The organism is Myxococcus sp. CA056, from assembly GCF_013336715.1.
GTDB lineage: Bacteria > Myxococcota > Myxococcia > Myxococcales > Myxococcaceae > Myxococcus > Myxococcus llanfairpwllgwyngyllgogerychwyrndrobwllllantysiliogogogochensis.
The window spans coordinates 1-87,762 of the sequence record NZ_JABUMT010000024.1 but is presented as its reverse complement, the minus strand read 5'-3'; the positions used below and the strand labels follow the sequence as shown (position 1 = coordinate 87,762).

Sequence of the window (87,762 nt, the reverse complement as noted above, 5' to 3'; positions counted from 1 at the left end):
TGCGCTTCTCAGCGCTCCCTTGCTGGTGCCTTCTCAAAGATTGACTGCGGTTTCCGCAATCCTTCTCTTCTTCTTGGGCTTGCTATTTGGTTTTCAAAGACCGAGCCGCTTGTTTCATCCGCGACTTCCTGCTACCTTGCTGCCGCCTTCTGCTTCTTTCCGGCGTCAGCGGGGCGCCTCTTCTATTTCATCTTCGCGTTCCCTGTCAACCACCCAGTTTCGCTTTTCTTCTCTGCTGCTTCCCGAAGTCTCCAGCGCCGCCCAGTGGCTTCCGCTGTTTCTTTCGGGAGGGCGGCTTCTATCACCACCGCGCCCCGGATCAACCTATTTGGTTGGCTCCGTCTTTTTTCCTGCGTCCGCCCCGGTGGGTTACCGCGATCACCGTTTCGGCCAGGGGGCGCGGCTTCTATCACCGCCGCGTCCCAGGTCAACAACCTTCGTCGACCATTTACTTCCCCCGTCCGTTCGCCGTCAGGTGCCGGGGCACCAAGGCGTCGAGCAGGGGTCCAGTTAGTACCTCGTCACCTGTCGTCCGTCAAATACCGGATGATCGGTCCGCAGGATTTATCCACCGAACCGCATTTCGTGAACCCCCGACGCCCCAGGAAGGCTTCCTCGGCATCAGGGGTCGGCCCTCCGCCCGCCCTCCGACGTTGGGGGCGAGGCCAGCGTCCCGAACAACCAGTCCGAGAGCGGAACGGTGATGTTGAAGTTCCAGCGCCCCATCTTCGAGGGGTCGTGGTGCGCCTGGTGGTGCCTGCGAAGCCAGCCCAGCGGCCGGAGTCGGGCCAGTCGGTGCTCGGGCGGCAGGTGGTGGCAGAAGTGGAGCCACTCGTAAGAGAGGTAGTAGCCCACCGTCGACGCCATGAAGAGCCAGCCCAGGTTCCGCGTCGACACCAGGAAGGCGAGCACTCCCAGCGGCGCGGCGACAGCTCCCAGGAAGAAGAGGAGCAGCACCGGCGGGAAGAGCACCATCTTCACATCCCGGGAGGACTCGTAGGCCAGGGCGTCGTGGGTGAAGAAGCGGTGGTGTTGCTCGGTATGCCGCTGGAAGAGCAGCCCCAACCCCCTCCTCTTGTGGTGCATGGGACCCCGGTGCCCCAGGAACTCCACCACGTTCCCCAGCAGGAAGACCCCGGGAACCGTCAGCCACTCCCAGGGACGCACCGCCTCCGCTCGAGAGAGCGCCAGGAGGATGACGCCCAGCGAGCCCAGACTCGTGAAGGCGAAGTGCGCCCGGCCAGAGTAGCGGGGACCGACATGCTCACCGCGGTACTTCTCGCGGAAGGCCGTCACCCGCTCGGGAATGGTGCCAGGCGCCACGTTCCCTCCCGAGCCGCTCAACTGTCCTTCTGCCGAGCCTTCGTCTTCTGAAGCTTCTTCATCTTGTCCAGGATGAGCGTGCGCTTCAGGCTGGAGATGTGGTCCACGAAGACGTGGCCATCCAGGTGGTCGATTTCGTGCTGGAGGACGTGCGCCAGGCGCCCTTCCGCCTCCACCTCGTGCCACTCCCCCGTCCTGTCCTGGTAGCGGACCTTGACCCGGTGGAAACGCGGGCACTTCTCCCACTCACGCGGGACGGAGAGGCAGCCCTCCTCCAACGTGACGTTCTCCTTCCGCTCCAGGATTTGTGGGTTGACGATTTCGAAGGACGTCCCGTCCTCACGCCCCACCAGGGCCACGCGCAGCGACACGCCCACCTGATTGGCGGCGATGCCGATGCCTTCGGCTTCCTTCATGGATTCGGCCATCTCCTCCAGGAGCGTCTGGAGCGAGGGACCGAAGTCCGTCACGGGCTTCGTGGGCGAGGTGAGGACCTTGTGCGGCCAGATGACGATGTCGCGAGCCATGGGGCGCAATTTGCCATGTGCCCCCCACCCGGTGCCACGCCGGAAGGCTCCAGATGAGGTCTTCGCCACCTCGGCCGTCCCCCCCCGAAAACTCCCGGGACGCCCCAGCATGGGCGAGCACAGGTCTGGTAGACCTCCCCGCATGAATCCGCACTCCCAGCTCATCGTCGACTTCTACTCGGCGTTCCAGCGCCGTGACTCGAAGGCCATGAACGCCTGCTACCACCCGGACGTGGAGTTCTCCGACTCCGTCTTCATTGGCCTGCGCCACGGGAGCACCACCGCCATGTGGACCATGCTCTGCGAGCGCGGCAAGGACCTGCAGGTCACCTACCGCGACGTCCAGGCCGATGACCGCACCGGTCGCGCCCACTGGGATGCCCTCTACACCTTCGCCACCACCGGCCGGAAAGTCCTCAACCGCATCGACGCGGAGTTCGAGTTCCGCGACGGGAAGATTGTCCGCCATCAAGACCGCTTCGACTTCTGGACCTGGTCTCGTCAGGCACTCGGGCCCACGGGGCTCATCCTCGGCTGGACGCCCTTCCTCCGGAACAAGGTCCGCACCCAGGCCCGACGCACCCTGGACAAGTACATGCGCGACCACAACCTCACGGGCCCCTGACCCTCTACCGGAGCGCGCTCCCTCCCATTCCTCGAACGGCGGCTCCTGCTCGCAGCGGTTTCACGTCAGGTGCCACCCAGGAAGCTCGTGCCTCGGCCGAGTCCAGCGTCTCCTTCTGGTAGTGCCTCGCCAACAGCTTCGCGTCGGCCAGCTCCGGGGTCGTCTCCAACAGGGCCTCCAGGGACGCGCTCCCGGGTGACGCCTCCATCGCCCCCTGGACGAGCTCCGCCCAGCCCCGGGTCAGCGTCTCGTGATACTTGCCCGCCGCCCCGAGCGTTGTGGCGTAGCGGCGGATGAGGTCGCGCAGCCGCGCCAGTCCCGCCTCGAAGCCTTCCGCGCGCAGGCACAGCCAGGCCAGCCGCAGGTGCTCCCGGTGACGGAACCGCTCTCCCGGATAGGTGGCCGCCTCCACCGCCGCGAGAAAGTCCGCGTCCCCCAGGTCACCTCCTTCCACGCTCACGGTTTCACCTTCGGCTTCGACTTGCGCTCCGGGCGGGCCACGTGGTCCACCTCGGCGAGCGCCTCGAGCCCCGTCGTCAGGCCCTCCACATCCTCGTCGCCCAGCCGCTCCAGCACCGCGGCCTCCAGGACTTCCAGCCGGCGGTGGACCCGCGTGGCCAACGCCCGGCCCGCTCCCGTCAGCAATACCTGGAACGAGCGACGGTCCTCGGGCCTCGCCTCCCGCTTCACCAGACGCTTCGCTTCCAACCGGTCCATGTAGCTGGTCAGTGTGGAGCGCTTGTGCGCGAAGGCCGCGTGCAGCTCGCTCAGCGAGGTGTCCCCCGCTTCCAACAAGTACGCCAAGAGGTGGGCCTCCCCCTGCGAGAGCCCCAAGGGAGGCTCGACCGCCTCCAGGAACAGGCCGATGCGGTGGGTTGCCCGGTGCACTTCCAGGACGAATCGGAGCCTCTTCATGACGCTACTCTAACAACCGCTCCGTTTTCGGAATTTCCGAAAACGAAATGAATCGTCCGACAGCCAACCCGTGCCCAGCCCCCCACCCGATGCTCTATCCTCCAGGAATGCTCCCCGAGAACGCGCCCGTGGACCTCCTGGACCTCTGGCTCCTGGAGGCAGCCCTGGAGCTGCCGACGCCCCTTCAGCTGCTCGTGTCGCCGGACCCCGCGGGCTCACTCAACATGCGCGATGACCCTCGCTTCTCCCACGAGGAGCTGTGCGAGCGCCTGGCCGGACTCGCCGAGCGGGACCTCATCCGCATCCACGAACACCCGGACGGCATGGAGGAGCTCTTCACCCCCGAGGCGATTTCCCAGGCCATCCTCCGGCCCCGTCCCCGCTCCATCCAGGTCTATGAACTCACGCCCTCGGGAGGTGCGCTCTGGGAGACCCAGGCCCGGCCCGACTGGAGCCGCTACGTCAACGCCGGCGAGGAGCCCAGCGCCAACGACGCCCCGGAGTCGTGGGTCATCGAAGCCGTGAGTCTCGACATCGCCGAGGCGGAGTTTCGCTTCCACGAGGAGCTCGGCGATGGAAACCGCCCCGTTCCCGAGTCGAAGCGCGGCGAGGCGCTCACTCCCTGGAACGTGACGTACTGGAAGACGCTGCCGCGCGGCTATCGCCTCCACTACACCAGCGTCCCCCAGCCACCCGACCCGGTCCGCACCGCCGCCTCGCGCCGCCGAGAGCCCTGGTACACCCCCGTCCGACTGTGACGAAGGGTGGACCCTTGCCTCTCATGGGGCTCAACCCGGCACTCTCGACGCACGCGAGGGCGCGGGCGGCTCAGGGCGCGGGGGCCTTAGCGCCAGCTTCCTTCGACGGCTCGGCCCGGTACACGTAGAGCGTGTAGTTCGAGCCCGTCGCATAGCCAGGCAGCTTCCCGGGGTTGAACACACTGGTGCTCGACACCGTGCCGCCCGCGTAGCCGCTCGGCATCTCCACCAGCTTCAGCGCACACCCCGCCAGCACGAGCCCCGCCACCGGCACGTCGTTGCTCACCAGCGTGCACGTCCCAGAGGCCGTGAAGCTCCCTTCCGGCAGATTGAAACGCATGTGCGCCGGTATCTGCTGCCCCGCCGGAAAGCGCGTGTCGGTGATTCGCAGGCACGCCGTCGCCGACCCCACGCTCTTCTCGCCCCGGCTCACCCACTTGCCGTCGCGCTCGCGGCTCTTCGGCACGTAGATGCTCGCGCCCAGCTTCACCGTCGTCTCGAACGGCGCCGCCGCGCACACCGCCGCGTCCGGGGGCTTCGTCGGGTCCTCCTGGGTGCGGAACTGGTAGACCTCCTCCGCCGCTCGCGCCTCGGGGACTCCCGCCAGCATCACCCACGCACCCAGCACCACCGCACCACCGTGCCACCGCGACATAGGTTCCTCCTCTTGAGAGTCCTGGAGCCCGCACGCATCCGGGGCCCTGCCCGCCGACAGCTTCTGCCCGTTGGCCCATGAGCCCCTGGCGCGCACGGCCCCTCCGTACCGCGCGCGCCTGGAGGCCGCTGCTACTGCCAGGACAGCGTGTACTCGGCGTCGAGCGGCCCCGTCTTCTTGCCGCTCACGTGCACCTGCGTTCCGCCCATCGCCTCGATGACCGCCTGGAGCACACCCTCGTGATAGGCCGGCGTCATGAAGTCGCGCTTCATCGTGAAGACGCCACTCGTATCGCTCGTCCACGTCACGCCGCGCTCACCGTAGCTCACCGCCGCTCGATAGCCCGAGTGCAGGTTGCCCAGCATCCGCTTCGGGCTGTTCCCGGCCAATAACAGCAGCGTCTTGCCCGCCGCCGAGGACAGGAAGTCCGACGTCGCCTGCACGCCCATCCTCCGCAACGCCGGGTCGAACCCACCCAACTGCGGCCCCATCACCTGCGCCGCCGTGAAAGACAGCCGCAGGAACGCCGCCACCGGGTAGTTGAAGAAATCGACGTACTTCTTTTCTCCCGCGACGGCGAGGCACTGCTGTACCGCGCTGTCGCCACCAAGCACCTTCACCGCGCCAATCACGCCATTGAAAAACAATCCGCGCGCGGTGTCGTCGCGCGTCGCCAACGAGACGCGCTCCTCCAACTCGCGCGCGAGGTGGGGCTCGAGCACGTCCGGCTTCTGCTTCATGTCTGTCATCAAACGGTGTCTCCACGGGGGGAAGGAGGCACTCGAAGTTTACAGCCGAATCAACTGCGCGCCGTAGTGGATATTCGCTCCAACGGCCGCCACCAACACAATGTCCCCCGCACCCAGTCGAACGCGACCCGCCTCCAGGTCCTCCGCCAGCAGGATGAGCATCCCCGCCGCCGACGTATTTCCATACAAGTCAACATTGCAAGCGACAGTCTCGGGCGAAAGCCCCGCGCGCGTCACGAAGGCATCCATCACCCGCTTGTTGGGTTGGTGAAAGTAGTACCGCTTCACCTCACCCTGCAGCTCGGGTCTGGGATTCAACACCGTGTCCAGGCACTTCTGCATGTACTCCGGATAGCTGCGCGCCACGCGAAACCCATCCACCACGAAGGCCATGTCCGCCGGACGCGACCGCCCTGGCTGGTAGGGAAGCTTCAACACCCCGCCCCCCTTGCGGATGACCAGGTCCCCATGCGCGTTGCCCGAGAAGGAGGCGAGGATGCCCGCCCCCGCCGGCGCGTCCTGCTTCGTCTGGAGCACCACCGCGCCCGCCCCGTCCCCGAACACGTACATGGAGAGGTAGCCCTGGAGCGTCTTGGCCCGACCCGGCCCCGGAGGCAGCTCGTCCAGGTACACCTCCCGGTTCACCAGCGGCGACGTGAAGGCCGAGGCCACCACCGCCACCGTGCGGAAGCGGCCCCCGTCCATCATCTTCTTCACCAGGTCCAACACGTACGTCGTGCCACCACACCCGTCATCCACCACCAACGCGAAGGCGTCCTCCCGCAGCCCCAGCCGGTGGTGCAGCTGCATGGCGTCATGGTTGAAGTGCGGCGCGTCCGGCGTACACGTGACGACGAAGAGCGCGTCCAGCTCCCCCGCCTCCACGCCCGCGCCCGTCAGCGCCTTGCGCAGCGCCACCTCGCACATGTCCGTGTTCGTCGCGGGGTAGATGTGGCCGTCATCCTCCGGCGGAGGCACCGCGCGTCCCGTCGCCTCGTCGATGTCCCAGAGGAAGCGCCGCTCACGGATGCCCAGCTTCTCCTCGATGCGCTCCGCGGGCCACCCAGGGATGGCCCGGGCGATGCGCGCATTGCTCACCCGACGCGATGGAACGAAAGCCCCGGCTCCGACGACACAGACATTGGGTGTCATTTCATGGCCTCGTCTTTTCACCGCCACGCCGGATGGGAGGGATTCCCTGGCCTGTTCTGTCGAGCAGGATTCACGCCAGAAACGAAGCCCTTGAAATGACGGTGCACCGCGTCGGAAGCAGCTTCAGTCTTGAAGCTTCTTGCGCACATCCGACTCAGTAATCCCACGGATTTACTGAGAGGAGGCCCGTGCTTCAAAAATGAAGCGTTTCGCACCAAATCCGAAGCAAGCCCGGCGATACATTTACTTTCCGTGCGCGGATGCTCCACTCAAAGCGAGCGGTGACCTCAGGGAAACCCCTGTATTGCAAGTGATTGCGTACTCTGAGTGCCGAGACATCCTGGACCCACCCCACTGCTACGCGCGTGGAGGTCTCCTGATTTCCAGACCGAGCCGGAAGCCGTCCGCATCCAGGAGGTCGGGTGCTTCCCGGCGCAGGCAGGCCCATGCCAGTCTCCGTCGACCGAAAGGCGTCGGAACCCACCGCCTCGTCGCGACGCATGTCCCGAGCGAGGCCCGACGAATGGGACGTGCCCTCGTTCAAGTCCTATCCCCGTCGCTGGCAGCCCCTCCTCCGGCTCGTGCTCTTCACCGCGACCTATGCGCTCGGCGTGCGGCTGGGCGCGGTGCTGGCCTTCCCTCCCGAGTTGGTCTCCGCCATGTGGCCCCCCAGCGGCGTGGCGCTCGTGGGGCTCCTGCTCACGCGACACCGGGAGTGGCCGCTGCTCGCCCTCGCCGCCATCCTCGTGGAGCCGCTCGTCGTCGGCGACTCCCACGGACCCATCACCTCCACCAGCTTCGTCATCGCCGCCGGCAACCTGCTCGAGGCCATGGTGGGCGCCGTGCTCCTGCGGCGACTGGTACGACTCCACCCGGCGATGGACCGCGTGCGGGACGTGCTGGGACTGGTGGGACTGGCCGCCCTCGGTAGCACGCTCATCAGCGCGACCCTGGGCATGGGGATGATGCTGTCGGCCCTGCGCCTGGCACCCAGTGACTTCTGGCCCTCGTGGCGGGTGTTCTGGGTGGGCAACGCCATGGGCGTGCTGCTGGTGGCGCCCCTGCTGCTCACCTGGCTCTCACGGGGACTCGACGGGTGGAACCGGCAACGACGGCTGGAGCTGGCGGCCCTGCTGCTGCTGCTCGGCGTGACCACCCAGTGGGTGTTCAGCATGCCGCCCACCGCCGCGCCTCCCGCCACCTTCCACCCCGTCACCTACCTGTCCTTCCCCTTCCTGCTCTGGGCCGCCCTGCGCTTCGAGGCCCGGGGCACCACCATGGCCACCGCGGTGATGTCCTCGCTCGCCCTCTGGCACACCGCCCATGGCAACGGCCCCTTCGCCCAGTTCGCCTGGCACAACGACAGCCTCACCTTCCTCCAGTCCTTCCTCGCCGTGGCCAGTGTGTCCGGACTGCTCCTCGCCAGCGCCCTCAGCGAGCGCCGTCGCGCCCAGGAAGAGGTGAGCCACCTCAATCAGGAGCTGCGCCAGTCCCTGCAGACGCTCGCCGCCACCCAGGCCACCCTCGTGCGACGCGAGCGCATGGCCGCCCTCGGAGAGCTGAGCGCCACCGTGGCCCACGAGGTCCGCAATCCCCTGGGCGCCATCTCCAACGCGCTCGCCGCCATCCGCCGACTCGCGCCCCAGACGGCCCATGGGCCCGCGGGCACCTTGCTGGTCATCATGGATGAGGAAGTCCAGCGCCTGGACCTCATCGTCAATGACCTGCTCGACTTCACCCGCCCCATGGAGCCACGACTGCGGACCCAGGCGCTCGGCCCCGTGGTGGAGGGCGCCTTGAGTGCCTCACTGCGCTCGGGGCCCTCGGGCATCAACGTCTCGCGGACCCTGGACGAGCCGCTGCCTCCCATCGACCTGGATGCCCACCTGCTCCACGTCGCCCTCACCAACCTGTTCACCAATGCCGTGCAGGCCATGCCCTCGGGCGGCAGCCTCGTCACTCGCATCGAGCCGGAGACGCGCTCCGGGACTCTTCACGCCCGGCTCACCATCTCCGACACCGGGCACGGGATTGCTCCCGAGGTCCAACAGCGCATCTTCGAGCCCTTCTTCACCACTCGCGCCAGTGGCACCGGACTGGGACTCGCCATCGTCCGCCGCATCGTCGATGGACACCACGGAGAGGTCACCGTCGACAGCGCCGTCGGCCAGGGCACCACCTTCACCGTGTGGCTCCCGTGCGCCAGTGCACCCCAGGCCGCGGCCTGAGTGAGTGGCGGTCCACGTTGTCGTCGTGAGACCAGGCCACCGGGGCGCACCGCGCTCCTGCTCGACGGCCCTGCGCACGGCGCGGACGTCCTCACGCCTCCGTACTCCTGCTTGCGAGCCGGTCCGGACACCGTGTTTCGCACGGTGTCCGTGTCCCGACTCACGAGCGCCCCGTGACAGGGCGCCCGTCACTTCACTTCAGAACGGGATGTTGTCGTCATCGCTCGGCGGCGGAACGTCATCCTGGTAGCCGCCACCTCCACGGCTGCCGTAGCCGTCCCCGCCCCCACGATTGCCGTAGCCCTCGTTGCCACCACCACCGCCACCACCCTGCTGCCGGGCCATCTCCGCCTCGATGGCGCTCAGCAACTGGCGCTCCTTGTCGTGCCAGCGCGACTTGCTCGGGTCGTTCAGCGAGCGGCGCGCGCCGTTCGCATAGAACTCGAGGTCCTGCATGCTCGCGCCCGCGACCGGCGCGCCCTTGCTGCGGCCGTAGTTCGGGAAGACCATTCCGTCCCCGCCGCCACCGCCGCCACCGCCGCCACTGGGCGCCGCCGCGCGACGAGGCGCCGCCGACGCCGCATCCGGCGTTCCGCCGATGGACAACTCGCCCATCCTCAGCGTGAAGCCTTCTTCATTCTTGAACGCCGTGCCGACTCGCACCTGTTCCACTCGCCCATCAGGGCGCCGCACCGCCACGGTGACTGGATAGCCTTGCTCACTCATGGCGCCCGAATCCCATCACGGGACCCTTACTGTCAACGGGAGCGCGCGCCCCGCTGTCCGCCATCCACACGCCCGCCTGGACGACGCTCTCCCGCCCCGAAGAACCAGGGGCTTCCCGGGGTGTTCGGCACACGCCGGCTCGCAGGGCAGGAGCGCGACACACCCATTCGCGTCCTCTCCCTTGCACCCGAGCACATCGCCTCACAGGGCGGCTCGCGGCTCAGGACGTCGGTGGGCCTGTCGGGCGCCGTGCTTGCGGGCGCGCCTCTGCTTGGATTGGGTTGGGTGGACCGGATACACGCCTCGCGCAGCGGCCCTCCTCAGGGACACTCGAACGGGGCGGCGGGCTCCCTCACTTCAGGAGCCCACCTCGAATGGACAGCGAGTGGAGCGCGAGCCTTCCGCGACTCCCCTCAGCTACGCCATCCTGCCCTTCTTGCCACGCGCCGCCGTCTTCGACCGGGACGCGCCACGCTTCGCGGCCACCGGCTGGGACTCCTGCAGCGCCTTGCTCGCCGCACGACCGCGCGGCAGCTTCACGTCCTGCACCGACTGCGGCCGGGCGTCATCCACCCACGCCGTCGGACGACGGTCCGTGCGCATCAGCAACCGCAGCTTCTGGTAGTGCGCCGAGCAATACCCCTTCGAACGGCTGGGGCGCTTGCACCCGATGATGGCGCACGAACGCGAGCCATCCGCCGTCTTCGCTCCACGCGCCACCGCAACCGGCGCCTTCGCCGCCGCAGCTCGCGTCGCCACCAACGGCAACTCCACCTGCGCCGTGGGACGACGTCCCGGCTTGCCACGCTTCACCGCCGGCGCCGGCAACACCGCCGCCTGCCGCGTCGTCGCCGCGGGACGCACTCCCGCCAGCGCACCCAACCGGCTGGTCAGCGGCGCCAGGCGGAACGTCACTGAACGCAGCATGTCCAGGGCCTCAAGGCCCTCCTCCAACCGATTCACCGCCTGCTGCAAAGGCACTAGCTGGGACTGCAGCTCGCGCCGGAACATCTCTCCAAGCTCGTTCGCAATGGACATGTGACGGGAGGATATACGCCGTCCTGGGTTATCGGCGGGAAATCCGCTGCACGACGCGCGCCAACGGTCATCCCCCGAGCGATTTTCAGCCCCAACCCCCTCCCCAGGGTCCTGCTCCGAGCAGAAGTCTCAGACCCGGGGGCCATCCTGAAACAGACGTATCAGCCTGGAACATGAGGCGACGGCACCGTCTCCACCACCGGCTTGGGCATCACCGAGGCCTGGGTCTCCACCGTCGCGGGGCGCTCGGACAGAAGGGCTGTCGCCGTCGGGCACGAGCGCACCATCGAGGAGAGCGCCCACACAAACAACACCGTGACGACGAACGGGTGACCCACGACGGATGCCTCCAAGCACTCGGATTCCCACCAAGAACGCGACCCACCGCATTCCTTGGCCTTGCTGGGATACGAACGAGAATAGGTAAAGGGTCTGACGTGCCCCGGAGGGAGGGACAGCGGCCCGCCGAGCAGCCCCCTCCCAGGGATGGACCCGAGCCCCCGCGGCGACGTCGTGGATGTTAAAGGAGCCGGGACATGACTCCGGCCCCTCCTTCCGTCCGCTTCCGAGGCACCGATTCCTACCTGACCCACGAGGGCCTCCAGGCCGCCGTCAACTGTGCCCTCACCCTCCAGCGCCCCCTGCTGGTGAAGGGCGAGCCGGGCACCGGCAAGACGCTGCTGGCGGAGGCCATCGCCCAGGCCCTGGGCCACAAGCTGCTCACCTGGCACGTGAAGAGCACCACCCGCGCGCAGGACGGCCTGTACGTCTACGACACCGTGCAGCGCCTGTATGACTCGCGCTTCGGCGACGGCGACGTGCGAGACATCCGCCGATACATCCGCATGGGCCCCCTGGGCGAGGCGTTCTCCGCCCCCGAGCGCGTCGTGTTGCTCATCGACGAGGTCGACAAGGCGGACCTCGAGTTCCCCAACGACCTGCTCCACGAGTTGGACCGGATGCGCTTCCGCGTCACCGAGACGAACGACGAGGTGGCCGCGAAACACCGCCCCATCGTCGTGATTACGTCCAACAACGAGAAGGAGCTGCCGGACGCGTTCCTGCGCCGCTGCGTGTTCCACTTCATCGACTTCCCCGACGCGGAGCTGATGCGCCGCATCGTCGACGTGCACCACCCGGGGCTCGACGCCGCGCTCACCGACCAGGTCCTCAAGGTCTTCTACGAGCTGCGCGGCTTCACCCGCCTGCGCAAGCGCCCCTCCACCAGCGAGCTCATCGACTGGATTGCCGTGCTCAAGGCCCAGGGCATCAACGACTTGAAGCTGGACGAGAACCTGCCGTTCCTCGGCGCCCTGCTGAAGAAGGAGCAGGACCTGGTCTCCGTGGCCGAGGCCTTCGGACGCGGTCGGCGCTCACGGGCCTAAAAGCCATGTTCCTGCCATTCTTCTACGAGCTGCGGCGACGGGGCGTGAAGGTGGGCGCGCAGGAGGCGCTCGCCCTGGCGGGAGCCCTGAAGGCGGGCCTCCATGACAGCAGCCTCGACGGCTTCTACCACGTGGCGCGCGCGCTCCTGGTCCACTCAGAGACGCAGCTCGACTCGTTCGACCAGGCGTTCCTCTCCCACTTCCAGGGCGTGGAGACCGCGGGCCTGGAGCTGACGCAGGAGCTGATGTCCTGGCTGGAAGAGGCGCGCGAGCGGCCCCAGCTGACGCCCGAGGAGATGGCGCTCCTGGAGGCGCTGGACCCCGAGGAGATTCGTCGCCTGTTCGAGGAGCGCCTTCGCGAACAGAAGGAGCGCCACGACGGCGGCAACCGGTGGATTGGCACCGGCGGCACGTCACCGTTCGGCAACAACGGCTTCTCGCGCGGCGGCATGCGCGTGGGGGGCAAGGCCGGCGGCAAGCAGGGCATGGCGATGATGCAGGCGGGGGCACGCAAGTACGCGGGGTATCGCGACGACCTGGTGCTCGACACGCGGCAGATGGCCGTGGCGCTGCGCAAGCTGCGCGCGTTCGCTCGAGACGGAGCGCCGGACGAGCTGGACATCGACGAGAGCATCTCCGCCACCGCTCGCAACGCGGGGGAGCTGGAGGTGGTGACGCGGCCTCCGCGCAGGCCCAACACCCGCGTGGTGCTGGCCATGGACGTGGGCGGCTCCATGGACCCTTACGCCGCAGTGATGAGCCGGCTGTTCTCCGTCGCGAGCCAGGCCACGCACTTCAAGGAATTGCGAACGTATTACTTTCACAACTGCGTCTACGGAAAGCTCTACGCCACGCCCCAGCTCACCGGCGGCATGACGGTGCCGGAGCTGGTGGCGCAGGTGGGACGGCACCACAAGCTCGTCCTGGTGGGCGATGCGTCCATGGCGCCGTACGAGCTGGCCATCCGCACGGACGCCGAGGGGCGCTACAAGGCGGACGGACAGGAAGGGCTGACGTGGCTGATGCAGCTGGCCCAGCACTTCGAGCGCAACGTGTGGCTCAACCCGGAGCCGATGGGCTCGTGGCGCTCGGGCTCCATCGCGATGATTGCCCAGGTGTTCCCCATGTTCTCCCTCACCGTGGAGGGACTGGGTGAGGCGGTGGCCCACCTGACTCGCGGACGCACCGTGAAGGGCGCGGCGGCGCGGCGCTGAAGTCGCTCGCCTCCCCCCTCCGGGGCGGGGAATTCCCGGGGCCCGTGGACTGAAGGACTGCGGGCGGCCAGGGGCGCTCGTTTCGTGCGGCGCCCCGGCGTCAGTTACGGCATGGTGCGCCGCGCGTGAGCCCGGAGCACGAGGACCTTATGACGACCGACAATCAGCAGGACGTGCTGAGCATCAACACCATCCGCACCCTGGCCATGGATGCGGTACAGCAAGCCCACTCGGGCCACCCGGGGGCTCCCATGTCCCTGGCCCCCGTCGCCTACCAGCTCTGGCAGCAAGAGCTCCGGTATGACCCGTCCCACCCCATCTGGCCGGACCGCGACAGGTTCATCCTCTCCAACGGCCACGCGTCCATGCTGCTGTACGCGCTGCTCCACCTGGCCGGCGTCAAGCGCGTCACCCGCGACTACAAGGTCGAGGACGCCCTGAGCGTCTCGCTCGAGGACATCCAGAAGTTCCGCCAGTTGGACTCCGCCACCCCCGGCCACCCCGAATACCGGTGGACCAGCGGCGTGGAGACCACCACGGGTCCCCTGGGCCAGGGCGTGGCCAACAGCGTGGGCATGGCCATCGCCAGCCGCTGGCTCGCCGGCCACTTCAACAAGCCCGGCTTCGAGATGTTCTCCCATGACGTCTACGCCATCTGCGGCGACGGCGACCTCATGGAAGGCGTCGCGTCCGAGGCCGCGTCCATCGCCGGCCACCTCCAGCTGCCCAACCTCTGCTGGCTCTACGACTCCAACCACATCTCCATCGACGGCAGCACCGACCTGGCCTTCACCGAGGACGTGGGCCGCCGCTTCGAGGGCTACGGCTGGCGCGTGCTGCGCGTGCCGGACGCCAACGATTTGACCGTCCTGGGCGAGGCCCTCCACACCTTCAAGACGCTGCGGGGCAAGCCCACCCTCATCATCGTCACCACCCAGATTGCCTACGGCGCCCCCAAGCTCCAGGGGTCGTCCAAGGCTCACGGCGAGCCGCTCGGCGACGAGGAAATCAAGGGCACCAAGCGCAACTACGGCTGGCCCGAGGACGCGAAGTTCCTGGTCCCCGAGGGCGTGCGCGAGCGCTTCCAGGACCGCATGGGCGCCCGCGGCAAGAAGCTGCGCGAGGCGTGGGATGCGCGCTTCGTCGAGTACCAGAAGCAGTTCCCCGAGCTGGCCGACGAGCTGACGCGCATGCAGCGCCGTGAAGCGCCCAAGGGCTGGGACTCCGAGCTGCCGACGTTCCCCACCGACGCCAAGGGCATGGCCACCCGCGAGTCCAGCGGCAAGGTGCTCAACGCCGTCGCGAAGCACTACCCGTGGCTGGTGGGCGGCTCGGCCGACCTCAACCCGTCCACGAAGACGTACATCACCGGCTCCGAGTCCATGAAGCCCGGCGAGCATGCCGGCCGCAACATCCACTTCGGCGTGCGCGAGCACGCGATGGGCTCCATCGTCAACGGCCTGTGCCTGAGCAAGGTGCGCGGCTACGGCGCCACGTTCCTCATCTTCAGTGAGTACGAGCGCCCCGCCATCCGCCTGTCCTCGCTGATGGAGCTGCCCGCGCTGCACATCTTCACCCACGACTCCATCGGCCTGGGCGAGGACGGCCCCACGCACCAGCCCGTGGAGCAGCTCGCCAGCCTGCGCGCCATCCCCGGCCTCATCGTGCTGCGTCCCGCCGACGCCAACGAAGTCGTCGAGGCGTGGAGGGTCATCGGCCAGCAGAAGAGCCACCCCGTCGTCCTCGTCCTCACCCGCCAGGCCGTGCCCACCGTGGACCGCACCAAGTACGGCGCGGCGTCTGGTGTCGCCAAGGGCGGCTACGTGCTGGCGGACGCGGAGGGCGGCAAGCCGGAGGTGGTGCTCATCGGAACCGGCAGCGAGGTGTCCCTGTGCCTGGACGCCCACGACAAGCTCACGGCCGAGGGCATCAAGTCCCGCGTCGTCAGCCTGCCCTCGTGGGAGCTGTTCGAGAGCCAGTCGCAGGAGTACCGCGACAGCGTGCTGCCTCCCACCGTGCGCGCGCGCGTCGCGGTGGAGAAGGGCGCGGCGTTCGGCTGGGAGCGCTGGGTCGGCTTCCAGGGCGGCATCGTCGCCATGCGCAGCTTCGGCGCGTCCGCTCCCATCAAGGCGCTCCAGCAGAAGTTCGGCTTCACCGTCGACAACGTGGTGAAGGTGGCCAAGGACACGCTGGCCAAGGCCAAGGCGTAGTCACCGTCACCCGCGCGCCCGACGCGCGACGCTGAAAAAGACGAGGGCCCCGGACCATCCCCCAACGGTCCGGGGCCCTTCTTGCTTCAGTCCTCGCCACTGTCCTTCCAAAAGAAAGGGACCCGGGCCATCCCCCAACAGCCCGAGCACCCGATGCCCCTCTTAAAGAGAGGCTCCGCATCAAGAAAAGGCCCCCGACTCATCCCCCAACAAATCGGGGAGCCCGAACAGCCACTCCCGTTGCCGCACGAGAGCCGCGTTGCTCAAATCATCGTGGGTTCACGGGAGCCCCTTGCCCGACTCGAAGCCCCCCGGCTCCGGTCGCTCCCACGTCCCACCCAAAAGTCCGCACCCCTTCGCCCCCCGTCCCCGCATCACCCTGGTGCGGTCGTCGTGCCACGGTGCCGCTGACTCCCTGACTTCATTGCATCGTGCATGCCGAGCCTCGGTACACACACTCGCGCCGCGGCTCCCGGCGCCATCCCCTCCACCTCGCCCGGACACCCCGGGTTTCCCGCAGGCTTGAAGCTGACTCGCGCCTCGTCAGGTCCAGGTGGTGGGTCGCTCCTTCCGACCACCTGGACTCCTCGGAGGCTGGGGCCACGGCGCGGCGGTTCTCGTCCGCGCCGCCGCGCCCGGACTTCGCTTCGGAATCAGGCGGTGATGAAGCGCGGGGGCGGGCGCACCACGCTGAGCTGCTCCATCTCCTTCACCATCTTCTGGAAGTCGGAGTTCGCGATGCCCGTCTCGCCCTTGGCCAGCGACTGGGTGGCGTACTTCTCGTAGGTGTCCACCACCTTGCGCGCGTCCGGGCTGAGGCGGTCGTAGTTCTGGCGCGCCCACTTCTGGAGGTCCGCGTACTCCAGCCCGGCGGCCTGGCCGTCGAGGTCACCGGCGCCCTTGCTGATGGCGTTGGTCAGGTCCTTGGCGGAGATCTTCCCGTTCTTCCCATCCAGCGTCTCCAGCGCGGTGCGCATGGACGCGTCGTGGAAGGTCTTGTGCTGCGAGGCGTCCTTCACCATCGCGTCGAAGCCCGGCTTGTCCAGGCCCTTGGGGCCCGCCGTCTTCGAGTGCTTCTCGTACGTCTCCATCACCTTCTGAGCCTCGGGCGTCAGCCGGTCCTGGTTCTTCGCCGCCCACTTCTGGAACTCGGCCAGCTCCTTGGTGGAGTTGCCGTCCGCGTCGCCCGCGCCCTGCTTGATGGCGCCGAGCAGGTCCTCACCGGAGATGGGCCCGTTCTCCTTGTCCAGCTTCGCCAGCGAGTCGCGAGCGCTCACGTCGCCCACGCTCTTGAAGTCCTTCATCATCTTGGACCACTCGGTGGAGCTCAGGTCCTTGTCGCCCGTGGCCATCGCCTTGGTCGCGTGCTTCTCGAACTTGCCCATCACTTCCTTGGCCTCGGGCGACAGCTTGTCGCCGTTCTTCTTGGCCCAGTCCTGGAAGGCCTTCAGCTCGTCCGCGGTGTTGTTGTCCGCGTCCTTCGTGCCGCTGCGGATGGCCTTCGCCATGTCATCGCCGGAGATGGGCTTGGGCAGCTTGTCCAGGCCCGCGAGCGCCTTCTCCGCGCCCTTGTCGCCCACGCCCTTCATGTCATTGATCATCTTCCGCCAGTCGCCGTCCTGGTGGCCGTTGGCCTTCCTCTCCGCGGCGAACTTGGAGAAGCGGTCCATCACCTGCTTCGCCTCGGGCGTGAGGCGGTCCTGGTTCTTCTCCGCCCACTCCGCGAACGCGCGGTACTCGCCCTTCGCCGCCTGGCCGTCGTGGTCACCCGTGCCGCGCTGGATGGCCTTGGTGAGCTGGTCCGCGGTGATGGGGCCCTTCGTCTGGTCCAGCTTGTTCGTCTCGCTCAGCGCGCCCAGGTCCAGCGGGCTCCACTCGTTCGGCAGCGGCTTGGACGGGAAGCACCCACCCTTGTCGAAGCTGTCGCCACCCGGACGGCCCGCCTGCTGGTGCGGCGTGTGGTGCTTCATCATGTGGCGCAGGTCCTTCAGCAGCTGGTGCTCCTTGACCAGCGCGCGCTCCAGCTTGCCCTCCAGCTTCTCGAGCTTCGACTCGGTGCGAGCCAGGGTCTTCTGAGCGGAGTTGAAGGAGGTGGCGACGGACATTTGGTTTCTCCGAAGTAAGTCGTTGTGAGCACCCCTATTGCTCGCGGCGTGCCACACATCTCCTCCGGTTACCCACCTTCACTTCCGGCCTGTATTCAAGAGGTTAGAAGGCACCAGCCCCTCCACGAGGGGTGGTGACAACTGTCACCACCGATGACAGTCGTCACCAGGGGGAAGGCCCCCCAGGTGGTGACCAGAGTCACCGGATCCCCCGAAGTGGTGACTGGAGTCACCGGATCCCCCGAAGTGGTGACTGGAGTCACCGGATCCGCTTGCTCGCGGCTCGACGCGGCGCGCGCGCCGGCGAGGCCAGGGCCTTGCGCACGCGCTGCTTGCCCTGAGGCCGCTCGGCCACGAGCTCGAACCCCTGTTTTTCAAAGAACGGCACCGTGCCCGTGTACGCGGACGCATTGGAGATACGCGCGGACCCCTTGGGAGGTTTCACGGGATATCCCTCCACGGTGCGCGCGCCCCGCTGACGCATCACGTCCAGCGCGGCCTTCAGCAGCACCGTGGCGACGCCCTGGCCCCGGAAGTCCTTGTGGATGAAGAAGCAGGGCACCGACCAGACGTCGTCCGCGTCGTCACACCGGAGGCTCGGTGCGCGGTCCAGGCGCGGGAAGCTCCGGCGCGGCCCCAGCGTGAGCCAGCCCACGGGCTGTCCGTCCACGAAGGCCAGCAGGCCCTGGGCCTTGCCCTCATCCACCAGCGCCTTCATCCGCTGCTTCGCGGGCGCGCCCTTCACGTCAGCGAAGCGCTCGCCTTCTTCCAGCCGCCAGAACATGCACCAGCAGCCCGCGCACGCGCCGTTCTTCCCGAACAGCGTCTCGAGCGCCGGCCACAGCTTCGGCGTCAGCTCCTGAATCTCGATGTCGAGGGACATGCGCGAGAAGGTAGTGGGCGCGAAGGCTCGCGGCACCCCTTCGTTACAGGCCGCCTCTCAGCTCCGTGTCGCTCCACAGCGCGCCCTCACGCTCGCGCAGCAGGAACGTGAGCCGGCCCTGATGGAAGCCTCGCACCGGGGCCTCGGGGTCGGGGAAGCCCACCGGCAGGCGCCAGTCCGGAGGCAGCGTGCCGCTCAGGGGGATGGACCGCTCGCGACGCAGCTCGCCCACCTCCAGGTCCGTGAGGGGACGCACCCGCGCCCAGGGCAGCAGGGCCCGTCCCTGTGAGCCCACGCGTGTCCCGGGCGCCGGGTCCGTCCACGGGCCTATCGCCGTGCGCCGCAGCGTGGACAGGTGCGCGCCACAGCCGAGCGCACGCCCCACGTCCCTCGCGAGCGAGCGGACGTAGTAGCCCCCTCGACAGGTCAGCGTCAGGCGACTGGTGCGCGGCAGCTCGTGCGAGAGCCACCGGGCCGAGTGCAGGTACACGCGAGAGGGCGGCAGCTCCACCACCTCGCCCCGGTGGGCCTTGCGATATGCGGGCTCGCCTCCCACCTTCTTCGCGCTCGTGGCCGGTGGCACCTGCTCGTGCCAGCCCACGAAGGGCGCGAGCGCGGCGTCGAGCAACCCGGGCGTCAGGCGAGACACGTCCCCCTGGAGCACGGGCTTGCCGTGCAGGTCTCCCGTGTCCGTCTCCGTGCCCCAGACCACGTCCGCTTCGTACGTCTTGGGCACCGCGTGCAGCAGCTCGAACAGTCGCGTCGTCTGCCCCACCAGCACGAGGAGCAGCCCTTCCGCGAACGGGTCCAACGTCCCACCGTGGCATATCGGCAGGCGCTTGCCCGGCACGGCACGCGCCTCCTCCAGGAAGGACTGCACCACCGAGAAGCTCGTGGGCCCCACCGGCTTGTGCACACTGTAGAGCCCCGGCGTCATGCGTGCTCCCGACGGAGAACTCGCGTCATGGACTCCGCGACGTGCTCAACCACCCCGGTCCTCTTCTTCCTCTTCCTCTTCCTCGACGAAGTCGGAGGAATCGCCATCCAGGGCTCCCTCCACCTGCGTGGCTCCGTCCCGCTTCACCAGATACACAGGCGAACAGCGTGAGGCCTGCGCCACCGTGCGCGCCAGGGGCTCCGCGTGCGTCGTCACCCAGACCTGGCTGTCCCTCGCCGCCCTCAGCACGAGTCGCCCCAGAGGCTCCAACAGGTCTGGATGCAGGCTCGTCTCCGGCTCGTTCAACGCGAGGAACGGCGGAGGGCGCGGACTCAAGAGCGCCGCCAGCAAGCAGAGGTAGCGCAACGTTCCATCGGACAGCTCGGACGCGGCCATGGGCCGGCTCAACCCCGGCATGTGCAGGAACAGACTGAAGCGTCCCTCACTGGAGCGAACCTCCAGCCGCGCTCCCGGGAACGCATCGTCGATGCCCTGCTCCAGACCGCGCGTGTCCCCAATCTGGAGGATGGTCAGCAGCGCCGCCGCCAGGTCCGCGCCGTCATGCGCCAGCACCGGCGTCCTCACGCCCACGCGCGGATGCCGCATGGCCGCGTCCGGGTCCGTGCGGAAGTGGTGATAGAAGCGCCACGCGGAGAACGTGCGCTGCACCTCCGACAAGCGCGGGAAACGGTGTGGCTCGCCCAACTGGTCCAGCACCGACTCCGAGTTCCAGAGCTGCGTGGGAAACGTCACCCGCTTCCCGTCGGCGTCCCGCATGAAGGCCGTGCGGTCCTTGCGCTCCATCAGCACCACCTTGCGCCCCCCGGACCAGGCCCACAGGTGCTCCGACTTCACCTCCGGGTCCAGCTTGAAGGGGTCCGTGGAGCGCGGGAGGTTGGGGACGATGCCGCAGCTCAGCTCGTACGCCAGCTCGCCCATCTCCACCTGCACCGTCAGCCGCACCGGCTGCTTCGCGCCCCGCGAACCCGCCCACAACACGCTCGGCGTGCCGCCCTCTTCCGCCAGGGTTCGCGCGAGCCTCCCCTCCGACGCCGCCACCAACAGGTACAGCGCGCGGTACAGGTTCGTCTTGCCACTGCCGTTGGCTCCGACAATGACATTCACCGGGCCCAGCTCCAGGGAGAGCTGACGCACCGAGCGGTATCCGGAAATCCGCAAGCGCTGGATGGGCATCGAGCACCCCACCCTAGCTCGCCCACCTCCCACCGCAACGGTGCTCTGGTGGTCCGTCACACTCGCGACGGACCGGGCACTCCACCCGAGGGAGCACACCACGTGGACACGTGCCCCTCGGGTCCTTCAGCCGGCGCGACGACTACCGACGACGCAGCAGCTTCTCGTAGCTCCGGCTCAGCTTGCCCTCGGTGACAGCGGGCACGTGCACCGGCGCATCCGCCCACTCGGCCAGCCGCTCGAAGTAGAAGGTGCGCTGCGGCTCGGGCAGCGCGGTCAGCGTCCCGTAGAAGCCGATGCCCGCCGGGTCCACGATGCGGTACGAGTCATTCCTGGAGCTCACGCCGAAGGCCGAGGCACTCCACGGGCTCAGCGCGCCGTCGACGATGAGCACGCGCCGGGCATGCAGCCGCGTCCACAGCTCCAGCTTGAGCAGCGGCACCGGGTTGTAGACCTTCACCACGCCCGCGGGCGGCAGCGCCGTGGGCACCTGCCCGCCCGGGTAGCGCAGCAGCGGACGCAGCTCCAACTCCGGGAACAGCGGCGCGCCCAGCTCCGTGGCGCACTGGTAGCTCTCCGGCTCAATCGCGCTGTACAGCGACTGGTCTGAGAAGGTGTACGCGGGGCCCGCCACCAGGTCCACGAAGGCGAACAGCTCCTCGGCCGACACCGTGGGCTCCGGAATCGTGTCGCAGTCGTACGGCGCCAGCCCCATGTACTCCCAGAAGTTGAACGGCAGCCGCACCACACTGAACTCAAACGCCTTGTCCACGCCCAGCGTCTCGAAGGTGAAGCCCCACTCCACCTGCGCCGCCAGCAGCGGCGTCAGCTCCTCGCGCCGCTCCAGCGCCGCCCGCTGCACCGCCTTCAACCTGTCGCGGCACGTCGCGTCGCCCACGGTGGCCAGGAAGTGCGGCGTGCGGACATCCTGCAACCCCAGGCTGTGCCGCTCCGCGTAGGGAATCGTTGCCTCCACGTCGTTCGGAAAGAAGTAGCGGTGAAGGAGGGCCGCCGTGCCGCCCCGGAACACCCCCGTGGACAGCCAGCGCGCGCCGTAAATCGTCTTGAAGACCTCCACCACGCGGTGCGCGTCCGCCGCGGACTGCCAGACATCCAGGAGCTTCCAGTCACGCGAGGCCGGCGTCGACGTGCCGTAGAAGCGGTGCTCCACCGTCACCTGGTTGCCCTTCAAGAGGTCCACCGGCTCCGCGGCGATGGGCTCCGCGAAGATTTCCGCGCCCTCCGTGTCGATGACCATCGGCGCCGTCACCGAGCGGTGGAACAGCGTCATGCGCTGAAGGAACTTCTCACCCTCCGGATGGCGGTGGTCCGCGGGTTGCTCGAAGTCGAGCGTGAAGAAGCGAAAGTCATCAATCTGCTCGTCCCCCAGAATCGTGACGCCCGGGAGCGCCTCCAGCCGCGCGCGGATGTCGTCGTCGATGGCTCGCGCCTCCGACAGCGTCTCTCCCGAAGGCGCGCCCTCGCGTCCCGCCTCCGACGTGTCGCCACAGGCCGCCAGCAGCGATACCGCCAGCGCCCCCACCACGCCTCGAAACCGATACGTCACTCCCCACATGTCCCGCTCCTCTCGATGAACAACGTCACTCGGGTTCAGTCAGGAACCAGCCCGGACATTCTCACAATTCGAGAATTATAGGCTACCCATGAAAATACACTCCGGGTGTGGAGCACCGAAGGACCTCGGGAGAGGTCCTCCGGCGGGACGGCGTGGCTACGGGGCGGGTGGCGTCTCCGGACGGCCCAGGATGAGGCCGCACGAGGGGGGCACGGCGAAGCCATTCCTGGCGGAGTCGACGGCATTCGTCGCGTTGGAGCCCAGGCCGATGGCGGCGAACGCGTTCCACATCCGGCAGACATCTTCCCCACCATGCAGGGTAGTGGCGGCGCTGATGATGCCGTCGCGTGTCTGGAGGAAGGTGGGGTTGCAGGCGGTGCGCTTCAGGCCCTCGGTGAAGTACAGCAGCATGCGCTGGTTCCCCGCGTTGCCCGTGGCGTCGTAGAGGTCCGTGCTGAAGCCCCACTGCGTCACCAGCGCCCAGTACACCTCCCACAGCGCCTGGGCGAACACGGAGCCCACGCCGTGCGGGACGGTCATCGTGTTGATGCTCTCGAAGGTCCAGGTGTTGACGAGCGCGGACGTGCTGTAGCGCTGGGTGCGAAGGCCCGGGCCGGTGATGGCCTGGTTCAGCACGTACGTCCCGATGCCACGTCCCTGGGGGCCAGTGTCCGACGCGCGCGCGGTGTAGACGAGCGCCAGGAAGTCGCTGAGGCCCTCGCCCGGCTGCTGCCGGTTGGTCAGGCACGACACGTTGCTGGGGCCGCCGACGAGGCGGTTGGAGATGCCGTGGCCGTACTCGTGGACGATGACGCCGCTGTCCAGGTCGCCATCCTTGTCCGGCGTGGGCGCCGTCCAGAGGTACATCTGCATGCGCGGGCGGAAGCCATCCGGAGGCGTGAGGAAGTTGGCGTTGTCGACGCCACCACTGTCCTGCGCCTCGGCGCGCACGTCGTCATTGCCGAGCCCGCCTCGGGCATGGTTGTTGACCTGGAAGTTGCCGGCCAGCTCGTCGAAGCCGTACTGGTACTGCACGTCGTGGACGAGGTTGTTCCAGTAGAAGAGGTTGGCGACCGCGGCGGCGAAGTACGTGCTCGGCGCGCCCGTCAGGTTGATGGCGAAGTCGCACGCCAGCCCGGCGCCGCAGTTCGGGTCGCTCGCGGGCGGCTGGCCATTGTTGTCCCGGTCCTCGTAGGCGTGGACGTTGTTGCCACGGGGGGCGAGGAACTCGGCGCCCGTGACTCCGTTGGTGTCATGCCAGCCGAAGGGCGAGGCCAGCGAGTGGGCGGGGTTGGTGACGAGCGTGCGCCCATCCGCGGGAGGAACCGGCGTGACGTGGTGCGGGCTCTCGGCGGGCCTCGGGTACACGCGGTACGAATCCCCCGCCACCCAGTCGAAGCGCGTCCAGACCTCGCCCGTGCCCGCGTCCACCGTCAAGTCATGGGCGTGCCGGGCATCCAGCGTGTGGACCTGGAAGCGCCAGACCAGACGCGACTCTCCACGACGCAGCGGCAACACCGCCAGCGACGCGTCGATGGACTCGCTCGACAGCCCCCGCGCCTCCACGCGAGTGCGCCGCGTGGGACCGGGCTCGGCCTTCAGCTCGCGGGGCGCCGCGAATCCCTGGAGGCCCAGGTGCCGCGCCGCGCTCGCCACCGCGTCGGCCGCGCCAATCCGAGGCTCCACGCTGGAGAGCGTGGACTCCAGCGCGGGCTGGAAGTCGCTGTGCACCGCGAGCACGCGCCCTTCCCGGTCCACGTTGACCTGGAGCTGCGCGTTGTAGACGGGCAGGTCCCGGTATCGCTGTCGCAGATACAAATGAGTGGCACCACTGAGGCGTGAGTAGACGCGGTCGGTCACCTCCAGGTTGGCCAGGTCGGACAGCTCCAGGCCCAGGGCCTCGCGATGTCGCTGGACGAAGTCCAGGCCCACCGCCAGCGCGTCTCCGCTCGCGGGACCCGAGAGCGCGCCCACCAGGTTGATGAGCGAACGCACCCGCCCGTTGGACGCATCCACCTCCACGCGCAGCTCCGGCACGGACTGGCGCAGCGCCGCTTCCGCCGCCTGCTGCGTCGGCGCGAAGGTGAAGCGCATCCGGGCGTTGTAGGAGAGGCGCGCGTCGTGGTGCCGCTCTCCCTGGGGCTCCGGCACCACGGCCAGGGCGAGGGGGGACAGCAGCGCCCCCGTGAGAGCTACCGCGTGGAAGAGGCAGCGTCGGGCGTGTCTTGGGGACATGTCGTGCTCCTGCGTCACGGACCACCCCGGGATGGGGCGTCACGCGGAACAAGGACACGGCCCGTCCACCTGACTCAACAGGGGGACCGGGCGAGACCATCGACTTCCGAGCGCGCGCTACGGCTCAATCGCCGCTGAGGTCGCTCCATTGGTCATCACGCGTCTCGGGTTTGCCCTTGGGGCGGAGGTGCGCGAAGGACAGTGTCATCTCCACGGCGAACTCGCGCTTCTCCGGCGGCTTGCCCAGGTAGATGTACTTGGTGCGGTTCGTGATGCAGGCATCCAACATCTTCACGGAGGTGACGGGGGTCACCTTCCCCTTGACGCCCTCCCCGTTCGCGTCGAACCGCGCCCTCAGCCGGAAAATCCGGGGGATGCCGCCGTCGCGGAGGATGGCCTCCCTGCCGCAGTAGTCGTAGTCGCGCAGGTGCTTGCTCAGCATGACCGCGCCCCACGCCTCATTCGTCTTGGGCAGCGGCGGGCGCTTGATGGGCTTCTCCACCATGGGCGGCAGCGGGGGCTGCGTCACGATGGGCGGGGGCTCCGGAGGCCGCGGAATGGGGGGCGGGGTGATAGTGGGAGGCGGCGGCCTGGGCCGCTCCGTCACGCGCGCGGGAATGGGCTCCGTCGCATACACCAGGAACGCCACGCCCACCCCGCCGAGCAACATGAAGACCGAGAAGATGCCCGCCACGACCATCGCGGCGTGATTCCGTTTGGCCGCCTCCTGCTGCGCGGAGGGGACTTCCTTCCACCCTGGCTGAAGGGGGATGCCGGTGGGTTTGGTCCTCTCCGCGCCGCAATGGGTGCAGAGAGGCTCGCGCTCCACCGCCTTGAGGAAGGGGGCACCACAGTTCAGACATTTCGGACGGGGTCTGGCCACGGTCCGGAGTCTAGTCGCTCCGCCGACACCTGGGGCGACGATATGCGCTCAAGTGGGCAAAAGTAGGCCTCACCGGGGCGCGCCCAGGGTCCGGAGGAAGAACAGGCCCACGTCGTCCTGGTAGTAGCGACCGGCGGCCCCCTGCGGGGAGTGCGGCTCGCCGGGCATGATGAGCAGCTCGAAGTGCTTGCCCGCCCGGATGAGCGCGTCCGCCATCCGCATCGTCACGGAGAGCGTGGCGTTCACATCGCTGGTGCCATGCATCAATCTCAGGTGGCCCTTCAGCTTGCCCGCGAGCGGGAGGTTGTCACCCACCGCGTAGCCCTGGGGATTGGCGCTCGGCAGGTTGAGGTAGGGCTCGTTGATGATGGCCTCTTCCGTCAGCGCCCCCGGTGCCGCGGCATACCCCGCCTTGAAGAAGTCCGGCGCCGTCAGCATGCCGCGCAGCGCGAAGTAGCCACCCCAGGAGTGGCCGTAGAGGCCCACCCGCTCCAGGTCCATCCACGGACGCGTGGACGCGGCCTGCTTCAACCCCGTCACGTAGTCGGGAATCTCCGTCTGGCCCACGCAGCCATAGTTCGCGTCCTGGAAGGCCTTGCTCCGCCCAGGTCCTCCGCGAGGGTCCACCAGCACCGTGACGAAGCCGAGCTGCGCCAGGCCGCTGGCGGTCAACGACATCGAGTTTCCGATGTAGCTCCATGGCAACAGATTGAAGAATGGGCCGCCGTAGATATAGGCGAGCACCGGGTAGCGCTTCGCGGGGTCGAAGTCGCGCGGCTTGTAGAGCACGCCCTGCAGGGGCGTGACGCCGTCGGCGGCCTTGACGATGAACGGCTCCGGGCGCACGTCACCGAGGGCCTCGAGTTCACTCGCGTCCGCCGTGGTGAGGCGCACGCGCTTGCCACCCTCCATGGACACCAGCTCCCGCAGCCGGGGCTGCGCGCGGGAGGACCACGCGTCCACGTAGTGCTGGCCCGAGGGCGACAGCGTGATTCGGTGCATCCCCGAGCCCGAGGACAGCCGCTTCAATGCGCCACCCTTCAGGCTGCCCCGGTAGAAGAGCTGCTCGTATGGCGCGCCGCTTTCGGCCGAGGCCAGCACGTAGAGGGCGTCCCCCTGTTGCGCCACGCCCACCACTTCATGCACGGGGAAAGCGCCGCGCGTGAGCTGCCGCAGGAGCTTCCCCGCGCGGTCATACGCATACACATGTCGCCAGCCATCGCGCTCCGACATCCAGAGGTAGCCACGTCCTCCCGGCAGCGCCGTCACCTGCTTCGCCCAGCCGCCCACCGCGAAGTCCAGGCCAGCGACGAAGGTCTCCGGACGCTCCTCGCGCAGCACGTGCCGACGCTGTCCGGTCCCCGGTGTCACCGCGGTGAGGTCCAGGCGCTTCGCGTCACGAGAGAGGTGGAGGCACAGCGCCTCCGTGCCCTCGGGGTTCCAGCCCGCGAAAAAGTCATACGTCTCGCCCTCCACGGGAGGAATGCGCGTCACGCGGCCCGTGGCCACCTCCACGACATGCAGCTCCGAGCGCGGCAGCGGCGTCCCCGTCTTCGCGTACGGCACCGTCGTCACCTTCTCCAGCGCGTCCGAGTAGTCCACCACGGGCACCTGATGCACGGCGCGCAGGTCGTCGCGCCACACCACCAGGAAGCGTCCATCCGGCGACCAGGGGCGCTCAGCAATCCGCCAGTCCAGGCGCTCCTCTCCCGCGCGCTCCACCACGGTGGCACCGTCCGCGCCCAGCACCGCGAAGCCGCCCTTGCGCTGCACCGCGAGCGCTCCTCCGCGCGGCGCGAGGAAGTGGTCCGGAGACAGCGTCAGCGCGGCCCGGTCCTCCGGCGACAGCAACGTGACGCGGCCACCTGTCAGCCCCAGGCCGAAGGTCTTCCCCTCCAGCCGGAAGACAATGCCCTGCTCATCTGGAGCGAGCGCGACGTCGAAGAAGCGAGGCGCCGTGACGGGCTTGCCCAGCAACGCCGAGAGCTGCTCGCGCAGTTGCTCACCTGAGAGGAGCGGCTTCAGCTCCCCCGTCTTCGCGTGCGCCAGCACCCACGTCCCGCCGTCCTTCCCCTCGCGGGACCAGAAGACCAGGCGGTCTTGGTCACGCAGCCACCTGGGCGGGACGAGGCTGTCGCGCAGGAGGTCCACCCGACGGTTGAACTGGTTCGCCACGTCCAGCTTCGCCTGGACCGTCGCATCCGGCGTGGGTCCGGATGCGTCAGCGGAAGGTGACTCACCGTCGAGCGCCAGGACGGGAGCCCCCGTCAACGCCGTGAGCAGCAGACCCAGGGGAACGCAGGGGAATCGCATGCACCGATGGTAGGAAACGGCATTCTTCACCACCAATATATCTTTCGAGGCGCATTGAGACGGTTAACGTCTCAATATGGAATTCCGTCAGCTCCAGCTCTTCGTCGCGGTGGCGGAGGAGCTGCACTTCGGACGCGCCGCCGCGCGCATCGGCATGGCCCAGCCGCCGTTCAGTCAGCAGATTCGCCGGCTGGAGACCGAGCTGGGGGTCGAGCTGCTCACGCGCACCAGCCGCCGCGTGGCCCTCACCGCCGCCGGAGCTCGCCTGCTGGAGGAGGCACGAGCGCTGCTGGCCCGACGAGGGGATGTCATCCACTCCGTGCAGCAGGCGGCGAGCGGCGAGACGGGCACGCTGCGCGTCGGCTTCGCCGCGTCGTCGGCCTTCGGCGTCCTGCCGGACATCGTGCTGCGCTTCCGCACGCGCTTCCCGAAAGTGAAGTTGGAGCTGGATGACAGCGCGACCCTGAACGTCGGCGCCGCGCTCACCTCCGGGGAGCTGGACATCGCCATCATCCGGGCGCCCTTCCGTCACGAGGGGCTCACCGTCGAGCGCCTGCTCCGGGAGCGCTTCGTGCTCGCGCTGCCAGCACGGCACCCTCGCGCCCGTCAGCAAGTCATCGCGCTGTCCTCGCTGGCGAGCGAACCCTTCGTGCTGTTCCCCCGCCACTCCGCGCCCGGCATGCATGACCTGGTGACGAGCATGTGCCTGGCCGCGGGCTTCTCTCCGAACATCCTCCAGGAAGCCAGCTCGTGGCCCTCCGTCGTCGGCATGGTGGAGGCGGGGCTGGGACTGACCATCGCTCCCGCGTCCTCCCAGGCCCTGTGCCCCAAGGGCGTCGTGTTCCGCCCCCTGAGCGGCGCTCCCGGCCACGCGGAGCTGGTGGTGGCCTTCCCCGGGCCTCGGCCCTCACCCGCCGCGCAGCACTTCCGCGTCCTCGCGCATGAAGCGGTGTCCCGCTCGGGCAGGGGCTCCTCGGACTGAAGCGGGGTTTGGGCCCCGCGGCCGTGGCTCCCCGCTCAGGACGGTGTGGGCTTCTTGCTCCGTCTCGCCTTCGTGCTCGCGGGTGGCTCCGAGTCGTTCGCCGCCACCTGCGGCCCCAGGTTGAACCAGAAGGGACAGAGCAACGGTGGCGCTCCTCCTGCTTCCGGCGGTGTCGACACCTCGCGCGGCCCTCGCCAGAGCGGACGCACTTCGCCACCCCGTCTGCTTCGTCTCGCTCGCGTCGCCATCAGCGGCACCGTCCACTGCACCGCCACCACGAATCCCCCATTCCGTTGAAGCGTGGGCACGACAATGCGCCTCGGGGAGCGGGCCTGAAGCGGCTCGCTCCCGACGATTCCCTCATCGGCGTCGGCATGCGCACGAACTACCGAGATGACAGTTTCCTGTCAATTCAAACGGGCAACAAAATACAGAACACCCGTTCAGCGCACTCCTGCCTCCATTCGCCTCCTCCATGCGGCAGGTGTCACACCATGCACGCGGCGAAAGAGGCGGATGAAGTGTGTGACGTCCGCGTAGCCCACACGGTCCGCGACGATGTCCACCCGCTCGTCCGTGTGACGCAGGCGGCTGCGCGCCTCGGCCATCCTGCACTCGAGAATCCACTCCCCCACCGAGCGCCCCGTCTCCTGCCGCACCACGGCGGCGACGTGCGGCGCCGAGCGCCCCAGCTCCCGCGCCACCTTCGCGAGCGACAGCGGCTCCAGGCAGTGGGTCTCGATGTACGTCAGGGCCCGGCGGCTCAGGCCCATCGAGGAGGACTCCGGCACGACGTCGGGGAACGCCATCCGCTCCAGCTCCACCAGCACCAGCCGGAGCAGCGAGAGGCTGGCCTCGTCACTGCCCCGCTCCTGTCGCGTCTGCTCCTCTTCCATCAGCCGCATCCACCGCAACAGGCGCCGACGCTGCACGGGCGTGGGCCGCAGCACCGGGTGACAGCCACCGCGCACGCGCAGCAGCGGCCCCAGCCGTGACGCGCGCTCCTCCGCGTCCGAGGACAGCGCCTCCGGATAGAAGCCGAGCCCCATGCACTCCGCATCCGAGTGCTCCCGGCCATGCGCGTCTCCGGGCGGAATGAGGTGCACATCCCCGGCGCGCAGCACCAGGTCGCCCGCGTGCCGCACCTTCGTCTCCCCGCGCAGCACCAGCATCACCACGGCGTACGAGTGCACCGTGGAGTGGGCCCGCGAGTGCTGCGCGGTCAGGGGCCGCTGCGGGCCCACCCAGGTGAGACGCCGCTTCTCCTCGAAGTCCCGTTGGATTGCGGGCCACGTGTGGCTGTGTCCTTCGATGGGTGCGGAGGCCATGGGGCCTTCGTAGCGCGGGGCTCGACCCGGCGTCACTTCGCGTGGCCCGCGCCCAGCGCCTCCATGTTGAGCTGGTGGTTCATCACGTAGGCGGACTGCGCACCGGCCGCCGCCGCTATCAGCGCGCCCTGCAAGCGCGTGGTGAGGTCTCCCGCCGCGGAGATGCCGGGCACGGAGGTCTGCTGCATCGGGTCCACCTTCACGAAGCCCATTTCGTCCAGCGCGAGCCCCAGCCCCTCCACCAGCGCCACATGCCGCTGCGGCGGTCGGGTGAAGATGTACTCCTGCCGCACGCGCGTCCCGTCCTCCAGCTCCACCGCCTCCAGCGCGTTCCCATCCGCGGACGCGATGAGGCGCCGCACCGGGCCCTCCACCAGTCGCACCTCGGCTCGCTGAAGCTGCGCGCGCCGCTCGGCCGACACCTGGAAGCCACCCAGGGTGTACAGCGTGACGTCCGCCGACCAGCCCTTCAGGAAGAGGGCGAAGTCCAGGTACAGCTCCGCCTCCGGGCCCGCGAACACGCCCCAGGCCTTGTCCTGGATTTCCCAGCCGTGGCAGTAGGGACACTGGAAGACGGCCTTGCCCCACAGCTCGCGGTAACCCGGCAGGTCCGGCAGCACGTCCACCATGCCCGTGGCCAGCAGCACGCGGCGGGACTCCACGACGACTCCGCCCTCCAGCGTCACGCGGAAGCGCGCGTCACCCAGGCGCTCGATGCCGCTCACCCGCACGTCGCGAATGTCGACATCGTAGGGACGCAACTGCTCCCGGCCGATGGCGCGGAACTCCCGGGGGGGCGTGCCGTCGCGGGTGACGAAGCCCTGGATGTGCTCGGCCGCCGCGTTGCGGGGCGAACCCGCGTCGCACAGCAGCACCTTCTTCCGGCCACGGCCCAGCACCAGCGCGGCGCTCAGGCCCGCGGGGCCGCCGCCCACAATCACCACGTCCTTCGCGAGAATGTCGTTCATGGTGAAGAACTAAACGCCGGCAATTCCTCGCGGGAGAGCGGGGCTTCGGGCGGAATCGGCGCATCGGCGGGTGGGGGCGGCAGACCCGGGCGAGCAGGCGGACGCTCGACGAGGACGACCGGCCAGGTATGGCGCCCTTTGAGCAGGTGGGAACAGTCGGCACATGCCACGGGACGTGCGCCGTTGACCAAAAGTGCGAAGGGTCGGCTTCCCGAAGGGGAAGCAGCGTTCCTACACTGCGAGTCAGGGGCCTCAAGGCCGGAGTGCGGCTCCCCACCCAGGAGGTATGCGATGCAGCCCGCGCGTCTCGCGTTGACGGTCCTGCTCGCCTGCGCTGCGTCCGGCTGTTCCTCTTTGGAGGACGCTCCGTGGGACGGACGCTACACACCGCTCGAGGAGCGGGGCGACTGGATGGACTCAGGCCCCTTGTCCGTCTGTCACGTGCTGGAGGGTGCCGACGCGGCCTGTGGCAGCCTGGAGTCGTTCGACTTGTCCGGCTGCAAACGTCGCTCGCTGGAGGCCCTGGAGCGCGAGGGGGTGTACCGCAGCGAACTGCGCTTCGACGCGCGGGGCACGCAGGCGGCTCGGGCCGCCCCTTTCGGCGGAGGCTTCAAGCTGAGCTCCACGGGCGTCCCCGAGCAGGTCCTCGGAGCCACCGCCGTGGCCGGAGTGTGGGACGCGCGGACGTTCCTCGTCTCCAGCCAGTCCCCGGACGGACTGTTCACCTTCGCGGGCTGCAACGCGGTGGGCCCGCGCGCGCTGACGGGCTGCTTCTCGCGGTGTCGCGACGGTGTGCTGGTGGAGTCGGGGACCTTCCGCGCCGAGCGCGTGGCGCGCTTCAAGGGAGAGCACGAGGTCTCCGGCGGGCTGAAGCTGGTCTCCGAGCGCTGGGTGGACCTGGGCATGCCCGTGGACGTGCAGGTCATCGGTGAACATGCCTATGTCGTCTCTCAGAAGCGGGAGGGGCAGCGTGGGGGGCTCACCGTCTTCGACGTGAGCCAACCCGAGGCGCCGGTGCGCGTGGCGCGGATGAGCCTTCCGGAGGACTCGGACTGGCGGGGCGCGACGTTCAAGGGCGGGGTGCTCTATGTCGCGAGCGCGAGCTCGGGCGTGGTGGTGCTCGATATCTCCCAGCCCTCCGCGCCGGTGTTCGTGCGCAGGGTGCCGGAGAAGCCTGTCAGCGTCGGGTTGGTGAGCGTGGATGGGGACAGGTTGTACGCGGTGGGGACGGAGCCCTCCGCGGGCACGCTGATGTTCGACATCTCCACGCCCTCCGAGCCCCGGCTGCTCCAGCACATCGTCTCCGGCTCACGCATCGCGGAGAACCCCTCGTCGCGAGGCCCGGTGAGCTACGAGGGCCGCCTCTATGTGAACCATCTGCGTGACGGGCTGCAGGTGGTCGACGCGCGCTCGGGCGGAGGGGTCCAGTTGTTGGGGCGGTACACGTACCCGTATGCGAACAGTCGCGCGAGCGCGGTGGGCACGTTCGGCGGGCGCATCGTGGCGTTCGAGAGCAGCCTGGGCGTGGGGGCGCGGCTGCGCGCGCTGGATGTCAGCGAGCCGCGCAACATCGTGAAGATTGGCGAGTATGGCTTGCGCGGAGTCGTGTCACCGCGGGCGCTGGAGCTGCGCGGCTCGCGGCTGTACGTGACGTATCACCAGGAGGGGTTGCGCGTGCTGGACGTGAGCAATCCCACACAGCCGCGCGAGGTGGCGTACTTCAACAGCTTCAGAGAGACAGACCCGGGACGCGGGGACGCGCTGGAAGAGGGCGCCACGGGGCTCCAGGTGCCTGGAGACGGCTATGTGTATGTCGTGGATACGTCCCGTGGATTGCTGGTGCTGACGGAGCCGCCACAGTAGGCACAGCACGCATCTCTCGTAGGTCCACCATGCCGAATCCGTCTCGATACTTCAGGCTCAGAGAAGACGTGCAGGCCGGGAACTGGTTCCTGGGAGACCCCCTGGATGAGACTGGCAACGAGGTCGAGGACATCTGGCAGTTCGTCGAGGGACAGCCCATCCAGCTTGCGAGTCGCCTGAAGTTTCCTATCGACGAGCCTGGAAGGTGGTTGGACTACTGTACGGCAGGCGCTGGCAGAGTTCCGGTTGTCCATGTCCGAGTGGCCAACCTCTTCGCGGAGCTGGCGCCCGATGATGTGCAATTGATACCCGTCGATGTCGAAGGTCGCCCGGAACAGCATGTCGTACTCGTCGCCACGAAGCTCATCCGATGCATCGATGACGAGGCCTCGGAAGAGATACTGTATTGGAAACCCGAGGATGAGCGGCCGGACAAGCTCGGCCAGTACCGCAGCGTCTACGGGATGCGAATCGACCGCACGAAGGTGGGCGGTGCGAAGGTCTTCCGCACCTGGGGGTGGGAGATCGCCCTCATCGTCTCCGAGGACATCAAGGTGGCCCTGGAGCGCGCGAAAGTCACGGGAGCGAAGTTCGAGGAAGTCTGAGCTCGTCATGAGCGTCCAACGCTCCGGCCGGTGAAAACAGCTCCGTGTACCGGCCCCTATCGAAGGCTGAGTACCCAGCCTTGGCATCAACGTCGTCGTGACGATTCAACAATCCTCGGGGGCGGAGGAAAGTCATGCATTCTCGCCAGCCCTCCCCTTGGCGGCTTCTCCAAAAAGCTGCGTGAGCGAGTAGTCCAGCAGTGACTGGCGGGACTGCATGTACCGGCGGGCGCGGAGGAAGGGCAACCACACGCGATGGCCCACGCGCACCTGGGACTCTTCCCTCTTCTGGCGCGGCACCCACGTCCCACCCAATCGCCGCACCAGCAGCTCACCCAGGTAGGCCCCTAGCGCCGGTGCGGTATGCCCGTCGATGAGTTCGCGCATGTACCGCTCGGGGAAATTCTCCCTCCAGAAGTAGAAGTCCAGGTCCGTGAGAGACTCGGGCGTCTCGTCCATGATGGACGGCACCTGGGTGTGGAGCGCCGCCACGAGTCCTTCGGACAGGACTCCGTAGTCAGCGAGGACACGCTCCGGATTTTCCACGTCCGAGGGAAGGGCGGCTGGGAGCCACTCCTCCGGCGATGGAGGCCGGAAGGCGTTGAGTTCGGCGATCTTCCGTTGCCGCTCGCCGATGGAGAACTCATCTGGCAGCCGCGAGAGGAACGGCGCCACGTCAGGGTGGAAGCGAGGCTCGACGGGTACGAATGCGGCACTGCGCTCTCTCAGCGTGCTCAGCACCGTGTCGAAGTCGAGGTCCGGCCGCAGGTGGACATGGGCACGGGCCTGGACGACCCGCGCTTCCTCACTGGCGAAATCGGCGGCGGTGGGCCACAGCACCAGGAGGACAGAGCCGTTGGGCAGCTCCTCCACGAGGTGCGCGGGAGTCGAGAGCATCCGCTCGCGACCCACCATCTCCACCAGCTTCGGTCCAAAGACATTCAGCCAGAACACCTCATAAATCGTGTCGAACCCATCCTTGCGCGAGGTCCTTCCATCACGACCGAAGTAGGGAGCCCCCGAGAGCTGTCGATCCGCCATGCCATGAGCCATGGCGTATGTGACCAGGACGTGCCGAGCCCAGGCTCGGACCATCTCAATGAACTCCTGGCAGCGCGCCGCCTCCGAAAAGAAAGAAAGCGGCTGGAGCGCCACCGAGATTTCCAGTTCGGCGGGCGAGGTTGTTCCGCCGAGGCTCAACGTCATATCCAGCGCTGGAGCCCGGGTACGATAAAGCCCGATGGATTTACTTCCGGCGTCGCGCTCTTCCGCAAGCGACTTCGAGATGGCGGCGCGTGAGTATTTCCGCCGCCGCTTTCCTTCGACAACGTCCGGCATCCATTCGCCTGCATGCGCCTCGAGTGCATTCAGGAGGGGCTCCAACCGTGGCTCGAGCGCGGCGCGTTCGTCGATGGCTCCGTCGACGAGCAGTCGCAGACCGTCTTCCGCCCGCAGCTCATGGAACTCCAGGACCTTCATTGGAACCGCACCTCCACACCGGCGACCTCGCTCTCAGCTTTCCTCACGGAGCGCTCAAGTGCATCAGTTCGCGCACGAGCTGATAGCTGGACCACGGCAGCGGCCCCCTGGACGCGATGCCCTGCTCGATTTCCGCGGCCCTCTTCTCCAGGTAGGACAGGTAATCGAGCCAGAGCGGATGCACGTCGGCGCCAAGAGGCGCGGTTCTCAGGAGCGCCTCGCGATGCTTCTTCAGGGCAGCCACGTCCGTCGATAGCCGGGCGCCCCCAGCCTCGGCCTCCACCTGCCGGAACTTCGCCTCGGCCACCTCCGCGGGGATGCCGGCCGACTCGGGTGGCGGCGAGGGCCTGCCGCCGCTCTTCCCTGCTCCGCCCTTCGTTGACGTGCCGCTCGGAGGCTCGCCATGCCGCATCGCCAACGTGGCCTGCGCTCGAGCCAGATTGCCGCGTGCTTCGTGAAGGGCCAGCGCGCCGGCCTCACCCCACTCCGCCACCAGGAGCGCCGCCTCCCGACTCTGCTGGAAGTGGCAAGCCAACTCCCCCACGGAGCCCGCCCCCGCCCGCGCCTCCAACCTGTCGAGCACGGCCTTTAGCGCCTCTACGCGAGGCACTGTCGCATCGAGCCGTGACCTCTCCTTCCTGGCGAGGCCGGCTTCACGGAAGGCGCGCGCACCCGCTCCTCCTGAGTACAAGCCCACCATGAGGGCCGCGGGCGCCAACCGCCGCGTGGCCTCCTCGTACTCGCCCTTCGAGAGGGAGACCCCGCCTTGCACCGTCCCGGCCGCCAGGAAGTAGAAGCCCAGTGGCACGCCGAAGGTGAGGTGGTCAAAGGAGGCCAGGGCCACGTTGCCCGGTGCGAAGGCCCCCAGGTACTGCGCCTTCTCCACCTCCCAGTACGCCGCACGGTACGGGGGCGGTAGCTGCCGAGGCGGCAAGGAGGCCTCCACGCTTCGGCTTCCACCCACGAGGGGAATGGAGGAGGCGACATCATCCGTGGCCTTCCCCAACCCTCGCGCGAGGTCGCTGGCGAGGAAGCCCCTCTCCGGGAAGTCCTCCAGGTCGAGCCCCCTCGCCGACAACTCCGCATGGACGCTCGCCATGCCCCCCAGGGCGCGCTTCAGCAGCCTGTCCTCGGCCAGCAGGCGCAGCACGTCTCGCGCCTCATCGTCGAAGGTGGTGTGGAAGACGAAGAGGGCAAGGACTTCCGCCTGCCCTGGCCCGTACTTCTCGGCAGCGGTGGAGAGGAAGACGACGCGCTTCTTGAGAAGGACGCTGGCCGCTTCGGCTTCAAACGGGCCCAGGGCGCCCAGCCGGACGGCATTCCAGGCCGAGAGGGACTCCACCAGCCGGGGCATGTCCACCGTGCGCTGGAAGGCCAGGAAGGCCGCTGGAGTGAGGCACTCCAGGAAGGGCGCCAGCACTTCCTCATCCGTGGACAGGCGCGGCCAGCCAGAGGGCACGTCTCCGCAGGCGTCCATGAGGTCGACGATGGGCAGGGGCGACGTCTCACCTCCGTTGCGACCCGCGCCCGGGGTCGTCGCTGACGGAGCTCGACGGCGATGCAGCAGCGGCCCGACTTCGGCCGCGAGGTCGGAGGTGTCCTCTGGCGCGACGGCGTTGTTCCCCAGCGCCAACATGCGCGCCCGACCCGAGCGGGATTCAAGGGTGGCTCCAGAATCAGCCCGAGTGGGCCGCGAGGCACACCCCGCGATGAGGAGCACCAGGGCCAACACCAGACGGGCTCCTCTCCACGGCAGCCACTCAGCGCTCATCATCCACCCCCACTCCCAAGGCCGCGAAGGCCCCTGGCCGAAGCGTCCCCTCCGGGGAAGGAAACAGCAGCGTGCCGCCCTGCCCCACCGCGAACAGCCGCCCTCCGAGAAACCGCCACCGGGCTTCACCCGAGACGAGGTAGCGCGCGCCCGGCTGTCCCATGCCTGTCGCCAGTCCCCCCACGCCCAGACTCAAGTCCTGGTGGAAGAGGTGTGTCTCCACGCGCCCATCCACATCCACCCGTCCCCAGGTGAAGGCTTCCACGCCCAGGGAGACAAAGAGGTGTCGCCGCCGCATGCCATCCAGGCGCACCGCATCCCAGCCGAAAATCACCTCACCGTAGGCCGAAGCCCCCTCCGGAAAGGACGCCTCCGCCAGCGGCACCGAGGACGCGCCCGCCACCTGGAAGCGCGCCAGCTCGTGGTCCGGGCCGAAGGCGCCCTGCCGAAAGCCTCCGCGCTGAAGGCGCCCCTCCAGGCGCGCTCGCACGTCCAGCATCGGCGACACCGCCTCCATTCCCAGGCCCGCCACCGCGCCCCACGCGCCGCCTTCACCGGGACGCCCGCCCCAACCTCCCAGCAGGTGCAACTCCAGGCCCGTGTCCCTGCTCCGACGCCGCATCACCACGGCGGTACCGTCCAGGTGCGCCAGCGTCAGGGGTTTCGAGGTGCCTCCCCCCTTCCCCCAGTCATGCGCCGCCGACAGCGCCAGCGTGTAGCGCCCGGAAACAGGCGGGCGGCCGAAGAGGACATGCTGCATGTCCAGGGCGACTTCCGCCCCCATCAGACGAGCGCCCAGCAGGTCCGAAACGAAAGCCTCCGCGTATACCGGCCCCAGCGTCCCCGTCCCCACCACTCCGGCCGGGTGATAGTCGGGGTTGGCTCGGTTGCTGTAGCGCCGCACCAGGTGCCCCGACAGCAGGGAGTAGCCTTCCAGCATCCCCACCCACACGGAGTCGGGTGTGTCACCGCCCACCGAGAAGAGGCGCACCACCTGGCCCCAATCGGACAGCGTGTCCCAGTCCTCCTTCCTCACGAAGCCCGCCCCTTCGCCGCCACCCCACAGCCGCAGCCGCACCGGGGCTCCGAGGTTGAGACGAAACGACTCGCCCTGGTCGAAGACAAACCCGGGCTCCACCTGCACGAAGCCTTCGTCGCTGCCCGCGCCTCTTCGAGGGAGCAAGGTCCACGTCGTGGCCTCCATGCGCAGCGCGTTCGTCCACCGCGATATCGAGTCGGGTGCGGGCGGTGGCATGGACTCCTCCTCGGGCTGAGCCTCCGCGCCCCCGCTGGAAGACTCGGGCGTCAGGGCCTGCTCCAGCTCGCGAATGGCGGCTTCCCTTTGCTCCCAGTGCCCAGGGGCGACCTCCTCCTCGGCCCACCCCACCCCGGGTAGCAGCAGCGGCAACACGACGGCCCAACTCCGACGCGCGAACATCGACGCCTCCCATGAACGCCCCGGCTGGGGATGGAGAAGGGCAGAGGTTCCCAGCCCGGTCCGACACGCTGGGGCCCACGAGGAACGAGCCCGTGGTGTGCCCAGGTCCTGCTCCCGGGTCTGGGGTGCTCACGGGAGCGAAAAACGCGACAGGAATGCGCCACCTGCTCCGCGAGGGCCTCTTCCCCTTGGAGAGCCCATCCCCCACGTCCCCCAGGAGACCCCCCACCATGTCTTGGTACGACAGCGTTCGACGTCAGGCCCCCGTGGTCGCACAGCCCCTGAAGACCGAGCCCCCGGCCCCGCCTCCGCCACAGGAACCCCCGCCAGGTCCCGTGCAAGGTCCGACCGGGATGCCCACGCGCGACGAGTTCGTGACCGCGCCAGGGAAGGGGCCCAACATCCTTCCGATGGATGTGCCCCCGCTCGCGCAACAGCATGCGCAGCAGGTGTCGGACGCATACCGCACAGGAGGCGCGAAGGCGGCCACCACGAAGTTGCAAGAGCTGGTGCAGGCGCAACCGGCGCTGGACACGGCGTATGTGAATGGGCTCATTCGCATGACGCAGCCCACGCTTCAGCAGGTGGGAGCGGAGCTGGGCGTCCGGGTCAGCAAGGACAAGGATGACAGCAAGAAGAACGGCATCACCCGCGACAGCTTGAACGCGCTGGCGGCGGTGGCGGAGCGAGCGGGGCCGGAGGGGCAGCAGGCCCTGGGCAAGGCGCTGGCCGATGGCCTCCCCAACAGCGGTCAGCTCAACCAGTTCGACGATGTGCTGCAGGACATGAAGACCCAGAACCCCATTGGCGCGGTCTTGCTAGGCGGGGCGACCGTCACCGAGCTTCAGGCGTCCGGTAAGGACAAGGCCGCGAAGGAGCTCCAGAGGGAGCACAAGCCGCTGGACTATCAGGGGCAATGGAAACCAGGCCAGAAGCTCTCCGAGGCCAACAACGCCCACGCGACGAACACGCAGCATGACTTCAACAAGGCCGTGGAGGAGGGGAAGAACTGGGTCGAGGGGGATCTCCAGATGAAGAAAGACGGCGGCATGGAGATGAACCATGACGAGTACGACCCCAAGCTCTCCTTTCAGGATTGGCTCGCGAAAGGGAAGGCGCTGGGGGTGGGCGTGAAGGTAGACGTCAAGCTCGATGCCTTCAAAGGTGGAGCTACTCCGCAGGAGATTGAGGAGAATTCGATAAAGAAGAAGGCCGCCGTGACGGAGATGGTGAAGCAGATAGTGGACTCCGGCATCCCGGGCGAGCGGTTGATGTTCAGCGTGAACCCCTACGAGGCGGCGTGGATTCGGGAGGCCCTGGGCGACAAGCTCCCCAATGCCACCATGGGTATCAACACTCCTGACGGAGCGCTGACGAGCGACACCGCGGCGGCGATGCAACAACACATCACCGACAATGCCCCGAGGCCGGTGTCGTTCATCACGAGATACAAGGACATCAAGGACGCCTCTCCGGAGGTCATCCAGGCCTTGAAGAATGGAAAGGCAACCGTCTCTGTCTGGAACGACCCGGGCGACATGTCACCGTTGGTCGAACAGGCAGATGGCGTGGTCAGTGAGACGAAGAAGCTGAAGGAGCGCGGAGTGGATGGGATGGTTGACATCCGGGAGAGCCACAGCTGGGCGGTCGCCGCCGGCAAGTCCAAGGCCATCTACGAGGGCGCCAAGGACACAGCCGGCGACATGAAGGACTCCGTGGTCAGTGGATTCAAGAGCACCGTCTCCTTCGGGAAGTGGAAGTAGACGTCGCGACCTGAGCGCGGGTGCCCCAAGGCCTGGTTCTCGGGCCTTGGCGTGAGGACTGAATCAGAGACTCTGGAGGAAAGCTCGCAGCGAGTCGAAGGCGGTATGGGCGGGGTCGATACCTGCGGCGCGCCCTGGCTCGCGCAACCCCTTGGATTCCGGGCGTTCGTGCCGAAAGCGCGCGCTGAATGCAGGGGAAATGCGCCAGGTCGTCACGGTTCCGCTCCTCTGGGCAGGAAGCGCGGGCATCACCCCCCAGATCCGCGCGCCGCACGGAGATTCCCCCTTGAGCTTTGGCATCCGTTTTCGTCCCCCTGGCGCCGTCGACACCACGAACGCTACCCAGGCACCCACGGCCCCGCCCCCGGCGCCGCCACCCCCTCCTCCGCCCCCTGCTCCCCTTGCTCCCGTCGACTCCTTCGAGCCGGCGAATCGAATCGGCGCGAAGCTCAATCTGACGGGCCAGACGACGCCTCCGCCCTCCCTGGGCAAGGCAGGCATCCTCGGCTCGAGCCTCGCGGAGACCAGCACCGAGCTGCCTCCCGGAGCCTTCGAGCTCACCAACCCGCCGATGGGTCCCTTCAGCGGCAGCGCCACCTACGAGAAGACGGATTCCGTCAAGGAGGCGGAAGGCATCACCACCGTGACGATGGAAACCGAAATGGCGGTTTCGGGCGGCGCCAGCATTGAAAACAAGAAGCAGCTCGAGTTCGGGGTCGAGAAGACCTACGGCGTGAAGGCCGAGTACGAGCTGAAAATGCCGACCGCCGAGTACGAGAAGCTGAAGAACAAGCAAATCCCCACGCCGGACCCCGCCAGGCCGGAGACGATGCCCGAGGGCACCTCCATCACCCTGAACGACTCGCGGTTCAGTGGCACCACGCTCAGCGGCGCCTTCAGGGGCATCAGCGCCGAGTCGGGCCTCACCCAAGGGAAGGGAAACTCGTTCTCCGTCGACAAGACGGGGCCCACCACCATCCAGGTGACAGCGGGTCCTACGGAGGCCGTCGAGAGCCGCGGAAGCCTGGGCCTCAGTGTTGGTCCGGCAAGCATCGGCGTGGGCAACACGAAGAGCCTGGAGACCTTCCGGCTCAAGACAGCCGAGTTCGACGTCGGCACGCCGGAGGGCAAGGCGGCGTATGAGCAGTTCCTGAAGGACGGCACGTTCCCCGCCCAGGACGGCCCGGGCGTCGCCAAGTCGGCCACGGTGGAGAAGCTCAATGCCGAGTCCGCCACCAGCCTCGACGTGGGGCTTGGCCCCTTCGAAGCCTCGGTGAACATCAATGACACCCGATTGGAGTACGTCAAGACGACCTACGCCGACGGCTCCTACGACAGGTCCTTCGACGCGAAGCTGCACAACGGAACACCCGTGCGCATCGAACAGCACTTCAACGCGGACAACACCGAGGACACGTCCAAGACCGAGGTCTCCCTGTTCCTGGAGGGTGCGAAGGGCGACGTCGAGGAGCAGTTCGCGCGCAACTTCCAATCGAAGGAGAACACGGAGGTGGACCAGTCCGCGTTCGACAAGGAGAACGACGTCCTGTTGACGTTGAATGCCGAGGACGCCATGGCGCTATCGGACCGCGCCAAGAAGTACGTCGAGAACTGGCAGAAAGAGCACAAGGGCGAATCGCGGCGGGGACAGGACGACACATTCCCCCCCAACAGGCTCATCGATGCCCTCGCCAACGCCAAGACCCCCGCCGAGGTGGGCTCCGCCCTGATGGAAGCCTACGGGGGTGAAGGATGGACGAGCGAGACCTTCGATTACCTCGCCCGGACGAATGGCAAGTTCGAGCCGCTGCCGGGCGTCATCGAGGCCAGACACCGCGACGCCTATTCACCCGATTGACCTCGGGTGGCCGGGCCCCTACTTCCGGGGGCCCGGTGCCTGGCGCGGATTCCCAGCGACCCTGGCTCACACCTCGATGCGGTTGCGCCCGTTCGACTTCGCGCGGGTCAGCCGCGCATCCGCCGCGCGCAGCAGCTCCTCCATCGTCGCCCCGTCTCCGGGCGCCTCGGCGATGCCGCCGCTCACCGTAATCCCGAAGGACTCGCCCCCGTCGCCGTCGAAGGTCATCTCCGCCACCTCCGCCAGCGTCCGCGACAGAATCGCCTTCGCGCGCTCCTTCGTCTCCCCCAACAACCCCACCACGAACTCCTCCCCGCCCCACCGCCCTCGCACGTCCTCCCTCCGGAAGCGCGCCCCCAACAACCTCCCCAACCGCGTCAGCACCCTGTCCCCCGCCAGGTGCCCATACCGGTCATTCACCCGCTTGAAGTGGTCCACATCCAGGAAACACAACGCCAACGGGCGCTGCTGACGCTGAGCCTCCGACAGCCTCGCCCTCAGCCCCTCGATGAACGGCCGCCTCAGCAACAACCCCGTCAACGCATCCCGCTCCGCCCGCTCCCGCGACAGCCGCGCCCGCTCCAGCCGCGCCTGCACCCTCGCCCTCAACTCCTCCTTCAACACCGGCTTGGAGATGTAGTCGTCCGCCCCCGCCTGGAACGCCGCCAGCCGGAACTCCAACCCCAGGTGCGCCGTAATCAACAACACCGGCAACTCCTGCCACGCCGGCGTCGACCGCAGGATGCGACACAAATCAAACCCGCTCGGCCCCGGCATCTGCACGTCCAACAACAACAGGTCCGGCCGATGCTCCGCCAAAGCCTCCATCAACTGGTGCGCATCCCCCAACCCCACCACCTCGACCTGCTCGCTCGCCAGCGAGTGCACCAGCGCCGCAATCGCCTCCGGGTCGTCGTCCACCACCAACACCCTCGCGCGCTCCGGCCGCCGCGCCGCCACCATCCGCTCCGCCGCCGCCGCGAAGTCCTGCGCCGTGAAGGGCCTCGGCAGGAACAACGACGCCCCTGCATGCGCCGCCGCCACCCGGTCCTCCAACCCTCCCGCCGTCTCCGTGAAGCCCAGGGGCAATGAACCCAGGCCCTCCACCGACCGCAGCTGATGCGCCGCCTGGATGCCCCCCATCTCCCCACCCAGATGCATGTGGATGAGCACCCCATCCACCCACTGCTTGCGAGCCACCGCCACCGCCTCGCTCGCCGTCCGCGCCGGCAACACCCGCACCACGTGCGCACGCCCCAACCGCTCCGCCTCCGCCAACATCCGCGCGTCCTCGTCCACCACCAACAACACTCCCTCCGTCGGCAACACCGCCGCGGGGCCCTCCTTGCGCGCGGACTTCACCGGCACCGACGCCGTCCTCGCCAGCTCCCGGAACGCCGCGTCCACCACGCCCCAGTCCAACCGCGAGACGTCCTTCGCCGACCGCAGCACGTCCTCCAGCCGCCCCGCCGACAGGCTCACCTCCGTGAACCCATAGCTGCCCGCCGTCCCATGCAGCTTGTGCACGACGAGCGTCGCCTCCTCCAACGCCTCCCGCCGCCCCACCCGCGCCTCGCCCAGCAGCACCTCCAGCCCCCCCACCTTGTCCTTCAGCCGCGAGCCGTACTCCTGATTCAACGCCACCAGGCTCGCCGCCAGCTCGTCACGCACCAGGTCCACGTCCGCCAACGCCCGAAGCCCCGGCGGCGCGGGCGGCAACGCCTTGGTGAAGAGCTGATTCACCCAGAGGTACAGCTCCTCCGGCCGGTAGGGCTTGTGGATGATGCGCGCCACCCGCAACTGCCGCGTGAGCAGCTCGTGGCTCTTCAAGTCCTTCCAGAACGCCGAGGCGAACAACACCGGCAGGTCCGGCTGCGTCTTGCGCAGCTCCCGGATGAAGTCCGCCCCCGTCACCCCCGGCAACAACCCGTCAACTATCGCCGCGTCCACCGGCATCTTCGCAAGCAACGTGCGCGCCTCCGCCGCCGTGCGCGCCGACTCCACCCGGAACCCCTTCTCCCGCAGGAACGCACAGACCAGCGTCTGCAAGTCCTTGTCGTCCTCGAGGAACAGGAGCGTCTTGGCGTCGTTCATGACACAGCCCTTTTCTCCAGGCCGCCGTCCTTGTGGGACAGCAGCTCATGAAGCAGCTCGCGCACGGAGGCCACCAGCTCCTCCTCCGACGAGCGCGCCTTGCTCAGATGCCGCGTAATTCCCAGCGTCAATTGCCGCTGGTCCGCGCGCGACAAGTCCCGCCCCGTGAAGACGATGAGCGGCGTGGCCCGCCCCCGCCCCTGTCTCAAGATATCCACCACCTCGAACCCGTCCAGCCCCGGCAACCCCACGTCCAACACGATGAGGTCCGGCGGCGTCTCGCGCGCCAACGCCACCGCGCTCTCCCCATCCGCCGCCTCGAACACCTGCACCGTCCCCAGCCGCTCCAGCCGCGCGCAAATCACCCGCCGCGTGGCCACGTCGTCGTCCACCACCAGCACCCGCGCCTGCCCCGGCCGCCGCATGGCGTGCCGCAGCGCGCTGAGCAGCCGCGACTCCTCCAAGGGCTGCGACATCCAGTCCACCCACAGCGGCGTCCCCACCCCCTCGCCCTCCGCCGAGCGTCCCGACACCGCCAGCACCGGCAGCTCGTGCGTGCGCGGCTGCTCGCGCAGGCTCCGCACCCAGTCCAGCGCCTGCCCATCCGGCATCTGCGTGTCCAGCACCACCGCGTCCGGCGGCGTCTCCTCCAGCACCTTCGCCGCCTCGGCGAGGCTCGCGGCCCGCACCACCCGGTAACCCTCTTGCGACAGCAACCCACGCAACAACGCGGACAAATCCGTGTCCGCCGTGGCCACCAGCACGTTGTACCGGGAGGAGTCCTTCACCGACGCGCCCACCACCGGATGCGAGCCCGACACCGAACGCGCCGCGTCCAGCGTGAAGGTGAACGTGGAGCCCGTGCCGAGCGCGCTCTCCACCTCGATGCTCCCGCCATGCTGGTTCACGATGGCCTGGGAGATGGCCAGCCCCAGCCCCGTGCCCCCCTTGGAGCGCGTGTCCGAGCCGTCGAGCTGATGGAAGCGCGCGAACAACTGTCCCCGCTGCACTTCGGGGATGCCCGGCCCCCGGTCCACGACGCTGAAGCGCACCCGGCCTGGCGCCTCCAGCCGCACGTGCACCGCGACCTCCGCCCCGCGCGGGGAGAACTTCACCGCGTTGGACACCAGGTTCGTCAGCACCTGGATGAGCCTGTCCCTGTCCCCCTTCACCCGGGGCGCATCCTCCACCACCGCGCGCAGCGACACCCCCGCCGCGTCCGCCACGCCGCGCAGGCCACTGAACGTCGCCTCCACCAGCTCCAGCCCCTCCAGCGGCGCCAGCTTCAGCTCCAGCTTGCCCGCCTCCATCTTCTCCAGGTCCAGGATGTCGTTGATGAGGCGGATGAGGCGCTCGGTGTTCGAGCGGGCGATGCGCACCATGTCCAGCGCCTGCTCCGGCATCTCCCCGACGATGCCGCCCTCCAACAGCCCCAGCGAGCCCCGGATGGACGTCAGCGGCGTGCGCAGCTCGTGGCTCACCGTGGAGACGAACTCGTTCTTCATCCGCTCCACCTCCTTGCGCTCGGTGATGTCGCGCACGAAGGCGGTGAAGCGCGCCGGGCCCTCTCCCGGCACCCGCGCCAGCGTCAGCTCCGCGGGGAACATGCTCCCGTCCGCGCGCAGGCACGGCGACTCCAGCCGCGTGGCGTTGCCCGACGCCTCGCGCAGCGCCGCCGCCACGTCCTCACGCTTGCCGGCCGGCAGGGACGCGGGCAGCGCCAGCGCCAGGAAGTCCCGCCCTACCGCCTCTGACGCCTTCAGCCGGAAGACGCGCTCCGCCGTGGGGTTGAGTTCCAACAGCCGCCCCGCCTCATCCACCAGCAGGATGCCGTCCGGCGCCGCCTCCAGGATGGCCGCCTTGCGCGCCTCCGTGGTGCGCTGCTCCTCGCCCGCCAGCAGCAGCGCCTGGCCGCGCTCCTCCACCCGCTTCTCCAGGACTTCGTTGAGCGTGGCCAGCTCACCCGACGCGCGCGACAGCCGCACCAGCACCACCACCACGTACGCGCCCAGCACCAGCGACACCGCGAAGAAGACGACACGCGAGCGCTCGTTGCTCAGCTGCGCCCGCTCATGCAGTTGGAGGAACGTGGTGACCAGCCGCTCGGCCTGCGCGCTGGCGGAGCGCTCCAGCAACGCCTGCACCGCCACGTCCGCCTCGCGCCGCTCCCCCCGCGCCTGCGCCTGCCGCGAGCGCACGAGCAGCGCCCGGTTGTCCTCCAGCGCGCGCAGGTATGCCTCCAGCGAGGCCGCCATCACCCGCCGCTCCTCCTCGGAAAGGAAGGATGGGACGTCGCGCAGCGTCTCGGCGCGGGCCTTCAGCGCCTCGAAGGCGGAGCTCTCCGAGCCATGCAGCTCCGGCAGCCCCAACCGCGCGCGCAGCACGTCCTGCTCCAGCTCCGCGCTGGCGAGGCGGAGCTGCTGCAGCCGCGTGCGATATCCGTCGCTCTCCGCCATCCCCCACGGACGGCCCACCACGAACAGGGCGCACAGCGTGAGCAGCGCCCCCACCGCCAGCGCCACCGAGCGCTTGGACAGGCGGGAGCCCCTCATTCCGGCACCAGCTTGCGAATCTCCTTGGGCAGCGTCATCGGGTCGAACGGCTTGCCGATGACCCCCACCGCACCCAGCTCCAGGTAGCGGGCCACCTCCTGCTTCTGCACCTTCGCCGTCATGAAGATGATGGGCGTGCGCGACGTCGCGTCCTGCTCGCGCAGCTTGTTGAACGTGGTGGGCCCGTCCATGCCGGGCATCATCACGTCCAGCAGGATGAGGTCGGGCTGCTCCGCCGCGGCCTTTGTCAGCGCCTCGTTCCCCGACGCGGCCAGCACCGTGTCCCACCCCCCCACCCGGCTCAGACTCAGCTTGCCGATGGCGCGGATGTCCTCCTCATCGTCCACCAGCATCACCTTGCGCAGCGTCGTCACGGGCGGGCCTCCTGGAATGAATGACGGTGGTACCGCACGTGAGGGGTGCGGGGGACTGGACGTCCGTCCAAGGCCCTGACGGATGACGGCCCGGCCAGGATTCAACACCCGGCCCCACCGCATTCCCAGCCCCGCGCCGCGGGCCGCCTAGCCGGTGGCCTTGCGGCGGCGCACCGCGCGCACGGGCTTCGCCGGCGCCACGGGCGGCATCACCGCGACGACGGCGTTGACCACGCGCGACACCGCCCGGAGCTGGGACGGCTCCAGCTCCCGCAGCTTGCGAGTCATCCGGCGCAGCTCCAGTGGGTCCTCCCGCTCGGGCTTCCGGGAGGCCACCGGCGTGAGCGAGGCACCGCCCCGTCCCACACCCAACAGCGTATCCGAGGAGACCTGGAGGACGTCACACAGCCGCTTGAGCGTTTGGGTACGGGGCAACATTCGCCCCCGCTCCAGCCGACTGTAGACCTCCATGGCCATGCCCACGCGCTCGGCCACGTCGCTCTGGGTCAGGCCCAATCGCAGGCGGGCGACGCGAGCCGCTCCTCCCAGGATGGCCGCGAGCTTGTGGTCGACGGGCTCACGCATGATGGCCGGGAGCGTCGCACGGCCGCTCCCTGGCGCAAGTTTCCCGTCCCCCCGGCGCGGGAAGCCCCTTCCCGCTCGGGACTCAGCGGCGCAGCAACCCCAGCGCGCCGTGGACGAGTTGGACCACGGCCCGGAGCTCGTCGGGCCCCAACGCGCGCAGCGCCCTCACCAGCCGACGCAGGGCGGGCGGGTCCTCGGAGCGCGTCGCCACGGAGGGGCCGGGCGCCACCGGCAGGCCCTCCGCCAATCCCAGCAGCGCGTTCGCGTCCATGCGCAATACCAGACACAACCGGCGCAGGGTGGTGACGCTGGGCAGCACCCGCCCCCGCTCCATGCGGCTGTAGACCTCCATCGCGATGCCCACCCGTTCGGCCACGTCCGCCTGGGTGAGCCCCAGCCGGGCCCGCGCCGCCCTCGCCGCCGCGCCCACGGTGATGGCCAGTTCCTGGTTCATCGTCCTCGCGCCTCTCTTCGAGTCTCCCTACCACGTCACCTGTCCCGAACCCTACCCCACACGGCAGGAGACTACCCGAAAAGGCGTCCGCCGTGCTAATGACCTCCAAGGTCCAATCCATAGGCCACACATGCACCTCCCGTTTCGAATCCGCCGTCTGGAGCTCAACCTTGAAGGTCCTTCACTCCGCGCACCTCACGCGGGTCGGTCCAGCCAGGGGAGGACGGGGCGATGAGCGACCTCGAATCGACGCACCCGTTGCTGCTGCAGCCCTTTGAAGAGCTGGGCGCCCTGCGCATCATCCGGAGGCTGGCCACCGGCGGTTATGGGGCCATCTTCCTGGCGGAAACCCAGACGCGCGGCACGGTGGCGCTGAAGTTCGCGCTGGAGGGCCCCTCCGAGAACGACGAGGCCCGGGTGGACGCGCGCACCCAGCGGGAGGCCCGGCTGCTGATGCACCTGGACCATCCCAACGTGGTGGAGCTGCTCGGCTACCTGCGGTGGCCGGACCTGCACCGCGGCTACCTCTACCTCATCATGGACTATGTGGAGGGCCCCACCCTGTCGCGGTGGGCGTCCAGTCCCCAGGCCACGCCGCGCCGGGCCACGGAGGTGTTCGCCTCGCTGGCCCTCACGCTGGACGCCATCCACCGCGCGGGCGTCGTCCACCGAGACCTCAAGGGCAGCAACATCATCGTCCGCGCCTCGGATGGTCAGCCGGTGCTGGTGGACTTCGGCTCGGGGGACCATGCGTGCGCGCCGTCGCTGACGGAGGACCGCCTGCCTCCGGGCACGCCCAGCTACCGCAGCCCGGAGGCGCTGCGCTTCTGGCTGGGGCCTCGCATCCCGGGCTCGCGCTATCGCTTCGTGCCCACCGATGACCTGTACTCCCTGGGCCTGGTCTTCCATGAGGTGCTGACGGGCGTCTTCCCCTACCGCGCCCACCTGCCGCCCTCCGCGCTGCTGGCCAGCATCGAGTCCGCCGAGCTCAAGCCTCCCTCCGTCCTCAACCCGCGCGTCCCTCCGGTGCTGGATGCCATCGTGCTGCGCCTGTTGAGCAAGTACGGCGCGGGCCGCTACCCCACGGGCGCGGAGCTGTGTGGGGCACTGAGCGCGGCGCTGGAGCAGGCGGACAGCTCCTGGGACGAGCCGCTGTTTCCTCCCCGCCCTCCCCACGAGGCCGTCACCGAGGAGGACGAGGCGCTCTTCGACGGAGACGAGGAGGCGCGGGAGTTTCGCCAGTGGATGCGCCGGGAGGACAGGCCCGGGGCGGGCTCGGACTCGGGTCCTCCAGGCACACCTCCCACGGAGCCCGCGGCCCCGACGTCCGTCCCCTGGCGGTCCTGGCTGCGCAGGCGGATGCACGTCCTGAGCGGCGCGCTGCGGCCCTGGCGCAAGCGGGACGACTGAGGCGCTCCCCCGCCTCTTTGGCATCCAACTCCAGAGGTCTATCGACTGTCAGTCAACCTCTGACATTCCACTTGGGTTGCCTTTCGTGTTACCTCAGGCATCCTGTAGCAGTCCCACCACTTCCCAGGTTCAAAGGCAGGCCATGACGACGCCCGACACGACGACGGAGGATCTTCCCGGAGGACCGCGCCGGCCCCGGGTGCTGTTCAACGTGGGCGGCACGGTGTTCGAGTTCGTCCGCAAGCTGGAGGTCCGCTCCACCGGAGAGCTGTTGATGCTGGCCCGCCGTCGCTACCGGGGCGGGCAGAGCGGGCTCGTGGTGGTGAAGCGGCTGCGCAGCCCGGCCACCTTCGTGGAGCGGCGCCGGCTGGTGGAGGAGGTGAGCCTGACGTTCCGCTTCAAGCACCCCAACATCGCGCAAGTGCACCAGATGAAGCTGTACCGGGGGGCGCCCCACGTCGTCATGGAGTACGTGGAGGGGCGCTCGCTGGACACGCTGCTGAACCTGACGGCGATGCGGCGCAGGCCGGTGTCGGCGCCGCTGGCCGCGTTCGTGGTGGCGGAGGTGGCGGACGCGCTCCACCACGCGCATGGCGCGGTGGATGACTGGAACCGGCCGCTGGGCATCGTCCATCGCGATGTGAGCCCGCGGAACATCCGCGTGGGGACCCATGGGGATGTGAAGCTGACGAACTTCACGGTGGCCGCGTCGCGGCTGGAGGGACGCGAGGAGACGAGCCGCCCGCTGGTGAAGGGCGACATCGCGTATGCGTCACCGGAGGCCCTGGTGCGGGCGCCGGTGGATGCCCGTTCGGACATCTTCTCGCTGGGGTTGGTGTTGCTGGAGCTGCTGACGGGGCGGCACCCGCTGGCGGTGGAGGACACGGCGCCCCCGCCGCTGCCCGAGGGGCTCGAGTTGGAGGCGCAGGGCCCCACGTGGATGCCGGTGGAGGAAGTGGCCGCGCGGATGCAGAGCCTGGAGCCGGAGCAGGTGGCGCGGCTCGTGGAGGATGTGCCGGAGGGACTGGCGGCGGTGGTGCTGCGCGCGCTGCGCAGGGAGCCTGCGGACCGGTTCCAGACGGCGGATGAGATGGGGGGTGTGCTGCGTGGGTGGCTGAGCATCCATGCGCCGGGGCAGGGGCGGCACGCGACGGCCGAGGAGGTGGCTCGCGTGGCGATGGAGGCGACGAGCCGGCGCAATCAGGCGGAGCTGCTCGAGGGCGGCCTGCATCCGGAGGACCTGACGGCGGAGGAGGCGTCCGTTCCACTGGAGCCCGGTGTGGCGGATTCGGTGCCGCCCTCCGGACCCGAGGAGGTCGATGCCGCTGGGGCGCTGGCGGAGGAGGCGGCGCGGGTGTTCGGCGTGCCGGGGCTTCGGGGCGTGACTCGCTCGTTCGCGGAGGAGGCGGACGGGCGGCGGGACTCACGCACGGACGACATGGCCGATGACTCTCCGCACGAGGAAGGCAGCTCGGACCTCGCCTCGCGCGATGACGACAGCTCCGACGATGCCTCGCGCGACGACGACTCTTCCGAGCAGTGAACCCTCGCGCCAGGGCACTTCCGACGCATCCTCGCGCGACGACACTTCCGAGCAGTGAGCCCTCACGCTCCACAGGCAACACGTCAGCTGGACCTCCGAGGTCCAGCCCGTTCACCCGCTAAGACAGCCCTCCCGTGAAGAACAGCACCGCCGCCATGAAGACGAGGAACGCCACTACGACACCCAGCACGCGCCATTTGGAGAGGGGCGTCTCTCCGAACACGAGCTCCGCATCCTGTCCGTGCACCAGCACCCGGTACGGATTGCCGCGATAGCGATAGGCCAGCACATACACAGGCAGCGCCCACCGCGTGGTGCGCAGACTGGAGAGCGCCACCGCCACATGGACATTCCGGAAGCGGCTCCCGGGGATGTCTCCACTCTCCTGGACATGCTCCCTCGCGAGCCGCTCCACCGCCGCCAGCACCGTCTTCCGCGCTCCCGAGCGAGTCGCCTCGAAGCGCTCGACGCTGGCCTCCTCCGGCCCGCGCCCCTCGTTCTCCGCCAGCTCGAACCGATAGCGCGGCGTCAGCGTGTCGCACTCGCTCACCTTCAGCCCTCGCGACGCCGGCACCAGGATGTTGGTGAAGTCCAGGCGCGTGCGTCCCGCATGCGGCGCCCAATCCGAGCGCCGCGCCCCCGCGTCCGAGTCCGCCGTCCAGCTCACCGCCACACCCGCCTGGAACACCCACGCCGGCCACCACAGCGGACGCATCGACTCCAGCGACGCCTCCTTCGCCAGGCCCGACGGCCGGAAGAACGCCTTGTGCCCCAGGAAGCGCCCCAGCGCCTCGCTCGCGGCCTTCGGGTCCACGGTGAAGGGCAACCACCCCTGTGCCTGGTCCACCGGGTCCACCGTCATCTCCACATGCGTCACCGCGCCGCAGTAGGCACACCGTGGCGCCCTCGCCTCCACGGAGTACTCCACCGCGGCCCCACAGCTCTCGCAGCGCACCACCCGCGCCCGCTCGCGCGTCGCCACCGCTCGCTCCGGAGGCGGCGTCGCCAGTCCACAGATGGGACAGCGCAGGTCCTCCGCCTCCAGCTCGCACGCGCACCGCTCACACGCTGCCACCCGCGCGGCCTCGCTCATCCGACGCCTCCCCCCACGTACAGCACGACACCCAACACCAGCAGGATTCCCACCAGCACCGCGGCCAGCACCTTCCACGTCGAGAGAGGCGCCTTCCCATGCACCTCCCCCGTCTGCCCGTTCACGAGCACTCGCAGGGGCTCCTCCCCTTCCGCGTAGCGCACGGGCAACACCCAGACGGGCAACAGACACACGTCCAGCGACTCCCAATCCAACCGCGTGTCGTGGCTCACATCCCGGTGCGTGTCCCCCGGCATCAGCGCCCCGAGCCTGTTCAACATCAGCTCGCCCACCTCCTGGCGCGCGCCCTCCAGACAAGCATCCCTCGTCAGCGAGGGCTCCTCCGCCACCCACCCGGACACGAGCGCCGGCGTGTAGCGGGCCAGCGCGCGAAAGTCGAAGGGCTCCAGCGCCTCCAGCTCCTCGTTGCGCAAGCCATTCGATGCCGTGACGAGCACGTCCGCCACGTAGCCCTCCAGCTCACCCTGCAAGGGCCGCCACTCGGTGCGCGTCACCGTGCGCGTGCGCGTCACCGTCTTCCCGTTCTCCGTCGTCGTGTAGCTCTCCCGCTCCTGGTAGTGCTCGCCGATGGTCGCCTGGAAGCTCGACTTCGCCAGCGCGCTGTAGAGGAACGCGGGCACGTAGAGGCCATGCACGTCCCCCGGCTCCGCGCTCCGGATGCCGTTGCGGGTGAAGCGGCTGCGCGAGCGCAACCACCGGGACACCTTCTCCCGCGCCGCCGCGTGCGTCAGCGCGAAGCCAAGCGCGAAGGCGGGCTCCGGCACCCCGGGCCGCGGCGGCCGCTCCACCACGGACGGCGCCGCGCAGTAGGGACACCGCGTGGTGCGCAGCGACGGCTCCAACACCAACAGGGCCCCACAGGACTGGCACCCCAGGTGGAGCCGAGGCTCCGTCAACGTCGCGGTCGGCTCGTCACGCCTCTCGGGCATCGGCACCCTCCTCTTCCTTCAAGGGGAGCGCGCTCCTCGCGCCTGCTCGCCTGCCCCCCGGACTCCGGCCCGGAACGATAGCCGGGTTGCGGTACGCATTCCCCGTCACGACCGTATCCAGGCGGAGGATTCCACCATGGCGCAGGACAAGCGACGACAGCCCGCTCCCCAACCCGCCGAGGACTACTACGGGCGCCCCACCGGGCCCCGCCACCAGGACGCGCCAGGGGAGGACTCGGCGCCTGACCGCGGCACTCCGGACAAGGACCGGCGCGCCCAACCCATGGACCCGACGGAGAGGACCCCGGGCGCCATCCTCGACGACATCCCGGACGGTGACGGCCCTCGCAGCGACGCCGGCACCAACCCGCTCCCCGACCTCTACTGGACCGCCTTCCCCGGCAGCCTGGAGGAAGAGAAGGACTGACGTCTGGGCCAGCCCTCACCGCGACGGCCCTACGTGCGCGGTGAGGCCCCTGTTTTCAATCACTCACGCCGTCAACGGAATGTCAGCCCCCCTCTGTACTGTGTGCTCATTCGCCAGCATCCAGGGGGAGGAACTCCATGGCGGAAGTCCGTGAGCTGCCGCGTGTGTCCGTGAACAAGCTGGGTGAGTACCTCATCGCGACCCCCGCTCGTCGCAAGCGCATCATCTACGACCAGAAGCATCCACCCGAGCAGCAGTACCTGCGCTATCCCGAGGCCTCTCACGCGATTACCGACTTCCTCTGTCGTGACCTGGACCCCGCCATCCTCCGCGACCACCAGCGCCGCTTCGCGTGCAGCGTGCCGCAGTCGGAGTTCGAGGCGCAGCGGCTTCACCTCTGTTCCGAGGCGCTGGAGCGCTTCGCGGACGTGGTGCCGTGGCTCGGTCTGGAGGACACCATCGTCAGCGCCGTGGGCGCCGAGCCGCCTGTCCTGGAGATGGCGGGCGTCACCATCAGCGTGCGCCCCGAGGTCATCCTCCAGCGCATGGACCGCCACGGCAACCCGCGCGTGGGGTTGATGAAGCTCTACTTCTCCAAGCACCACCCGCTGGATGAGCGCTCGGGGCAGTACATCGGGACGATGTTGCAGCGCTTCGCGGAGCAGCACCTGTGCCAGCTGGGTCCGTCGGACCACCGCATGGTGCAGGTGGTGGATGTGTTCGCGGGCACCATCTTCACCGCGCCTCGAGCGCACATCCGCCGGCTCACGGACGTGGTGCTCGCCTGTGAGGAGATCGCCGAGCGCTGGGCGGTCCACTGACGCCGTCGTGAAGACAGACATGCTCCGGGCCGTCTGACTTTCAGGACGCGCGCGGGCCCGAGGGGCTGGGGCGTGTGCTCGTCCGGAGCCCGGGAGGGCCGTCGAGCGATGACGCGAGGCGCCTTCCGGTGTGACAATGCGCGCGCGTCGCGCTGTGTCATGCACTGGTGAGCTGGAACATTTCAGTGTCTCCGCGTGGGCGCTGAGACACGGTGCAGCGTGAAACACGAGACACTTCCCGCGCTCCGTGGCGAGACCTAGGCTGACGTCGCCGGCCGGTTTCGGCGGCCGGCTTCACACCTCGACGGGAGATGCATCATGAAGAGCCACAAGGTGAAGACCCTGAAGGAGCTGTTCGTGAAGGACCTCGCTCGCATCCACGGAGGCGATGGAGCGGCGACGTCCACGTCCTCCACCGAGACGCAGAGCACGGCGCCCCAGGTCTCCACCACGCAGGCCTGTTGCGAGGAGAAGAACGACCCCTGCTGCTGAGAGCGGTCGCCCTTCGTGTCGCTGTACCGGCGCGTGTCCTCATCCGAGGGCACGCGTTTTTCGTTGCGGGGTGTCGGGTTCGAGGCGGGTGGATGTTCGCTCGTGGGCGCTCGCGGCGGCGGGGCTGCCAGGGAGCGAACAGTCCTCGCCCTTGGGGCACCTGGGTTGGTTGGTGGGGACCGGGGGCGTCTCCAGCCTTCGCGGCATGGCGCATCGAAGCTTGGACAACGGCAAGGGTGAGACGCTGGGGCCTTCTCGGCCTGGACTGGGGACGGAGCCGGCTCGGGCAGCCGATGCGGCGCCTCCTGGCTCGCGGGAGCGGGGCGAGTCGGATGTTTCGGGCTGGAACCCGGCGCGGGACGAGTCGCCCTCCGTGCGCGAGGGACGCTTCTACCGGGGCGCCTCGCAGCGCATGGCGCAGCCTCGGACCGATGTGGAGGACCGGGGTGGCGCGGCCTGGGCGAGTGGCGGGGTGCGGGGTGGGCCGTACGGGCGCGATGACCGCGACGACCGCTATGCCACGGGCATCGGACCACGGCCGCTGATGGGGGACCACGACCGGGAGCTGGCGCCCCAGCCCGCGGAGTACCGCGCATGGGACCGCACCGGGTACGGCGGCCAGGCGTGGGATGATGAGGACCGGGCCCGGCGTGAAGCGCGCTCCCGCGGAGAGTTGAGCGAGCGCTCGGGTAGGGAGCCGCTGGTGGAGAGCGGCGAGGACCGCGCGTGGAGGGAGGAACAGGCACGTCGGGAGCGCGGTGGCTTCGAGGACCGCTCGCGAAGGGAGCCGCGAACGCAGCGGGAGCTCAGCCCGCCCGAGGACTATTCGTCGAGGGATGTGACACCGGACCAGGATTTCCGCTTCGAGGCTCGCTCGCGCAGGAGCACTCCGTCGCGCGAGGAGACTGCCGCTCCCGAGGTTCGCTCGCGGAGGGAAGTCTCGCCGGGCGAGGAGTTCAGCTTCGATGCTCGTTCGCGCGGAAGCACTCCATCACGCGAGGAGCCTGTCGCTCCCGAGGTGCGCTCGCGGAGGGAAGTCTCGCCGGGTGAGGAGTTCAACTTCGAGGCCCGTCCACGGAGGGCTCCGTCCGATGAGCGTTCGCGTCAGGACGAGCGACAGCGTGAAGAGCGCACGCGCGCCGCCGACCACATTCGCGAGGACCGCAGCCAGGACTTCCGAGCGTCGCCTCTGGCCGAGACCGAGCGGAGGAGGTGGCAACGCGAGCCGTTGACCGCTCGCGAGGTGATGACTCGCAACGTGCGCACCGCGCGACGTGACAGCTCGCTGCGCGAGGTCGCTCGGCTGATGAAGGAAGAGGACTGTGGCGTCATCCCCATCGTCAACGAGCACGGCCGACTCGAAGGCATCGTCACCGACAGGGACATCGCCATCCAGGCCTTCTCGGGTGGACAACCCCCCGAGCAACTGCGCGCCTCGGATGTGATGACCGATGACGTCCCGGCCGCCACACCCGACGAGACGCTTCACACCCTCGTCGACATCATGGCCCGCGAACAGATTCGCCGTGTCCCCGTCGTCGAACGCGATGACCGCCTCATCGGCATCGTCACCATGGGTGACATCGCGAAACACGCCGACGCCGACGAAGCGCTTCAGCGCGCACTGGAGCGCATCTCCTCGCGTCGCTCCTTCTGGTCCCGACTGCGCTGACCTCCGCTCGCCTCGTCATGACGACATGAGGCGACGCAGGTCCTCATCCCTGAGCCACCACGCGCTCGTGACGGGAATGACGTAGAACCCCTTCTCAGCCAACGTGAGCAAGGCAGGCGGCACCCAGCCGTAGATGATGCCGCCCATCTCTCCTGTTTCCTGGTGCGCGAACCACGTGTCCCAACCGGGAACGTCGTAGTCGTCCAGGAAGCCATTCGAGGGTGCCGTCGCGGCGCCACAGATGTCGGTGCTGAAGTCGGTCGCGAACACCCATCCACCGGCAAGATCTCCGAGCGGAGGCAGCGGCATGTTCATCCGCGCCAGTGCCTCACGACGTCTCTCGGCGATGAAGCCCACGGCCTCCCTGGGGACATCCGGAGTCTTGAGCACCAGGTCCAGAAAGGTGTCTCCATCATGGCCGCAGACCGGCGGCATCAGCTCCGCCGTGCGCGTCGTGTCCCCTGCCCGAGCCGCCTCGGCACGAGGCAGGCACCACGCGATGGTCTCTGCCAGACGCAGCTTGAAGTCGGTCGGCAGCACGCCGTTCAGGTTCACCGGCACCGTCGTGTACTTCGTCCACGGAGCCCCCTCGGGGCGAGGCAGCAACCCCGTGAAGAGCTCCGACTGCCCCCGCTTGAAGTCGCTCGACATCGATCCCTTCATGTCCACCTGGCGGACAATGCTCTCTGACCACGGCGGCAACTCCTCTTCGGGCAGCGGACCCAACCACGCCCAGGCCTTGTCCAGAAGCCGCTTGAAGTCGCTCGACATCCCTCCATCTTCAGTCACGCCCGCGCCCGTGCTCAAGCCGGCGCCTGGAGGAAGTCGATAAAGGCCCTCAGCGCCATCGGGAGCTGACGCCGGCTCGGGAAGTACAGGAAGAACCCCACGGAGGGGACACCCGTCCTCCAGCACGCGCATCATCAGTCGCCACTGCTCCAGGCCTGCGCCTCAAAGACATACGCGAGCCCCACTCCCGCCAGCGCCGCGTCCACCATCAATCCCTGGTCATTCAGCGACAACGGCCCGTCCGCCTCGACGAGCACCTCCTCACCGTCCCGCTCGAACTCCCAGCGGGAGTACTGGCCGCTCGCGAACTGGAACCGGATGCAGGGCAGACCCCGCGAGTCCTGCGGCATCCTGGGCACCGCGTGGCGCGAGCTGGCCCGGTCCACGGATGGCTTTGGAGAGAGCGCGCGGGGATGAGGGTGCCCGCGCGCGGCTCGGTGGCCCCCTGGGTCCGGCCTCAGGGGACGTACTTCTCCGTTGTGAGCAGCGCCGCACCGCTGTTCGCGACGCCCCCCGTGATGAGCACCTCCCCTGACGTCAGGAGAGTGGCCTGATGGAGCGAGCGGGCCTCCAGCATGTCGGGACCATCCCTCCAGCCCACCGAGGGGCGGTAGAGCAGCACGGTGCGCAGCGAGCTGTCCTGGTCGGGGGTTCCTCCGGCAACCAACACGTCCTTCGTCAGCAGCGTCGTAGCCGTGTGCGAGCCCCGACGCTCCGTCAGCGTGCCCGCATCCCTCCAGGTCCGAGTGCCCGGGACGAACAGCTCCGCGATGTTGCTGAAGGGCGGGTTCCCCGGCTTCTCATCCGAGCCCACCACCAGCACCTCTCCAGACTCCAGCAATGTCGCGGTATGGCCGAAACGAGGCACCTCCATGGAGGACGCCACCGGCGACCAGCTCCCGGCGTCCCGCTGATAGGTTTCCGCGTCGAACCGCCCTGTACCGAGGCCCCCCACGGCCAGCACCGCCCCCCCGTGCAGCTCCACGGCCGCCGGGATGTTGCGCGTCTTCGACAGCCTACCCGAGGTGGGGACCCAGCCGCCGATCGGGTTGTAGCGCTCGGCCGTGGCCAGGCTTGTCGTCTCGCTCAAGCCGCCCCCGATGACGAGGACCTCTCCCGACGAGGACAACAGGACCGCGGCATGGTGGCTGCGCGATTCGTTCAAGTTATCGGCGTCCGTCCAAGTGCCCGCGTCGGGGTTGTACAGCAGCGTGGTGGCCACGGGTCCAGACCCGTTCTCGCCTCCTGCAATCAGAACCTCGCCATTATTCAAAAGCGTGGCCGTGTGCGCCGCCCGGGGGGCGGGCAGGGTGCCCGCGTCGGACCACTCGTCCTTCAGGGGGTCGTAGAGCTGCGTTGACGCGGTAGGGACATCCCAGTCCTTGAAGCCCCCCACCACCAGGACCCTGCCGTCGAGCAGACGGGTGGCCGTGTGCCTGAAGCGCGGCTCAGCCATCGCCGCTGTCGGCTGCCAGCTCGGCCCCGCGTCACCGGCATCGCCCGCGTCACCGGCATCACCCGCGTCACCGGCATCACCCGCGTCACCGGCATCACCCGCGTCACCGGCATCACTCGCGTCGTCGTCGCAGATCCCCGGGTTCTCCCGGCACCACTTGTTCGTCGCGCCATCCACGTCGATGCACGACGCGATGCCAAGCAACCCCGCCGCCACCAGCACCGCCATCGTGATGCGCATCAGCGACCTCACGGCCACCTCCCGGTAACGAAGGCGGACGTGCCATCCGTCCCCACCGTCAGCGCCAGCGGGCCCGGCTCCGGTGCCCCCAGCAGGTACATCCCCGTCGCCACGCCCAGGCCCACCGCCCCACCCACCCACAGCCCCACGCCCACCGACTGCAGCGACCGCGTCCGCGAAGCCACCGCGCGCGCATCCTTCTCCGTACGGATGTCCTCGGACGGCTCATCCAGCTTCCCCTGCTCCTTCGACGCCAGGAACCACATCACCCCGCCCCCCACCGCCAACACCCCACCCACGACGGCAGGCATCCACGCCCGCTCTCGCAGCGAGGAGCCCTCCGTGGCCACCTCCGCCACCGGTGCGGGAGACCCCACGGGAGCGCGCACCACCGGCTGCGGGGACGCAGGGACGTCCATCTTCAACGCGTCCGGGCGCTCACCGCGCGACGCCAGCTCCTTCAACACCTTCTGCCGCACCGCCTCGAAGCGCTTGCGCAGCTTCGGCGACACCGTCAGCGGCAGCTTCGCGTCTGGATTCAGGAAGAGGGCCGCCTGAAAGGCCGCGTCCGACTCCTCCTGCCGCCCCTGACTCAGCTCCGCCAACGTGACTCCCTCATAGAGAGACACCGCCACGTCGTCCTCGGGGCCCTTCGACACCTTCTTCGCGCGAGCGATCTGCTCCAGCGCCCGCTCATACGCCAGGTCCTCGATGAGCCGGTTGATGGACAGCAGGTAGCGCCGCACGTCGGGGGAGATCTCCGCCCTCGCACGCAATGGCAGCACCAGAAGCCCGAGCCACAAGCCCCACACCCAGGCCCCACTTCGCCAGGACAGCCTCGGACAAAACCGGTTGGTCGGCATGGATTCCATTTCCCCGGGAGATCCATGCTCGATTTGTCCATGGGGTACAAGAGGCCCCACTCGCTCTCGGCGCGCGCGAAAACGTCAAGGGCCTCGTGAGTCCCCACACTCGTGGAAACCCGCGAGGCCCTCCGGTGCAAACCCTCTCACCGACAGAGAGAAGGTCGCCCACCGAGCGTCACTGCACGCCCGTCACCACCACCGCGTCTGGGGTCTCCGTCACGGTGAACTTCTTCAACGGCAGCACCGCGGGGCCCTGCGTCACCTCGCCCTTCGCCGTGAAGATGGAGTTGTGGCAGAAGCAGATGAGGTCCTGCTCCGCCGGCCGCGAGGTCACCTCACAGGCCTGGTGCGTACACAGCCCGTCCACCGCGGACAGCGAGCCGTCCGCCAGCCGGAAAACGAAGATGCGCTTGCCGTAGCCGCCCGGGACGCCCTCCACCACGCTGCCGTTGTCCCGCAGGGTGGGGAACTCGGCGAAAGGCAGGCGCACCTCGCCGCCCACCGCCGACGGGAAGCCATCTTCTCCGGCGCGCAGGTCGATGCTCAGCACCTGCGTCCCCGCGTTGTACCGCGAGGCGAACTTGCGCAGCCCCACCGTGGCCGGCCGCTGCGTCACCGAGCCATCCGCCGGATTGAACTTCGACAAATGGCACGGGCAGACGACCTCCCGGCCGTCGAACCCCAGCGGGCAGGCCGCGTGCGTGCAGAGCGACGACAACACGGAGTAGTCGTCCCGCGCCGCGTGCGTCACGAGCAGCGGCGTGTCCTCGCCCGCCACTCGCACGGTGATGGCCCCGCCCACGCGCTCCAGGTCCGGATAGCGCGACACCAACAGGTCCACCGTGCCCGCGTCACTGGCCGACACGTCCGTCACCGGCGCGGGGTCGATGTCCGGCGCGCAGCCCGGCAGCGCCGTCGCCGCCGCACCCGCCGCGCTCGTGCCGAGGATGCCCTTCAAGAAACCTCTTCGCGACGTGCTCACTTGCTCTCCACCTCGAACACCAGCTTGGGCTCCAGCACGAGCTCGTCGTCCACCTTCACCATCAGCAGCGAGGGACGCTCAATCTTGTAGGACTCCAGGCTGACGGTGAACGAGCCATCCGTCGTCACCTCCGTGGCCGACTTGAACAGCACCGTCACCGGCACCTCCACCTTCTGCTTCACCCCGTGGAAGTCGAGCTGCCCCTTGAGCGTCACCGGCACCTTCGTCGGGAACGTCGTGGGCACCGTCACCCCCGTGGCCGCGCCCTTGAACTCGACGGTGGGGTACTTGGCCACCTCCGTCACTTCCTGCATGTGGATGTCGCGGTTCTGGTTCTCCGAGTCGAAGTCCTTCACGTTGGCGACCACCATCACCTGCAGCGTGCCGTCCGCTTTCAGGTTCGCCTTGCCGGCGATGGGCTTCGCCGTGCCGACGACCTTGTGCGCCGGGTGATTGAGTCGGTACGTGAGGGTGCTGGCGTCCTTCTTCAGCGCATACGCCTTCGCCGTGCCCTGGGCCAGGGCAGGCAGGGAGACAAGCAGGGTGGTGAGCAGCGCCAGTCGTCGAACAGTCATGTCCATCTCCAGAAAATCAATGTCAGCCCACCCGATGCCCAACGGCACGCGGGCGAAAAGATTCAGAAGAACAGCGTGAAGATACCGGCCGACACCGCGCCCAGGGTGGTGAAGCCAACGACCTGGTGCGCGGTGGCGAGGTCCGTCTCCGACAGCCGCCCATACCGGTCCGTCGCCATGATGCCGAGGATGATTTGCGCCACCATCGCCGCCGTCGCGATGGACATGAAGATTTTGTGGAAGGTGATGGTGTCCCACTGGAACTCCTCCTTCTCCAGGGGCTTGGGGGCCAACAGGCCCAAGAGGCCCACGGAGGCGAAGACGACGGAGGTGCCCACGGCGAAGCCGCGGTGCAGACCCAGCAGGTTGCGGTCATCACCGCCACCGCGGAACGAGTCGTTGAACTGGAGCTGGCCAAGCACCGTCGTGGTGACGAGCCCCGCGGCCAGCGCGAACCCCAGCCCCTGGTGCAGCTTGAGCATGGTGCGGCGGCGGTCGAGGCGCGCTTGCAGCTCCGGGTCCACCTTGGCCGCGCCCGCCAGCTCGTCAGGCTCCAGCAGGTCGAAGTCCAGCGAAGGGTCCTCCGCCGCGGGCTGCTGTTCGGCGGGCGCTTCCGTCTTGGGTGCGTCCTTGGGTGGCGGCGACTTCTGTTGGGCGCGAGCGGTGGTGGTGGACAACAAGGACAGGATGACGAGGACGGCGGCGAAACGGTTCATCAGTGGGTATCCGTGAGGGCGCGTGGCAGGTGGCCGAGGCGGACGGGGCTTCAGGGTGTGCCGGGCGTCCTGCTTCCATCATGCCGACGTGACTCACGAAGAACCCGGAACCGATTGCAAAGTCGCCGCAACAGGGACCGGCCAGGGGTTTCGTGGACGCGATGCCAGAAGGCGGAGGCGACCGGAGACAGCCTGCTTGGGAGACCCGAACGAAACCTCCGTGCCAGTGATGACCTCGGAGGAGTGACTCCAAGGTCCAGGCGGGACGGTAGCGCCACACTCCGCGTAGCGGAAGCCGCTTGAGGGGCGGGGCCGTCTGTCCGACAGCCACCTTCCTCCGGGCTCGGGGTCGGAAGCCGGCGGCTGGTGTGTTCACTGGCCGCGCGGAGGACTGACTGCCGCAGGACACTCATCCCGCCGGGGCCGGAAATCCGGCCTGGGATGCGTTTCAGTGCATGGAGCTCGCGGCGTCACCTGCGCCGTCGGGCAGCGCGCATGGAGAAGCATTCGTCCATCAGCCTCCGCTTGCCACCACCCGACGAAGGACAGGGTCCGGGGGGGGATTTGCTGGCAGAAAGCCGCCGGGCCCGTGCCAGCGCCGAACTCGCGCGCGCGCGCATGCGCAGCCTCCAGTCCCTCACGCTGGCCCTCTCCGCCGCCCTCACCCCCGAGGACGTCGCCCGCGCCGTCGTCGTGGAGGCCGTGCGCACCCTGGAGGCGCAGACCGGGGGGTTGTATCTATTGAACGCGGCGGGCACGTCCCTGGAGATGGTCCACAGCGTGCGCTGCCCCCCCGCGGTGGAGGCCGCCTTCACCCACGTCCCCGTGGGCGCCCCCCACGTCCCGGTGGCCGTGGCCGTGCGAGACCGGGCCCCGCTGTGGATAACGGACCTGACCTCCATGGCCGTGCGCTTCCCGGAGGCCGCCGAGGCCGCCCGCCCCGAGAGTGGTGACGTGTCCATCGCCTGCCTCCCGCTCTTCTCCAGGGACAGGACGGTGGGCTGTCTGGCCTTCATCTGGGGACGCGCGCACGACTTCGACACGGAGGAGCGCGCCTTCATCGACATGCTGGCGCAGCAGGCCACCATGGCCCTGGAGCGGGCCCGGCTGCTCGCGGCCGAGCGCGGTCAGGTGGAGCGCGTGGGGCTGCTCCAGCACGCCACCGCGGTGCTCGCCACCTCGTTGGACCTGGGCCACACCCTGCGCGGCGTGGCCCTGGGACTGGTGCCGACGCTGGGCGACTTCTGCATCATCGACGTGCTCGGGCCGGACCACGAGGTGCGCCGCACCTTCCACGCCGCCACGCCGGAGTGCGCGGGCCTGCTCGCCGCCAGCCGCTGGCACCCGCCCGAGCGCCCGGGCACGCCCATCTGCGCGCTCGCCAGCGGCCTTCCCGCCTTCCACCCCGACATCGACGCGGCCTGGGTGGAGGCCACCGCGTGCGGCCCCGAGCAGCTGTCCCTGCTGCGCGCCCTCTCCCCCACCTCCTGGCTGTCCGTGCCCCTGGAGACGCCCGAGGGCGTGCTGGGCGCGCTGACCCTGGGCCACTGTCTGTCCGGCCGCCACCACACCGAGGAGGACCTGGCGCTCGCGGTGGAGCTGGCCCGCCGCGCCAGCGCCGCCGTGCAGAACGCGCACCTCTTCCACCAGACGCAGCAGGCGCTGCAGTTGCGCGACGAGTTCCTCGCCATCGCCAGCCACGAGCTGAACACGCCGCTGACGGCCCTCAAGCTCCAGCTCTCGCGACTGCGGCGGATGTCCTCGGACGGGGACGTGCGCGAACGCACCACGTCGGCCGTGCAGCAGGTGGACCGGCTGGGGCGGCTGGTGCGCGAGCTGCTGGAGGTGGCCCACCTGTCCGAGGGCCGCCTGCACCTCACGCCAGAGCCGGTGGACCTGGTGGACGTGTGCCGCGAGGTGATGGCGCGCTTCACCGAGGAGCGCGAGCGGGCGGGTGCCTCCCTCTTCCTGCACGCCTCCAACGCCGTCCCCGGGCGGTGGGACCACTCCCGCGTGGATGGAATGGTGACGCACCTGCTGTCCAACGCCCTGAAGTACGGCCTGGGGCGGCCCGTGGAGGTGGAGGTGTCCTGCATCCCCGGAGACCTGGCGCGGCTGGTGGTGCGGGACAGGGGCATCGGCATTCCGGCCGAGCAGCTCGCGCACCTCTTCCAGCGCTTCGGCCGCGCGGTGCCGCTGCGGCACTACGGCGGCTTCGGCCTGGGGCTGTGGTTCTCCCGGCAGGTGGTGGAGGCCCATGGCGGGCACATCCACCTGGAGAGCTCGCCGGGGCTGGGCACCACCGTCACGGTGGAGCTGCCCCGGACGCCCGAGTCAGCCTGACGGAGTCATGCCGGCGTGGTGGCGGGGACCTCCGAGCGTCGCGCGGTTCCGTGCGCCAGCTCCGTGCCCAGGGCGTGCGGGTCGTAGTACGCGTAGAAGCGGCGGATGTGCTCTCCGTCCCATTCGAGGATGGAGACGCCCTCGTAGGCCACGGCCGCGCCGTTGTGCGCGGTGCCCTGGGACTCCCATTCGAGCGCCACCCTGTCGCCGGCCTCAATCATGTTGCGGAAGGTGGACTTCACCTGGCGCAGCGTGCCCTTGTACTCGCGCCAGAACTGACGCGCGCCCTCCTTGCCGGAGAAGACCCGCGACGAGGCCACGTTGCTCACGCGCGCATCGTCGCTGAAGAGCTCGATGAGGCCCTCCAGGTCGCCGCTCTCCTCCAGTCTCGACAGTGCCTCCACGAACCGCTCCGCTCGCTCCGTCGCCATCCGCTGCCTCACTCGAATTGAATGGGGGACTTCCGCAAAAAAGGGTGCGCATGCGGCGTCCGAGGTGCCCTGCTTCCAGCCTCCTCCCTTGCCCGGCGGGCGGGCGCCGGGGTGGCCGGCCGCACCTGCCGCTCACGCGCCCTGGGCACGCGTCCACTCCTCGCGGTTCCAGCCGTTACGGACATAGCGCTCGCGCTTCGACTCCGGCAGCGCGTCCCAGGACTGGCCCCGTCCCAGCTCTGGAGGCTCGTCGAAGAGGCCCACGTGCTGGCGGTCCACGGCCTCCTTCGCGCGCTGGGCCGTCAGCCCCTTCATGTCGAAGCCCAGCCGCACTTCCGCCTTGTTCCCCGCCTCCTCCACCTGGGCGAAGACACCCCCTCCGAACCGCGCTTCCTTCAGGTTGAGCGTCGTGTAGCTCCCGGCGAGCTTGCCCACGCCGAGCGAGACCTTCAGCTCTCCGTCCGAGACCTGGCTCACCTTGACGAGCCCCAAATCGAGCTTCATCTCCGACTGGAATCCGCCCTTCGTGTCCTGCGTGACCTTCAGGCCCACCGGCCCGCCCTTCAGCTCCACCCCGCTCAAGCCCTTCAGGTCCACCTTGCCGCGCGAGTCGACCTGCGCCTCGCCCCCCAGCTTGAGGTTGCCCTGGGTCAGCTCCGCCTTGCCCTTCAGCGCGAGGGTGCCGCCCGTGCGCTCTCCGAGGAGCGCTCGCTGGCGGGCATTGATGGCCTGATAGACCCAGTTGGTGGAGGTCGGCGCGCCCACCGCCAGCCGCCACTGCTTCGCATACGCCTCCCTCTCGGGGTCCCTCCGGTCCAGGCCCAGCACCGAGTCGGGCAGTCGCGCGTCCCGAGGCGCCCCGAGCTTGCGCAGCTCGGGCAGGCCCGGCGCGTCCTCCACCGCCTGCGCGTAGCGCCCCAGGTACGCCGCGTGGGCCGCGTGGAACGCCCTCCCCGCCGCGACGGCGTGCTCGCTCACGGCGTGCCTGAGGGACTCCGGCAACGCGGCGTCATTGCGGAGGAACTCCGGCTTGCCCGGGTAGCCCAGGGGCCCCGACGCGGGCTCTCCCGCGAGTCGCTGGAGGACCCCCTTCGCCTCGGCCTGCTTCAGGAAGGACTCGCGGGCGCCGGGGTCCTGCTCCGTGAGGAACGTCTTCAGGAGCCCCTCACGCTCCATCCAGTCCAGCGTCGCCCGGTACGCCGCGGGCGGGAGCTGTCCGAGCAACGTGTGCACCGTCTTCACGTCGGTGTCGCTGACGGCCCAGTCCCCGAGGCCGCGCGTCAGCCGCGCCTGGAGTTCCGACGAGACGTCCGAGGGGACCTCCGCGCTGGGGGCGCGCAGCCTTCCGCCCAGGGCCGCCAGCGCTCCGGCCGACACCGTCGGGCCCGCGACTCCAGGCGACGGCTCCGCGCCTCGGGGGGACGCTCGACTGGAGGGGCCATCGTAGGCGCTCACCTCGTTGCGAGCTTGCGCGGTCGGCGTGCGTGGGAGTGACGGCGTGGGGACCGCGTCGGCGAGGGTGTCGAGGGGAAGGGACGTGCCGCCTGAGGCGTCGATTCGGGACATGGGGTTCTCTCCGGAAGGAACCGCCGGCCCCACTGCATCCGACACACCAACCCCGTGCTCCGAGACGCGCGGACGCGTACTCCAGCACGGGGCATCGCGAGTCGCGGACGCGGAATCTCCCGAGGCGGACGTGCCCTTGCGAGCCGTCCGCCCGCGTCACGCCCGGGGTTGGTAGGGCGCCGAGTCCGGCGGCAGCTCCAGGGAGAAGGTCGTCCCGGCGGCATCCTCGCTCTCCACGATGACCTTGCCGCCGTGGGCCTGGGCACAGCCCCACACCAGGGTCAGCCCGAGCCCCCAACCTTTCGCGAGCCCCGCTTGCGCGGAGCGCGACCGCGAGAAGGGCTTGAAGAGCTGCTCCTGTTCGGCGCGAGGAATCATCCGGCCCACGTTGTGGACGGAGGCGCGCGCGCCCTGCTCGGTCCTCGAGACGGTGAGGGTGACGGGTGCGTCGGACGCGCCATACTTCACCGCGTTGGTGGCCAGGTTCCAGAGGGCTCGGCGCAGCTCGTCCGCGTTCCAGTTGCCCCGGACCTGCTCCGTCGCCTCGAGCAGGAAGCGCTCGCCATGAGCGGTGCTCAGCTCCTCGATGACCTCGCGAGCGATGCCATCCAGGTCGCAAGGCGAAAGCTGGAGCGCGATGCGCTGGCCCGCTCGGATGCGGTTCGCGTCGAGCAGGTCCGTCACCATCCGGTCCGTACGCGCGATGTTCTGGTCGATGCGCCGGGCCAGCTCCCGCCGCTCATCCAGCATCTCCGGGCGCCGGAGGATGAGCTGTGCGCCGACCCTCGCCGCGGACAGCGGCCCCCGCAGGTCGTGAGCCAGGACGGAGACGAAGCGCTCTCGCAGCTCACGCTCGGACTGGAGCGCCGCCACCTTCGCGCGCAGGTCCGAGTAGAGCTTCGCGTTGTCCAGGTGGACCGTCAGTTGCTCTCCCAGCGACTCGAGCCGTCGTCGCTCCCGGGCCGTGAAGTCGCGAGCCGTCGAGATGCCGACGCACATGACGCCTATCAGGGCATGATGCGTGGCCAGCCGAAGCCCGAGCAGCGCCTGGACATCGCTCCGACGAAGGTCTTCGTTCACCTCGAGCGTGGTGGCCTCGGCGTCCTCCGGGGAGAGGCCCGGGTCGTCCACCGACTCGGAGACCTGCGCGGCGAGAGGCATGGCTTCCAGCGCGGGGACGTATCTCGCCAGGGCCTCCTTCGCGACTCCCGCGGAGGCCACCATGATGAGTTTGCGTTGCTCCGTCTCGTTCAGGAGCAGCAGCGCACCCTGGGCACCCAGGGCCTCCATCACCAGCTCGAGGACTTCCGTCAGGCGCTCTCGCAACGAGGCCGCCTCCACCTCGAGCGCCTCGCTGGCCACCTTCTGGATGAGCCGCAGGTAGCGCTTCTCCGTCTGCTCGTCGTCCTGCAGGTGCTCGCTGAAGAGTTCGATGACGGCCGCCGAGGCGCCATGCAGCTCGCTGAAGAGCTGCTCGACTTCCGCGACATCCGGCCGCTCTTCTCGCGGAGCCGTGGCCCACATCATGGAGATGCACCGCCCCAGGAGCGCGAACTCCTCGACGACCTCCGCCACGTGGAACCCCTGGCGAAGCCGCGCGGCCACGTGGCTCTCCACGTGTTTTCGTCGGGTCGCGGTGGGGGAGCCCAACGGCTCGCCGCTGGAAAGCGAGGCCAGGTAGGTCGGCATGATGTTCTTGAGCTCGGGCTCATCCAGCCCACGGGCGGAAGCGGCACGGGTCGCCTTCGCGGTCCACAGGCGGACGATGTCGTCCTGGTGCTCGCGAATGATATCCGCGACGCGCCTCATGATGAGTCCTCGTCGTTTCGAAGCATGCATGCCACACCACCTCTCATCTCCCAGGAGATGTGCCCGCTGGCTCGCCTTGGGGGAGTGAGTGGGGAGGAAGGCGGGCCGTCGGCTTCCTGCCTACCGGTGTGAGCATCCCCGAGTCTTGCTCGACGTACCTCGAGACGAGCGCACGGTGAGAGGCCGTGTGCCCTGCTCCACGAGCGAGCCCCACGACTCCAGGACGAGCGGAGCGCGCACCTTGCCTCTTCAATGCCTACCTTCAACATGTCCATCCCCATCCCTTCAAGCTGACCTTCCCCGCGAAGCGCGCGGTGGGCCGCCGAGGTCCCGCCATGCGCTCGTACACCGTCGATATTCCCGCCCACCTCCATCCTGCGTACTGGCGGCTGCCGAACGAGGTCCGCATGACTGTCGCCCTGCATCTGGTCACCCTCGCGGAGCAGGCTCCGATGACACACGACTCCAACGACGGCGGACCGACCCGGAGCGACATCGGAGGACTGAACGCTGGACACCACCACCTGCTGCTCGGCGGGCTGTGGTTCTCCTACTGCATCAGTCCTCAGGAGAATCTGTTGCGTCTGCTGGATTTTGGCGATGCGAAGATGACGTCACGCTCGACTCCCGCGAGCACGCGCTCCCACTGGCGTTACCACCTGCCGGACCAGGACGTATGGACGAATGAGGGTGGCGCCAACCGAGCCACTGTCCAGCCACCCGACTTCGCGCGGGAATGAACCCTCAATGTCTGTTTCGGGACAGGTCTGACAGGGGAGTGACACGACCCGAGGTTGACCCTGCATGGTCTACCTATTCTTCGCGTCACACTGGACGCTGAGCGTGCTCTTCCAGAGCCTCTTCCAGCACCGCTACGCCGCGCATCGCATGTACACGATGCGGCCTCGCACCGAGCGCGCCCTCCACCTCTGCACCGCGCTGGTGCAGGGCTCCAGCTACCTGGACCCGCGCGCCTACGCCATCCTCCACCGCGAGCACCACGCCTACGCGGACACCGAGAAGGACCCCCACTCGCCCGCGCACCAGAAGAATCCGCTGCGGATGATGTTCCGGACGGCCCAGCGCTACGCGGGCCTGCTCACCGGGCGCATCCAGCCGGAGGCTCGCTTCCTCGGGGGCTATCCCGAGTGGCCCGCGCTCGAGAAGGTCTTCAACAGCTGGCCCGCGCGACTGGGCTTCGGCGCGCTCTACACGCTGTTCTATCGGCGCTTCGCCACGCGACGGTGGCACTGGGCGCTCCTGCCCGCGCACTTCGTGATGGGGCCGGTGCACGGCGCCATCGTCAACTGGTGCGGACACCGCTACGGCTATCGCAACTTCGCGAGCCGGGACGCGTCACGCAACACGCTGCCCATGGACGTGGTGTGCATGGGCGAGCTGTTCCAGAACAACCACCATGCCCGACCCGCGAGCCCTGACTTCGCCGCGCGACGCTTCGAGCTGGACCCCACGTGGCAGGTGATGCGGCTGTTGTCCCGACTGAAGCTCATCCGGCTCGCTCGCGTCCCCACGGAGGATGCACACGTGACGCCCGTGCACCTTCGGGAACGACTCACTGAGCCGAGCTTCGCAGTCGGGTCTTGAGCTCATCGGCCGCGTCCGTGTCGCGCAGCACGACGAGCGTCTGCACGTAGTACGCGAGCGCCCAGAGGTTCTCCTCGGGGATGGCGCCCTTCCACGTGGGCATCGCCGCGCCCCCCACGCCCGAGGAGATGACGCGGTAGAGGTCCTCGCGCTGGCGCTCGGCCGTGTACGTGGAGCCGTCCACCGTGTCTCCCACCGGCCACACCGTGCGCAGCGGCTGGAAGAGGAAGTCTGGAGGCAGCACCTTCTCCGTCTTCGTGGGCTCGCCCTTCGCGTCCACCGCCACCGGGTGGTCCGACTCCCGGGCCAGGGCGGTGTAAGGGTCCATCTTGGACAGGTCCACGTCGCGGCCCAGCGCCTTCTTCAGCAGCGCGGCCAGCTCCGAGCGGGGAAGGTACGCGACATGGCAGCTCGAGCAGCCCGCGTTCCCCGCGCCCGAGACGTGGTAGGCGACCCGGCCTCGCTCGATGGCCTCCGCGTCTCGGCCCCGCCACGGGTCGGTCGACACGGCCAGGGGCTTGCCGGGGACTTCTTCCTTCCAGCGCGGGCTGAAGGTCTTCACGTATTGCAGCACCGCGTCCAGGTCCGCGTCGGGCACGTCCCACGCGAACATCGGCGTGCCGTGCAGGCCGCGACGCAGCGTGCGCTTCAGCGCATCGTCCGTGGGCAGCTCGCCAACCGCGACGCCGCCGAACTTGAAGAGGCCCTGACGGAAGCTGCGAGGCACGGGCCTCATCCCACGCCCCGCGGGCCCTTGTCCGTCACCGAGTTCTCCGTGACAGGACGCGCAGTAGTACGTGTACACCGAGTGCCCGCGAGTGAGCGTCTCCGCCGGGATGACTCGGCCGTCCGCGAGCTTCAGGGGCTCGAAGCTGGGGGCACTCTTCGAGCGACAGCCCGTGAGCACGAGCGGCAACAACACCGTCAGGGCGCGAAGGGTGTTCACACGGAACGTTCCGCGAGGAGTCATGGGAGGTACACCGCCACGAAGAGGAGCACCCACATCGCCGTCACGAAGTGCCAGCCCAGCACGTGACGGCGAAAGGAGGCTCGCACGTCCGCGCCGCGCGTGTGGCGCCAGCAGACGAGGAAGAGATTGAAAGTCACCACGAGCACATGCAGCGCATGCAGCGCCGTGAGCCCGTGGAACGCGGATGCGGAGACTCCGCCCTCGGGGATGCGCACGTGCTCGGTCCACCAGGCCTGATGCGTCCACATCGCCTGGAGCGCGAGGAAGCCCAGCCCCAGGAGCAGGGCACACCTCGCGGGCCACGGTGACTCGCGCCGACGGAGGCCCAGGTGGAGCACGGCGCTCCCCACGAGCAGCAGGAGCCCCGTGAGACTCAGCCCCAACAGGGACACGGGGAGCGTGGGCCACGGCTCGCGCATCCGATACCAGCCCACCGCGAAGGCGAGCGAGGCGAAGAACATCGTCCACGCGGCCAGCCCCAGCACCGTGCCGAGCCACGCGGTTCCCTCCGCGTTCGCGTTCTCCGTGCCGGCGTCGCGCGCTTCAGTCAGCGGCGTCATGCCGAGAGGTTGAGACCTCGAGGGCGGAGTGGCATCGGCGCGCGTCTCCGACTCGGAGGAGCGGGGCCCGTCCACCGCCGGCTTGCGCTCCGCGCTCATGTCGCGCACCTGGGGGCTCGTGCAGGGTTCGACAGGTGCTCGGCTGGACTCCGTCCGCGCTCGCTCATGTCACACTCCTCACGGTGGACACCGTGGCCAGTGCTTCTTCACCGGCACCCTCTCGGGCCACACCTGGCAGGACCTCCGCCTGTCCAATCCAGTCGCGCCCCAGTTGCTCCAGCACCTCCGGTTGCGACAGCGCATGCGGCCCGCGCAGCACCACGGGGACTTGCGTGAAGTTGCCTTCGCCGGGCGGGCTCGATGCACACGTCCACTCGAGCGTTCCCACCTGCCACGGGTTCGCTTCCGCGGCTCGCCCTCGACGCAACGTCCACACCAGGTTCACCACGAACACCCCCTGCGCGGCGCCCAGCAGGAACGCGCACACCGTCGTCCACTGGTTCAGCGGCAACAGGTGCTTCAGGTACGTGTACTGGTACGGGTCATACAGCCGCCGCAGTTGCCCCGCGTAGCCCGCCGCGAGCTGTCCGCCGAACACTCCGAGGAACAGCACCGCGCTCGACAGCACGTGCACCTTCGCGAGTCCCTCGTGCAGCGCGCGGCCGAACATCTTCGGGAACCAGAAGTAGAGGCCCGCGAAGAGGCCCAGGAAGCTCGCGGCTCCCATTGTCAGGTGGAAGTGCCCCACCACCCACAGCGTTCCGTGCAGCGGCACGTCCGTGGCCACCGCGCCCAGCGCGAGCCCCGTGATTCCGCCCAGTCCGAACACCACCATCGTCGCCAGCGCCGCGAGCATCGGCGACGTCAGCCGCACGCTGCCTCGCCACAGCGTCATCAGCCAGTTGAGGAACATCACCTCGGCCGGCAGGGAGATGAGCAGCGTCAACACCATGAACGTGCGACCGAGCAACGGCGACATGCCACTGGTGAAGAGGTGGTGCGCGTAGACGAGTCCACTCAGCGCGGACACCGTCCCCATGGCCCCCGCCGTCAGTCGATAGCCATGCGCGGGCTTGCGACTGAAGAACGCCACCAGGTCCCCCACCATGCCCCACGCGGGCAGGATGAGGATGTAGACCTCCGGATGGCCGAACAGCCAGAAGAGGTGCTGGTACACCACCGGGTCTCCACCACCACCCACCGCCGCCGCGCCCGCGATGAAGAACTGCGTGCCCAGCAATCGGTCCATCAACAGCAACACTGTTGCAGCGGCCAGCACCGGCACGAACACCACGTTCAACACCGAGGCGAAGAACAGTCCCCACACCGTCAGGGGCAGTCGTCCCCACGTCATCCCCGGCGCTCGGCACCGCGCCACCGTGACGACGAAGTTCAAGCCGTACGTGAAGGCCGAAGTCCCCGCGCACAACACCGCCACCGTCACCAGCGTCTGCCCCAATCCGGGCGTGAAGGCCGACGTCGACAGCGGTGGGTACGCCGTCCAGCCAGCGCTCGCCGGCCCGAGCCGCACCGCGAACGAGGCCAGCACCAACACGCCCCCGAGCGCGTACACCCAGTAGCCCAGCGCCGAGAGTCGCGGGAAGGCGAGCCCCCGTGCACCGATGGCCAGCGGCAACACGAAGTGCCCCAGTGCGCCGAAGAGCAGCGGCGTCACCGCGAAGAAGATCATCACCAGGCCGTGCATCGTGAAGACGGCCGTGTACGTGGGAGGCGTCAACGCGCCGTGGGACTCGGGCAGTGCCCACGCGAGCCCAGGCACCGGGCGCCCCGGCCAGGCCCACTGCCAGCGGATGGCCAGCGCCAGCAGTCCTCCGAGCAACAGGAAGCCCAGCCCGCTCCACAGGTAGCGCCGCGCCACGTCCTTGTGGTCGAGCGAGAGAAGACTCACGGCGCCTTCCACTCCCAGCCCCAGTGGGCCGCGCTGTCATCCACGTCGTACGCCTGCACGGCCTGCCTTCCCGCTTCGCGCAGCCATGCGGCATAGGCCTCCGCGGACAGGGCTCGCAGCTCGCCGCGCATGCGGTAGTGACTGGTGCCGCAGTGCTGATAGCAGGCCACTTCCCAGGCACCCTCGCGCGCGGCACGGAACCAGGTCTGATTCACGCGCCCCGGAATCGCATCCAGCTTCACGCGGAAGTTCGGCAGCGAGAAGCCGTGCACCACATCCGTGGAGACGAGTTGCACCCAGACAGGGACTCCCGCTGGCACGCGCAGGTCGTTCCACGTCACCACGTCGTCCGGTGTGTTGAAGCGGCCATCTTCGCCCGCGTAGCGCGCCTCCCAGGACCACTGGTGGGCGTTGATTTCAATCCGCACCGTGCGCGGGTCCTTCGCGGGGACGTCGAGGTTCCACAGCACGTCCCGCAGATAGCCCTCCGAGCCCACCAGCAGCGCTCCGTCCACCACCAGGAACGTGCTCAGCGCCAGGCCGAGCACCCACGCGCGGGAGCGCTTCGTGCCTCCGTCCGAGGCTGCTCGCTTCGAGCCTCGGAAGCGCCACACCGCCACCACCATCCACCCGAGCGCGAGGGCGGCCATGCCCGCCTCGAAGCGATGACTCCAACCCAGCAGCGCGTCGATGCGATGCCCGTCGACACTCGCGTCCTCGGGGAGCGCCAGCGTCCTCGCGCTCGTGGGCGTGTCCAACGATGGCTGGGATTTCTCCTCGACGGACGTGCTCACGCGCCATCCTCCCGGCCCGCGCGCCGCACCGCCCATAGCCCCACGCCCACCACCAGGAAGGGCGTGAGCATCAACCCCACGACCAGGAGCGCGGAGCGCACCGCGGACTCGGGCTCGCGCAGGGAGCACGTCGCACAGGCGAGCACGTCCAGGGGCATGAGGGCCAGGAGGAGCCCGGCGAGCGACAAGGTCCCGCGCATCGTTCCCGCAGGGCAGCGGAACACAGTGCCTGGCGCCTGGATGGGGAGTTCGACTGATTCGCTCACGCGCATCGCTCGCGATGAAAGAACGGATGCGCCTCGTCGCCCCGAGGTGGAGCTCTCTATGGGAATCGCTGCGGCTGCTCCGACTGGATACATGCGCGCTCGAAGCTCTCGGCTCGGAAGGAGGGACACGGCGTCGTCGAGGAGCTTGCGCCCATCCGTCCCTCGCTCCGGAACGTGGGACGCAGCGCCATCGAGTGACATGCGCCCATCCATTTCTCGCTCCGGACGGCAGGACGCGGCGCCATTGAGTGACATGCGCCCATCCGCCCCTCGCTCCGAAACGTGGGAGGCGGCGCCATCGAGTGACATGCGCCCATCCATTTCTCGCTCAGGATGGCAGGACACGGCGGCGTCGCGTGCCATGCGCCCCGTCATCCCTCGCCCCGGAAGATGGGACGCGGCTCGTCGACTCGGAGTGGAGCGCTCTCGCCAGTCATCACCGCTCTCCCGGCTAGCACGCTGCCCCTGAGGCCTCAAGCCACGGCCCCGTCCGCGTTCCCCGGGCCCGCCTGCCCTCGGGGCGGCCTGCTGCCGACTACACCTCGCGAGTAGGCAGGTTGACCCCTGTCCCTCCGACGCGCTTGTGCCCTCCCAGTCCTTTCGTTAGGTCCGGGCCATGTCCGCCGACTCCCCTCTCGCGCTCCCCCCGGCCCGTCTCACGCAACGCCCCGGCTTCTGGGCCGGCCTCGCCGTTGTCGCCCTGGGACTCGCCTCGGTCGCCGCCGTCAACCTGATGCGCGCGGGCAACGAACCCCTGCCCCAGCTGGGCGCCCTGCCGGACTTCACCTTCACCCGCCAGGACGGCAAGCCCTTCGGCAACGCCCAGCTCAAGGGCCACCCCTTCATCGCCAACTTCATCTTCACCCGCTGCCCCACCGTGTGCCCGGCCTTCACCCGGAAGATGGCGCAGGTGCAGACGAGCACCGACTCCTTCGGCCCGAACCTCCAGCTCGTCTCCTTCTCCGTCGACCCGAAGTACGACACGCCCGAGCGCCTCGCCGAATACGGCCAGCTCCATGGCGCCAACTTCGCCCGCTGGAGCTTCCTCACCGGCGACTACGACGTGCTCAAGGACACCATCGTCCAGGGCTTCAAGGTCAGCATGGGCCGTGAGGCCGGCGCCGCCGAGGACGACCTGCTCTCCATCTTCCACGGTACGCACTTCGTCCTCGTCGACTCGCGCGGAGAGATTCGCGGCTACTACGACAGCGCCGACAGCGACTCGACCGACCGGCTCCTGCGCGACGTGAAGCGCCTCGCCCGCGAAGAGGGCTGACCCGCACCGAAACCCGGGCCGGGATGATCCACAGGGCGCGCCACACCCCTTCCCAGGAACTTCTCGCGGCAGCGCTACACCGCTTCGCACGGGCGTGATCCACTGCCTTAGAAGCCGAGAAAAAAGCCCTCAAGAATCCATACTGCCAGTATGGATTTCGCCTCAGGGGCGAGGATCACAACTGGGTACCCATTCACCCAGGTTTGGTGCCCGACCACGCGAACTGAGGGACTGCTTCGCCGTAACGAGGAGCATCCACTGAGCCTGGCTCGCTCCAAGCGACTGAAATGCGGGCTCCTTCCCCGAAGGGAAGAGCCGCGCAGAGGCGGACTCACTCCATCGTCGCCAGAACTGGCCCGAACCTTCCAGAACGGAAGCCCGTCCCGGGCAGGGCCTGTTGAAGCCCTGGCCCTGTGAGAAGCCAGGCCTCAGCCCCCCTCACCTGTCGCTCCGACGAGAACCACCGCTCCAGCCACAAGTGCCTGGGCAAGCCGAAGGGCCAACCCCGCTCTCGCGGAAGACCAGCCCCGATGCCCATTCATCCTGGCTGGTAGGGGGCCCAACCTCCCGTGCAAAGCCAAAGGGCCACCCCCGCCTTCACGGAAGACCGGCCCTCCGTGCCCACCTCGTCGCTTGGGGACACGAGTCCTCCCGTCCCCCGCAAAGCCGAAGGGCCGGCCCCGCTCTCACGGAAGGCCAGCCCTCGGTGCTCATTCATCTCGACAGGGGACACCCAACCTCCGTACCCCGCAAAGCCGGAGGGCCGACCCCACTCTCGCGGAAGGCCAGCCCTCGGTGCTCATTCATCTCGCCAGGGGGCACCCAGCCTCCCGTCCCCCACAAAGCCGAAGGGCCGACCCCGCTCTCACGGAAGGCCAGCCCTCAATGCTCATCCCTCTCGCCGGGAGACACCCAGCCTCCCGTACCCCGCAAAGCCGAAGGGCCGGCCCCGCTCTCGCGGAGGACCGGCCCTCGGGCTTGCCACATCTTCGCGCCAGGGGCGCGAGGCCTTACTCGATGAAGGAGGCGTGGCGCTGCGCGATGATGTTCTGCACGTTCTGCTGGCCGAGGACGTTGTCCGTCCACGCGCCCACCTTCTCGGCGCCAGCGCGAACCTGCTCGGCGACCTTGGTCACGTCCTCGATCTTCGAGGTGGCCTTCGCCAGCGCGCCGATGCCGCCGATGGGGCCCTCGCCGACCAGCGACGTCACGCCCTGCTTCAGCAGGCCGTCCACCACCGGGGCCAGGAACTTGCCCACGTAGGGGATCTTGTTGATCTGCTCGCTGATCTTGTTGGTGATGGGCTCGATGATTTCCGAGGCCGGCTTCTTCAGGAAGCCCAGCAGCTTCTCACCAAACTTCGCGATGCCACCGGCGAGGCCGCCGACCTTCTCCGCCGCGCTGCCAATGCCCTTGAGGACATCCTTGAACAGCTTCGCGGGATTCAGATTGAACAGGCCCATGGTGACACCTCAGAGTTCGCGGGGGACGCGGAAGTTTGGGAGAGAGAAGACTCACAGTGATTCTCGACAGAGCGGCTGAATAGTTTCCGCCAGAATTTCCGTCGGATTTTCTTCCGCTTTCCAGCCCAGGGGGGCCGGACCTCAGGCCCGGCCGCCACCGCCCCGCTTGATCTGATCCAACATCGCCTGCCGCGCCGCGGCGTCCTGGGTCCCCGTGGAGGGGGCGGACGGCGTCGACGGCGGCAACGGAGCGTCCGGCGCGCCCAGCGAGGGCTTCCCGCCCGCGGCCTTCTGCTCGAACTTGGAGTTGTCGAAGTCCGGAGCCGACCCGGGCAGCTCCCCCTTCATCCCTCGGATGAGGAGGTCCGCGGCCTCGTCGGACGTCAGCGGGGTGATGCCGTTCTTCTTCAGCTCCTCGTCGGGGACGATGTTCAGCTCCGGGTCGAGGTCCTTGTCCTGCGCGTACTTGAGGACCAGCTCCACGTAGTCCTCGAGCTTCATGTTCACGGCCGCGGCGATCTTCTTGGTGTCCGCGTCGCTCATCAGCTCGGCGCGAACCACCTCGATGGGCCGCTTGAGCCCGCGCTTGGGCTTGGGGGAAGCATTCTCCTGAGACATGTGATGCTCCGACGAAGAAAGGACGTGGGCGAAACTCTAGCCCAGTTTTCCTCGTTCACACATTCTCGCCCCCCGGGGCCCCCTGGAGCCCCTCGAGCGCGCGCTGATACGTCTCCAGGTCCGCCTCCGAGAAGAGCACCACTGTCACCTTCTCAAGATGTGACAGTCGGGCCAGGGCGGCCTGGATTTCCCGGAGGGCCAAGGGTGCGGCCTTCTCGATGGGAAAGCCGTAGATGCCCGTGGAGATGGAGGGGAAGGCCACCGAGCGCAGCCCCAGCTCCGACACCCGGGCGAAGACGCTCTTGTAGCACCGGGCCAGCGTGGCCTCTTCGCCATGGGTGCCGCCGCGCCAGACAGGGCCGACGGTGTGGATGACGTGTCGGGCGGGCAGGCGGTAGCCCCGCGTCACCTTCGCCTGTCCGGTGGGGCAGCCGTGCAGGAGCCGGCACTCGGCCACCAGCTCCGGACCGGCCGCGCGGTGGATGGCGCCATCCACGCCGCCGCCGCCCAACAGCGAGCTGTTGGCCGCGTTGACGATGGCGTCCGCGTCGACTCGGGTGATGTCTCCTCGGATGAGCTCCAGCGACATGGGGTCTCCTCGCGTCTTCGAGTGGGCCGGGCGCCGATGGGCCCTCGCGCCTCGACTGACGGCGCGAGGGGAGTGAGTCCCCCCGCGCGTGGAGGTCGCGCCCTTCAGCGAGGCGACAGGTTGCGGGACGCCGGCTTGCGCGAGCTGGAGACCGGCTTGCGCGCCTTGGGGAGCGTGCGCGTCACCGAGCCGGGGCGACGGGCCTCCGCGGCCTCGCGCTCCGACTCCGCGACGGCCTTCGCGGCGGCGGCCTTCAACGCGAGCTGCTCCGACTGGAGCGCCCAGCGCCGCCGCAGCAGCTCCCGCATGCCGTCCTTCTGCAGGTCCACCTGCGCCTGGTGCAGGCGGTAGTGCAGATCCTCCCGCAGCGTGCCGCGAGAGAGCGCCGCGTCCGCCGCGCCCGACACCCCCACGACCACCTTGGGTCGCTCCTCCTGCATCTGCAGGCAGCGCAGGATGAGCCCCTGCGCGTCGCGCCCGAGCTTGGCGGCATCGGGGATGAACAACACGCCGTTGCGCTGGCGAAGCGCCCCGGCCAGGTCCGTGGCCTGTCGCACCTCCACGAGCTCCACGTCGAAGTTGCGCGCGGCCTCCTGGGCCCAGCTGCGGCGCTCCTCCTCCGTGCCGCCATGGATGATGAGCGAGGCACGATTGCAGACGAGCTCTTCTTCTCGGTAACCACTGAGCGTCACCGGCAAACCCCCTGCTGTGATGCGTGGTGCGGGGATTCTAGCGCCCCATCGGGTCTCCCGTTCAACGGGCCACGTGTCCTGGCAGGTGGGGCTCGAAGCGACCCACCTGAAAACCCTTTCATGTGTACCTGAGTGACTGCTGTCTCAAACGTGTCACGTGCCGGGCACCACCATGACGGGCCGGCGGCAGCGCGCCACCAGCTCCCGAGCCACCGCGCCGGGCAGCGCGTCCGGCTCCCGCGAGGGCTCCCCCGACGTCCCCAGGCAGACCAGGTCCACGCCCTCGCGCTCGGTGGCCTGGCAGATGGCCTGCGCGATGTCCTCGCCCGTCACGCCCTCCACGCTCCAGCGCAGCGCCTGGGCGCCCTCGTCGCGAGGCACCAGCTCCCACAGCCGTCGCAGCATCACCTCGCGCTCGCGAGGGGGCTCCGGCAGCACGCCATAGTGGTCCATGAAGCCCCCCGTCTCGCCCAGGCGCTTGCGGTGCACATGCAGCAGGTGCACCCGGCCGCCCGGCCCCACCAGGGAGCGGGCCTGGGCGATGGCGCGCTCGGACGCGTCGGAGAAGTCCACCGGCACCAGCACGCTGCGCGGCGGCAGCGCATGCCGGGGCTCGCGCAGCACGTCCGGCACGCACACCACGGCCTGCTCCGCGTTGCGCAGCACCCCGGCCGACACCGAGCCGTGCCACAGCCGCTTCACCGCGCCGCGCGCGCGCATGCCCACCACGACGAGGTCCGCGCCGCGAGAGAGCGCCACGTGCAGCAGGTGGTCCGCCGGCCTGCCGAAGCCCGGCTCCAGCACCACCTCCACGCCGCCCTCGCCTAGCAAGTCCCCCACCTGCTCACGCACCTCGCGCAGCAGCACCGTCTCCACCGCCGGGTCCAACGCCTCCATGTCCCGCGCCTGGGGCTCCAGCAGGTCCACGTGGACGGGGGTGTGGATGCCCAACCGGTCGCGCTCCTCCAGCGGCGAGCACACGTAGGTGGCCAGCACGTCGCACGGCCCCACCCGGCGCAGCTCGCGCAGGAAGGCCACGGCGGCGTCGGCGGTGGGGGACAGCGGATCCACGCCCACCACGACGAGCAGGCGCCGCCGGCCTCGCAGCCAGTCCACCAGCGCGTCCTCGCGGCGCACCGACAGCACCGGGCCGCAGCCATGGCGCGCCAGCCGCTCCGGCAGCGACGCGCGCCGCCAGGCCGACGTGCGCCAGCCCTCCGCCGCGGCCACCACCCAGCGCGAGTGGCGGCACTCCTCGTCCGCGAGCACCGCGTCCGTGTCCGAGCGCACCCGGCAGCTCACCCGGCCCGGGGGGAGCTCCAATCGCTCCGCCTGCGCCTCCAGGTGCCGCTGGGCCTCCAGGCGCGTGGCCTCCGTCAGCGGCTCGCCGTCGATGACGCCCACGAGCAGGAGCGGCTCTCCCAGCCGGGCCGCCAGGGCCGCGGCGACCTCCACTTCCCGGGACTCCCGCGCCATCAGCGGGCTCGCACAGACGATGGCCATGGCCGCCCTCCTCGCGGGGATGGCCTGGATGTCCATCCCCTCCAGGACAGATGCGCACGACGCCGCCAGGCGGGGGGCCCCTCCGTCATGCCAGCCCGCCCGGAGGCCCATCGGTCGCCGGGCCCGAAGGCACACGGCCGCACGTCAGGACGGCTACTTCACCGGCTCCGGCCGGGGGTGTCCGTCGTGGTTGGTGTGGTCCTGCTCCTCGCGGCTGCCGCCCCGGTCGTCGCTCTTGCCGAACGTCGCGATGAACACCTGGGTGCCGTTGCTGGTGTACCGGTAGTGCCGCCCCCACGGGTCCAGCGGCAGCGCGGGCAGGTACTTGGGCACCAGCAGGGGCTCCAGGTCCGCTTCTTCCGGCAGCTCGTTGCCGTCCGCGTGGAAGCGCGACAGCGCGTCCTCCAGCACGCCGATGTCCTGGTGGATCCGCTCCGCGTACACCGCCTTCGAGCGCGTCAGCGCCCCCACCAGCACCGCGCAGATGAGGGCGAGGGCGAACACCAGCCCCACCCACAGCACGGGTGAGCGACGGGAGGGCGGAGGGCGGTCGTCAGCGGACGGATTCATGCCCCCCACCCTACCGCCAGAGGGGGCCTGGGGTGCGGAAGACTTCACGCGGGCCTAAAGCGCGCGGAATAGCGGCACCGGCTGCTGCTTACCCTTCAGGCGGACAGGGGGCAGGTCCTCGAAGGCCGTCTCGTTGGCGTCCACCAGCTCCCGGGTGCGCTCGCCCACGAGGATTTCCCCGGGGCCGGCGAGCGCGCACAGCCGCGCGGCCACATTCACCGCGTCTCCGATGCAGGTGTACTCGGAGCGCACGGTGCTGCCGATGTTGCCGGCGACGACGACGCCCGAGTTGATGCCCACGCCCAGCTCCAGCACCAGCGGGTGGCCCTCGCGGCCGTTGGCGGCCCACTCGGCCTCCGCCTCCACGCGCAGGTCCGTCATCGCGTCCATCATCATCTTCGCGCACTGGAGCGCGCGCAGCGCGTCGTCCGTGCGAGCCACCGGGGCGCCGAACACCGCCATCAGCCCATCGCCGAGGAACTTGTCCAGCGTGCCCCCGCACGTGAGCACCGCGTCGGACAGCCGGCCCAGCACCTGGTTGAGCACGCCGACGACCTGCTCGGGAGGGAGGCTCTCCGCCAGCCCGGTGAAGTTGCGGATGTCCGCGAACAACACCGTCACTTCGCGCTTCTCGCCGGTGAGCACCACCGCGTCCGCGCTCTTGAGGATTTCGTCCACCACCGCCGCGGACGTGTAGCGAGCGAACAGCTTGCGCATCCGCTCCGTCTCACCGGTGCGGCGCACCACGCTCTCGATGCGCGCCGCCAGCTCGTCCATGGACGCGGACTTGTTGACGTAGTCGTCGGCGCCCGCGCGCAGGCCGCGCACACGCTCCGCCTCGCGGTCATTCGCGGTGAGGATGATGACGGGCAGGCCCCGCGTGGGGCCCTCCTTGAGTCGGCGGCACAGCTCCACGCCATCCAGGCCCGGCATCTCCAAATCACTCAGGACGATGGCGGGCTGAAGCCGGCTCATGCCCTCCAGCCCCTCGAACGGGTCCTGGAAGCAGAGGACCTCGTAGCCCAGGGCGACCAGGCCCTCCTGCACGAAGGCACACGCCAGCGGGCTGTCGTCCACGACGACGACGCGGCGGCGCCCGTCGATGAAGGGCCGCGGATTCTCCTGCCGGCCCGCGATGCGGTTCTGCAGGCCGAGCGCCTCGTAGATTTGCTTGTACGTGCAGTGCCCCAGCTCCACGAGGATTTCGCCCAGCTTGCGCCCGTCGCGGCGCTGACGGGCGAGCGCTTCCTCGAGCTGCGCGAGCGTCACGTACTTGAGCCCCACCAGCAGCTCGCCCAGGGCGGGCTGCGAGGGCCCCTTGTCGTGGTGCAGACCCAACGCCTCTCCCAGCGCGTCCTGAATCTGCTCCCGGGTGACGTAGCCGAGGGAGATGAGCGCCTCGCCCACGCGCTGGCCAGTGAGCGCCTGGAGGGCCAGGGCTTCCTGCACCTGCACGGGCGTGACGATACCCAGCTTGAGCAGCAGGTCACCAAAGAGGGGGGATGCGCTCATGGGGGCCACCTCGGCGTCCGGTGGAGCCTTGGACGCGGCCGACAGCGTATCCCACCTCCCGACGCTCCGGGAGGACTCCACCCCGAGGACGAGCCGAGGCGCCCGAGACCCGCCCACCTCACCGCCGGGGGGCGGGCCGGGCGGGCTTGCGGACGGGGGGAGGCGGGATGATGAACTCCACGCGGCGGTTGGCCGTGCGTCCAAGCGACGTCCCGCTGGACTCGAGCGGCCTGTCCGCCCCGAGCCCCTGCGCCTCCAATCGCTCCGTCGGGACGCCCTTCCCCTCCAGGTAGGCCACCACGGCCTCCGCGCGGGCCTGCGTCATCGCGCGTCCGGTGGTCGCGTCATCCCAGGCGTCGGTGTGCCCCTCCACGATGACGCGCGTCAGCTCCGGGTGCGCGAGCAGCACCCGGGCCACGTTGTCCAGGAGCGCGTGCGAGCTCGCCTGGAGCTTCGCCGTCTGACTCTCGAAGCCGATGCGCTCCAGCAGCTCCAGCCTGTCCCGCTGGAGGCTGACGCGCTGCTTGTCCTGGGCGGGGCAGCCCTGGTTCGTCGCCGGGCCGTACACCGTGGGGCAGTTGTCCCGATGGTCCGCGAGGCTGTCACCGTCCCTGTCCCGCTCGGGACACCCGCGCAGGTGGGGGACGCCCTCGTCGCGAGGACAGGCGTCATCCTCGTCCGGGACACCATCGCCGTCCTCGTCCTGCTCCGGACAGCCCTGCCGCTCCACCGGGCCGGGCTCCTCGGGACACACGTCGGCGTCGCCCTCCACGCCATCGCGGTCCGGGTCGACGATGGGGCAGCCCTTGCGCTCCAGCGGGCCGGCCTCGCGGGGACACGCGTCCTTGGTGTCCTCCACGCCGTCGTCGTCGAAGTCCCGGGCGGGACAGCCCTCCCGGAACGCGGGGCCCGCATGGCGTGGGCACTTGTCCACGGAGTCGTCCAGGCCGTCGCCGTCGGTGTCCTTGCTGGGACAGCCGCGCGTGGAGGCGAGGCCGGGGAGGAGCGGGCACGCATCCCCGGCATCGGACACACCATCACCGTCGCCGTCGGGAGCAGGCCGCGCCTGGGGCGCATGGCCACATCCGGAAGCGAGCGCCCCACCCAGCAGGAGGAGCAGGACTCCGCCGCGCAAAACACGCATCATCACGAAGGGCACCAGAGCGCACGGGGCCGAGCGCTGTCCAGGTGATGTGTCTGGTGGACGGGCCACGCGCTCACGTCGGCAAGGTGTCGGACAGGGGAAGCTCCACGGTGAAGATGGAGCCCTTGCCGGGCTGGCTCTGGACGCGGATGCCTCCGCCGTGGGCCTCGACGATGCGCTTGGTAATCCAGAGCCCCAGGCCCAGGCCCTTGAAGTGCTGCGCGGACTCCGAGCGCTCGAAGCGCTCGAAGATGCGCTCCTGGTCCTCCTGCGCCACGCCGATGCCCTCGTCCTGGACGACCAGCTCCGCCACCGCTCCGCGCGGCTCCACCCGCACCGTCACCGGCCGCCCCGCGCCATACTTCGCCGCGTTGGACAGCAGATTCACCAGCACCTGCTCCAGCCGCAGCTTGTCCCACTGTCCCACCACGGCGTCGTCCGCCAGCATGCGCACCTCGCTGCCCGCGCGCACCAGCTCCTCGGACATCCGCGACACCAGTTCGCGCGTCAGCGCCGCCAGGTCCACCTCCTCCAGGTTGAGGGACAGCCGGCCCGCGCTGATGCGCGACACGTCCAGCAGGTCGTCGATGAGCAACCCCAGCCGCTGGCCCGCACGTGCCGCCTTCTCCGCGCGCTCCGCCAGCCCGCTGGCCGCCATCGCGTCCTTCGCCATGCGCGCCAGCAGGTGAATCTGGAGCTGCAACGCGTTGAGCGGCGATTTCAGCTCGTGCCCCGCCACCGACAGCAGCTCGTCGCGAGCCTTCACCGCCTGGGTGGCCGCGCCATACAGCCGCGCATCCTCGATGGCCAGGGCGGCCCGCGCGGCCAGGCTCTCCAACAGCGCGCGCTCCTCCGCGGTGTACTCGCGCCCGCGCGCCTCGCGGATGACGCCGAGCGTGCCCAGCACCCGGCCCCGCGCGCCCAAAGGAACGATGATGAGGCTCTGCGGCCCGTAGCGCTCCAGGAAGGTGACACCCTCCGGCGAGCGGTCCCCCTGCAGCTCCTCCGCGCTGAGCCGGGGCACGAAGAGCGTCTGCCCCGTGGCCACCACCCGGCCCGACAGCCCTTCACCCACGCGCGCCGGGTTCATCCGCAGCGACGACTCCAGCACGCCGCGCGCGACGGGGTCCGGATGGTGCGCCGCCACCAGCTCCAACTGCTCCCCTTCCTCCGCGAGCAGTTGCAGGACGCACCCGCCGCCCAGCGCCTCGGACACCTTGCTCGCCAGCACGTCCAGCACCGTGGGCAGGTCCAACCCCGCCTCGGCGATGAGCTGGCTGACCTGCACCAGCACATGCAGCCGCGCGGCGCTGCGCCGGCTCTCCTCCTCCGCCGCGCGCGCGTCGCGAAACAACCGCGCGTTGTCCATGGCCATCGCCGCGCGCCGGGTGAGCTCCTCCGCGAGCGACAGGTCCGTCGCGTCGAAGGGCGCCCGCCCCGCGTCCCGCACGAAGGTCAGCGCGCCGAGCGTGCGCTGCCGGGCCACCAGCGGCGTGAGGATGAGCGAGCTGATGCTCCACGTCGACGCGCCGTCCACCTCGGAGACCGCGCGCGTCTTGCGGGTCTCCATGCGGGATTGCCCGCTGGCCAGCACCCGCGCCAGCGTGGAGGGCTGCCCCGAGTCGAGCGGGAAGCTCGTCAGCTCCAGCACCCGCTGCGCCTTCTCCGGGCTCGCGTGCAACACCGCCAGCCGCCGCACCACGCCCTCTTCGTACGAGTCCACCGAGCACCCGTCCGCGAAGTGGCCCAGCGCCAGCCGCGCCACGCCGGCCACCGTGTCCTCCCAGCCCAGCGAGCCGGACACCAGCGCGCTCGCGTCCGCCAGCAGGCTCAGCCGCGCGCCCAGCGCCTCCGCCTCCAGTCGCGCGGTGTGCTCTCGCTCGTACAGCCGCGCGCGCTCCAGCGCCTGACCACACTGCCGCGACAGCCCGATGATGGACTCGCGCTCCAGCGCGGTGAAGTCCTTCTCCCGCTCGAAGCCGAAGGCCAGCGTGCCGAACACCCGCCCCTCGACGAACAGCGGCGCCAGCGCCAGCGCGCGCAGCGGCCCTTCCTCCATCAACGCCGCGAGCCTCGGGTAGCGGGCCTGAATCGCCGCCAGCGTCTCCAGCCACACCGGCGCTTCGGCCAGCACCGCGTCGTACCCCGGCAGGTCCTCGCCGGTGCGGGGCAACACGCGCAAGGGCTCCAGGAGCCCGTCGGGCACGCCCACCGCCGCGATGAGCTCCGCGGACGCGCCGCCCTCCGGCGTCAGGTGCACCATGCCCGCCATCGCATCCACCGCCGGCAGGCCCAGGTCCAACACCACGTGGGCCACCTCCTCGCGGGTGAGCGTCTGACCGAAGGCCTCCGTCACCGCCTGGAAGCGGCTCAGCCGCAGCACCTCCGCCTGCTCCACCTCCGCGCGCGCCCGAGCCACCTCCACCCGCGTCCCCTCCACCGCCAGCTCCCGCTCCAGCGCCAGCCCCGCAAGGCGCGCGTACAGCCCGCAGCGCTGAAGGTCCTCCTCCGACGGCACGCGCCCCTGGCGCAGGACGGCGCACAACACGCCGACGACGCCCCGGTCCACGGAGGGCGACAGCGGCAGCGACACCAGCCCCACCGCGCCCAGCTTCCGCCGGGCCTCCGGCTCGCCCGCGAGCAGCACGTCCCGCTCCAGGTCCACCGACACGTACGTCAAGAGCGCCCCGTCGATGTCCCTCGGGCCGTTCAGCAGGCGCTGGCCACACACCTCCAGCGCGTCAGCCGGCAGCGCGGGCGTGGCGAGCAGGCGAGGGACGCTTTCGTCCTCTCTCCAACACATGAAGACGCCGGACGCGGAGAGGGTGGCCGCGGCCTCGCGCAGCAGCGCCTCCAGCACCGCCCGCACCGGCGGCGCCACCGACAGCCGCTCCCGGGGCCGCGTCACGCGGTCCGTCGCGGCCACCCGGTTGCTCTCGGGCACCTTCATGCCCACACGTCCCCCCGGTCTGGGCCCCATCGGGCCAACCGCGAAGCTCCAGTGTCCCATGTCCGCCAGGGCCGCGAAACCCGCGGACACCTGTCCCCAGGTACAAGAGACCTTGGCTTTCAGTGAGCGAACACATTGAAGAAGGCGAAGAAAATCTCGAGGACGATGAGCAGGACGATGACGGCCTCCAGCGTGTGGGAGCGGTCGATGTCCACGTCGCCCTTGAGCAGGCCATACGTCTGGGCGAGCAGTTGCTGCTTGCGCGTGACGGAGCCCTGCCAGGCGGAGATGCGCATGCGGCGCACCGCGCCCTCGTAGACCTTGGCCAGGTAGAAGTCGCCGATGATTTTCAGGCTGTTGTCCACCCGCTCGATGAACTCGTTGAGGTCCACCAGCGTGGTGAGCGTCTGCCGCGTCAGCGTGCGGTACGGGCTGCGGAACAGCCGCGTCCACCCGTGGCGCTTGGCCTGCACCTCGTCGTGGATGCGCGCGATGTGCTCGTCCAGCCGCTCGTCGTAGTAACGGAATTCCAACAGTTGCGCGTTGGCGATTTCGAGCAGGTCCGGGATGTCCCCGGAGCCCGACGGCTCGTAGACGAAGGCGCTGTTCCAGTCGATGACGACCAGGTCATTCACCGTGTAGCTGAAGCGCATCTGCGTGACGGCCTCGCTCTCCCGGCGCGACAGTGGCGTCTGGCCGTTCTCCCCCAGCAGCAGCCGGGCGAGGTCCGCCTCCGCGAGGATGTCCTCCGCGGACGGGTTGCCCTGGATGCTCTCCGCGAAGATGACGGTGTAGCTCTCGTTCTGGTCCCACAGGTGCGGCTCCTGCACCGCGGCGGCGATGGTGTTGCGCACGCCTTCCACCAAATCCAGCGCCAGGTCCTCCAACGCCTGGCTGTCATACAACTCGTCCGCCACGCGGATGAGCTGCTCCAGGGACGTGCCCGGCACCACGGGCACGCGCAGGATGATGGACGCGGCGCCATGGTCGAACAGGCGCGCGGTGGCATCCACCGTGACGGGCCCGTCCTTCAGCGCGAGCGGCCTTCGCCCCAGCTCATACGCGAGCGGCGGATTGGGGAGCTGGAGGTACTGGCCATTCTCGCGCGACAGCTTGAGGCGGCGGGTGTCCTCCGACACGGCCTTGCGCGCCCGCTCCAGGTTGATTTCCTCCGCGATGTCGAAGGTGCGGTAGCAGAGGATGTGGGCCTTCTCGAAGAGCAGGGGAGCCGAGGCAGCCATGGTGCGCCCAGCCTAAACCGGAGTTCGTGATTCTCGATCAGGCCGGAGGGCGGGCGGGCGTGAAGTGAGCGGGAAGAGGGAGCAGGGGCACCTCTCGTTCGGCTCTGTGTGCGCAGAAGACCTGAGAGCGAGAAGGCCCTGCCCGAGGGCAAAGGTAGGCAGTGGCTGAAGAGG

Annotated in this window: 76 protein-coding genes; 21 read left to right on the top strand and 55 right to left on the bottom strand. The window is 69.1% G+C overall.

The window, feature by feature from the left end; genetic code table 11:
• Window positions 1-621: 621 nt before the first annotated feature.
• Both HUA76_RS43875 and def read right to left on the bottom strand, forming a co-directional pair.
• The gene (locus tag HUA76_RS43875; RefSeq protein WP_174464310.1) at window positions 622-1,323 is read right to left on the bottom strand and encodes a sterol desaturase family protein; all 702 of its coding nucleotides are present in this window, start codon (window positions 1,321-1,323) and stop codon (window positions 622-624) included.
• 17 nt (window positions 1,324-1,340) lie between these two features.
• Window positions 1,341-1,850 (bottom strand): peptide deformylase, encoded by a 510-nt coding sequence (gene def, locus HUA76_RS43870; protein ID WP_174464309.1) that lies wholly within the window; start codon window positions 1,848-1,850, stop codon window positions 1,341-1,343.
• Window positions 1,851-1,992: 142 nt separating this feature from the next.
• On the opposite strand from def, the gene HUA76_RS43865 reads away from it, so the two are divergent.
• On the top strand, window positions 1,993-2,475 hold the full coding sequence (locus tag HUA76_RS43865) for a nuclear transport factor 2 family protein (RefSeq protein ID WP_174456224.1): 483 nt from the start codon (window positions 1,993-1,995) through the stop codon (window positions 2,473-2,475).
• A 4-nt stretch (window positions 2,476-2,479) separates the two neighbouring features.
• Here HUA76_RS43865 and HUA76_RS43860 read toward each other — a convergent pair whose 3' ends face one another.
• Both HUA76_RS43860 and HUA76_RS43855 read right to left on the bottom strand, forming a co-directional pair.
• Entirely contained in the window at window positions 2,480-2,935 is a 456-nt protein-coding gene (locus HUA76_RS43860) for a hypothetical protein (RefSeq protein ID WP_174464308.1), read from the bottom strand.
• Window positions 2,932-3,390: a MarR family winged helix-turn-helix transcriptional regulator gene (locus HUA76_RS43855; RefSeq protein ID WP_141647655.1), complete on the bottom strand. Its 459-nt coding sequence runs from the start codon at window positions 3,388-3,390 to the stop codon at window positions 2,932-2,934. Before HUA76_RS43855 ends, HUA76_RS43860 begins: the two co-directional genes overlap by 4 nt.
• Window positions 3,391-3,497: 107 nt before the next feature.
• On the opposite strand from HUA76_RS43855, the gene HUA76_RS43850 reads away from it, so the two are divergent.
• Entirely contained in the window at window positions 3,498-4,148 is a 651-nt protein-coding gene (locus HUA76_RS43850) for a hypothetical protein (RefSeq protein WP_254614892.1), read from the top strand.
• A gap of 70 nt (window positions 4,149-4,218) precedes the next feature.
• On the opposite strand, the gene HUA76_RS43845 is transcribed toward HUA76_RS43850, so the two are convergent.
• The 3 genes from HUA76_RS43845 to HUA76_RS43835 form a co-directional block, all read right to left on the bottom strand.
• Window positions 4,219-4,803 carry a hypothetical protein gene (locus tag HUA76_RS43845; RefSeq protein WP_254614891.1) on the bottom strand — a complete coding sequence of 195 codons (585 nt, stop codon included), beginning with the start codon at window positions 4,801-4,803 and terminating at the stop codon, window positions 4,219-4,221.
• Between the two features lie 131 nt (window positions 4,804-4,934).
• Window positions 4,935-5,552: a DUF2378 family protein gene (locus HUA76_RS43840; RefSeq protein WP_174464307.1), complete on the bottom strand. Its 618-nt coding sequence runs from the start codon at window positions 5,550-5,552 to the stop codon at window positions 4,935-4,937.
• Window positions 5,553-5,591: 39 nt separating this feature from the next.
• A complete protein-coding gene (locus HUA76_RS43835) occupies window positions 5,592-6,704 on the bottom strand; it encodes a 3-oxoacyl-ACP synthase III family protein (protein ID WP_174464306.1) in 1,113 nt (370 codons plus the stop codon).
• 500 nt (window positions 6,705-7,204) lie between these two features.
• On the opposite strand from HUA76_RS43835, the gene HUA76_RS43830 reads away from it, so the two are divergent.
• Window positions 7,205-8,932 (top strand): MASE1 domain-containing protein, encoded by a 1,728-nt coding sequence (locus HUA76_RS43830; RefSeq protein WP_174464305.1) that lies wholly within the window; start codon window positions 7,205-7,207, stop codon window positions 8,930-8,932.
• Window positions 8,933-9,130: 198 nt separating this feature from the next.
• Here the strand turns inward: HUA76_RS43830 and HUA76_RS43825 are convergent, their stop codons facing one another.
• The 3 genes from HUA76_RS43825 to HUA76_RS43815 form a co-directional block, all read right to left on the bottom strand.
• Complete coding sequence (locus tag HUA76_RS43825) at window positions 9,131-9,658, bottom strand: hypothetical protein (protein WP_141647659.1); 528 nt, start codon at window positions 9,656-9,658, stop codon at window positions 9,131-9,133.
• A gap of 417 nt (window positions 9,659-10,075) precedes the next feature.
• A complete protein-coding gene (locus tag HUA76_RS43820) occupies window positions 10,076-10,696 on the bottom strand; it encodes a vegetative protein (RefSeq protein WP_174456219.1) in 621 nt (206 codons plus the stop codon).
• Between the two features lie 161 nt (window positions 10,697-10,857).
• Window positions 10,858-11,034, bottom strand: a complete 177-nt coding sequence (locus HUA76_RS43815) for a hypothetical protein (protein WP_174464304.1) — start codon at window positions 11,032-11,034, stop codon at window positions 10,858-10,860.
• Between the two features lie 198 nt (window positions 11,035-11,232).
• Between HUA76_RS43815 and HUA76_RS43810 the strand changes: the two genes are divergently transcribed.
• From HUA76_RS43810 to tkt, 3 genes are all read left to right on the top strand, one after another.
• Entirely contained in the window at window positions 11,233-12,081 is an 849-nt protein-coding gene (locus tag HUA76_RS43810; protein WP_141647660.1) for a MoxR family ATPase, read from the top strand.
• Window positions 12,082-12,086: 5 nt separating this feature from the next.
• Entirely contained in the window at window positions 12,087-13,295 is a 1,209-nt protein-coding gene (locus HUA76_RS43805; protein ID WP_174456217.1) for a VWA domain-containing protein, read from the top strand.
• Window positions 13,296-13,444: 149 nt separating this feature from the next.
• Window positions 13,445-15,505, top strand: a complete 2,061-nt coding sequence (gene tkt / locus HUA76_RS43800) for a transketolase (protein ID WP_174464303.1) — start codon at window positions 13,445-13,447, stop codon at window positions 15,503-15,505.
• Window positions 15,506-16,158: 653 nt separating this feature from the next.
• Here the strand turns inward: tkt and HUA76_RS43795 are convergent.
• The 8 genes from HUA76_RS43795 to HUA76_RS43760 form a co-directional block, all read right to left on the bottom strand.
• Complete coding sequence (locus tag HUA76_RS43795; protein ID WP_174456215.1) at window positions 16,159-17,610, bottom strand: hypothetical protein; 1,452 nt, start codon at window positions 17,608-17,610, stop codon at window positions 16,159-16,161.
• 259 nt (window positions 17,611-17,869) lie between these two features.
• Entirely contained in the window at window positions 17,870-18,493 is a 624-nt protein-coding gene (locus tag HUA76_RS43790) for a GNAT family N-acetyltransferase (RefSeq protein ID WP_174464302.1), read from the bottom strand.
• Window positions 18,494-18,536: 43 nt separating this feature from the next.
• The gene (truB, locus tag HUA76_RS43785; RefSeq protein ID WP_174464301.1) at window positions 18,537-19,430 is read right to left on the bottom strand and encodes a tRNA pseudouridine(55) synthase TruB; all 894 of its coding nucleotides are present in this window, start codon (window positions 19,428-19,430) and stop codon (window positions 18,537-18,539) included.
• Window positions 19,431-19,475: 45 nt separating this feature from the next.
• Window positions 19,476-20,624, bottom strand: a complete 1,149-nt coding sequence (locus tag HUA76_RS43780) for an AAA family ATPase (RefSeq protein WP_141648928.1) — start codon at window positions 20,622-20,624, stop codon at window positions 19,476-19,478.
• A 142-nt stretch (window positions 20,625-20,766) separates the two neighbouring features.
• On the bottom strand, window positions 20,767-22,200 hold the full coding sequence (locus tag HUA76_RS43775) for a S28 family serine protease (protein ID WP_174464300.1): 1,434 nt from the start codon (window positions 22,198-22,200) through the stop codon (window positions 20,767-20,769).
• Window positions 22,201-22,356: 156 nt separating this feature from the next.
• The gene (locus HUA76_RS43770) at window positions 22,357-24,435 is read right to left on the bottom strand and encodes a M36 family metallopeptidase (protein WP_174464299.1); all 2,079 of its coding nucleotides are present in this window, start codon (window positions 24,433-24,435) and stop codon (window positions 22,357-22,359) included.
• A gap of 124 nt (window positions 24,436-24,559) precedes the next feature.
• Window positions 24,560-25,318, bottom strand: a complete 759-nt coding sequence (locus HUA76_RS43765; protein WP_174464298.1) for a hypothetical protein — start codon at window positions 25,316-25,318, stop codon at window positions 24,560-24,562.
• Between the two features lie 69 nt (window positions 25,319-25,387).
• Entirely contained in the window at window positions 25,388-27,631 is a 2,244-nt protein-coding gene (locus HUA76_RS43760; RefSeq protein ID WP_174464297.1) for a DPP IV N-terminal domain-containing protein, read from the bottom strand.
• Window positions 27,632-27,707: 76 nt separating this feature from the next.
• Here HUA76_RS43760 and HUA76_RS43755 point away from each other — a divergent pair, with 76 nt between their 5' ends.
• Window positions 27,708-28,613 carry a LysR family transcriptional regulator gene (locus tag HUA76_RS43755; RefSeq protein WP_174464296.1) on the top strand — a complete coding sequence of 302 codons (906 nt, stop codon included), beginning with the start codon at window positions 27,708-27,710 and terminating at the stop codon, window positions 28,611-28,613.
• Window positions 28,614-29,056: 443 nt separating this feature from the next.
• Here HUA76_RS43755 and HUA76_RS43750 read toward each other — a convergent pair whose 3' ends face one another.
• Window positions 29,057-29,941 (bottom strand): AraC family transcriptional regulator, encoded by an 885-nt coding sequence (locus tag HUA76_RS43750; protein WP_174464295.1) that lies wholly within the window; start codon window positions 29,939-29,941, stop codon window positions 29,057-29,059.
• 32 nt (window positions 29,942-29,973) lie between these two features.
• A complete protein-coding gene (locus tag HUA76_RS43745; protein WP_174464294.1) occupies window positions 29,974-30,909 on the bottom strand; it encodes an NAD(P)/FAD-dependent oxidoreductase in 936 nt (311 codons plus the stop codon).
• A gap of 291 nt (window positions 30,910-31,200) precedes the next feature.
• Here HUA76_RS43745 and HUA76_RS43740 point away from each other — a divergent pair, with 291 nt between their 5' ends.
• Together HUA76_RS43740 and HUA76_RS43735 are read left to right on the top strand one after the other, a co-directional pair.
• The gene (locus tag HUA76_RS43740; RefSeq protein ID WP_174464293.1) at window positions 31,201-32,772 is read left to right on the top strand and encodes an LVIVD repeat-containing protein; all 1,572 of its coding nucleotides are present in this window, start codon (window positions 31,201-31,203) and stop codon (window positions 32,770-32,772) included.
• A gap of 29 nt (window positions 32,773-32,801) precedes the next feature.
• The gene (locus HUA76_RS43735) at window positions 32,802-33,377 is read left to right on the top strand and encodes an imm11 family protein (protein WP_174464292.1); all 576 of its coding nucleotides are present in this window, start codon (window positions 32,802-32,804) and stop codon (window positions 33,375-33,377) included.
• Between the two features lie 132 nt (window positions 33,378-33,509).
• Here the strand turns inward: HUA76_RS43735 and HUA76_RS43730 are convergent, their stop codons facing one another.
• From HUA76_RS43730 to HUA76_RS43720, 3 genes are all read right to left on the bottom strand, one after another.
• A complete protein-coding gene (locus HUA76_RS43730) occupies window positions 33,510-34,856 on the bottom strand; it encodes a hypothetical protein (RefSeq protein WP_174464291.1) in 1,347 nt (448 codons plus the stop codon).
• Window positions 34,857-34,899: 43 nt separating this feature from the next.
• Window positions 34,900-36,492, bottom strand: coding sequence for a hypothetical protein (locus HUA76_RS43725; RefSeq protein WP_174464290.1), 1,593 nt, complete (start codon window positions 36,490-36,492; stop codon window positions 34,900-34,902).
• Between the two features lie 124 nt (window positions 36,493-36,616).
• Complete coding sequence (locus HUA76_RS43720; RefSeq protein WP_174464289.1) at window positions 36,617-38,065, bottom strand: hypothetical protein; 1,449 nt, start codon at window positions 38,063-38,065, stop codon at window positions 36,617-36,619.
• Between the two features lie 335 nt (window positions 38,066-38,400).
• Here HUA76_RS43720 and HUA76_RS43715 point away from each other — a divergent pair, with 335 nt between their 5' ends.
• Window positions 38,401-39,828 (top strand): hypothetical protein, encoded by a 1,428-nt coding sequence (locus tag HUA76_RS43715; RefSeq protein ID WP_217440950.1) that lies wholly within the window; start codon window positions 38,401-38,403, stop codon window positions 39,826-39,828.
• Between the two features lie 286 nt (window positions 39,829-40,114).
• Window positions 40,115-41,686: a hypothetical protein gene (locus HUA76_RS43710; RefSeq protein ID WP_174456199.1), complete on the top strand. Its 1,572-nt coding sequence runs from the start codon at window positions 40,115-40,117 to the stop codon at window positions 41,684-41,686.
• Between the two features lie 66 nt (window positions 41,687-41,752).
• On the opposite strand, the gene HUA76_RS43705 is transcribed toward HUA76_RS43710, so the two are convergent.
• The 5 genes from HUA76_RS43705 to HUA76_RS43685 all read right to left on the bottom strand — a co-directional run bounded on the left by HUA76_RS43705 (window position 41,753) and on the right by HUA76_RS43685 (window position 47,745).
• Window positions 41,753-43,780, bottom strand: a complete 2,028-nt coding sequence (locus HUA76_RS43705; protein ID WP_174464287.1) for a response regulator — start codon at window positions 43,778-43,780, stop codon at window positions 41,753-41,755.
• Entirely contained in the window at window positions 43,777-46,332 is a 2,556-nt protein-coding gene (locus HUA76_RS46185; protein ID WP_174464286.1) for a response regulator, read from the bottom strand. Before HUA76_RS46185 ends, HUA76_RS43705 begins: the two co-directional genes overlap by 4 nt.
• A complete protein-coding gene (locus HUA76_RS43695; protein WP_141647791.1) occupies window positions 46,329-46,706 on the bottom strand; it encodes a response regulator in 378 nt (125 codons plus the stop codon). Before HUA76_RS43695 ends, HUA76_RS46185 begins: the two co-directional genes overlap by 4 nt.
• A gap of 147 nt (window positions 46,707-46,853) precedes the next feature.
• The gene (locus tag HUA76_RS43690) at window positions 46,854-47,291 is read right to left on the bottom strand and encodes a helix-turn-helix domain-containing protein (RefSeq protein ID WP_174456196.1); all 438 of its coding nucleotides are present in this window, start codon (window positions 47,289-47,291) and stop codon (window positions 46,854-46,856) included.
• Between the two features lie 82 nt (window positions 47,292-47,373).
• On the bottom strand, window positions 47,374-47,745 hold the full coding sequence (locus HUA76_RS43685) for a helix-turn-helix transcriptional regulator (RefSeq protein WP_141647789.1): 372 nt from the start codon (window positions 47,743-47,745) through the stop codon (window positions 47,374-47,376).
• Window positions 47,746-47,976: 231 nt separating this feature from the next.
• On the opposite strand from HUA76_RS43685, the gene HUA76_RS43680 reads away from it, so the two are divergent.
• Entirely contained in the window at window positions 47,977-49,155 is a 1,179-nt protein-coding gene (locus HUA76_RS43680) for a serine/threonine-protein kinase (RefSeq protein ID WP_174464285.1), read from the top strand.
• Between the two features lie 142 nt (window positions 49,156-49,297).
• Window positions 49,298-50,698, top strand: a complete 1,401-nt coding sequence (locus HUA76_RS46360) for a serine/threonine-protein kinase (RefSeq protein ID WP_174464284.1) — start codon at window positions 49,298-49,300, stop codon at window positions 50,696-50,698.
• Between the two features lie 118 nt (window positions 50,699-50,816).
• Here the strand turns inward: HUA76_RS46360 and HUA76_RS46180 are convergent, their stop codons facing one another.
• A complete protein-coding gene (locus HUA76_RS46180) occupies window positions 50,817-51,791 on the bottom strand; it encodes a zinc ribbon domain-containing protein (RefSeq protein ID WP_174464283.1) in 975 nt (324 codons plus the stop codon).
• On the bottom strand, window positions 51,788-52,741 hold the full coding sequence (locus tag HUA76_RS43665; RefSeq protein ID WP_174464282.1) for a hypothetical protein: 954 nt from the start codon (window positions 52,739-52,741) through the stop codon (window positions 51,788-51,790). Before HUA76_RS43665 ends, HUA76_RS46180 begins: the two co-directional genes overlap by 4 nt.
• A gap of 136 nt (window positions 52,742-52,877) precedes the next feature.
• On the opposite strand from HUA76_RS43665, the gene HUA76_RS43660 reads away from it, so the two are divergent.
• From HUA76_RS43660 to HUA76_RS43645, 4 genes are all read left to right on the top strand, one after another.
• Complete coding sequence (locus HUA76_RS43660) at window positions 52,878-53,168, top strand: hypothetical protein (RefSeq protein WP_174464281.1); 291 nt, start codon at window positions 52,878-52,880, stop codon at window positions 53,166-53,168.
• A 137-nt stretch (window positions 53,169-53,305) separates the two neighbouring features.
• Window positions 53,306-53,989 carry a hypothetical protein gene (locus HUA76_RS43655; RefSeq protein ID WP_141647784.1) on the top strand — a complete coding sequence of 228 codons (684 nt, stop codon included), beginning with the start codon at window positions 53,306-53,308 and terminating at the stop codon, window positions 53,987-53,989.
• Between the two features lie 318 nt (window positions 53,990-54,307).
• A complete protein-coding gene (locus HUA76_RS43650; RefSeq protein WP_174456191.1) occupies window positions 54,308-54,481 on the top strand; it encodes a hypothetical protein in 174 nt (57 codons plus the stop codon).
• A 205-nt stretch (window positions 54,482-54,686) separates the two neighbouring features.
• The gene (locus HUA76_RS43645; RefSeq protein ID WP_174464280.1) at window positions 54,687-56,153 is read left to right on the top strand and encodes a CBS domain-containing protein; all 1,467 of its coding nucleotides are present in this window, start codon (window positions 54,687-54,689) and stop codon (window positions 56,151-56,153) included.
• A gap of 15 nt (window positions 56,154-56,168) precedes the next feature.
• Here the strand turns inward: HUA76_RS43645 and HUA76_RS43640 are convergent, their stop codons facing one another.
• The 7 genes from HUA76_RS43640 to HUA76_RS43610 all read right to left on the bottom strand — a co-directional run bounded on the left by HUA76_RS43640 (window position 56,169) and on the right by HUA76_RS43610 (window position 61,777).
• A complete protein-coding gene (locus tag HUA76_RS43640; protein ID WP_254614890.1) occupies window positions 56,169-56,924 on the bottom strand; it encodes a hypothetical protein in 756 nt (251 codons plus the stop codon).
• A 152-nt stretch (window positions 56,925-57,076) separates the two neighbouring features.
• Window positions 57,077-57,328 (bottom strand): hypothetical protein, encoded by a 252-nt coding sequence (locus tag HUA76_RS43635; protein WP_174464279.1) that lies wholly within the window; start codon window positions 57,326-57,328, stop codon window positions 57,077-57,079.
• A 71-nt stretch (window positions 57,329-57,399) separates the two neighbouring features.
• On the bottom strand, window positions 57,400-58,650 hold the full coding sequence (locus HUA76_RS43630; RefSeq protein ID WP_174464278.1) for a kelch repeat-containing protein: 1,251 nt from the start codon (window positions 58,648-58,650) through the stop codon (window positions 57,400-57,402).
• Entirely contained in the window at window positions 58,647-59,450 is an 804-nt protein-coding gene (locus HUA76_RS43625; RefSeq protein WP_371745784.1) for a hypothetical protein, read from the bottom strand. The genes HUA76_RS43630 and HUA76_RS43625 overlap by 4 nt, the downstream gene beginning before the upstream one ends.
• A 229-nt stretch (window positions 59,451-59,679) precedes the next feature.
• A complete protein-coding gene (locus HUA76_RS43620; RefSeq protein ID WP_174464276.1) occupies window positions 59,680-60,486 on the bottom strand; it encodes a Rieske 2Fe-2S domain-containing protein in 807 nt (268 codons plus the stop codon).
• Window positions 60,483-61,061: a YceI family protein gene (locus tag HUA76_RS43615; RefSeq protein ID WP_174464275.1), complete on the bottom strand. Its 579-nt coding sequence runs from the start codon at window positions 61,059-61,061 to the stop codon at window positions 60,483-60,485. The genes HUA76_RS43620 and HUA76_RS43615 overlap by 4 nt, the downstream gene beginning before the upstream one ends.
• 62 nt (window positions 61,062-61,123) lie before the next feature.
• On the bottom strand, window positions 61,124-61,777 hold the full coding sequence (locus HUA76_RS43610; RefSeq protein ID WP_246137581.1) for a hypothetical protein: 654 nt from the start codon (window positions 61,775-61,777) through the stop codon (window positions 61,124-61,126).
• Between the two features lie 618 nt (window positions 61,778-62,395).
• Between HUA76_RS43610 and HUA76_RS43605 the strand changes: the two genes are divergently transcribed.
• Window positions 62,396-64,120, top strand: a complete 1,725-nt coding sequence (locus tag HUA76_RS43605) for a GAF domain-containing sensor histidine kinase (protein WP_174464274.1) — start codon at window positions 62,396-62,398, stop codon at window positions 64,118-64,120.
• Between the two features lie 5 nt (window positions 64,121-64,125).
• Here the strand turns inward: HUA76_RS43605 and HUA76_RS43600 are convergent, their stop codons facing one another.
• The 3 genes from HUA76_RS43600 to HUA76_RS43590 all read right to left on the bottom strand — a co-directional run bounded on the left by HUA76_RS43600 (window position 64,126) and on the right by HUA76_RS43590 (window position 67,926).
• Window positions 64,126-64,551 carry a nuclear transport factor 2 family protein gene (locus HUA76_RS43600; protein WP_141646645.1) on the bottom strand — a complete coding sequence of 142 codons (426 nt, stop codon included), beginning with the start codon at window positions 64,549-64,551 and terminating at the stop codon, window positions 64,126-64,128.
• Window positions 64,552-64,683: 132 nt separating this feature from the next.
• Window positions 64,684-66,117, bottom strand: a complete 1,434-nt coding sequence (locus tag HUA76_RS43595; RefSeq protein WP_174456188.1) for a hypothetical protein — start codon at window positions 66,115-66,117, stop codon at window positions 64,684-64,686.
• A 156-nt stretch (window positions 66,118-66,273) separates the two neighbouring features.
• Window positions 66,274-67,926: a HAMP domain-containing sensor histidine kinase gene (locus HUA76_RS43590; protein ID WP_174464273.1), complete on the bottom strand. Its 1,653-nt coding sequence runs from the start codon at window positions 67,924-67,926 to the stop codon at window positions 66,274-66,276.
• A 407-nt stretch (window positions 67,927-68,333) separates the two neighbouring features.
• Here HUA76_RS43590 and HUA76_RS43585 point away from each other — a divergent pair, with 407 nt between their 5' ends.
• Both HUA76_RS43585 and HUA76_RS43580 read left to right on the top strand, forming a co-directional pair.
• Entirely contained in the window at window positions 68,334-68,666 is a 333-nt protein-coding gene (locus HUA76_RS43585) for a hypothetical protein (RefSeq protein ID WP_174464272.1), read from the top strand.
• 64 nt (window positions 68,667-68,730) lie between these two features.
• Window positions 68,731-69,531, top strand: coding sequence for an acyl-CoA desaturase (locus tag HUA76_RS43580; RefSeq protein ID WP_174464271.1), 801 nt, complete (start codon window positions 68,731-68,733; stop codon window positions 69,529-69,531).
• Here HUA76_RS43580 and HUA76_RS43575 read toward each other — a convergent pair.
• The 5 genes from HUA76_RS43575 to HUA76_RS43555 form a co-directional block, all read right to left on the bottom strand.
• Window positions 69,500-70,501 carry a cytochrome c gene (locus HUA76_RS43575; protein WP_217440947.1) on the bottom strand — a complete coding sequence of 334 codons (1,002 nt, stop codon included), beginning with the start codon at window positions 70,499-70,501 and terminating at the stop codon, window positions 69,500-69,502. The two genes, HUA76_RS43580 and HUA76_RS43575, sit on opposite strands and share 32 nt — an antisense overlap.
• Window positions 70,498-71,160: a cytochrome c oxidase subunit 3 gene (locus HUA76_RS43570; RefSeq protein ID WP_174464270.1), complete on the bottom strand. Its 663-nt coding sequence runs from the start codon at window positions 71,158-71,160 to the stop codon at window positions 70,498-70,500. Before HUA76_RS43570 ends, HUA76_RS43575 begins: the two co-directional genes overlap by 4 nt.
• A gap of 64 nt (window positions 71,161-71,224) precedes the next feature.
• Window positions 71,225-72,970: a cbb3-type cytochrome c oxidase subunit I gene (locus tag HUA76_RS43565; RefSeq protein ID WP_174464269.1), complete on the bottom strand. Its 1,746-nt coding sequence runs from the start codon at window positions 72,968-72,970 to the stop codon at window positions 71,225-71,227.
• Window positions 72,967-73,764, bottom strand: a complete 798-nt coding sequence (locus HUA76_RS43560) for a cytochrome c oxidase subunit II (protein ID WP_371823616.1) — start codon at window positions 73,762-73,764, stop codon at window positions 72,967-72,969. Before HUA76_RS43560 ends, HUA76_RS43565 begins: the two co-directional genes overlap by 4 nt.
• Complete coding sequence (locus HUA76_RS43555; RefSeq protein WP_174464267.1) at window positions 73,761-73,964, bottom strand: hypothetical protein; 204 nt, start codon at window positions 73,962-73,964, stop codon at window positions 73,761-73,763. Before HUA76_RS43555 ends, HUA76_RS43560 begins: the two co-directional genes overlap by 4 nt.
• A gap of 682 nt (window positions 73,965-74,646) precedes the next feature.
• Between HUA76_RS43555 and HUA76_RS43550 the strand changes: the two genes are divergently transcribed.
• Complete coding sequence (locus HUA76_RS43550; RefSeq protein ID WP_174456180.1) at window positions 74,647-75,306, top strand: SCO family protein; 660 nt, start codon at window positions 74,647-74,649, stop codon at window positions 75,304-75,306.
• Between the two features lie 1,010 nt (window positions 75,307-76,316).
• Here the strand turns inward: HUA76_RS43550 and HUA76_RS43545 are convergent.
• The 10 genes from HUA76_RS43545 to HUA76_RS43500 all read right to left on the bottom strand — a co-directional run bounded on the left by HUA76_RS43545 (window position 76,317) and on the right by HUA76_RS43500 (window position 87,588).
• Entirely contained in the window at window positions 76,317-76,769 is a 453-nt protein-coding gene (locus tag HUA76_RS43545; RefSeq protein ID WP_141646636.1) for a hypothetical protein, read from the bottom strand.
• Between the two features lie 141 nt (window positions 76,770-76,910).
• Window positions 76,911-77,387, bottom strand: a complete 477-nt coding sequence (locus HUA76_RS43540; protein ID WP_141646635.1) for a hypothetical protein — start codon at window positions 77,385-77,387, stop codon at window positions 76,911-76,913.
• Between the two features lie 55 nt (window positions 77,388-77,442).
• Window positions 77,443-77,976, bottom strand: coding sequence for an O-acetyl-ADP-ribose deacetylase (locus HUA76_RS43535; RefSeq protein WP_174464266.1), 534 nt, complete (start codon window positions 77,974-77,976; stop codon window positions 77,443-77,445).
• Between the two features lie 104 nt (window positions 77,977-78,080).
• The gene (locus HUA76_RS43530; protein ID WP_174464265.1) at window positions 78,081-78,668 is read right to left on the bottom strand and encodes a Fis family transcriptional regulator; all 588 of its coding nucleotides are present in this window, start codon (window positions 78,666-78,668) and stop codon (window positions 78,081-78,083) included.
• 153 nt (window positions 78,669-78,821) lie between these two features.
• Window positions 78,822-80,171, bottom strand: coding sequence for a universal stress protein (locus tag HUA76_RS43525; RefSeq protein ID WP_174464264.1), 1,350 nt, complete (start codon window positions 80,169-80,171; stop codon window positions 78,822-78,824).
• A 153-nt stretch (window positions 80,172-80,324) separates the two neighbouring features.
• Window positions 80,325-80,741, bottom strand: coding sequence for a type II secretion system protein GspG (locus HUA76_RS43520; RefSeq protein ID WP_141646631.1), 417 nt, complete (start codon window positions 80,739-80,741; stop codon window positions 80,325-80,327).
• A gap of 54 nt (window positions 80,742-80,795) precedes the next feature.
• Entirely contained in the window at window positions 80,796-82,253 is a 1,458-nt protein-coding gene (locus HUA76_RS43515; RefSeq protein ID WP_141646630.1) for an adenylate/guanylate cyclase domain-containing protein, read from the bottom strand.
• Window positions 82,254-82,371: 118 nt separating this feature from the next.
• Window positions 82,372-83,400 (bottom strand): OmpA family protein, encoded by a 1,029-nt coding sequence (locus tag HUA76_RS43510; protein WP_174464311.1) that lies wholly within the window; start codon window positions 83,398-83,400, stop codon window positions 82,372-82,374.
• A 70-nt stretch (window positions 83,401-83,470) separates the two neighbouring features.
• Window positions 83,471-86,347: a GAF domain-containing protein gene (locus HUA76_RS43505; protein WP_174464263.1), complete on the bottom strand. Its 2,877-nt coding sequence runs from the start codon at window positions 86,345-86,347 to the stop codon at window positions 83,471-83,473.
• 119 nt (window positions 86,348-86,466) lie between these two features.
• Entirely contained in the window at window positions 86,467-87,588 is a 1,122-nt protein-coding gene (locus HUA76_RS43500) for a hypothetical protein (protein ID WP_141647941.1), read from the bottom strand.
• Window positions 87,589-87,762: the final 174 nt, after the last annotated feature.

Coding starts and splice junctions, on each gene's coding strand:
- HUA76_RS43830 (WP_174464305.1), top strand. CDS start 7,205: ATGTCCCGAGCGAGGCCCGACGAATGGGACGTGCCCTCGTTCAAGTCC.
- HUA76_RS43615 (WP_174464275.1), bottom strand. CDS start 61,061: ATGACTGTTCGACGACTGGCGCTGCTCACCACCCTGCTTGTCTCCCTG.
- HUA76_RS43520 (WP_141646631.1), bottom strand. CDS start 80,741: ATGAATCCGTCCGCTGACGACCGCCCTCCGCCCTCCCGTCGCTCACCC.
- HUA76_RS43795 (WP_174456215.1), bottom strand. CDS start 17,610: ATGTCCGTCGCCACCTCCTTCAACTCCGCTCAGAAGACCCTGGCTCGC.
- HUA76_RS43720 (WP_174464289.1), bottom strand. CDS start 38,065: ATGTTCGCGCGTCGGAGTTGGGCCGTCGTGTTGCCGCTGCTGCTACCC.
- HUA76_RS43845 (WP_254614891.1), bottom strand. CDS start 4,803: ATGTCGCGGTGGCACGGTGGTGCGGTGGTGCTGGGTGCGTGGGTGATG.
- HUA76_RS43590 (WP_174464273.1), bottom strand. CDS start 67,926: ATGAGGCGCGTCGCGGATATCATTCGCGAGCACCAGGACGACATCGTC.
- HUA76_RS43660 (WP_174464281.1), top strand. CDS start 52,878: ATGGCGCAGGACAAGCGACGACAGCCCGCTCCCCAACCCGCCGAGGAC.
- HUA76_RS43780 (WP_141648928.1), bottom strand. CDS start 20,624: ATGCCCATCCAGCGCTTGCGGATTTCCGGATACCGCTCGGTGCGTCAG.
- HUA76_RS43510 (WP_174464311.1), bottom strand. CDS start 83,400: ATGATGCGTGTTTTGCGCGGCGGAGTCCTGCTCCTCCTGCTGGGTGGG.
- HUA76_RS43745 (WP_174464294.1), bottom strand. CDS start 30,909: ATGAACGACATTCTCGCGAAGGACGTGGTGATTGTGGGCGGCGGCCCC.
- HUA76_RS46180 (WP_174464283.1), bottom strand. CDS start 51,791: ATGAGCGAGGCCGCGCGGGTGGCAGCGTGTGAGCGGTGCGCGTGCGAG.
- def (WP_174464309.1), bottom strand. CDS start 1,850: ATGGCTCGCGACATCGTCATCTGGCCGCACAAGGTCCTCACCTCGCCC.
- HUA76_RS43805 (WP_174456217.1), top strand. CDS start 12,087: ATGTTCCTGCCATTCTTCTACGAGCTGCGGCGACGGGGCGTGAAGGTG.
- HUA76_RS43725 (WP_174464290.1), bottom strand. CDS start 36,492: ATGTTGGCGCTGGGGAACAACGCCGTCGCGCCAGAGGACACCTCCGAC.
- HUA76_RS43850 (WP_254614892.1), top strand. CDS start 3,498: ATGCTCCCCGAGAACGCGCCCGTGGACCTCCTGGACCTCTGGCTCCTG.
- HUA76_RS43535 (WP_174464266.1), bottom strand. CDS start 77,976: ATGTCGCTGGAGCTCATCCGAGGAGACATCACCCGAGTCGACGCGGAC.
- HUA76_RS46360 (WP_174464284.1), top strand. CDS start 49,298: ATGACGACGCCCGACACGACGACGGAGGATCTTCCCGGAGGACCGCGC.
- HUA76_RS43810 (WP_141647660.1), top strand. CDS start 11,233: ATGACTCCGGCCCCTCCTTCCGTCCGCTTCCGAGGCACCGATTCCTAC.
- HUA76_RS43600 (WP_141646645.1), bottom strand. CDS start 64,551: ATGGCGACGGAGCGAGCGGAGCGGTTCGTGGAGGCACTGTCGAGACTG.
- HUA76_RS43575 (WP_217440947.1), bottom strand. CDS start 70,501: ATGACTCCTCGCGGAACGTTCCGTGTGAACACCCTTCGCGCCCTGACG.
- HUA76_RS43705 (WP_174464287.1), bottom strand. CDS start 43,780: ATGAACGACGCCAAGACGCTCCTGTTCCTCGAGGACGACAAGGACTTG.
- HUA76_RS43775 (WP_174464300.1), bottom strand. CDS start 22,200: ATGTGGGGAGTGACGTATCGGTTTCGAGGCGTGGTGGGGGCGCTGGCG.
- HUA76_RS43835 (WP_174464306.1), bottom strand. CDS start 6,704: ATGACACCCAATGTCTGTGTCGTCGGAGCCGGGGCTTTCGTTCCATCG.
- HUA76_RS43545 (WP_141646636.1), bottom strand. CDS start 76,769: ATGGGCCTGTTCAATCTGAATCCCGCGAAGCTGTTCAAGGATGTCCTC.
- HUA76_RS43855 (WP_141647655.1), bottom strand. CDS start 3,390: ATGAAGAGGCTCCGATTCGTCCTGGAAGTGCACCGGGCAACCCACCGC.
- HUA76_RS43730 (WP_174464291.1), bottom strand. CDS start 34,856: ATGAAGGTCCTGGAGTTCCATGAGCTGCGGGCGGAAGACGGTCTGCGA.
- HUA76_RS43570 (WP_174464270.1), bottom strand. CDS start 71,160: ATGAGCGCGGAGCGCAAGCCGGCGGTGGACGGGCCCCGCTCCTCCGAG.
- HUA76_RS43555 (WP_174464267.1), bottom strand. CDS start 73,964: ATGCGCGGGACCTTGTCGCTCGCCGGGCTCCTCCTGGCCCTCATGCCC.
- HUA76_RS43790 (WP_174464302.1), bottom strand. CDS start 18,493: ATGTCCCTCGACATCGAGATTCAGGAGCTGACGCCGAAGCTGTGGCCG.
- HUA76_RS43550 (WP_174456180.1), top strand. CDS start 74,647: ATGTCCGCCGACTCCCCTCTCGCGCTCCCCCCGGCCCGTCTCACGCAA.
- HUA76_RS43760 (WP_174464297.1), bottom strand. CDS start 27,631: ATGCGATTCCCCTGCGTTCCCCTGGGTCTGCTGCTCACGGCGTTGACG.
- HUA76_RS43865 (WP_174456224.1), top strand. CDS start 1,993: ATGAATCCGCACTCCCAGCTCATCGTCGACTTCTACTCGGCGTTCCAG.
- HUA76_RS43505 (WP_174464263.1), bottom strand. CDS start 86,347: ATGAAGGTGCCCGAGAGCAACCGGGTGGCCGCGACGGACCGCGTGACG.
- HUA76_RS43770 (WP_174464299.1), bottom strand. CDS start 24,435: ATGTCCCCAAGACACGCCCGACGCTGCCTCTTCCACGCGGTAGCTCTC.
- HUA76_RS43650 (WP_174456191.1), top strand. CDS start 54,308: ATGAAGAGCCACAAGGTGAAGACCCTGAAGGAGCTGTTCGTGAAGGAC.
- HUA76_RS43595 (WP_174456188.1), bottom strand. CDS start 66,117: ATGTCCCGAATCGACGCCTCAGGCGGCACGTCCCTTCCCCTCGACACC.
- HUA76_RS43610 (WP_246137581.1), bottom strand. CDS start 61,777: ATGAACCGTTTCGCCGCCGTCCTCGTCATCCTGTCCTTGTTGTCCACC.
- HUA76_RS43690 (WP_174456196.1), bottom strand. CDS start 47,291: ATGCGTGAGCCCGTCGACCACAAGCTCGCGGCCATCCTGGGAGGAGCG.
- HUA76_RS43665 (WP_174464282.1), bottom strand. CDS start 52,741: ATGCCCGAGAGGCGTGACGAGCCGACCGCGACGTTGACGGAGCCTCGG.
- HUA76_RS43750 (WP_174464295.1), bottom strand. CDS start 29,941: ATGGCCTCCGCACCCATCGAAGGACACAGCCACACGTGGCCCGCAATC.
- tkt (WP_174464303.1), top strand. CDS start 13,445: ATGACGACCGACAATCAGCAGGACGTGCTGAGCATCAACACCATCCGC.
- HUA76_RS43645 (WP_174464280.1), top strand. CDS start 54,687: ATGGCGCATCGAAGCTTGGACAACGGCAAGGGTGAGACGCTGGGGCCT.
- HUA76_RS43515 (WP_141646630.1), bottom strand. CDS start 82,253: ATGAGCGCATCCCCCCTCTTTGGTGACCTGCTGCTCAAGCTGGGTATC.
- HUA76_RS43840 (WP_174464307.1), bottom strand. CDS start 5,552: ATGACAGACATGAAGCAGAAGCCGGACGTGCTCGAGCCCCACCTCGCG.
- HUA76_RS43755 (WP_174464296.1), top strand. CDS start 27,708: ATGGAATTCCGTCAGCTCCAGCTCTTCGTCGCGGTGGCGGAGGAGCTG.
- HUA76_RS43580 (WP_174464271.1), top strand. CDS start 68,731: ATGGTCTACCTATTCTTCGCGTCACACTGGACGCTGAGCGTGCTCTTC.
- HUA76_RS43735 (WP_174464292.1), top strand. CDS start 32,802: ATGCCGAATCCGTCTCGATACTTCAGGCTCAGAGAAGACGTGCAGGCC.
- HUA76_RS43640 (WP_254614890.1), bottom strand. CDS start 56,924: ATGTCGAGCGACTTCAAGCGGCTTCTGGACAAGGCCTGGGCGTGGTTG.
- HUA76_RS43605 (WP_174464274.1), top strand. CDS start 62,396: ATGCGCAGCCTCCAGTCCCTCACGCTGGCCCTCTCCGCCGCCCTCACC.
- truB (WP_174464301.1), bottom strand. CDS start 19,430: ATGACGCCGGGGCTCTACAGTGTGCACAAGCCGGTGGGGCCCACGAGC.
- HUA76_RS43540 (WP_141646635.1), bottom strand. CDS start 77,387: ATGTCTCAGGAGAATGCTTCCCCCAAGCCCAAGCGCGGGCTCAAGCGG.
- HUA76_RS43500 (WP_141647941.1), bottom strand. CDS start 87,588: ATGGCTGCCTCGGCTCCCCTGCTCTTCGAGAAGGCCCACATCCTCTGC.
- HUA76_RS43585 (WP_174464272.1), top strand. CDS start 68,334: ATGACTGTCGCCCTGCATCTGGTCACCCTCGCGGAGCAGGCTCCGATG.
- HUA76_RS43740 (WP_174464293.1), top strand. CDS start 31,201: ATGCAGCCCGCGCGTCTCGCGTTGACGGTCCTGCTCGCCTGCGCTGCG.
- HUA76_RS43525 (WP_174464264.1), bottom strand. CDS start 80,171: ATGGCCATCGTCTGTGCGAGCCCGCTGATGGCGCGGGAGTCCCGGGAA.
- HUA76_RS43680 (WP_174464285.1), top strand. CDS start 47,977: ATGAGCGACCTCGAATCGACGCACCCGTTGCTGCTGCAGCCCTTTGAA.
- HUA76_RS43820 (WP_174456219.1), bottom strand. CDS start 10,696: ATGTCCATTGCGAACGAGCTTGGAGAGATGTTCCGGCGCGAGCTGCAG.
- HUA76_RS43655 (WP_141647784.1), top strand. CDS start 53,306: ATGGCGGAAGTCCGTGAGCTGCCGCGTGTGTCCGTGAACAAGCTGGGT.
- HUA76_RS43685 (WP_141647789.1), bottom strand. CDS start 47,745: ATGAACCAGGAACTGGCCATCACCGTGGGCGCGGCGGCGAGGGCGGCG.
- HUA76_RS46185 (WP_174464286.1), bottom strand. CDS start 46,332: ATGAGGGGCTCCCGCCTGTCCAAGCGCTCGGTGGCGCTGGCGGTGGGG.
- HUA76_RS43825 (WP_141647659.1), bottom strand. CDS start 9,658: ATGAGTGAGCAAGGCTATCCAGTCACCGTGGCGGTGCGGCGCCCTGAT.